Below are 112,436 nucleotides of genomic sequence, written 5' to 3' on the forward strand. Positions count from 1 at the left end.
GTATCGGTCGGGTGGTTCGCCGACGCAGGTGCGGGTGTCGCCGGATCTGGTGGCGCCGGGGTCGTTGCCGCCGGTGGGGCCGGGCACGGACATGACCGCGGTGCGCACCACCACCCCGACCACGGATCCGGCCGGACAGTATCGAGCGCCCCGGCCGCGACCGCAGCCGACGCAGGTGATGATCACGCTCCCCGGTCTGCCGCCGATCCCGTGCGGGATCTTCTGCCCGGCTCCAGCGCCGGTGAATCCCTGTGTCGGGCAATCGGTTCCCGCTCCGATGCCGTTCCCGGACCTACCCGGGACCGCCCGCGTACCGCTCGCACCGCAGCAACCTTACGGCGCCACACCGGCCGAGCCGCGCAACCCGGGTTCCACCGATGCCGCCGGGGCGGACAAACCCGCGGAGGCCGCTACAGCGGGACAACCCGGCACCGCAGGACAGCCCGCTCCCGCAGGACAACCCGGCACACAGGACCAGCTCGCCGCCGGATGCGGACAGCCGGACACCACGCTCGCCACCGCCGAACCTGCCCCCATCCCGGGTGACCTACCCGCCCGCGACAACGAGTCTCGCCGCGAATCCGAACCCGCCGCCACCACCACACCACCCGCACCGGAACCCGAATCGGCGACCGCCGCCGAACCCACACCCACGCCGCCGCCCGGAATCACCCTGCCGTTCGGCATCGTCATCCCCCTTCCCGCGCCACCCGCGCCCCAGCAGTGATTCAAACCTGGCATCAGATCACGAAGCAGTAACAAAAAGATCTCGGATGCGGTACCCTTCCCCTTGGTTCCGTAACAAAGGGCTCACAGCGAGCCATGGGAGGGTCACCACACCGTGGGGCGTCATCGAAAACAACCGCCTGCCACCGTTCGACGGAGTTCCGTCATCGCGTTGACCGGATTGGTTCCCGCAGGGCTCGTATCCGTCACGGCCGCCTCCGAGGTAGGCGAGGCAGCGCCGCTCGCGACCGCCGTCCATACGCCGGAGGGCCAGGACGTTCAGGGCGCCGCGCAATCGGTGGTCGAGCCCGTCGCCGGGACCGAATTCCTCGCTCACGCAATGGCCAAGGCCGCGCCCACGGCGACGCCCGTGGTGAAAACCGTTGCGCTGCCCAGTGGTCGGCAGGCCGCCGCCATGCAGGCCGGGCCGCTCGGCGTCCCCGGCATCGCCGTCGCCGCCTATCAGAACGCGGAACGGGTCCTGGCCGCCGAGAACCCCGTGTGCGGCATGCCGTGGTCGCTGCTGGCCGGTATCGGCCGGGTCGAGTCCACCCACGCGTACGGCGGCAAAGCCGACGCCGACGGCAACCCGCTCAGCCCCGTCTACGGCCCCGTGCTGGACGGTTCGCTCAACGGCAACCACGTCGTCCGGGATTCCGACGACGGCGCGCTGGACGGCTTGGACAGCTACGACCGCGCGATCGGCCCGATGCAGTTCCTGCCCGACACTTGGAAGCGCTACGGGGCCGACGGCAACGGCGACGGCATCGCCGATCCGCAGAACCTCTTCGACGCCGCGCTGACGGCGGGGAGGTACCTCTGCGACGGCGGCCTGAACATGCGCGACCTGGCGCAACAGTCCAAGGCGATCCTGCGCTACAACCACTCCATGGCCTATGTCGCGAACGTCATGGCATGGGAGACCTCCTACAGCACGGGGGTCGCACCCCGGGCCGGAGACCTGCCCAAAATTTGACACGCCTAAAATTCCGGCCATGCCAGTGGTTACGGAATCGGATGTGCGGGGTGCCCTTGCGAAGGTCGACGACCCGGAGATCCGCAAGCCGATCACCGAACTGGGCATGGTGAAAAGCGTCGTCATCGGCGCTGATAGCGATGTCCACGTGGAGATCTATCTGACGACGGCGGGCTGCCCCCTGCGCACCGAGATCACGCAGCGGGTGAGCAGGGCCATCGCCGACGTGCCTGGTGTGGGCGCCGTCAGCGTCGACCTCGACGTGATGGACGACGAGCAGCGCACCGCACTGCGCAAGCAGCTGCGCGGCGACTCCGCCGATCCGGTCATCCCCTTCGCCCAGCCCGGCTCGCTGACCCGCGTCTACGCCGTCGCCTCCGGAAAGGGCGGCGTCGGCAAGTCCAGCGTGACGGTGAACCTCGCCGCGGCCATGGCCGCGCGTGGCCTGTCGGTCGGCGTGCTGGACGCCGACATCTACGGTCATTCCATCCCGCGCATGCTCGGCACCGACGCCAGGCCGACGCAGGTGGAGCGGATGATCATGCCGCCGGTCGCGCACGACGTGAAGATGATCTCGATCGCGCAGTTCACCCAGGGAAACACCCCTGTGGTCTGGCGCGGCCCGATGCTGCACCGGGCGTTGCAGCAGTTCCTCGCCGACGTGTTCTGGGGCGACCTCGACATCCTTTTGCTGGATCTGCCGCCGGGCACCGGCGACGTCGCGATCTCCATCGCACAGCTGATCCCGAACGCCGAGATCCTGGTCGTCACCACCCCGCAGCCCGCCGCCGCGGAGGTGGCCGAGCGAGCGGGCGCGATCGCGTTGCAGACCCGGCAGCGCATCGCGGGCGTGGTGGAGAACATGTCCTGGCTGGACCTGCCGGACGGCACCCGGATGGACCTGTACGGCTCCGGCGGCGGGCAGGCCGTCGCCGACCGGCTCACCCGCGCCGTCGGTGCGACCGTGCCGCTGCTCGGCCAGATCCCCATCGAACAGGCGCTGCGCGAAGCGGGCGACGAAGGTACTCCGATCGTGCTGCGCGATCCGGAGAACTCGGCCGCCAAGGCCCTGTTGGAGGTCGCCGACAAGCTCGCCGTCCGCCGCCGCGGCCTCGCGGGCATGTCGCTCGGCATCGACACCACCCGGCATTTGTAGGGCCACGCGCGAGCCCGACTGTCGGTGCTCGCTAATAAGCTCGGTCCCATGCTCACCATGCTGTTGTACGTGCTGATCGTCGGCTTGGTCGCCGCGGTGCTGTTCCTACTGGCCAGTGCGGTGTTCGGGCGGGCGGAGGAACTCGGGCCGCTGCCGGAGGGTACGACGGCCACCGTGCTGCCGGTGGAAGGGATCACCGGGGCGGACGTGCGCGCGTTGCGATTCCAGCAGGTGGTGCGCGGCTACAAAGCCGGAGAGGTGGATTGGGCGCTGGCCCGGCTGGCCGCGCGGATCGATGAGCTCCAGCACCAACTGGCCGAGGCGCAGGCCGCGCGATGGCAGACGCCGATCGCGCCGGAGTCGAAATGAGCGCCCTCGCCGACGACGGACTGATCCGCTGCGCGTGGCCGTTGGATTCCCAGCTCTACCGGGACTATCACGACTACGAGTGGGGCAAGCCCCTGCACGGCGACGACGCGTTGTTCGAACGGCTCTGCTTGGAGGCGTTCCAATCCGGGTTGTCCTGGCTGACCATCCTGCGCAAACGCCCGGCCTTCCGCGCGGCGTTCGCAGATTTCTCGATCGCGCGAGTCGCGGAGTTCGGTGACGACGACGTCGCCCGGCTGATGGCCGACGCCGGCATCGTCCGCAACCGCCTCAAGATCGACGCGGCCATCGCCAACGCACGCGTCGCGCGTGACCTCGACGTCGGCTTGGACGAGTTGCTCTGGTCGTTCGCCCCGCTGCCGCGCCCGCGCCCGCGCTCCGGCGCCGAGGTGCCCGCCACCACACCCGAATCCACCGCCATGGCAAAAGAATTGAAACGGCGTGGATTCCGGTTCGTCGGACCGACCACGGCGTACGCCCTGATGCAGGCGACCGGAATGGTCGATGATCATGTGGCCGACTGCTGGGTGGGCAGCGCCCGGCCCGAGACGGGCCGACCGGTCACTTTTTGAACTCAGCTATCCGTCCCTATCGGCGATAGGGAAGAATGGGACGGGTGTAGCTCGCCAAACGCCGGCGAGCTCGCTGGTTGGTGACAACTGGAGTTCCAAAAAGTGCGCAAGGACCGCGCAGATCTGGAGGGAGCAGAGGATGGCGGCCATGAAGCCCCGTACCGGGGACGGTCCCCTCGAGGCAACCAAAGAAGGGCGTGGAATCGTCATGCGGGTTCCACTCGAGGGTGGCGGGCGTCTGGTCGTCGAGCTCACGCCGGACGAAGCAGCGGCGCTCGGTGACGAACTGAAGAGCGTCACGAGCTGAGTGGCCCCGGCTGAGCACTCGGCCCTCGCCGACGCGGCCGACGTCCTGGCCTGCCCGGAATGCCTGCGGGCGCACCGGGATGCCGCGTCGCTCGCGCTCGAACCGCGGGATCGAGCACTGCGCTGCGGTCGCGGCCACAGTTTCGACGTCGCCAGGCAGGGCTACGTCAGCCTGCTGACCGGTGCGTCGACCAAGATGACCGGGGACACCGCGGCCATGCTCGATGCCCGCGCCGCCTTCCAGAGCGAGGGCCACTTCAGGCCGATCGCGGACGCTGTGGCGCGCGCCGCCACGGCGCGCCGGACGGACGGTCCGGTGCTGGAGGTCGGCGCGGGCACCGGCTACTACCTCGCTCGGGCACTCGACGCCGCTCCCCCGGCTGTCGGCATCGGGCTGGACGTGGCCAAACCCGCCGTCCGGCGGTGCGCCCGCGCGCACCCGCGCGCCGCGGCGGTGCTGGCCGACGCATGGCGCGGGTTACCGATCCGCGACGGCGCGCTGGCCTGCGTACTCTCCGTCTTCGCCCCGCGCAATCCCGGCGAGATCGCCAGGGTGCTCACCGAGGACGGTCGCTTCGTTGTCGCCACACCCACCGAGCGCCACTTGGGCGAACTGATCGAGCCGCTGGACATGGTGCGGGTCGACCCCGACAAGAACAGCAGGCTCGACGCCGCGATGACGGGACATCTCGAACCCGTGGACCGGACATTGATCGAGTATCCGATGACGCTCGCCAGAACCGATGTCGAACATGTGGTCGGCATGGGTCCGTCCGCGCATCACGCGGCCGCCGGAGCGGAGCGTCTCGCGCGGCTGCCGGAGACCGTCGAGGTCACCGCGTCGGTCGTCGTCGGCACCTACCGCCGGGCGGCCTGATCGCCCGGCTCAGCCTTTTCTGACCTCGTCGTAGACCGCGACCGTGCGCGCCGCGATGCGTGACCAATCGAATTCGGAGATCGCGCGCTCGCGCCCCGCGGCGCCCAGGCGAGCGGACAGCTCCGGATCACCGGCCACTTCGTTCACGGCGGCGGCGAGTCCGTGCTCGTAGTCCTCGGCTGCGCCCGCGTCGTAGTGCACCAGTCGGCCGTTGCGGTCGTCGACCACCTCGGGGATGCCGCCCACGTCGGAGGCGACCACCGCGGTCGCGCAGGCCATCGCCTCCAGATTGACGATGCCCAGCGGCTCGTACACCGACGGGCACACGAACAGTGCCGACGCGGCGAGAATCTGCCGGATCCGCTCGGTCGGCAGCATCTCACGCACCCAGAACACCCCACCGCGCCGCTGTCGCAGCTCCTGGACGGCCGTGGCGACCTCGTGCTCCAGCTCCGGCGTGTCCGGCGCGCCCGCGCACAGCACGAGCTGGATGTCGGGGTCGAAGTCGCGGGCGGCCGCCAGCAGGTGGCCGACGCCCTTCTGGCGCGTGATGCGGCCGACGAAGGCGACGAGGGGAAGATCGGCCCGCACGCCGAGTTCGGTGAGCACCGACGGCTCGCCGCCCGCCGGGGGGCCGGGATGCCAGACCGCCCCGTCGATGCCGTTGTGCACCACATGCACGCGGTCCGGGTCCACCGCGGGGTAGGCGTCGAGCACGTCGTGGCGCATGCCCTCGCTCACCGCGATGACGGCGTCGGCGTGCTCGACGGCGTTGCGCTCCGACCAGGACGAGAGCCGGTAGCCGCCGCCGAGCTGCTCGGCCTTCCACGGCCTGCGCGGCTCCAGGGAATGGGCGGTCAGCACGTGCGGGACGCCGTAGAGAGCCGCGGCCAGATGGCCGGCCAAGCCGCTGTACCAGGTATGCGAGTGCACCACGTCCACATCGCCCACCGCGTCGGCCATCCGCAACTGGGCGGACATCATCTGCAGCGCGGCGTTGGCGGCGTAGAGCGACGGATCCGGTTGGTGGACCACGGCATCGGCGCGGTCGACACCCATGCAATGCACGGTCACCTCGCACAGTTGACGCAAATGCGCCGTCAACTGCGTGACGTGCACCCCGGCCCCGCCGTACACCTCGGGCGGATACTCGCGGGTCAGCATCGCGACGCGAAGCCGGTCCCGTTCGCCGGAATCCACCGGCGAACGTCCGCCATCCGTGCCGAAACTCACCGATCCAAACTAAACGTTCGCGTCCGCGGCGGCCACTCACGGGCGCTTCACCCGGTAGTTTGGCAGGTGTGAGGAGCCAGCCGCACGTACTCGGAATCGTGCTCGCCGGTGGTGAGGGCAAGCGACTCTTTCCACTCACGGCCGACCGCGCCAAGCCCGCCGTCCCGTTCGGCGGCGCCTACCGTCTCATCGATTTCGTACTCAGCAATCTGGTCAACGCGGGTTTCCTGCGGCTGTGCGTGCTCACCCAGTACAAGTCGCATTCGCTCGACCGGCACATCTCGCAGACCTGGCGGTTGTCCGGTTTCGCGGGCGAGTACATCACCCCCGTGCCCGCCCAGCAGCGGCTGGGACCGCGCTGGTACACCGGCAGCGCGGACGCGATCCTGCAATCACTGAACCTGATCTACGACGAGGACCCGGAATACATCGCGGTTTTCGGCGCCGATCACGTCTACCGGATGGACCCGGAGCAGATGGTGCGCCATCACATCGATTCCGGTGCCGGTGTAACCGTGGCCGGCATCCGGGTGCCGCGCAGCCAGGCGAGCGCGTTCGGCTGCATCGATAGCGACGAGTCCGGCCGCATCACGCAGTTCCTGGAGAAGCCCGCGCATCCGCCCGGCACCCCGGACGACCCGAACGTCACCTTCGCGTCCATGGGCAACTACGTCTTCACCACCAAGGTGCTGGTGGACTCGATCCGGGCGGACGCGGACAACTCCGACTCCGACCACGACATGGGCGGCGACATCATCCCGGCCCTCGTCGCGGCGGGGCAGGCCGGTGTCTACGACTTCGCCGACAACGACGTGCCGGGCGCCACCGACCGCGACCGCGGCTACTGGCGCGATGTCGGGACCATCGACGCGTTCTACGACGCGCACATGGACCTGGTCTCGGTGCATCCGGTGTTCAATCTCTACAACCGTCACTGGCCGATCCGCGGGGCGACCGAGAACCTTCCGCCCGCCAAGTTCGCCCAGGGCGGCCTGGCGCAGGAATGCATCGTGGGCGCGGGCAGCATCCTGTCGGCCGCCACCGTCCGCAATTCGGTGCTCAGCGGCAACGTCATGGTCGACGACGGCGCCACTGTCGAGGGGTGCGTGCTCATGCCCGGCGTGCGGATCGGGCGCGGCGCGGTGGTCCGGCACGCCATTCTGGACAAGAACGTCGTCGTCGGCGAGGGCGAGATCATCGGAGTGGACCTGGCGCGCGACCGCAGCCGCTTCGCCGTGAGCAACGGCGGTGTCGTCACGGTCGGCAAGGGCGTCTGGGTGTAGTACCGCCTGGATCGGGCTAGGGCGCGCCCGGCTCGGGCGCGGGCGAATTGATGCAGAACGGCGCGCAAGGGCCCGGGGTGCGTGGCACGGTGGATTTCGAGGCGCCACCGAAATCGGCGGTACTCACCAAATAGACCACCAGCACGGCGAACAACAGCACCGCGGCGAAAGCGATCATGGTCCGGCCCCAATGAATCGGCTTCGGACGACGCTCGTCTTCGTCCCAGAGAAACATCATCATCACCATGCCGCACCCGCCTCCGGATCCACTCGGAACATGACTTCCACCAGTATCGGGGATCTTCGGTCTTTCGCGGCATCATGCGCCGAACCGTGCTCGTTCGGCGGCTGTTTCGCGAACGCCGGCGGGTGGTGCGGCTGCGATGAAGAAACGGCACGGCGGCCAGGAATTCCGGAAAAACTTCGGCGGCAGGCCTATTCGGCCGGAGTACGCGCGCGGTCGACAGCGGGATTACGGGGCGGGCGGGGCGACGTTCTGGGTGCAGAACGGCTCACAGGGACCGGGGGTAGGCGTGGTTTTCGCCGGGCCGGTGTCGAAATCGGTGTTGCTCACCACCACCATCACCAGCACCGCTCCCAGAATCACGAGCAGCAGGGCCATCATCGTCGGCCGCAACCAACTCGTGCGCCGTTCGGTCACGACTTCCCCCATAGCCGCTACTTCGAGGGGTGTTAGTTCACGCATAACTGTTTTCCTCACTGAGTTCTTTCTCAGCGCATACCCCGGATTCCGGGGTGGAATCAGACTGCCCCGCGAATCGCTAACCGCGTGAGGCGCAAAGCAATCCGTCGCCGACCGGAATCAGCACGCAGGTGAGTTCCGGATTCTCCGCGATGGCGCGGGTGGCGGCGCGCACCGCCTGCGTGGCCGGATCACGTTGCGCCGGATCGGGTACGCGCCCGCCCAGCAGCGCGTTGTGCAGCAGGATGGCGCCGCCGTCGCGCAGCAGCCGCACGGCCTGAGCGACGTACTCCGGGTGTTCCAGCGGCGCGGCGTCGATGAAGACCAGGTCGTAGGCGCCGTCGGCCAGCCGGGGCAGCACGTCCAGCGCCCGCCCGTTGATCAGGCGGGTGCGCGCGGGCGGGATGTCGGCGGCGCGGAACGCCTCCTTGGCCGCGCGCTGGTGTTCCGGCTCCGAATCGATGGTGGTGAGCGTGCCGTCCTCGCGCATGCCGTCGAGCAGCCACAGGCCGCTGATGCCCGCGCCGGTGCCGACCTCGACCACCGCGCGCGCACCGAGCAACTGCGCGTACATGCTCAGCAGCGCACCCACCGAGGGCGGCACGGGTATCGCGCCGAGTTCGGTGGCCCGTTCCCGCGCGCTGACGAGGATTTCGTCTTCCACGACGGATTCCTCCACATAGGCGAGATTCCGCTCCAGATTCGATGCCACGGGTATGAGGCTAACGCCGGGCGGGTGATCTCGGCGTTCCGGACAACACGCGCCGCCCGCCATTTCCGCCGCCGGTTTTCTCAGGTGACCCTCAGCATCTCCATAACCCGGCCATATCAGGACCAGAAAGAGTATGGGCATCGCAAGACCACCGACCGTGCCTTAACACGGGACGCGGGAACAACGACATACCGGTTGTCGGTTGTATCCGTACGTGACGGACCGTAGATCCGGCCCCGAGCGAGTTCCCGACGTTTGCGGTCCCTAGTAGGAGGTAGCCCCATCCACATGGTCGATGCGGCGCGCGAATACGCCACCCTGCCCGAGCAGATCCTGCCGGTCGAGGCCGAGTCCGCCGAGGACGCGGTCGAGCTGACCGGGACTGCTGCCTTCGATGCCACCGGCGACCGGTCGGCGATGCCCACGTGGGACGAACTCGTCCGCGAGCACGCGGACCGGGTCTATCGCCTGGCCTACCGACTCTCCGGCGACGCACAGGACGCGGAGGACCTCACCCAGGAGACGTTCATCCGGGTGTTCCGTTCGCTGTCGAATTACCAACCGGGCACCTTCGAGGGATGGCTGCACCGCATCACCACCAACCTGTTCCTGGACATGGTGCGCCGCCGCAACCGGATCAGGATGGAAGCGCTGCCCGAGGACTACGACCGGGTGCCCGCCGAGGGCCCGGGGCCGGAACAGGCCTACCACGACGCCCGGCTGGATCCCGACCTGCAATCGGCCCTGGATTCGCTCGCGCCGGAGTTCCGCGCGGCCGTGGTCCTGTGCGATATCGAGGGGCTGTCCTACGAGGAGATCGGCGCTACGCTCGGCGTGAAACTGGGCACTGTGCGCAGTCGGATCCACCGTGGACGCCAAGCCCTGCGCGACTACCTTGCGCATAATGGAAGTGAGCAGCGGTTCGCCGCTGACGCGAACATAGGGTGATTCGTCGGAAGCCGGCATCGCCCGAACATCGGTCGATGTCGGTTGGAAGGGTGAGCACCGAATGAGTGGCGACTTCAGCACGTCCGGTCGTCGTCCGCCCCGTTTTCGCCCCACCGAGCATTTGGCGAGCGAGGCGATCGCGGCGTACGTGGACGGTGAGTTGCGGATGAACGCCTACCTGCGTGCCGCTCAGCACCTCTCGCTGTGTCCCGAATGCGCGGCCGAGGTAGATGCCCAGCAACAGGCGCGCATCGCACTGCGGCACGCAGGCCAGGTCGCGATTCCGACCGGGCTGCACGACAGCCTGACCAGGATTCCCCTCGCGGAGTTGCCCGGCGGCGCGTCCAGTGGCCGGACGCCCGCCCCGACCTCCGGTCAGTCCGGGCGTAACGACGCGGTTTTCGGGTTTCTGACCGATTCGTTCACCGCGACCCGGTGGACCACGTGGTGGCGCAAGTAGAGTTTCCCGAGTGACCACCGAATCGACGAATTCCGGATCGGCCGACACCTCGAATTCGGCGGCCAACCGCGGGAATCTCCGTCCTCCGGACGCACCCGTGCTCGGTCCGCGCCCGGTCTACCGGCCCCATGTCGACACGCACACGGCGCGGGCCTTCCGCAGACCGTCCGGCCTGTCCGGTTCGTTCGCCGAGCCGCTGCCGCTCCGTAAGGCTGGCGCGGCGCCGCAATCCGGTCCCGAACTGCAGAACCGTCCGCCCGACGCGGTGCTGGCCGAGGCTTTCGGCCGTCCAGAAGGCTCCAGCGAACTCCTGCAGCGCGATCCCGACGCGGCCGGTGGCCAGGCTCCCGCTGCCGGACCGGCCGACCCATGGCGCGACCCGGAGGCGGTCGCCCGCCTCGGAGCCCCTGCGGTGCCCACACCCAAACCGCAGGCGCTGCAGCAGGCCGAGAAACTCAGCGCCCGCGAAGTGCTGTTCGGCTCCCGAGTCGCGCCCAAGGCGCTGGCCCTGCTCGCGCTCGTCGCACTCGTCATCGGCCTGCTCGGCGGGCTGGTCGGCCGCCTGACCGCGGAAACCGCCTCGACGCTGACCTCCCGCAAGGTGGCCCTCGAACAGGGCGGCGACGGAAACCGCCCGCACGGCCTGATCGCAAAGGTCGCCAACGCCGTGTTGCCCTCGGTCGTCTCCATCCGCGTGACCGTCGGTGAGAACGGCGCCACCGGCTCCGGCGTGGTGATCGACGGCGGCGGCTACGTCGTCACCAACAACCACGTCGTCTCGATGGCCGCCCAGGACAAGACCAACCGATCCGCGATCCAGGTGCAGTTCTCCGACGGCACCAGGGTGCCCGCCCAGATCGTCGGCCGCGACCCGAAGACCGACCTGGCCGTCCTGAAGGTCGATGTGAAGAATCTCACCGTCGCTCAGCTCGGCAAATCCGGCAACGTACAGGTCGGCGACGACGTGCTGGCCATCGGATCGCCGCTCGGCCTGAGCAAGACCGTCACCTCCGGCATCGTCAGCGCCTTGCACCGCCCGGTGAAACTGGAGGGCGAGGGCAGCGACACGAAGGCCGTGATCGACGCCGTGCAGACCGACGCGTCGATCAACCCCGGTAACTCCGGTGGCGCTCTGGTGGACATGGACGGCCGGGTCATCGGCATCAACACCGCCATCCGCAGCGAGACCGGCGGCTCGGTCGGCCTCGGCTTCGCCATCCCGGTGGACAAGATGACCGAGGTCGCGCAGACCTTGATCCGTGACGGTGTGGTGCACCATCCGACCATGGGTCTGTCCCTCCGCACCAAGACGGTCGCCAATGACGTCATGAGCGGAGCCGCGGTGGCCGACGTGTCGCCGAACGGCCCGGCCGCGCGGGCGGGCATCGTCGAAGGCGATGTCATCGTGCGCGTCGGCGATCGGGAGGTCACCAGCTCCGACGAGTTCACGGTGGCCGAACAGTCCAGCAAGATCGGCCAGACCGTGGTCGTCCAGCTCATCCGCGACGGCCGCCGAGTCGACGTCCCGGTGACCCTGGAATCCGACTAGCAGTTCCCTGCGCCAACTAATAACGCAGAACCCCAATTATTTTCGCTAGACGCCGCAAAACCGCGGCGGATAGAGTCACGCTGTCGAAATCCAGCAGCACGGGGAGGGCTGTGATGCGTCATCTCGCCATTTTCATTCTCGGATCCACTATGGCGGCGGTCGCCACCGTGGGGCTGTCCGCGGCACCGGCCGGCGCTACCACGAACGACACTTACGTCGACTGGTTCGACTGCCGCCCGGGTGGAGGGCACACCGCGGTCGCGACGGACGGCGTGGAGTACTGCTACGGCGGCATACACAACGGCAAGATTGTGATCTACCCCACATAGATTCCTTTTCTTGTACGTGCGGTGGGTGCCGTACGGCCTGGAAAAGCCCGGACAACACCCACCGTTCATTTCCCGGTCGGCTATCAATGGACGACCCGCTGACCGGGCCAGGTAGCCTGGTTACGTGTTCAGCAACATCGGCTGGAGCGAGATGGTCATCCTGCTCGTCGCCGCCCTCGTGATTCTCGGCCCGGAGCGCTTGCCCGGTGCCGTGCGCTGGACCACGCGCAGCCTGCGGCAGGTGCGTGATTACGCGAGTGGCGCCACGTCTCAGCTGAAAGAGGAATTGGGGCCGGAGTTCGAGGATCTGCGTAAACCGCTGGCCGACCTGAACCAACTGCGCGGTATGACGCCGCGGGCGATGGTGACCAAACATCTTCTCAACGGCGATGATTCGCTGTTCCGGGATTTCGACAGCGCGCTGCCCGATCCCAAGGACCTGTACAGCACGAACAGCGGGATGCCGGACTATCCGATGCCCAAGTTGGATAAGCCGTTGGAGCGCAACGAACGTCCTCCGATCGACACCGACGCCACCTGAACGTCAAGAAGACTAGACACATTGAGCTGTTCAGCTGTCTAGACTTCGCACATGTCGGCCGATGACGTGGCGCGCGTGTTCGCGATCGAGGACAAGGTCGAGCGACTGAAGGCGGCCACCGACGGGGTGGCGGCGGCCCAGCAGACCATCAACGAACTGACCAGGATTCGGCGTGCCGTGATCCGGGAGCTCCATGCCGAAGGCTGGACGTTCGCCAGAATCGGTGCGGCGGCCGGGCTTTCCCGGGCCCGTATCCACCAGGTGAGTACGCAGGGACCCGCGCCGGAAGGACTGTTCTTCGGGCACGGCTCGCTCACCGTGCTCGTCCCGGAGGTGCGCGCAGGGCGGGTGATCGGCGCGCCGGATCCCGCGGCGCCGCAACGATTGGCCGAGCTGCTACGCGAACTCGGTTTCAGCGTGGCGGTCGAGCATTTCCTACCGGGCCGTCCGGTCGATTTGCGGCGGGACGGCTTGATCGTGTTGGGCGGGCCGGAACTGTCCCCGAGCTTGCGTCAGTTGGTCGCCGCGGACCCACGATTGCGCCGCGCCGTAGCCAGAATGGGTGACGCGCGCCGGGGCATCGAGGACCGGGCGGCCCGACGGGTCTACCGGCCGGGCGGACCCGAACCGCACGACATCGCCTACCTGGGCAGGCTTCCCAGGCCCGACGGGCGGGGCAGCGTATTGATGATCGACGGCATGCATCCGCCGGGCTCGCTCGGCGCGATCCGGCTGCTCGCCACCCGGCTGGCCACCCTGCACGAACGAGCGAGCAATCACCTGTTCTCCGTGCTGATCGCCTGTCGCTTCGACCGTGCCACCGGCGAACCGCTGGAGGCCGAGCTGCTCACGCCGGTCTACCGCCACGATCCCGAGAACAGATCGCCCGCAACGGGTCTGCGCCGCTGAGCCGCGACCCGGGTGAAGGCGCTGCGGATCCGCCCCGAGATGCCCGGCGCGTCGGACATACTGAGACAACGGATTTCAGCAAATATCTGGTCATCATGACCGAGCGCAGAACGCGCGCAATCAGCGCAGCAGAAAAATGACTCGAGCCGCCGAACGGGCACCACTAGCTCCGCTGATCACCTGTTCACAGCGACTCTCTCGACTTAAAAAGCAGCCGCACATTATGTGCCCCAGGTCACCACCCCTCCCCCGAGTGCGTTCATACGCGGATGATTGAATAGCTGGACGATAACCGCTCTCCGAGAAACGGCCGCGTGAGGCGTCCGGCAAGGAGGAAATCGTGAATCCGCTATTGCTGATCGGCGGGGCCGTCCTGGCGGTGGGCCTGGTCGGCCTGATCATCAGTGTGCTGCTGCGGCCGACCGGGTCGAAGGCTCATGTGACCGTCGCCGATCTCCAGGCCCGGCTCGCGCGGGAGCAGTCGGCTCCGCCGCCCGAGGCGGACGGCCCGGTGGACGGTGAACCGGAATCCGGCTCGCCGAATACCGACGCCGAGTCGGTCGATCCCGGGCGCGAGGAACGCGAGCAATCCGGCACCGAGGCCGACGAGCCCCGTGACGCTGCCGCGGATTCGGCGACCGAGGACGATGCGAACCAGGTACTGCTGCCGGATCATCGTCGCCGCAACCAATAGCCTTCGGTTAACCAGCGGCCGGCACAGCGGAAATTCACCGATTTCTCGGGCTCAACGCGCTGCGGCCGGACCCGATGCGCGAAGCGCCGGCGCCAAGCGCGCGGCACTCGGGTAATTGCTCACCCTGCTGTCACACGACTCGGCGCGCGGACGAGACGGCCATCTCCATCGTCGCCCAGATTCCGGCCGAGCGCGGCGGCACTCCACTTCCCCGATGCAGCGCATCGAGGGGACCCATTCACCGGCTGATCAGCTCGAAGTTCGTACGTGTGGCGGATTGGACCGCCGGTCGGCGGGAATACCGGCCACAGAGCCGCACATACCGGTCGGCGGCGCGTCCAATCCCACTTGCACGACGCGCTCACTCGGCCCACACTTGATTTGCTGAAAATTAACTGCACGTTGGTGACGGTGCGTTGCGCTTCGGCCCCGCCACGTTCTGCCCGGCCCGCCCCACCGAGAGGAGAAATGCGCCGTGACCGCCACCCAGATCGCCGTCCTCTGCTCGCTCGTCGGCGCGGCGAGCCTGCTCGCCACCATCGGTTTGCTGCACGGACCGGCGAACCGGCGGCGCCGGGTCGGCGTCACCGAGCACGTGATCGCGGAACAACTGCCCGCCCCCGCGCTCCCGGTCTGTCCGATCGGCAGGCCGCAGCGACTACCCGTCGAGCCCTTGACGGTGGCGGAGGCGCACGAACTCATGCAGCGCCACCGGATCTGTGAACCCTCCGAGTGCGTCTACAAGTACGCGGCCTTCCGGACTCTGATCGAGGCGGGATACATGCGCGACCCGCATGCGGAAGGGGCCTGACCGCATCCGCATGCGGCGCGAGAACGGATCAGGCCGCGGCGCAGGCCGGCCGGAGGGTGTTCATCGGCGGGCGGTCCAGCAGGGAGACCTCGGTGCGGTGCGCGGTGAACTCGTCGCCGATCAGCGGGAACTGGGTCAGCGCGGCGCCGGAGTCCTGGATACCGCTGCGACCGAGCACGGTGCCGAGGATCTGGCGGCTCATCACCCCCAGGTCGGCCAGCGGACGGTTGCGATGCGTGCGCACACCCAGGTTGACCTGGCCGATCGCGGACATGCCGAGCCGGTCGTAGGTGTCGAGCAACAGCCCGATCTCCACCCCGTAGCCCGGGGCGAACGGCACCGAGGTGAGCAGTTCGCGGGTGCCCGCGTACTCGCCGCCGAGCGGCTGCAACACCTGCGACAGCTCCGGTCGCAGCGCGGCCAGGAGGGGCCGGGCGACCAGTTCGGTGACGCGGCCGCCGCCATGCGCGTCCACCGCGCCGCCTTGCCGCAACGGCCTGCGGTAATACGCTTTGGCCAGGTGCATGTCGTCCACCGTGAGCAGCGGACCGAGCAGCTTCGGCACGAAGGCGGGATCCGGGTCGATGAGGTCGGAGTCGACGAAGGCGATCAGATCGCCGCTGGTCACCGCCAGCGAGCGCCACAGCACCTCGCCCTTGCCCGCAACCGGCTCCAGCTCCGGAACCGCCTGCTCGCGGCTGATCACCTCGGCGCCCGCGGCGCGGGCCCGCTCCGCGGTGGCGTCGGTCGAGCCGGAGTCCAGCACGATCAGCTCGTCCACCAGCGTGCCGAGCAGCGGCCGGATGCTGGCCACCACGTCGGCCACGGTCCGTTCTTCGTTCAGCGCGGGCAGCACCACCGACACGGTGCGCCCGGCTTTCGCGGAGACGAGTTCGTCCACGCGCCAGTTCGGGGTGTCCCAGGTATTGGTCGTCGCCCAGGCGGGCTCACGGTGTTGAAATGTCATGCCAGACCTCGCAAGGTTCGTGCGGGGGGCCGGATGCCCTGGATAGCGGCGATCATGTCCACGACCCGCCGGGTCGCTGCGACTTCGTGGACACGAAAGACTCTGGCGCCTGCCGCCGCCGACCACGCTGTCGCCGCCAAAGTGCCCTCCAGCCGTTCGGAAAGACCGACACCTAGAGTCTCCCCGATGAAATCCTTGTTGCTCAGCGCCATCAAGACTGGCCATCCGGTTTTTACAAGAACGTCGACTCGGCGCAACAGTTCGAGACCGTGATAAGTGTTTTTGCCGAAATCATGCGTAGGATCGATCAGGATCGAATCCCGGCGCACTCCCGCGGCGAGCGCTTCCTCGGCGGCCCGCACCACGGTTCCGGTGACCTCCTCCACCACGTCGGTGTAGCGGACGCGGTGCGGCCTGGTGCGCGGCACCGCGCCACCGGTATGGCTGCACACCACACCCGCACCGTGCGCGGCGGCCACCGGAACGAGATCGGGGTCGGCGCCGGCCCAGGTGTCGTTGATCAGATCCGCCCCCTCGCCCACCGCCGCCAACGCAACATCGGCGCGCCAGGTGTCGACGCTGATCAGTAGCTCCGGGTACTTCGCGCGAATGGCCGCGACGAACGGCACCACCCGGCGCGTCTCCTCGGCCGCGTCCACCGAATCACCCGGCCCGGCTTTCACCCCGCCGATGTCGACGAGATCGGCGCCCTCGTCCACCGCGCGCGCCACGGCATCCATGGCCGCCGCATCGGTGAACGTGGCGCCGCGGTCGTAGAACGAGTCCGGGGTGCGGTTCACGATCGCCATCACGAGCGCCCGATCCGTCGCCACCGGCCGCCCGCACAGCGTGGGAAGCGGGGCCGCGGTCGAGCTGAACATGTCGCTCTCCCGCCTCTCCGCGAATCAGGCCGTACAAATCAGGAGACAGGGATCGCGGACAGGTCGTGTCGCCGGGGCTTGGGCGTACCCCACGAGTGACCCGTGTGCTCACGAAACCAGTGGTCTCCTAATTCTCAGACCGTACCAGTCGAGTGCCACAAGATCAGCCAGCAGTCCTCTGGCGGAGGTGGGGGAACCACCGCCACCAGCTCTTTTCCGCAGACGGCCGTCAGTTCTTCGGGGCGCGGCCCGCGGCTACGTCGGCGGCGTAATCGGCGTAGGCGGGGATGTATCCCTCGGCGCGGCCCGCGAGCACGTACAGCGTGCTGTCGGGATCGTCGGCGTAGCCCTGCTTGCGCAGGTCCACCTTGCGGCTCTTGAACGTCGAAGTCTGTTCCAGCTCGTGCACGATGCGAATGAACAGCGGCACGGCGTAACCCGGCAATTGGTCGTAGGCCAGCTTCGCCACCGCCGCACCGTCGAATTCCGCGCCCGGATGCAGCGTCACCGCGGCCATGCCCGCCTTGCCGTCGGTTCCGGGGATGTCCACGCCGTAGACCACCGCCTGCTCGATCGACTCCGCCTTGCTCAGCGCGCCCTCCACTTCGGTGGTCGCCACGTTCTCCCCCTTCCAGCGGAACGTGTCGCCGAGCCGGTCCACGAACGCGATGTGGTGCCAGCCCTGGTCGCGCACCAGGTCGCCGGTGTCGAACCAGACGTCCCCGGATTCGAAGCCATCGCGCACCAGCTTGGCCTCGGAGGCGGCCTTGTCGGTGTAACCGTCGAACGGGGAGCGGTCGGTGACCTTGGCCAACAGCAGGCCGACGCCACCGGTGCCGACCCGGCGCAGGCGGCCGTTCTTGTCGCGCTTCGCCTTTCCGGTCTCCTCGTCGTACTCCACGACGGCATACGGCAGCGGACCGAAACCCGCCGTCCGGTCCACGCCGAATGCGTTGACGAAGGCGATGTTCGCCTCGCTCGCACCGTAGAACTCCACGATGCGCTCGATGCCGAACCGGGACTTGAACTCGTCCCACAATTCCGGACGCAATCCGTTGCCGACGGCGAGCCGGATCAGGTGCTGCCGGTCGGTCGGCTCGGCCGGCTGGTTGATCAGGTAGCGGCACAGTTCGCCGATGTAGATGAACGCCGTGGCCTGTTCGCGAATGACCTCGTTCCAGAACCGGGACGCGGAGAAACTCCGGCCGAGGGCGAACGTGCCGCCCGCGGCCAGGACCGCGGACAACGCGACCGTGAGCGCGTTGTTGTGGTACAGCGGCAGGCAGCAGTACAGGGTGTCGTTGCCGCGCAAGCGGATTCCCAGGCCACCGAGTCCGCCCATGCTCTTGGTCCAGCGCAGGTGGGTCATCACGCTGGCCTTCGGCAGTCCGGTGGTGCCGGAGGTGAAGATGAGGAACGCCCGCTCGCGCGCGGTGACCTCCGCACAGCTCGGCGGGTCGCCGTCGTCGGCGTCGCGGGCCGCGTCGCGGAGTTCGTCGGCCGCGAGCACGTTGGCGGGCGGTTCGGGCAGCGAGTCGATTGCCTCGGCGCACTCCGCGCCCACCACGTTCAGCACGCTGTCGAGCAGGCCGAGGCTGTGCGCCAGCACCTGGTCGCGCTGATGATGGTTGAGCAATCCGACGGTGGCCCCGAGCTTGACCGTCGCCAGCACGACGAACAGGGTTTCCGGCCGGTTGGTCATCAGCACGCCCACCACGTCGCCGCGCCGCACCCCGCGCGCGGCGAGCACGCTCGCGTACCGGTTCACCTCCGCGTTGGCCTCGCCGTAGGTGTAGCTCGCGCCCTCGAACCGCAGGAACAAGCGGTCCGGATGCCGGTGGGCGTTGCGCTGGAAATACAGCCCGACCGACGACTTGGAATCCGGCGTCACGAGCATGTTCAACGCGTTGCGGAGCATGCCGGGCGCGTCCAGGGCCATCGCGGGGAGATGCCGGGCGAGGTCGACCAAACTCACCGTCGAGCGGGCATCGGTGCTCACGTCTTCAGCTCTCCTCACGGGGTAGGCGCGCCTCCAACGCCGCGAAAGCGGACGGGAGATCGGTCACCACGGTAATCCGGGACAACGCTGTCTGGGGCACGAACTTCCGCTCGTACAACTCGTCCAGCCAGGAGAACAACCCGCGGAAGAATCCATTAGGATCCAGCACAACAACGGGTTTCTCGTGCTGTCCCAGATATCCGCCGGTCCAGGTTTCGAAGAACTCCTCGAGTGTGCCGATGCCGCCGGGCAGGGTGAGGAAGGCGTCGGCGCGGTCCTCCATCACCTGCTTGCGCTGGCGCATGGTGTCGGTGACGACCAGTTCGTCGGCGTCGACGTCGGCGACCTCCCGGTGCACCAGGTGCTTGGGGATCACACCGATGGTGTTCGCGCCGCCGGCGCGCGCCGCGGTGGCGATCGCGCCCATCATCGAGACGTGACCGCCGCCGGACACCAGTTGCCAACCGCGCCGGGCGATCTCGGTGCCCACCCGGGCGGCCAGCGAAAGATAGTCCTGGTCGGTCGTGCTCGCCGAACAGTAGACACAGACGGCGAAAGGCCGCTCGCTCACCACTGATCCTCCGTCCCGATCGCGTCCTCGGCGCCGCCCGCTATCGCGGCCGCCTGAATGATGTTCACGACCTCCTCGACGCTGTCGGTCACGTGCAGCAGTCCGAGGTCGCCCGGAGAGATCTTGCCGGACCCGCCCAGCGAATCGCGCAACCAATCGACCAGCCCGGACCAATACCTGGTGCCGAACAGGATGATCGGGAACCGGGTGATCTTGTGGGTCTGCACGAGCGTCAGCGCCTCGAACAACTCGTCGAGCGTGCCGAAGCCGCCGGGCAGGCAGATGAACGCCTGCGAGTACTTCACGAACATCGTCTTGCGGACGAAGAAGTACCGGAAATTGATGCCCAGGTCGACCCAGTCGTTGAGGCTCTGCTCGAACGGCAGCTCGATGCCGAGACCGATGGAGTAGCCGCCCGCCTCGCATGCTCCTCGGTTGGCCGCCTCCATCGCGCCGGGACCGCCGCCGGTGATCACCGCGAAACCCGCCCGCGCCAGCGCGGCGCCGATGGCGAGTCCGGCCTGGTACTCCGGGTGGTCGGCGGAGGTGCGCGCCGAACCGAAGACCGTCACCGCTCGGGGCACCTCGGCGAGAGCGCCGAAGCCCTCGACGAACTCGGCCTGGATGCGCAGCACGCGCCACGGATCGGTGTGCACCCAGTCCGTGTCGCCGCGCTTGTCCAGCAGATTCCGGTCGGCGGTGCTGACGCCGTCGGCACGGTCGCGGCGGAACATGATCGGCCCGCGGAACTTCGGTCTCGACTTCGGTTCGGGGGCGACCTCACGGTCCGCGGCGTCGGTGGACATGCATTCCACGCTACCGCCCGGCAAGAGGGACTCACGGGCCGGACGAGAGAAGTCGTCCGACGTTCAGCCGGACGCAGGCAGGGCGAGACACCATCGCAATCTCGGCGCTCGAGGCGCACGTCACCGTGCGAATCAGGCGGGCGGCGAGTCGGAGTCGGGCACCCGCGATCGCGGCCATCAGCGGGAATCGGGCCGCGTGGCCGGGTCGGCAGCAACCGAACCTCCAGCCGCGCCGCTGCGCGCCCGAAGCCATCCAGGTGCACTCGGACGGGCTCGCCGGACCTCTTCGACCTCTGATCGACGCCGTCGCGGAGATCGCCACGAACGAGATCACGCGGACGGACGGGCGCGGGAAGTTCGTGCTCGGTCGATCACGCGCGCGGCGGCAGTACGGCGGTCGCGACGATCCCGGGCCGGATGCGGCGGCACCCGCGGCTTCGCACCCGCCGTTCAGTCCGGAGTGCCGCTCAGGTAGCCGCGCAGCATGGCGGTGACCGCGGTGATCTGGTCGACGGGAACGTGTTCGTCGCGCTTGTGCGCGAGGTTTGGATCGCCCGGACCGAAGTTGACGGCGGGGATGCCGCGGGCCGCGAAACGCGAGACGTCGGTCCAGCCGTACTTCGCGCGCACACCGCCGCCGCCGTGGCGCTGTACCGACGCGATCAGGTCCTTGGCCGCCGGAGCGGTCAGCCCCGGCAGCGCGCCCGGCGCCGAGTCGGTCACTTCGAAGGACAACTCGAGCCCGGCGAAGACCTCGCGCACGTGCTCGACGGCTTGGTCGACGGTGCGGTCGGGCGCGAAACGGAAGTTGACGTCCAGTTCGGCGGCGTCCGGCACCACGTTGCCCGCCACGCCGCCGGTGACCCGGACCGCGGACAGTCCCTCGCGATAGACGCAGCCGTCGATGTCCACTTCCCGGGCGCGGTAGTCGGCGAGCCGCTGCAAGACCGGGGCCAAGCGGTGAATCGCGTTGTCCCCCAGCCATGCTCGCGCCGAGTGCGCGCGCACGCCCGAGGCGCTCAGCCGCACGCGCAGCGTGCCCTGGCAACCGGCCTCGATCCAGCCGCCGGACGGTTCGCCGAGCACCGCGAGGTCGCCGCTGAGCCAGTCGGGCAGGTCGCGTTCGATGTGCCCGAGGCCGTTGAACTCGGCGGCGATCTCCTCGCCGTCGTAGAAGATCAGGGTCAGGTCGTGCACCGGATCGGCGACGGTGGCGGCCAGATGCAGGAAGACCGCGTCGCCGGATTTCATGTCCACCGAGCCACAGCCGTAGAAGACCTGTTCGCCTGTCGGGCCCACCGCGAACCGGCCGGGCACGTTGTCGGCGATCGGCACGGTGTCCAAGTGCCCGGCCAGGATCACCCGGGTCGGCAACCCGCGGTGGGTGCGTGCCAGCACCACGTTCCCGTGCCGGAGGATCTCGAAGCCCGTCGTCTGCTCCACCAGTGCCCGCTCCACCGCGTCGGTGATGGCGGCCTCGTCGCGCGAGACGCTCGGGATGTCGACGAGGGCGGCGGTCAGTGTGATCGGGTCCGCATGCAGGTCGATGGTCACGCGCTTCACCCTACGACCGGTCACCCGCGAGGCCCGCCGGTACCGGCCGGTGTGCCGCCGCATCGTCCGGGACCGCCATCGTGCGCCGGCATCTCGCCGGAGTCGTCCAGGCGATGGTGCGGTCATTCTCGGCCCAGACACTGTTCAGCGTGCGACAGTGCGGCCACCGTCGCGCGTATCTCCGGTCGGCGCAGTGGTCTCGTTGATCGGGCGATCGAGCGTCGGCGCGACTGCTGACCAGGGCACTCGGCCGACCGGTCCTGGAGCTGGAGGCGTATCGAGCCTGGTGATCGCGCTCTCCGGAGCAGCCGCACCATCGCCGGTCGCGGGTCGGTAACCTCTAGGCCGTGAGTATCCAGGGAGCAGCAGCAATCGGTATCGCCAACGTGACCGCGGACGGGACCGTGCTGGACACGTGGTACCCGAACCCGCAGCTGGGCGAGTTCGCCGAGACCGGCAGCAAGCGGCTGGACGAGGCGCCCGCGGAGTACGCGGCTCTGCTCGGCTTCGACGACGCCCGCGGGGTCGACGTGATCGCGGTGCACACCACGATCGCCGACCTGTCCGCCGCCCCGGTGGACGCGCACGACGTCTACCTGCGCCTGCACCTGCTCTCGCACCGCCTGGTCAAGCCGCACGAGGTGAGCCTGGACGGCCAGTTCGGCCTGCTCACCAACGTGGTGTGGACCAACCACGGCCCCGCCGCGGTGGATGGCTTCGAGGCCACCCGCGCCAAGCTGCGCGCCCGCGGCCCCGTCACGGTGTACAGCGTGGACAAGTTCCCGCGCATGGTCGACTACGTGCTGCCCTCCGGCGTCCGCATCGGCGACGCCGACCGGGTCCGCCTCGGCGCGCACCTGGCCTCCGGCACCACCGTCATGCACGAGGGCTTCGTGAACTTCAACGCGGGCACCCTCGGCGCGTCCATGATCGAGGGCCGCGTCTCCGCGGGCGTCGTGGTCGGCGACGGCTCCGACATCGGCGGCGGCGCGTCCACCATGGGCACCCTCTCCGGCGGCGGCACCACGGTCATCTCCATCGGCGAACGGTCCCTGCTCGGCGCGAACTCCGGGCTCGGCATCCCCCTCGGCAACGACTGCGTCCTGGAGGCCGGCCTCTACCTCACCGCGGGCACGAAGGTCACCACACCCGACGGCACCCTGGTCAAGGCCGCCGAACTCGCAGGCCGCGACAACCTCCTCTTCCGCCGCAACTCCACCACCGGCGCCGTCGAAGTAGTCCCCCGCAAGGGCACCGGCATCGAACTCAACGCCGACCTCCACGCCAACGACTGAACGTTCCGCGAGTGGCACATGGTTGTGCCACTCGCGAAGTTCGGATCAGGCCGAAGGCGCTTCCGAGAGCCCGAAGGCGATGACTCGGTGGGGATGGATGCGGATCATTTCGCGGGAGACGCCGGGGATGTATGGGTCGACGTCGGTGAGTGCTTCGGCGGTGCCGCGGATCTCGAGGCAGCGGACGCGCCACGGTTGGACCGACGCGACGTCGTCGACGACGAAGGCGACGTGGTCGTTGGTGGCGAGGTTGCGGAATTTCCACGAGTCGCCCATGTTCCAGCCCGCGATGTCGATGGTGCCCAGGTCGGCGTTGTAGCGGAAGCCGACGGGGTTGTTCTGCGGGGTGCCGTCGGGCCGGACGGTGGCCAGCCGGCCCAGCCGCTGGGTGTGCAGGTAGTCGATGTGTTCGGTGGTCAGAGTCGCAGTCATGCGCCGACCGTAGAACCTCTACCTAACTCGAGGTCAACCCCGCGGTCAGCTCAGCTTCTTCTTCTGCACCTTGCCCATGGCGTTGCGCGGCAGCGCGTCGACCACGCGGATCTCGCGCGGGCGTTTGTGCACCGAAAGTTCTTCGGCCACATGGTCGATCAACTCACGCTCGGTCGCGGCGACGCGCAGCACGACGAAGGCGGTGATGCGCTGGCCGAGATCGTCGTCGGGCAGGCCGACCACCGCGGCTTCCGCGACCGCGGGGTGACCGAGCAGCACCGTCTCGACCTCGCCCGCGCCGACCCGGTAACCACCGGACTTGATCAGATCCACCGATTCCCGGCCGACGATGCGATGAAAGCCTTCCGGGTCGATGGCGGCGACGTCGCCGGTCCGGAACCACCCGTCCTCGGTCCAGGTCCGCGCGGTCGCCTCCGGGCGATTCAGGTAACCGTCGAAGAGCATCGGTCCGGACACTTCCAAGCCCCCGATGCTCTCGCCGTCATGCGGCACCGGAGCACCGGACTCGTCCCGGATCCGGGTGCGCACACCGCGCACCGGCAATCCGACCCAGCCCGGCCTGCGCTCACCATCGGCCCGGGTGGACAGCGTGATCATGGTTTCGCTCATGCCGTAGCGCTCGACCGGCGCGTGCCCGGTCAGCTCGCGCAATCGCTCGAACACCGGCACCGGCAGCGGCGCGCTACCGGAAACGAGCAGCCGCGCGTCGGTCAACTGCTTCGCCGCGTCGGGGTCGTCGACCACCCGCGACCACACGGTGGGCACGCCGAAGTACAGCGAACCCTTGGCCGCCGCGTATGCCTGTGGCGTCGGCTTACCGGTGTGGATCAACGGACTGCCCACCCGCAGCGGACCGAGCAGGCCGAGGATCAGCCCGTGCACATGGAACAACGGAAGCCCGTGCACCAGCGTGTCACTCGCGGTCCAAGCCCATGCCTCGGCCAGGGCGTCCAGACCCGCGGCGATCGCGCCGCGACTGAGTAGCACGCCTTTGGGCAGGCCGGTGGTTCCCGAGGTGTACAGCACGAAAGCCGTAGTGGCCGGGTCGGGTTCGGGGTAGGTGTGCCAGGATCTGGCGTGCCGCCGCACCGGCACCACGGGTAGGTCGGCGTCCTCCGGCGCTTTCCCCAGCCACGCCTGAGCGCTCGAATCGGCCAGGATGTGCGCCCGTTCCGCGGTCCCGGAGTCCGGGGGCACCGGAACCACCGTGACGCCCGCGATCAGGCAGCCAACCACCGCGAGCACGGTTTCCACGGTCGGCTCGGCGAACACCGCCACTCGTTCCGCGCGCGCGACGCGTTCGGCCACCGAAGTGGCGGCGCCCAGCAGATCGCTGCGGGAGAGGGTGGCGCCGTCGATGGTGACGGCGTCGGGGATGTCCGCTCCGCCTGCGACGGCGAGCGGGTTCAGGGAGCTGAGCAGCAGCGGCGGACCGAACGGCATTCGCTCACGCTACTTCGCCGGATCAGCGGCGGTGCCGCGGCATCCCGCGCCGACCGGCGTCGAATGTGACGGTTGACACTCCCGCTGACGTGGTGAGAACGTTGGTGCATAGCTTTCTCAGCACTGCGAGGTCGACGATGACGAGGCCACTTTCCGCGACGCATCGTCCCGAATCGCCGGACTCCTTCGACATCGGGCAATACCTCGACGGCGTGGCCGGCCTGTTCGGCGGCGTCGCGAACGTCATCATGCAGCTGAGCGCTCCGCCGGTCGGTTACGGCGTGCTGGAGAGCACCGTCGACAGCGGAAACGTCATGTTGCATCCGGTCAAACGGCTGCGCACCACGTTGACCTACCTTTCCGTAGCGATGCTCGGCACCGACGAGGAACGCGCCGCCTACCGAGAAGCGATCAACGTCTCGCATCGTCCGGTCCACTCCACCGACTCGAGCCCGGTGCACTACAACGCCTTCGATCCCACATTGCAACTCTGGGTCGCGGCCTGCCTGCATTGGGGAGCGCGGGATCTGTACGAGCGCATGCACGGCCCGATGGACGAAGCGACGGCCGACGCGTTCTACCGTCTCGGCGCCAGGCTCGGCACCACCCTCCAGATGCCCGCAGCGATGTGGCCTCCAGACCGCCGCGCCTTCACCGAGTACTGGAGCGCGAATCTCGCGGCGACCAGCATCGATCCGACGGTCCGTGCCTACTTCGACGACCTCATCGACCTACGCATGCTGCCGCGACCCGCGCAGCTGGCTTTCGGGCGCCTGCACCGCTTCTTCGTGACCGGATTGCTGCCCCGGCACCTGCGCGACGAGATGGGGATGACCTGGACCGACCGCGACGAACGCGTACTCGGCCACCTTCTGCGCGCCGTCGGGGCCGCCGAGTCCCGGCTACCGCGAACGATCCGCGCATTCCCGCTGAACGCTTATCTCCTGGATATGCGCATCCGGCGTCGACTCGGCCTTCGTCTCGTCTGAGCCAACCCTCGTTTCATTCCAGTTACTGGTGGGCAATCGCATCTCGTATTGCTGATCGTGCCTGCACAGCGCCGTCCGACGCGACGTGACGCCACCAGCCAGGAGGAGACGATGGGCTACCGAACGACGTTGACCGCGCTGATCGCCTGCGGGTTCCTGGCGCTGGCCGCGCCGGTCGCCCTTGCCGAGGAATCCGCCGAAACCGAAGTGGCCGCGGTGCCGCCGCGCACGGCGATCTCCGTACGCACCTCGGTCGGCATCGGCTGGGGAACACCGAACGAACACGAGTCACGCTCGAGTCTGTCGCTGTCGAAGCTCTTCCTTGCCGACTACGCCCTGCGCCACGGCGACGGCTCGGCCGAGGACCGCATGCTGGGAGAGCAAATGATCCGCTACTCAGATGATGGAGCCGCGACCGTGATGGAGGCCAAGTATCCACAGGCCATCGCGGCCATCGCCGCCGAATACGGCCTCGCCCAGACGGTGCCAGGACCCAGTTGGGGCGCGGGGGCGACCAGCACGGCGAACGTGTCCGACTTCCTCGCCACCAAATTGCGCACCGATCCCGGATCACCGATCTTCGGATGGATGGCCGCGGCGGGATCGACGGCCCGAGACGGCACCGAGCAGAACTGGGGCACGGCACGATGGCCCTTCGTCCAGGGCAGCAAATGGGGCTGGTCGGATTTCGGCGAGCCGGAGGTCGCCTCGACGTCCTACGGCCCCGGTTTCGCGGTGACCGCGCACACCCACGGCACCGCGGCCGAGCAGACGGCGGATGTCATGGCCGCGCTCGGGGCGATGCTCTTCGGCCTTCCGCAGCACCGCTGACGTCAGCGCACCCGGAAGGACACCACGACGTGATCGCGGGCGAACTGCCGGATCGATGCGTCGTCGCCGAGCGGGATCACGGTCTGCGGGGTCAGCGCCAGTGACAGCGCGGTGCGAGCGATCATCTCGGCCAGCGGCTCCGGATCGTATTCCGGCAACTTGCCTTCCCGCTGCAACCGCGTGATGAACTCGGCCAGGTAATCCCGGCCGAGTTCGATGACCGGCGCGCCCTGGGTGGTGAGGTACGGCAGCACGAGTTCGGGCTCGGTGGCCAGCAGCCGGTGGATCAGCTGGTTTCCTCGCAGGCCGTTGATGAACGCGGCGAACAGTTCGACGATCTGGTCCTCGGCGCTCGCGTCGCGATCGACCTGACGCTGGAGCGCGGCGTCGACCTCCTCGATGAAGTCGCGCGTCTGCCGCAGTCCGACGGCCCGGATCAGATCGGATTTGCTCGCGAAGCGGCGGTAGAGCGTGGCCAGCGACAATCCGCCGCGACGCGCCACTTCCACCATGCTGGTGCGCTTGATACCGAAGTCGAGGAACGCCAGCAGCGCCGCGTCCAGTACCCGCGCCTGGTTGCGATCCTCCGGGGCGGCGCTGCGCACCAGCGGCAGCAGCCTGGTCAGCCTGGCCATACCTCAACCCTATCCGCGACAGCGACACGATGACACTTTCAGCATTGCACACCATCATCGCCTACCCGCGGCGATTGACAGCTCACCGAGTCGATGAGAAAGTTAGGGCATTATCTTCTCATCGACCGATTCTCTGGGATCGGGCGGACACGAAAGACGAGGTCGACGATGACCGCGCCGCTGCGCACCGCCGAGCACGAACCGGATCCGAGCCAGACCCTCACCCCCGAGACGGTCGCGCAGTACGTCGACGGCGTCGCCGCATTCCTCGGCGGCGCGGCGAACGTCATCATGCAATTGAGCCTGCGCCCGGTCGGCCGCGGCGTGCTGGAGAGCACCGTCGACAGCGGCAAGGTCACACTGCACCCGATCAAGCGGCTGCGCACCACCCTCACCTATATCGCCGTGGCGCTGCTCGGGTCGGATGACGAACGCGACGCCTACCGGGAGGCCGTCAACGTGTCGCACCGGTCGGTGCGCTCCACCGCCGCGAGCCCGGTCAAGTACAACGCCTTCGACCCCAATCTCCAGCTGTGGGTCGCCGCGTGCCTGTACTGGGGCATCGATGACCTCTACACGCGGATGCACGGCCCGATGGACGACGCGACCGCCGACGCCTTCTACACCTACGCCGCCCGCCTGGGCACCACCCTGCAGATGCGGCCGGAGATGTGGCCGGCGAATCGCACGGAGTTCCAGCGGTACTGGGACGAGAACCTGAAGCAGCGCGGCATCGAGCCGGAGCTTCGGGACTACTTCAACGGTCTGATCGACCTGAAGATGATGCCGCGACCGGTGCAGGTGGTCTTCGCCGGATTGCAGCGCTTTATCGTCACCGGCTTGCTTCCGCAGCACCTGCGCGACGAGATGGGCATGACCTGGACCGACCGCGACCAGCGGCGGTTGGACCGGCTGCTGCGGATCCTCGGAGCCGTGCACGGTCGGCTGCCCGCGGCGGCACGCATGTTCCCGCTCAACGCCTATCTGTTCGACCTGCGCAGGCGCCTGCGGCAGGGAAAGCCGCTGGTCTGATCACCTCTCCATGTGCGGGTAGCGGAAGTCGACGGGCGGCACGAAGGTCTCCTTGATCGTCCGCGGCGCGACCCAGCGCAGCAGGTTCAACGGCGAGCCCGCCTTGTCGTCGGTGCCGGAGGCGCGTGCGCCGCCGAACGGCTGCTGCCCCACCACCGCACCCGTGGGCTTGTCGTTGACGTAGAAGTTGCCCGCCGCGAAACGCAGTGCGGCGTCGGCCTCTTCGATCGCGTACCGGTCCTGCGCGAACACCGCTCCGGTCAGCGCGTAAGGCGCAGCCGACTCGACTTCGGCGAGTATCGCACTGTAGGAGCCGGGTTCGGCGTCGTCGTAGACGTACACCGAAAGGATCGGGCCGAAATACTCGGTGGCGAACGATTCGTCGTGCGGATTGTCGGTCAGGAATACGGTCGGCCGGACGAACCAGCCTTCGCTGTCGTCGTAGGTTCCGCCGACCGGGATGGCGACGCCCGCGTCCGCGGCGCGCCGGATGGCCGCCGCATTCTTGTCGTACGCGCGCCGATCGATCAGCGCTCCACCGAAATTCGACAGATCCGCGACGTCGCCGTAGCTCAGCCGGTCGGCGTCGTGCAGGAACTCGTCGCCCATCGCGCGCCAGACCGACCGCGCGATGTAGGCGCGTGAGGCCGCCGAGCACTTCTGACCCTGATACTCGTAGGCGCCGCGAATCAGGGCGGTGCGCAGCGCGCCGGGGTCGGCCGAGGAGTGCGCGACGATGAAGTCCTTGCCGCCGGTCTCCCCCACCAGGCGCGGATAGCCCTGATACCGACCGATATTCGCGCCCACTTGCTGCCAGAGGTACTGGAACGTCTTGGTGGAACCGGTGAAATGGATACCGGCCAGCCGCGGATCGGCCAAGGCCACCTCCGACAGTTGCACCCCGTCGCCGGTGACCATGTTGATCACGCCGGGCGGCAAGCCCGCCGCCTCCAGCAGCCGCATCGTGTGGAACGCCGACAACGTCTGCGTCGGCGACGGCTTCCACACCACCGTGTTGCCCATCAGCGCGGGCGCGGTCGGCAGATTCCCGGCGATGGCGGTGAAGTTGAACGGTGTGATGGCGTAGACGAACCCTTCCAGCGGCCGATAGTCCATCCGGTTCCACACCCCGGCGCTGGAGCTGGGCTGTTGCTCCAAGATCTGCCGCGCGAACGCGACGTTGAACCGCCAGAAGTCGACCAGCTCGCACGGCGCATCGATCTCGGCTTGCTGGGCCGACTTCGACTGCCCGAGCATGGTGGCCGCGGCGATCGTCTCCCGCCACGGCCCGGCCAGCAGGTCCGCGGCGCGCAGCAGCACCGCGGCGCGCTCCTCGAACGGCAGCGCCCGCCACCCCGGGGCGGCGGCCGTCGCGGCGTCGATGGCTCCGTGCGCTTCCGAATGGGTGGTGTCGGTGTAGGTCCCCAGCACGTGCCGATGCCGATGCGGTGTGACGATGTCGTGCCGTTCGCCGAGGCCGGGTCGATGCTTGCCGCCGATGACCAGCGGCACGTCGACGGGTTCCGCGGACAGCTCGGCCAGCTTGCCGAGGAGTAACTCCCGTTCGGGGCTTCCGGGCGCGTAGGAGTGCACCGGCTCGTTGCCGGGCGTGGGGACAACCGTGACAGCGTCCATACCTCAGGCTAGCTCGCCGGGCAGGGCGGGCGCGGACGCCGACACGCCTCGCTGTGCCCGTTGTGCGACCGCGGCCTCGAACGATGGCCGCGCTCGCGCGCAGCGGCGACGAAGGTGTCAGCCCGCGGCGAGCCGTTCGGCCGCCGCCGCGATCCGCTCGTCGGTCGCGGTCAGCGCGATCCGCACGTGCTCGCTCGCGCCGGGGCCGTAGAAGTCGCCGGGCGCGGCGAGGATGCCGCGATCGGCCAGCCATTCCAACGTGGTCCGGCACGGCTCACCACGCGTCGACCACAGATACAGGCCCGCCTCGGAATGATCGATCCGGAAACCCGCGGCCTGCAAAGCCTTTCGCAACACGTCGCGTCGGGCGCGGTACCGCTCGCGCTGACGCGCCTCGTGCGCGTCGTCGCTGAGCGCGGCGGTCATCGCGGCCTGGATCGGGAACGGCACCATCATGCCCGCGTGCTTGCGCACTTCGAGCAGTTCCGCGACCAGCTCCGGGTCGCCCGTCACGAATCCGGCGCGATAGCTGGCCAGGTTGGAGGTCTTGGACAACGAATGCACGGCCAGCAGGTTGGTGTGGTCGCCGTCGCATACTTCGGGGTCGAGCAAGGAGACGCCGCGACCCTCCCAGGTCAGTCCCAGGTAGCACTCGTCGGAGGCGACGATCACGCCGCGCTCCCGCGCGAAGGCGACCACCTTGCGCAGATGTTCGACGCCGAGTATCCGGCCGGTCGGGTTGGACGGCGAGTTCACGTAGATCAGCGCGGGCGTCTGCGGACCGAGCCGGGTCAGTCCGTCCGCGCGCAGCACCTGCGCGCCCGCCAGCAGCGCGCCGACCTCGTAGGTGGGGTAGGCGACCTCGGGGATGACGACCAGGTCGCCCGAGCCGAGCCCGAGCAGCCGGGGCAGCCCCGCGATCAGCTCTTTGGTGCCGATCGCGGGCAGCACCGCCGCGGGCTCGAGTCCGGTGATCCCGTAGCGCCGCTTCAGCGCGTCGACCGCGGCCGCGCGGAGCTCGGGGGTGCCATGCGTGGTCGGGTAACCGGGGACCGCCGCGACGGAGTTCAGCGCCGTCCGGATCAGCGGGTCGACCGGGTCGACCGGAGTGCCGACGGACAGGTCGACGATCCCGCCGGGGTGGGCGGCCGCCTTCACCTTCACCGAAGCGATGGTGTCCCAGGGGAAATCGGGCAGCAGACTGCTGACCCGGCCACGCGGTGACACGTCAGGTCTCACTCACTCGCCATCGGGGGCAGTTCCTTGATGAACGGCGGGTCGTAGTCGACCTTGCCGACCTTGGTCGCGCCGCCGGGCGAGCCCAGCTCGTCGAAGAAATCGACGTTGGCGTTGACGTATCCGCTCCACTGGTCCGGGGTGTCGTCTTCGTAGAAGATCGCCTCCACCGGGCACACCGGCTCACATGCACCACAGTCCACGCATTCGTCGGGATGGATGTACAGCATGCGACCACCCTCGTAGATGCAGTCCACGGGGCATTCCTCGATGCATGCCTTGTCCTTCACGTCAACGCACGGTTCAGCGATGATGTACGGCACTGCCGCTCTCCTAGTCTGTCCTCGCCTGCGGGATAGTCCGCCCGGCGAAACCCTATCCCGGCAACCACACGTTACTACTGGTCAGCCTGCCCTAACTTCGGGGATCGCGCACGCCGACGCGAGGCCCGATTCGACTCCGCCACCCGAGGTACGCGCTGGGGGCCGCGTTGTGGGAGGTAGCGCCGGAGCGTGCCACGGCGGGTCCGGTATTGCGCCGGTCCCGGCTGCCCGCGGCCGACCGGAAGCCCGATCGCACCGCGGGCTGGAACCTATCGCCGTCGCCGCGCCGCCCGGCGCAGCTCCCTCGTCAGTCGACCAATACCGCCTGAAGCCCCGGAGCGGCCGACAACCGCTTGTGCTTCGGGACGCCGTAGGTCGTCGTCCGTTCCCGGGCCGGTCGTCCGATGCCGGAGGCGATCTCCACCAACTCGGCGACCGTCTTGGCCGAGCCGTGCTGCGAGCCCGCCATCCGGGAGATGGTCTCCTCCATCAACGTGCCGCCCAGATCGTTGGCGCCACTGTTGAGCATCACCCGCGTTCCGGTGGCGCCCAGCTTGACCCAGCTGGTCTGGATGTTGTGGATCCGGCCGTGCAGCATGATCCTGGCCAGCGCGTGCGCGGCGCGGTTGTCCCGGTTGGTCGGCCCGGGCCGCGCGGCGCCCGCCAAGTACAGCGGCGCGCTCTGGTGCACGAACGGCAGCAGCACGAACTCGGTGAAACCGCCGGTCTCGTCCTGGATTCCACGCAGCACCCGCAGATGCCCGACCCAGTGCTTCGGGTTGTCCACGTGGCCGTACATCATGGTCGAACTGGACCGGATGCCCACCTGGTGCGCCGTGGTGATCACCTCGATCCACGCCGAGGTGGGCAGTTTGCCCTTGGTGAGCACCCAGCGCACCTCGTCGTCCAGGATCTCCGCGGCGGTGCCTGGGATGGTGTCCAGGCCCGCCTCCTTCAGGGCGACCAGCCACTCCCGGACGCTCTGGCCGCCGCGCGAGGCGCCGTTCACGATCTCCATCGGGCTGAAGGCGTGCACATGCATCGACGGCACCCGCTGCTTGACCGCCCGCACCAGATCCGCGTACCCGGTGACCGGCAGGTCGGGGTCGATGCCGCCCTGCATGCACACCTCGGTGGCGCCGTCGACATGCGCCTCCCAGGCCCGGTCGGCCACCTCGTGCGTGCTCAGGGTGAACGCGTCCGCGTCGCCCTTACGCTGGGCGAACGCGCAGAACCGGCACCCGGTGTAGCAGATGTTGGTGAAGTTGATGTTCCGGTTCACCACGTAGGTGACGTCGTCGCCGACGGTGTCGCGGCGCAGTTGATCGGCCAGCGCGGCGACCGCGTCCAGCTCCGCGCCGTCCGCCGTGGCCAGCGCCAGATACTCGGCGTCGCCGAGCCCGGCCGGATCGCGTTCGGCGGCGCGCAGCGCGGCGAGCACGTCGGAGTCCAGCCGCTGCGGAACGGCGACGGCGAGATCGCGGGCCTGTTCACGAATGGTGTCCCAGTCGCCGAAGGCGCCCACGATGTCCTGCCCGAGGGCAGCGTCGCTGCGGGCCTCGGTGTTGCGGCCCTCGGTGTCGATGGCGGTGTTGAGGTCCACGCGTCCGGCCGACTCCCAGGACTCGTCCGGCTCCTGCCAGGGCAGGCCGACCGGGATCGCGTCCGGATTCGCCAGCCCCGTCACCGGGTCGGTGAGCGCGGCGACGTGCGCGCCGATCCGCGGATCGACCCACGGATTGCCCGCTCGCACGTACTTCGGGTGCGCGGAGGTCCGCTCGACCAGCTGATAGCCCGCCGCCTCGGTGATCTCCCGCAACGTGTCCAGGTTCGGCCACGGCCGCTCCGGGTTCACGTGGTCGGGCGTCACCGGCGAGACGCCGCCCCAGTCGTCGATGCCCGCGTCGATCAGCGCGCGGCACTCGGCGTGCGAGACCAGGTTCGGCGGCGCCTGCACCGGCACGTCCGGCCCGAGCAGCACGCGGGTGACCGCGATGGTGGCGAGGAATTCCTCCAGGCCCGCGTCCGGCACGTCCCGCATGGCGGTGTCGTCCTTGGCGCGGAAGTTCTGCACGATGACTTCCTGGATGTGCCCGAAAGCCTTGTGCTGCTTGCGAATCGCCATGATCGACTCGGCCCGCTCCGCCATCGTCTCACCGATGCCGACCAGGATCCCGGTGGTATAGGGCACCGAGAGCCGTCCCGCGTCGGTGATCGCCCGCAGCCGCACGGCCGGGTCCTTGTCGGGGCTGCCGTAATGGCAGTTGCCCTTCTCGGTGAACAACCGGGCCGAGGTGGTCTCCAGCATCATGCCCATGGACTGCGCCACCGGCTTGAGCCGCGCGATCTCCTCCCACGACATCACGCCCGGGTTCAGGTGCGGCAGCAGGCCGGTCTCCTCCAGCACCATGATCGACACGGCGCGCAGGTAGTCCAGCGTGGAGTCGTAGCCGCGCTCGTCGAGCCACTGCGCGGCCTCCGGCCAGCGATCCTCGGGCCGGTCACCCAGCGTGAACAGCGCCTCTTTGCAGCCGAGGGCAGCGCCCCTGCGTGCGATGTCGAGCACCTCGTCGGGTTCGAGGAACATGCCCTTGCCCTCGGCGCGCAACTTGCCGGGCACCGTGACGAAGGTGCAGTAGTGGCACTTGTCCCGGCACAGCCTGGTCAACGGGATGAAGACGTTGCGGGAATAGCTGATCGTCTTCGGACGCCCCGCGGACGCCAGCCCGGCGTCGCGCACCCGCGCGGCGCTGCGACAGAGGTCGGCCAGGTCGTCGCCGGTCGCGTGCAGCAGCACCGCGGCCTCGTCCACGTTCAACGTGACACCGTCGCGGGCCCTGCGCAGCGCCCGGCGCATGGCCGATGGACTGGGCGGCGCGGATGGGACGCTCGGGTTCGGTAGGTCGGTCACGCCCTCGATCATGCGCTACACATCCGGAACTGTCTCCCTCCAGTGCTGGTTGCGACGAAGCGGACGAGTCACGGCTCCGCTCGCCACGGAGCCCACACGGGGACGTGGAGCACCGTTGAGCGTTGACAACTGTGCGGTACCCGAGGCTATTCCGGGGCACCCGCGCCGCGCGGCCCGCGTTCGGTCGTCGAGCGTGGCCTCGGTGAGCGCCGCCGATTCGACCGTTCCGGCACACCAGACCCTCGCAGGTGAGGCCGGGGGCCAACTCCTCGGCGACCGCCCGATGCGCCCGAAACGGTTGTCACACAACGAGGCTCATTCCCGGTAGAAAGCCCTCTGCGACCCTCGCGCTCACCCGTCCGCCGGGTCCGCGCCGTCGCGGTAGGCCGCTCACCATCGACCGCGACGGCGACCGCGTGATCGTGCAACGATTGGCGGCATGTCGCAGCCGCGCACGATCATGGCCGATCCGGCCTGGCGCCCCAGTCCGAAGGCGAAGCTCCTGTGGACTGTGCAGGCCGTCCTGACGTGGGTGATCCCGTTCGCGGCCCTGCTGGTGTGGGCGGTGGTCGACTCCGCGCATCGCGGGTGGCAGCTGGGATTCTTCCTGGTCGCGCTCGTGCCCGCCGCGCTGAACATCGGTGTCGCGCCGTGGTGGCGGTACGCGGTGCACCGCTGGGAGGTCACCGACGATGCGGTCTACACCCGGGTCGGCTGGCTCACCCAGGAGAGCCGGGTCGCGCCGATCTCCCGCGTGCAGACCGTCGACACCGAACGCGGTCCGCTCGAACGCCTGCTCGGATTGGCGACCGTCACCGTGACCACCGCGTCCTCCGCGGGTGCGGTGCAGATCGGCGCGCTCGACCTTCCGGTCGCCGAGGAAACCGTGGCCCGGCTCACCCGGATCGCCGCCCAGCACCGCGGAGACGCGACATGAGCCCCGAGACGACCGGCGCCGAGCAGGACGGGCCGCCCTGGCAGCGGCTGGACAAGCGGATGCTGCTGGTCCATCCGATCACCGAAGTGGTGAAGTTCATCCCGGTGCTGATCGGTTCGGTGATCCTCGGGACCAGCAGCGGCAACCACGTGTGGAGCGTCATCCCGCTCGCGTTGATCGTCGGGTTCGCGCTGACCCGCTGGTTCACCACGACGTATCGGGTCGGGCCCACACACGTGGAATTGCGCACCGGGCTGCTGGAACGCAAGAAACTGTCGGTGCCGCGGTCGCGGATCCGCTCGGTGGACATCGAAGCGGACCTGCTGCATCGGGCTCTCGGCCTGGCGGTGCTGGCGATCGGGACCGGCCAGCATGCCGAATCGGGCGAGAAGTTCAAGCTCGACGCCCTGGATGCCCGCGTCGTCCCGCCGTTGCGCGCCGCGCTGCTCGCCCATACTGCGGCCAGGGTGGGTCCGGATGAAGAACGAAAAGAGCCGCAGCAGAACAGCTCCGGTGGTTTCACGGCCCCGCGTACCCGGGCGGGAGAGATCGGGCACTGGAGTCCGGCGTGGGTGCGCTACGCCCCGTTGTCGCTGACCGGGTTCGCGATCATCGCGCCGATCGTCGGCTTCGCGCTGCAATACGGGCTCGGTGAGATCGTTTTCCGGTCCGACGCGGTGCACGACGTGGAAGACGGCGGCGTGCTCGTCCTCGCGCTCGCCGCGGCCGCGCTGCTGGGCGTCATCGTCGTCGTGGTCAGCGCTGCCGCGTGCGCGCACTATCTGACCACGTATTTCGGGTTGCGCGTCCGCGACGACGGCAAGACCTTGCAGCTGCGCCACGGCCTGTTCACCACCCGCCAGATCACCCTCGATCGAGCCCGGCTGCGCGGAGCGACGGTCTCCGAACCGCTGCTGCTGCGCCTTGCGGGCGGCGCCGAACTCGAGGCGATCATGACCGGGCAGAACCCGCGGCAGCGAATCCTTCCGCAGGCCCCGCGTAGCGCCGTGGAGCACACCCTCGGCCATCTGCTCGCCCCAGAGGAAGTGCGAGACAACGAGTTTCCTGTCCAGCCGGAGGCGAGGCCCACCGGTTCGGGCGCGGCGGACGCGCACACCGTCCCGGCGCCGGGCAGCGCCCCGCTGATCGCGCACGGTCCGGCCGCACGGCGACGCAGGCATACCCGCGCGCTCGCGCCGGTCGTGCTCATCGCCGCCGCGCTGGTCGTCATCTCCCTTGCTGGACAGCACTATTCGCCGTGGTGGTGGCTACTGCCGGGCCTCACGCTCGCCCTCGCGCTCGCCCTCGCCGAGGACCGCTATCGCGGCCTCGGACACGCGGTACTGCCCCGCACAACCACCAGCCCAGCCTGGCTGATCACCCGGTCCGGATCACTCGACCGCGACCGCGACTGCATCGAGGCCCCCGGCATCATCGGCTGGACAGTGCGTCGAACCTTCTTCCAACGGCGTGCCGGGGTCGCTACGGTCGTCGCGGCCACCGCGGCGGGCAAGAAGCACTACTCCGTGGTCGACCTCCCCGCCGACCGAGCATGGGAACTCATCCAAGCCGTCACACCAGGGCTGCCCGGCACCCGCTGAACCCGCCCCCAGTGTCGCTGATCGGTTGCCGAGCGGCGGCGGAGTTCAATGGACGCTGTGGTGACCAAGACCGAGCCGCACCATACGGAGCCGCGGATCGCCGACCGCCGGGTTCGGCAGATGCAGCGAGCGGACAAGTTCCGTTTGACCGCGGTGGGCGGGCTCGCCGCGCTCTCCCTGGACGCGTTGTCCAGCGTCGCCTACGGACCAGAGGCGATCGTGCTGGCGCTGGTCGCGGCGGGCGCGGCGGCCGTCTCCTGGACGCTGCCGGTTGCCTGCGCGATCGCCGCGCTGTTGCTGGTACTGGTGCTCTCCTACCGGCAAGTGATCGCCGTGCATCCGGACGGCGGCGGCGCGTACGCGGTCGCCAAGAAGCAGCTCGGCAGGCCCGCCGCGCTGCTCGCGGCCGCCAGCCTGGTCGTGGACTACGTGCTGACCGTCGCGGTGAGCCTCGCCGCAGGCGCGGCCAGCCTGGCCAGCGCCTTTCCCGCCCTGGCCCACGAACTGCTACCGATGACGCTGATCGGCCTCGCGGCGCTGACCGTGATCAACCTGATCGGAGTGGCGGAATCCGCGCGGGTGCTGATGGGGCCGACGATCCTGTTCGTCGTCCTGATCGGCGGTGTGATCGTTGTCGGGATGCTGCGGCCGGAGCCGGTCGCGATGATCGGCGGCGACCCGGGTCCGATCGAGCCGGTCGAGGCGCTCGGAATCGTTCTGCTGCTCAAGGCCTTCGCGGCGGGATGCTCGTCGCTGACCGGTGTGGAAGCGATCGCCAACGCCGTGCCCGCTTTCCGCAGCTCCGCGGTGCGCCGCGCGCAGCACACCGAGGTGGCGCTTGGCATCCTGCTCGGCGCGATGCTGCTCGGCCTGGCCGTGCTGATCCGCGAGCACCACGTCACGCCGCGCCCGGATGTGACCATCTTGGCCCAGCTGGCGGCGGCCGCGTTCGGCACCGGCTGGCTGTTCTACCTCACCAATCTCGCGGTCACCGCGGTGCTGCTGCTCGCGGCGAACACCAGTTTCGGCGGGCTCCCGGTGCTGCTGGCGCTGCTGGCCAAGGACCACAGGGCGCCGTCGCTGTTCGCGCTGCGGTCGGAGCGTCCGGTCTTCCGGTACGGGGTCACGGCACTCGCCTTGCTGGCCGGGCTGGTGCTGCTGGCGGTCGACGCCGAAACCCACCGGCTGCTGCCGGTTTTCGCGATCGGCGTCTTCATCGGGTTCACCATCAGCCAGACCGGTCTGGTGCTGCACTGGTGGCGAGTGCGCGACCGCGGGTGGTTGCCGCGCGCACTGCTGAACGGATTCGGCGCGACGCTCACCGCCGTCGCGGGCGTCGTCTTGCTCGCGGAGAAGTTCACCGAGGGCGCGTGGCTGCTGCTGCTCATCATTCCCGCGCTGGTTGGCCTCTTCTTCCGGATCGAGAACTACTACGCCGGCGTCGCGCGTCAGCTGCGACTGCGTGAAATCCCGCCGCCCCCGCGACCCGCGCCGGAGGCCAAGGAGTTGGTGGTCGTCCCGGTGGTCACCATGAGCGAGGTGACCTATCGCGCCTTGGAAGCCGCGCTGCGCATGCGGGGCGAGATCGTCGCGGTGGCCGCGGACATCGATCCGGCCACGACCAAACGGCTCAGCGCCCAGTGGAAGGAGTGGGATCCCGGTGTGCCGCTCGCGGTGCTCCCCTGCCCGCATCGCAGCCTGGTGTCGACGCTCGTCGGCTACGTCCGCAAGCAGACCGCCGCCGGGCTGGGTGTCACCGTGCTGCTGGCGCATGTCGAAGCCCGGCACTGGTGGCAACGCCCGCTGCACAATCCGCGCGGACCGGTGCTCACAGCCGCGCTGCGCGTTCGCACCGAGGCCGTGATCGCGACCCTGGCGGTCCGGCTCGCGTGAGTCAGCGGCGGCCGAAGACGTGCGCGTTCGCCTGGATGTAGAGGTAGGCCAGCGGCGGCAGCAGCCCGGCGAACAGCAACAGCGCCGTCCGCCAATCACTGCCGAGCAGAATGTCACCGCCGGGCCCGGCGCTCGCGCAGACCAGGAAGCCGAACGCCCATGCGACCAGCGGAAGGCCCAGCAGCGCGGGACGCCGGGTCACTGTTCGCGCACCCGCGACGAGCAGCACGTTCACCACTCCCGCCACCGCGGCGGAGACCGGGAAAACGACCGAGCCCAGATAGGTCGGCAGGTAGAGCACCTCGAGCGCAAGGGTGAGCAGGGCGTCCACGATCAGGATCGCGAGGATCACCGAGCCGAGGAGGCCTACGGGGATACGGGTGGCGCCGGATGCCACGGGAGCGCGATCGCCTGCGTGGTCGTCGATCTTCGTCGTCACGGCACCGGCGGGTAGCCGAGGAGGGTCAACAAGTGGCTTTGCATGTCGGCGAACGCGTACAGCACCGTCATATACAGGTCGTGCTGCTCCTGCCAGTGCGGCCGCATGCTGTCGACGAACGCCGCGATCGCGTTCTGGACCTCCCAGTTGTACATACTGCCGAGTCTATTCCGGCGCGATCGGGCGCACGATCAGTTCTCCCGGTCGGCAGGCAGGGCAGCGACCACCGGAGGTTCGCCGGTCGGGTCGCCACGCTCCGCCGCTATGGCCAGCACTCGTCTACGCGCGGCGAACCAGCCGACGATCAGCGCGGGGACGATCAGGGCGATGGTCGCGACGGTCCAGGTCCCCACCGGATAGTCGAACCCCGTCAGCACGACGACGAAGAACAGGAACACCAGCGTGAGCAAACCGGTGTAGGGCGTGCCGAACATGCGGAAGGCGGGCCGCTGGATGCGTCCCCGGGTGGACCAGCGCCACAACTGCAGCTGGCACAACACGATGGTGGCCCAGGAGGCGACGATGCCGAGCGACGCCATGTTCAGCACGATCTCGAACGCCTGATCCGGGACGATGCCGTTGAGCGCGATGCCGACCAGCGCGATCAGGCTGGTGAGCAGGATGCCGCCGTAGGGAACGCCGTTGCTGCCCATCACCCCGGTGAATTTCGGCGCGCTGCCGTTGATCGACATCGACCGCAGGATGCGGCCGGTCGAGTAGAGGCCGGCGTTCAGGCTGGAGAACGCCGCGGTCAGCACCACGAGATTCATCACGCTGCCGATGCCAGGGACGCCGAGCATGGTGAAGAAGGTGACGAACGGACTCTCGTCGGCCGTGTACCGCGTGTACGGCAGCAGCAATCCGAGCAGGACCAGCGAACCGACGTAGAAGACGGCGATCCGGACGATCACCGAATTGATCGCCCGTGGCATGACCTGCTCCGGATGCTCCGTCTCCCCCGCTGCGGTGCCGACCAATTCAACAGCGGCATAAGCGAATACGACACCGGACACCACCACGACCAACGGCATGACGCCGGTCGGGAACAGGCCGCCGTGATCGGCGATCACGCTGGTCCCGGTCGCGGCGCCCTGCACCGTGAAGCGGCCGAGCAAGAAGATCGTGCCGACGATCAGGAACGCGCTGAGCGCGAATACCTTCACCAGCGCGGCCCAGAACTCCATCTCACCGAACCACTTCACCGAGATCAGGTTGACGCCCAGCACGAGGACCAGCGCGATCAGCGCGAGCAACCATTGCGGAACGGCGGAGAACCCGGACCAATAGTGGAAGTACTGCGCGATCGCGGTGGTGTCGGCGATGCCGGTCATCGACCAGTTCAGGAAGTACATCCAGCCCGCGACGAACGCCGCCTTCTCACCGAAGAACTCGCGCGCGTAGGAGACGAACGACCCGGACGACGGCCGGTGCAGGACCAATTCGCCGAGCGCGCGCAGGATGAGGAACGCGAAGAACCCGCACACGCCGTAGACCAGGAACAACCCGGGTCCGGCACTGGCCAGCCGCCCGCCGGCGCCGAGGAACAGGCCGGTGCCGATGGCGCCGCCGATCGCGATCATCTGTAGCTGGCGCGGCTTCAGACTCTTGTGGTATCCGTGGTCCTCGATGCTGAGGTGGGCGTTGTCGCCGCGCGCTGTCATGAACCGACGGATCCTCCGTTTCGATGTGCCGAGATCACGCCGAACCGTACCCGCCGCGCCGATACCGCCAACTGCCAGCCCTGGGGGTACAGGAGCTCGCCGCCCGGACAAGTTCCGAAAACGGCGGGCGAATTATGTGAAATGTCCGGAAATCGCGGGTAGCGGCCGCACCGCCGCCGGCGGGATCCGTCACTCCGGGGCGGCGAACAAATCGTGCTCCCGCCCGTCCGGACCGAGCGGACCGCGCCGACCCCGCACCAGGATGAAGTGCTCCTCGGGCAACACCGGCTGAGCGATACCGTTCGACAAGGCGAATTCCCGGCCGGACGGCGCGACCGTGACCTGTGTGGCGTGCGCCCGCAGCGCGGCGCGCTTGGCCGAAAGCACCTCGGAGACGTCGATCGTGGTGGTCACCGCGTCGCTGGGCACGCTCGCCAGTTCGCCCTCGGCGGGCAGTCGCCAACCGGGCGGCAGCGCGCCGGGCAGGCCCGCGGCCGTGCGCCGGGCCAGCGCCGCGGTGTGCAGACGCAGCATGTCGGCGTCGGTGACGGTCCAGTAGTACTTCGGGACATCCCAGCCTTCGCCGGCGGCGGCATGCACGGCGGCCGTGGTGATCTCGTGCGCCCGGATGTGGTCCGGATGGCCGTAGCCGCCGTTCGGGTCGTAACCGACGACCACGCGCGGCCGCAGACGAAGGACGACGTCCGTGAGAGCCCGCACCGCCTCGTCTCCGGAGCGCACGAAGACGCGCGGCTTGTTCGCGGCGGGTGTGCCCGCCATCCCGGAGTCACGCCAGCGTCCCGCGCCCCCGAGCAAGTGCGGCGGACCCGCGCCCAGCGCGTCCAGCGCGCGGGTCAGCTCCAGAATGCGATAGCCGCCGAGCTGGTCGGCGTGATCCGCCGCGAGCAGCGCCCAGTCGTCGCCGATCACCTCGCCCTCCTCACCGAGGGTGCAGGTGATCACGGTGACCGGCACGCCGCGACGGCGGTAGTGCGCGATCGTGCCGCCGGTGGTGATGGACTCGTCGTCCGGGTGGGCGTGTACCAGAAGCAGCCCACCGGTCTCCGCGGTCACGGGATCCTGCGCCACATGGACGCGTCGCCGAAGATCCCGACCTGGATCGCGCCGCTGAGCGAGGCGCCGTCCAGCCGAGGACCGGACGCGGCGACGGCGTTGTCCTGCACGATCGGCAGCACGGTCGCCATGGCCCACAGTTTGGGTTCGGCCTCGGCGAGCACCCGTCCCACGTCGCCGCCCCGCAGGGCGTCGTCGATCGCGGGTTGCAGGGTCGGATCGCACACGCCGGACAGGTTGCTCGGCGCCCGCTGCGCCGCCTCGGCGATGGCCTGCGCCGGGCCGGTGACCCCTGGCAGCGCGGGCGGCGGGCAGCCATACCTGGAAGCCAGCACGGTCGCCGGATCGGAACCGGCCACCTCCCAGCCGACGATCGCGTCGACCGTGCCCTCGAGCAGTTCCTTGCCGTACAACTCGTCGGCGGCGACACTGCGCACCGTGGCGTCGATGCCCGCGCTGCGCAGCTGGTCGGCGGCGGTATTGGCCACGGCCAAGGCGGTGGCGTCCCGGTCGACCGCGCCGATGCGCACGGCCAGCGGCTTGCCGTCCTTGCCGACGGTGCGCGGCTGCGGGGCGGGCGAGGTCGGGGAGGTCGCCGGCGGCGGCTCCGGCGCCCGGCCGTACCCCGCGGCGGCGAGCAGCGCGAACGCCTCCTCCGCCGATGGACGCGGCGGAGCGGTCGGGGCGTATCCGGGATCGGATGGTGCGAGCACCTGCGCGCGCGCCGGTTCCACCCAGTTGCCGGTCTGCGCGCCGACCGTGGCCAGCAGGGCAGGGTCCAGCAGGGCCAGCACGCCCGAGCGGACCCGGGGATCGCTCAAGTCGCCTTTGCGTCCGTTGAGCGCCATCTGCAGCACTCGCGACTGCGGCATGATCGTGGTGCGCACGGAGGGAATCGCCCCCAGTTGCGCCTGGGTGGCCACGCCCCCGTGGACCAGCGCCATCTGTACGTCGCCGGTGCGCAGCGAGCCCGCCAGCTGCGCGGTGGTGCCGCCGCGGCGGAGCAGGATCTGGCCCGGCATCGCCGGTGTGCCCCAGAAGCGGTCGTTGCGTTCCAGCAGCATCTCGTCACGGCCCGGGTCCGCCGAGCGGATCCCGAACGGCCCCCCGGACACCCGGACACCGCTGACCTGACCGTTCATCCCCCTGGCGAATCCGCCGGGCGCGTCCTTGAGCAGATGAGACGGCAGCAGATCGGTGAACAGCTCCCGCCAGCCGGGGTAGGGCTGCGTCATCACGACGGTGACCGTCTTGCCGCCCGCCGACGAATTGACGTCCGAGATCATCCGGTAGCCGGCCGGGTCGACGACGCCCGGCTCGGAGATCATCTCCTGCCACAGGTAGCGGAAGTCCTCGGCCGCGATCGGCGCGCCATCCGACCAGGACGCTTCGTTGCGCAATTTGTAGGTGATCGTGAACGGTTCCTGCGCGGTGACTTCGGCGGAGACCAGCAGCGACGAATCCGGCACCCAGGCCGTCGTCCCTGGCCGCGCCGGATCGAGCACCGGCCGGAACGGACTCGGCAGGACCAGGGAGGCGATCGCCGAGGTCGCGGCGGATTGGTCCGAGCGCAGATGCGGGTTGAACGCGGTGCCGATGGTGTCCAAAGCGACGACGACGGTCGTCTCCGCGGGCTTGACCGGTGTGGTCTTCGGACTGTCGGTGCTCTCGATGGGCGGCGGCGGATTCGCCGCACAGCTGCTGATCAAGGTCAGCACTGCCACGGCCGGCAACAACGTGCGCCACGCTGCGCGTTTTCCTGCGCCCACTTTCACGCTCGGGAACTCTACCGTACGGTCGAGTCCGTTCCCAGATTCCTGCTGACCAGCGCGGAAACAACGCGCTCGAACGGATATGCGTAGCGCGGAAACACAGCAGCGTCGCAGGGTCGTGACATCACCCATACAAACCGTGTCGAACCTCGGCAAATATTCGGCGTACCGTCGCGGCACAATAGCCCGCCGCACCCGACGCACCGCAATCCGTATGCGCATCGGTGTCGTTTAGGCAACCACACGCGCTACCGACTCGGACATGAAGTGAACATTTGCGCCGACACGCCGAACGGGAGACGAATTCTTTTCGTCGAAGCACCATCCGGCCAACACGGCGACAACCCACACAGGCGCTGGCCCGCCCGCGCGTCGAGGCCCCTCGATAGCATGAGAAAGCTCATTGCGTGCACAGCTCTGAATGACCACGGGTGCCGACATTATAAAACAGGCGCACGGCACAGCCAATTATTTTCACCCGCCACCACCACCCCACGACGGGTAGTGGTCGACAATTACCAAATTTTCCCACCAGCCGTCGCCTCGGAAACTTATTCCACGCGAACGAACCGATTTCGGACCCGCATACCAAGGGCTGAGACGATCACAAATCGAAATTACCGACAACGAAACCGATCAGCCCTCGAATATGTGGCACCGGACTTCACCACCGCACGCATCACGGGGCCGTCTCGAATTTCTCCCGATTGCCACCATGCCTGGTGATGCGAGGAATTGCGATCACACCCGAGGAGCCCGAGTCGAACGCGAGGCTGGCGGTACACCCGCACGATGCGAGCGCCCGCGACTGCCCGACCAGCGGTTCTGCCCGGTATTCGGTGCCACCCGCGGTGACACCGAATACCGTGGCACACAAGTTGTTACAGCGCCGCGCGGTCGCGCGCCTTGCGCCGGGACAGTTCCCGTGCGCGCTCGTTCTGCCCGAGGACCACCTTGCGCACCCGGACCACCTCCGGGGTGACCTCAACGCACTCGTCGGCGGCGCAGAACTCCATGGCGCCTTCGAGATCCAGCTGCAACGGCTTGGCCAAGGTCTCGATCACGTCGGCGGTGGAGCTGCGCATGTTGGTCAGCTTCTTCTCGCGCGTGACGTTGATGTCCAGATCCTCCGCGCGCGGATTGACGCCGACGACATGCCCCTCGTAGGTGTCCGCGCCCGGCTCCACGAAGAACTGCCCGCGGTCGGCCAGCTGGATCATCGCGAACGGCGTCACCGAGCCCGACCGGTCGGAGACCAGCGAGCCGGTGTGCCTGGCCCGGATCTCGCCCGCCCACGGCGCGTAGCCGTGCGACACAGCGTTGGCGATGCCGGTGCCGCGGGTCTCGGTGAGGAAGTCGGTGCGGAAACCGATCAGGCCACGGGAGGGAACGATGAACTCCATCCGCACCCAGCCCGCGGCGTGGTTGCTCATCTGCACCATCTTGCCCTTGCGGGCGGCCAGCAACTGGGTGATCGCGCCGAGGTACTCCTCGGGGCAGTCGATGGTCAGCTCCTCGTACGGCTCGTGCACCTTGCCGTCGACCTGCTTGGTGACCACCTGCGGCTTGCCGACGGTCAGCTCGAAGCCCTCCCGGCGCATGGTCTCGACCAGGATGGCCAGCGCCAGCTCACCGCGGCCCTGCACCTCCCAGGCGTCCGGGCGCCCGATGTCGAGCACGCGCAGCGACACGTTGCCGACCAGCTCCTGGTCCAGGCGCGCCTTCACCATGCGGGCGGTCAACTTGTGCCCTTGCACCCGGCCGACCAGCGGCGAGGTGTTGGTGCCGATGGTGACCGAGATGGCGGGCTCGTCGACGGTGATGCGCGGCAGCGCGACCGGATCATCGATGTCGGCAAGGGTGTCGCCGATCATGATGTCCGGAATGCCCGCGATGGCGACGATGTCGCCCGCCACCGCCAGCTCGCCCGGCTTGCGCTCCACGCCGACGGTCTGCAGCAGTTCGGTGATCTTCACCTGCTTGACGCCGTCGGCGTGCATCCACGCGACGTTCTGCCCCTTGCGCAGTTCGCCGTTGTGGATGCGGACCAGCGCGAGACGACCCAGGAACGCCGAGGCGTCCAGGTTGGTGACGTGCGCCTGCAGCGGCGCGGACGCATCACCCTTCGGCGCGGGGATGTATTCCAGCAGCACGTCGAACAGCGCGTCCAGATTCTCCGCGGCCGGGGCGTTGCCGTTCTCCGGACGCTCCTTGGACGCCTTGCCCTCACGACCGGAGGCGTACAGCACCGGAAGGTCGAGCGCGAGCTCGGCGGCCTCGGCGGCGGCGTCGTCGAGATCGGAGGCCAGGTCCAGCAGTAGGTCGTGGCTCTCCTCGACGACCTCTTCGATGCGGGCGTCGGGGCGGTCGGTCTTGTTCACGACCAGGATCACCGGCAGCGACGCGGCCAGCGCCTTGCGCAGCACGAACCGGGTCTGCGGCAGCGGCCCCTCGGACGCGTCCACCAGCAGCACCACGCCGTCCACCATGGACAGGCCGCGCTCGACCTCGCCACCGAAGTCGGCGTGGCCGGGGGTGTCGATGACGTTGATCACGGTGACCGAGCCGTCCGGGTGATGCCGGTGCACCGCCGTGTTCTTGGCGAGAATGGTGATGCCCTTCTCGCGTTCCAGGTCGCCGGAGTCCATCACCCGATCGACGGGCTCGGCCCGCTCGGCGAAGGCGCCCGACTGGCGCAGCATGGCGTCGACCAGGGTCGTCTTGCCGTGGTCGACGTGAGCCACGATGGCGACGTTGCGAAAATCGCGTGCAGACGACACGCCTGAATCCTCCTGCTGTTCGGTGTTGGAGCCGACGGTGCTCGGTGTCCGGCGTGCACGGACTCTCCGTGATTACGCAGGCTGCCGCCTCCGGGGCCTGACGCACACGCCGGTCTCCCTGCGAACAGGTGGAGAATCGAAACTCACCAGGCATCGCGGCGAGCTATACCCTACCGGCAGTCGGTTCGAGGCACCGTTTCAGCCTTTGTACTAAGGCTATGCTAACCGCCGTGGGCAAGGTCAAAGCCAAGAAGGTTTCGAGCCTGAAACCGAAGAAGAAGTGCTGTCGGAAGAAGACGCGCTGCGTGAAGTGCCCCGTGGTCATCATGCGGATGAAGAAGTGCGAAGCGGCCGGTGTCACCGGCAAGGATCTGAAGAAGGCACTCAAGCAGGCGCGCGCTGCCTGACCCCCGCCGCCACCCTTTCCGGGGCGGCCCGAGGCGAGTAGTAAGGAGTGTTATGGCGCAGCAAACACTGCTCTCCGAACCCGAAATCGTCGACGCTCTCACCGAATTGCCCGAGTGGTCCAGGTCAGGGGACAACCTGACGCGCACCGTCGAGGCGGCCACCTTCCCCGCGGGCATCGAACTGGTGCGCCGCGTCGCCGAAGTCGCGGAGGAGGCGAACCATCACCCCGACATCGATATCCGCTGGCGCAAGGTCACATTCAGCTTGTCGACACACTCGGCGGGCGGGCTCACCGCGCTGGATGTAGCACTGGCACATGAAATAGACCGGCTCTGTTGATTTTGCAGCGCCTTCGGCGCTGCGTGTTCGCGGCCCTCTTATGGCTCGCGTCCGAGCGACCGCCGCTGGCGACTGCGTCGCGGAGGCGGCGGCCGCTCGGACGCGAGCCGGGCCGCGAACGGGGCATGCTCGGTCTCGCTTCGCTCGAAACCGGGAGCCGGGCCGCCGTGTCGCGTTCCAGCCAGAAGTTCGAGTCTCCGCTGATCGCCGCTCGACGCTGATCGAAGTAGAGTCGGGCGAGTACCTTATGCGGTGCGCGCGGGGCCCTCGGTGGTTGCGCGCGCTTCTTCGTCCTCGGCCGATCGCGTGTACCTGGCTCCGAAGCGGATCACCCAGAGGTAGAACGCCAGAACGCCGAGCACGTCGACGGCGCCGAGCCAGGCCAGTACGCCCGGGCGCGAGATGGTCCAGATCGAATCCTGGAAGAACGACAGCACCCACGGCACGCCGACGAGCATGGTCACCAGCCAGTACCCGGCGATCACCCGCGCGCCGGGCGCCCGGCGCAGCGGCCCGTACACCACCCAGAGCACCGTCGGCAGTAGCCACACCCAGTGATGCGACCACGAGATCGGCGAGACCATCAGCCCGAACAGTTGCACCACGATCAGCGTGCCGAGCCGGTCGTCCGCGCCGAGCGCGCGCCAAGCCAGGAACGCCAGCACCGCCACGACGAGCACGGCCGCGATCCACCACGGGCCGGACTCGACGTCGTAGCCGAGGATGCGGCTCAGTGTGCCCCGCAGCGACTGGTTCCACACCGACCCCACCGGACCGATCCGGTCGGCGTCACCGAGCAGTGTGCCGAAATACCGACGCGCCTCGACCGGCGCGATCAGGAAACTCAGCCCTACCGTCGCGCCGAAGACCACGGCCGACCACGCCACCGTCGCCCAGCGCTTGCGCGCGACGAAGTACAACCCGGTGATCGCCGGCGTCAGTTTGATGCCCGCGACTATTCCGACCAGTCCACCGGACAGCCACCACCGCGAACTGCGAACCGCGAGCATCCCACCGAGCACCAGGAAGACATTGACCTGGCCGTAGTCCATCGTGGTTCGGACCGGCTCCAGCCACAGCCCGAGCGCGGTCCACCCGACGGTGGCGGCCCGCCACTGCGGCGTGCGCAGCCGCTGCGCCCCGAACAGCAGCTCGAGACTGATGTGCACCACCGCGTACAGCGCCGCGGCGATGGCCAGCAACCAAGCCACCGCGACCAGGGTGAACGGCAGATAGTGCAGCGGGAAGAATACCAACGCCGCGAAAGGCGGATAAGTGAACGGCAACGGGAAGTCCGGAGTCTTCTCCGCATAGGTGAAGTCGTAGAGCTGATCGGTCAACAACGCGGCCGACCCGCCGACGTAGACATGCAGGTCGACGAGGTTCATCCCATTCGGGGACAGCAGCATCCAGAGCAGCCGGGCCAGCACGGACAGGCCCAGCACCGACACGGCCCATCGGAGGTGACGATTCAAATCGCTGGCTTTCGGCTCGGGTGCGGTGCGTCGGTTGGCGCGCCCGGAGTTCGATGTCGAGGCGACAGCGCGGACGGCACCGATTAGATTAGCCGCAGCGCGAATCCGGTCGGTTCCACCCTCGAACCACCGATAACATTTGCATCAACTTTCACATCAGTAACATCTGGGCGCGGTATCTTCTGCTAACACTGATCGTCCACGGCGCTTTCCGGACGCCGCAGCTGTACACATAGCCGCAATGTCCCTAGAGTGACCCCCGAAACGATGGCTTTTAGCAATCGAACCCAGATGTACCCCGAGGTAAGGACGGCCAGACCAGTGCTTCGCACCCGAGGATCGCGGATCGCATTGTCCGCACTCGCCGTCGCGGCGAGTGCCACGCTCGCCGCGCCGACGACAGCAATCGCGGCTCCCGCGACCGCCCCCGTGGCGACTACGAACAGCGTTCCCATGGTGCCCGAAGGCGTTCCCGTGGATGCGCTGGCCGCGCTCGCCCCAGCCATCGTCGGCGCCGTCGCGGGCCCCGCGGATATCGCGAGCCCGGCCGGCGTCGCGGGTCCGCAGTCGGCCATCCTCGATCAGGCCCGCAGGCTGCTGGCCACTTTGAACCTTCCGCCGCAGATCAAGTCGACGCTGGAACGGATCATCACCTTCCTGGACGGCAGCGGCGGCGGAGGCCCCGAGGTACCGCAGGACGGACCGGTGATCGCCCAGTTCCTCTACCCGAGCATCGGCAAGGGCTGCATCGGCCCGTCCGCCGACTCGGTGGGTACCGCCCTCGCCGTGCCCGGGCCCGCCACGCTGCCGCCACCCGGCCCGCAGGCGGGCCAGACCGGGTTCGTCTTCACCGCGCTCGGCACCAAGGGGCCGACGCCGGTGCAGAACCCGCCGATGACGGTGCAGTGGCTGAACCTCGACACCCGCCAGTCGGGCGTCCTGCCGCTGACCGACGAGGCCAAGATCAACCCGGACGGCCCCGCCACGCTGTCCGCGATCGCCGACACGGGCAACGGCCGCGTCGTCGCGGTCGTCTCCGGCTCGCTGACCACCCAGTCCGGTGACGCGGAGGCGCGGACCTGCTCCTTCCTGCCGACGCTCGGATTCTTCACCGTAGGCTGAGCTTCCGGTCGAGGGCGGCGACTCCATCGGGGTCGTCGCCCTTTCGGCGTTGCGGTGACTCGGCGAATACCTCGTATCGATCTGCCGCGCAGCCACACGAGGTGGCCGGACTGTGGTAGACCGCTATCTATGGCGACCACCGTTTTCTCGAAATCCGCGGACTGTTCGAGACAGCCGGGTCATTCGATCCGGAGCAGGCGCTCGCACCGTTCCATCCTGTCGATCCGCTCGGAGGGTTCCATCCTCTCGATCGGCTCGGCCTACTCGGTCCTGTCCATCGGCAGCGTGGGCTCGGTGCTGTCGATCGGATCCGTGGGATCGTTCGGGTCGGCGATCTCGTCGTTCTCGTTCGCCAGCCTCGGCTCCGCGTTCTCCGGCCTGTCCCGGTGGTCGCTGCTGTCCTGGCTCGGCGATCACGAGGCTCCGGACAGCCGCCCCTCCCTGCGGGTCGTTCCGGACGACGAGCCCGATCTGCGCGTCACCCCGATAAGCCACTGCCAGACGTAATATTCGGCAGCTGCTCGGTCTCACTTCGCTCGAAAAGCGGGGTGGAGGCGAGCAGGCACGTACCGCGGCAGCTGCTCACCACTGCCCGTATTCGGGCGTGAGCACGTTGTTCACATCGATCCCCACACCGTCGATGGATTGCTTGTCGATCTCGACCTGGTGCAGGTTGGCGGCGGGGTGCACGAAGCCCTTGGGTGTGCCCCAGTTGTGCTGCCAGTACCAGGAACCCAGGCTCGCGGTGCGGGCCAGCTCGATGGTCGGGGTGTTCGCGTAGACGCCGGTGTTCTCCGTGCCGAGCACTGCCTGCCAGCCCAGTAGGTACGGCGCGATCATGGTGGCGAAGTCGACCGGGGAGGGGTTGTCGTCGATGGACGCGTAGATGGGCACGTTGTCCGGGCCACCGGCGGCGCGGTGCAACGCGAGCCCGCGCTCGGCGTGCCGCTTGCCCGCCTCCAGCCCGCCACGCCAGTCCGCGGTCGGTCCCTTGCCGAATTGGTAGCACGAGACGATCTGCAGACCAGCCGCTTTGAGATCGTCGACTTCGGAGGATCGCAGCGGTTTGCCCGCCATCCACTCGGCGCCGGGCCTGCGATCGGACACGTAGCGGATCACGCCGATATGTCCGGCGTCGCGGATCGCCGCAGCGGAGGGAACGCCTCCGGCGTAATCGATGAGGGTGCCCAGCGCTGGTCGCGCGGACGCGGGAGCTGCCGCGGCGGTCATGCCGACGACGGCCGCGGCGGCCGTGTAGGCGAACAGATCACGCCGGGATACCGAATTGGAACGCATCGTCGACTCCTTCGCGCAACCCGACATGGATGGCAGCGTGCCCGGCGCACCTTCCCCAATCCACCGCGCGCCGGGAGCCTCGAACGTGAACTCATTTCACCATATTCACACTGGAACCGCTAGACCCAGGAGAATCACGTTTCACATTCGCCACATACGCTCGACGACGCTACCGGTCACACAATGCCGTCGATGCGCGCGGCGACATCGATGGCGCGCATCGCTGGATCGGCCAGTTCTTTGCGGATCACCGCCGCCACCTGCGCCACGACCTGCTTCTTTATCCCGGCGAGCGCGCCGAGCGCGGCCGCGCGGGCACCCTGCGCGGTGAATTCCATCCGAATGTCGGCCGGGTCGGGCGGCGGCACGTCGATCACCACCCGCAAGGGGTCGGCAGCGCGGGCGGTGAGTACCAAAGGCACCTCGACGTCAGCGCGATAGCGATTGGCTTTCAACACGTCGACCGTGATGTCCAGGCTCACCGGCAGGGTCAGATCGAACGCGACCGGCTCCGTCGACCGGTCCGTCAGCCGCGGCATCCGTACCGTTCCCCGAACGGTCACGACGGCGCTCGCGCGCGGTCCGGTCCGCAGCGGACCGACCTCGATCAGCCTGCCCGCCAGCCGTTCCACCACGTCCCACACTCGCTCGCGCGTCACGATGCGGGAGAAGAACCGATGCCCGAACTCGTCGTAGCCGATCCAATCGAACGCGAGCTCGTCCCGATACGGCGAACGCTTGCCCGCGACCATGGCCTCGAGGTCGAACACCAGCCCCCTGCGGGTCTGCGGGTCGGCAAGCATGGCGTTCACCCGGGAGGCGACCTCTCGCTGCACCACGCCCGCGATCGGGTCGAGCAACCATTCCCACGCCGAATCCACCGCCTGGGCGCGCAAGACGAAACTGATGTCCCGCTGGGTGATCGGTGGGATATCGATGACGACGAGCACGGGTTCGGCGGTGCGGGCGTGCAGGGTCAGATCGATCTCCACCCTGGCCTCCAGCCGCAGTTTCCGGCCGCCGAGCAGCACCTTCAAGGTGAGCGACACCGGAACGGTGACGTCGAAGGTGACCTTCGGGCCGCTGCGCAGGACGCGCGGGGCGCCGACCTTCCCCTCGGCGACGAATCCGGCGAGCCCGGCCGGGCCGATCGAGACAGGGCCGATGGTCATGCCGCGGCCCGCCATGCCGGAGACCGCGGACTCGATACGAGCGGCGTTCACGGCGTGCGTGACGAAACGCTCGCCGAACTCGGCGTAGTCGATCCAGCCGGGCGCACTACTCGGTTCGTCGGTCGGATGCATCGCTAGTTCCGCAACCCTCACCTCTCGATGGACACCCGACACGGTACGCGACCGATCTCGTCCCACCCCGGAACGCACTGCGGCCCGAGATCCCCGTCCTGCCGATGAGGGGGAAGCAGGGCGGGGACCGGCGGCGGCGCTGCCGGGCACCGCCGCCTCCCATCGTAGGACTATCCGGCACCCCGTTTCACCCGCATATCGGTCGAATCCCGTTCGATGGAAGTGATCTTCACAATCGGCCGAAACCGACCACCCCGGTTATGTCGCCCAGCACGAACCGGTGGATGCGCACCGCGCCGTACTCGTTGCCGCCGATCGTGGTCACCTGGCCGCCCTCGACTCGCAGGACGATGTTCGTGTGTTGTCCGAACGGACTGGGCTCTCCGTACAGCAGCACGTCACCGGTCCGCGGTCGATAGTTCGAGCCGCTCGGGACGAACCGGCCGACGCTCTCGTAATACTCCCGCAAGGTATAGACGCCGGGAATCCGCCACGAACCCGAATTCGGGTTGGCCAGCGGCACACCGGCCTCGCGCAGCACCCAGCTGACGAAATCGGCGCACCACGCCTCCTCGGCTCCTTCCGCGTATTTCGTCCCCGCGCCGGGATCGGTGAACTCGCGCTCGGCGACCGCGACGATTCCGGCCTGGGCCGCGTCGAGCGCCGAACGGTCCAGCGCGGGGAACTCGGTGAGGCGCTCGCCCGCGATCGCCCGGTGGTCCGTACGGTCCTGCCACCAGAGACCACCGCCGATCCCGGCGGCGGCCACGGCGAGCACCACCAATGCGAGCGCGACCCACCGCCCCGATCGTGTTCCCCGTTGTTGTGTCATCGCTCCCCCGATTCGTTCGTGTGACTTTGTTGTCGAGCTTATGGAATTCGACGCACGAGCACGCCGAACGGTTCCCCGCGCCGTCCGCCTGGTTTCGGCGACCGAGCGGAGGGGCAACCCGGTGGAGCCGAAATCATGGACGGCACCGGTAAAACCGCGCTAGTCTCCGGAGAGACCAGCCGATGGGGAGGTACGGCCCTGGACACGCTGTGGACATTCATCGTGCACCGGCGGCACCAGTTGCTGGTCGACTCCTACCTGCACGTCTCGGCCGTGGTGCAATCGGTGCTGCTGGCGACGGTGGTCTCGGTTCTGATCGGAATCCTGGTCTACCGCAGCCCGTTCGGCTCGTCGATCGCCTCCGCGCTGGCGGGCGCGGTGCTCACCGTTCCGTCGTTCGCGCTGCTCGGCCTGCTGATCCCGGTGCTCGGTCTCGGTGTCGCACCGACGATCACAGCGCTCGTGGTGTACGCGCTGCTGCCGATCATGCGCAACACCATCATCGGACTCGCCTCGGTGGATCCGGCCGTGACCGACGCCGCCCGCGGCGTCGGGATGAACCGGCTGCGGGTGCTCGCCCGGATCGAACTGCCGCTGGCGTGGCCCGCGATTCTGGCCGGTATGCGGGTGAGCACCCAGCTGATCATGGGGATTCTCGCCCTCGCGGCATACGCCAAGGGCCCCGGACTCGGGAACCTGATCTTCTCCGGACTCGCGCGCCTGGGCAGCCCGAACGCGGTGCCACAGGCGCTGGTCGGCACGATCCTCGTCGTCGTCCTCGCACTCGTCCTCGACGGGATCTACGTCCTGGTCGGGCGGCTCACCACTTCCAGGGGAATTCGTGACTGAAACCGAAACCAGCGACGGCCGCGCGGCATCCGTCGTCTCCGGCGTCGAGATCGTGCTGCACGCGGTGACCAAACACTATCCGGGACAGCGTGATCCGGCTGTGGACAGCGTCTCGCTGACCATCCCGGCCGGCGAGATCGTGGTCCTGGTCGGGCCGTCCGGCTGTGGCAAGACCACCACCATGCGAATGATCAACCGGCTGATCGAGCCCACCTCCGGAACCATCACGATCGACGGCCGCGACGCGGCCACGATCCAGCCCGACCGGTTGCGCCGCGGCATCGGCTATTCGATCCAGCAGGCGGGATTGTTCCCGCACCTGACCGTCGCGAAGAACGTCGCGACCGTACCGGGCCTGATCGGCTGGGACCGGCGGCGCGTCGCGGCACGGGTCGACGAGATGCTCGAGCTGGTCGGTCTCGATCCAGGCACCTTCCGCGACCGCTATCCCCGCCAGCTGTCCGGCGGCCAGCAGCAGCGCGTCGGCGTGGCCAGGGCATTGGCGGCAGACCCGCCCGTGCTGCTGATGGACGAGCCGTTCGGCGCGGTCGATCCGATCACCCGGGGATTGCTGCAGGACGAGTTGCTGCGGCTGCAAGGCGAACTCGGCAAGACGATCGTGTTCGTCACCCACGATTTCACCGAGGCGGTCAAGCTCGGCGACCGCATCGCCGTGCTCGGCGACCGGTCCAGGATCCTGCAATACGACACACCCGCGGCGATCCTGGCCGACCCGGCCGACGAGACGGTCGCCGGTTTCGTCGGCGCGGACGCCTCGCTCAAACAGCTCACCCTGACCCGGGTCGGGGATGTCGAACTCGGCGACTGCCCCACCGCCACCGAACAGGACACCGTCGACGAGTTGCGCGCCGCGCTCGCGGACCGCGACTGGCCGTGGGCGCTGGTACTGGACGGTCATGGCAAGCCACGCCGCTGGGTCTCGGCCGAACAACTGGCCCACGCCGATTCGCTGCGCGATCTGGGAACGCCGGTGCCGGAGACGCTGGCGCTGAAATCGACGCTGCAGGACGCGCTCGAAGCCCTGCTCACCCATCAGAGCGCGACCGCGGTGGTGACCGGCGCGCGCGGCGAGTACGCCGGGCTGATCACCATCGACACCCTGGTCGGCCACCTGTCGGCCCTGCGCGCCGAGCACGGAGCCGGGCGTTCCGCGACGGACGGCGCACCATGACCACCGCCACCGCGTCACCCGCCACCCAGCGCAGGGCCGAGCGCATCCGGTTGGTCGTGCAGCCGGTGGTCGTGCTCGTGCTCACCGCGGGCGTGCTGGTGTGGGCGTTCGCCCGCGACCTGACCGTCACCCAGCAAGCGAGCCTGAACGCGGGCAACGTCGCGACCGTCACCTGGCAGCACGTGCGGATCACCGCGACCGTGGTGCTGATCGTCGTCGCGGTGGCTGTCCCGCTCGGAACCCTGCTCACGCGACCGGGATTCCGGCGGCTCACACCCGTTTTCGTCGGTATCGCGAATATCGGCGCGGCCGCACCGGCCATCGGCCTGATCGTGCTGTTCTACCTGGCCACCCGCACCACCGGCTTCTGGATCGGCGTGGCGCCGATCGCGTTCTATTCGCTGCTTCCGGTGCTGCGCAACACCATTCTGGGCTATGAGCAGGTGGACCGGACGCTCATCGATGCGGGGCGCGGCCAGGGCATGTCGGCCGTGACGGTGTTGCGGCGCATCGAATTCCCGCTCGCGGTGCCCTACATCCTGGCCGGGCTGCGCACTTCGCTGGTGCTCGCGGTCGGCACCGCGACGCTGTCGTTCCTGGTGAGCGCGGGCGGGCTCGGCATTCTGATCGACACCGGCTACAAGCTGCGCGACAACGTCACCCTGGTGGTCGGCGCGGTGCTCGCGGTGGCGCTGGCCCTGCTGGTGGACTGGCTCGGCGCGCTCGCCGAAGCGTTTCTCGGGCCGAAGGGGCTGAAATGATCCGGGCGTGGCGCGCGCTGACCCTCGGCCTGGGCTTGACGTTGCTGGCCGCCTGCGGGCTGCAATCCGGCGGCGCGGTGCCGCTTCGAGTCGGCCCCGGCAGCATCCGGCCCGTGCCCGAACTGGAGGGTGTGCAGGTCACGGTGGGTTCCAAAGACTTCACGGAGCAGAACATCCTCGGCTATCTGATCGAGTTCGCTCTCTCGGCGGCGGGCGCCGAGGTGCGCGACCTGACCAACATCCAGGGCTCCAACAGCGTGCGCGATGCCCAATTGCACGGGCAGATCGACCTCGCCTACGACTACACCGGAACGGGCTGGATCAACTATCTCGGCAACGAGACACCGGTGCCGGACGAGATCGGCCAGTTCCAGGCGGTGCGCGACGCCGACCTCGCCGCGCACGGCATGCTCTGGACGGCGCTCGCGCCGATGAACAACACCTACGCGCTGGTCATGAGCGCCCGCACCGCCCAGGAGACCGGTGTGCGCACGCTGTCGGACTACGCCAGACTGGCGGCCGCCGATCCGGCCGCCGCGGCGATCTGCGTCGGCACCGAGTTCAACGTCCGCCAGGACGGATTTCCCGGCCTGGCCCGCAAGTACGAGATCGACGCGAGCAAGGTCCGCAAGCAGATCGTGCAGGACGCCGTGGTCTACCAGGCGACCGCCGACGGCAGGCAGTGCCGCTTCGGCTCGGTCGCGGCCACCGACGGACGCATCCCAGCGCTGAATCTCATTCTGCTGCAAGATGATCGCGGCTTCTTCCCGAAGTACAACGCGGCGCTGGTGATGCGCCGGAGTTTCGCCGAGGCGCATCCGCAGGTGGACACGATCCTGACGCCGATCTCGCAGCGCCTCACCAACGAGGCCATCACCGAACTCAACCGTCAGGTCGACGTGGACGGACGCGAGCCCGCGGAGGTGGCCAGGGACTGGATGGTCACCCAGGGATTCGTCACCGCGCGCTGATTTCCGTCGCGTGGAGAGCGACGCCTCCGAACAGCTGATCGGAGGAAACCGCTGTCCCTGAGGCGTTTGGAGGCCGCATCGCTGGATCAGGCTCCGGTACGCCGTCCGCTGGGCTCACCAGGTGAGCCCAGCGTCCTGCCAGGCAGGTTCAGCGCGGATCGCGGCCCAAGTAGCGCAAGAGCTCTCCGAGAGCGCCGTCGGCCGGACCGTCGACGATCGCGGCGAAAGCACCCCACTGACGCAGCGGCTCGATGATCTCGGCCGTCTCGCCGCTGCCGGGCGCGGGGTGAGCGGCCCGCGCGGCGATGAGCAGGGCGGCGGCGAGTTCGTCGGTCAACGGCGACGGCTGGCCGGTCGCGATCGCGATGTCCCAGGCGTGCACCCCGGCATCCAGCGCGCACATGACCGCGGCCACCGGAGTGGCGAGCGCGCCGTGCGGCAGCGGCGTCGGCACGGTCTCGGTGGCGTCGTCGACCGTGGTCCAGGCGAAGGCGGTCTGCTCGACCGCCGCACGCACCGCGTCCCCGGGGGAGCCGTCGATCGTGCCGGAAGGCGCGAACGGGTTGTAGGCCGGACCCTCTCCGATGCCGAGGGCCTGGGCGTAGGCCAGCTGGTCACCGACGGCGTGCTGCAGCACCTGCGTCACATCCCATTCCGAGCACGGGGTGGGCAGGTGCCACTGATCCGCTCGCACACCGGCGACGACGCTCTCCAGCGCGCGGTAGGAATCGGCGAGCACGTCCCGCCAAACGGGGAGCAGAGTCGCGGCGGCGGTGGCGGTGGCGTTCATGTCGGAGCCTTTCGGTCGTTCTCGCTGATGACACAAGCCTATTCGGCAATTAGGCTACTTTTGTTCCTAATCAGCGAGGAGGGCGAAAGTGGCATCGACCACACCGCGTCTGCTGCGATTGCTGGCCCTGCTACAGGACCGTGCGTACACCGGCCGGGAGCTGGCCGAGCGCCTCGGCGTCACCGATCGCACACTGCGGCAGGACATTCAGCGGCTGCGCGAACTGGGCTACCCGGTGCATGCCGGACGCGGCGCGGTCGGCGGCTACCGGCTCGGCCGCGGCGCGACCATGCCTCCCCTACTGCTGGACGACGACGAAGCGGTGGCCGTGGCGGTCGCGGTCGGCCTCGCCGAGGACGGCTCCACCGGCATCGCGGACATCGCCGAGCACGTCACGAAGGCACTGGGCAAACTGGATCAGATCCTGCCCAAACGATTGCAGCGCAAGGTATCCGCACTGCGGGATGCGACGGCCATCGGCCCGGCCACGACGGGGTCGCGCGAGCCGGACGCACCGGTTCCCGCCGCCGTGCTCACCACCCTCGCAGGCGCCATTCGCGACGGAGCGACGGTCCGGATCGCCGAAGCCGGGGCCGCGTCGTCCGTCGAGATCGAGCCGTACCGGCTGATCAACTGGCAACGCCGCTGGTACCTGGTCGCCTACAGCCTGGAAGACCACTCCTGGCGAGCGATACCGGTCGCCCGCGTGCTGCGCGCGGAGACGAGTTCGCGTCGTTTCGCCGCGCGTTCGCTTCCCGACGACGACCTGGTCGCCTTCGTCATGCGCCACATCGCCACCACCGGGTGGCGGGTGCAGGCCCGGGTGACCGTGCTCGCGCCCGCCGAGACCGTCATCGCCAGGATCAATCCCGCCGTCGGCGTGGTCGAGCCGGTGGACGCGGACACCTGCGTGCTCTACACGGGCGCGGACGCGCTGGAGACGATCGCCATCTACCTGTCCATGCTGATGATGGACTTCCGCGTCGACGGCCCGCCGGAACTCGTCGCCCATATCCGCACCCTGGGCCGCCGGTACACCGACGCCGTCGCGAACGCTTGAATCCCAGGCGTCAGGAATGCCCGGTGGTGGTCGCCGCGTCGGCGGTCTTCCGCATCGGGATCACGGCGGTCAGACCGATCGCGACCAGCGCCGCGGCCATCGCGATGAGGAAGGTGGTGTGAAAACCGTCGCGCGAGGGCAGCAGGTGCGGGCCGAGCCGCATGGTCATGTGCGCCAGCACCACGCTCATCACCGCGGCCGAGGTCGAGGTGCCGATCGAGCGCATCAGCGAGTTGAGGCCGTTGGCCGCGCCGGTCTCGGTGATCGGCACCGCGCCCATGATCAGCGCGGGCATCGCCGCGTACGCCAGGCCGACGCCGCCCGCGACGATCACCGCGGCGAGCATGATCTCCCAGACGCTGTTCATCAGCACCACCGCGCACAGATAGCCGACCGCGATCACCGCGGAGCCGAGCGCGAGGGTGACCTTGGGCCCGCGGCTGGCCGACAGCCGCGCCGACACCGGTGACAGCAGCATCATCACGAAGCCGGTGGGGGCCAGCGCCAACCCGGCGGTGATCATGGACAGCCCGAAGCCGTATCCGGTCTGCTCCGGCGCCATCAGCAGCTGCGGGAAGGTCAGCGACATGCCGTAGAGCGCGAATCCGACGGCGATCGAGGCCGCGTTGGTGAACAGCACCCTCGGCCGCGCCGAGACCCGCAGGTCCACCAGCGGTGAACGCTGCCGCAGTTCGAAAGCGCCCCAGCCGAGGAACACCACCACCGACACCGCGAACAGGGTCAGGATCCGCGCGCTGGCCCAACCCCAGTCCGCGCCCTTCGTGATCGCGACGAGCAGCGCGAGCAGCGCTACCGACAAACCGACGGCGCCGCCGAAGTCGAAGCGGGCGGGCGTGCGCACCGGCGACTCCGCGACGAACACGAAAACCAGGACGGCGCACACGACGCCGAGCGCGGCGGAGGTCCAGAACAGCACGTGCCAGTCGGCGTTCTGCGCGATGGCCGCCGCGACCGGCAGGCCGATCGCACCGCCGACGCCGAGCGTGGCGCTCATGATCGCCATCGCCGAACCCACCCGCTCGGCGGGCAATTCGTCGCGCATGATGCTGATGCCGAGCGGGATGGCGCCGACCGCCGCGCCTTGCAGCGAGCGACCGACGATCTCGGGCACCAGGGTGGAGAAGGACGCGCAGACCACCGAACCGGCGATCAGCAGAAGAAGATTCGCGAACAAGACGCGCCGCTTGCCGAACATATCGCCCAGACGGCCGCTGATCGGGGTCGCCACCGCGCCGGCCAGCAGCGTGGCCGTCACGACCCAGGAGGCGTTGGACGCGGAGGTGTGCAACAGCGTGGGCAGCGACGGAATGATCGGGATGACCAGCGTCTGCATGAGGGAGACGACGACACCGACCATGCCGAGCGTCGCGATGAGCAGTGCCGACGAGGGACGGGGCCGGTCGCCGGATTCAGAGACGCTCGAGGACGCGTCGGCAGCTACAGTCACATGTGCACGGTACATATGGTGTGTATGCTGCACAATTTGGAAAGTACGTGATCCTCGCGACATAGTGTGGTATGTCCGAATCCGGCCCCGGCGACAACGCGGCGCTGTACCGCCTCGTCTTCGAGCTGTCACTGCTGTCAAGGCACTTCCCCGCCGCGGTGCTCCGGCGTCCCGGCTTCCAGCTCGACCGCTCGGCGTACCTGATCCTGACCAGACTGGAACTGGACCATCCGCTGAGCCTGCGTGAGCTGTCCGAAGCGTTTCAACTGGACGTTTCGACGATCAACCGGCAGGTCGGAGCCATGCGCAAGCAAGGGTTGGTCGACCGGGTGCCCGACCCCGACGGCGGCATCGCCCGCAAGATCCGCGCCAGCGCCAAGGGACTCGATCTTTTGGCCTCCGACCGAAAGCAGAGCCGTCAAGGCATCGGCGCGGTGGTTGCCGAGTGGACCGAGGCCGACATCGACCAGTTCAGCAGGTTCATCGCGCGTTTCAACCAGTCGGTCGAGGACAAGGAGGACAACCCCTGGCCGCGCCCAGCCGGGCTGGAGTGACGCACGATCGGCCGGGACCCGGGCTGCCCGCCGCACGGCTACGCACCTCCGATCGAACCGGAGGTCCGCCATTTGCCCTTGCCCCAGGGACCACGGCGTCAGGCTCCGCGGTCCCGACCTTGGGCGAGTGGAAGAAGCGTCATGCGGTGTAGGGATGGTCGGCGCGGGCCGACCGCAGCGCGCGGCCCCACCAGACCAGCTGGCCGAGCAGCTGATCGGCCGCGGCCACCGGCATTTCCGGATCCGTCGGCTGCCCCGCGGCATCGAACCGCCCGCCCGCGTCGTGGAAGCTCACCGTATCGCGCACGGTGACCGCGTGCAGCTCGGCGAACACCTGCCGGAGGTGCTCCACCGCGCGTAAGCCACCGGAGATGCCGCCGTAGGACACGAATCCCACCGGCTTGGCCCGCCATTCGGTGTAATGCCAGTCGATGGCGTTCTTGACCGACGCCGGATAACTGTGGTTGTACTCGGGTGTCACGACGACGAACCCGTCCGCCGCGGCCAGGCGGGGGCCGACCGCTGCCAGCGCCCGCGCCGCCTCGGGTTCGGGGTGATGGGAAAGCCGTTCCGGCAGAGGCGTTTCGGCCAGGTCGACAACGTCGACGTCGACGTCGTCGCGCCGCTCGGCGTGAGCGGCGAACCACTTGGCGACGGTCGGCCCGAAGCGGCCCGCTCGAGTGCTGCCGACGATCAGGGCGAGCTGGATCGGATGGTCGGACATGGTGGATTCCCTTCGACGTGTTCGGTGTCCAGAACAGCGTCGAACCTGAACAACAGTTCAGGTCAAATCGGCTCGATCGCCGATCAGACCTCCAGATCCTCTTCGATCCCCCGCAGGCGGTGCCGGGCCATCGCCAGATTCGCCCGTCCCCGGTCCAGGGCCAGGTAGAGGAACAGGCCCTTGGACTTGCGGCCGGTCATCGGCCGGATGATGTGGTATTGCCCGGACAGCGTGATGAGGATGTCCTCGATGTCCTCTTTGAGCCCCAGCTGGTCCATGGTGCGCATCTTGGCACGCACCACCTCGGTGTTGCCCGCACCCGCGACCTGGAGGTCCAGGGACTTGGAGCTGCCGAGCATGCCCAGCGCCATGCCGCTGTTGTAGTCGACGACGGCGGCGCCGATCGCGCCGTCGATCACCATCATGTCTTTGAGGGCCAGATCCATATTGGACATATGCTTTCCTTTCAGTGGGTTTTCGTTGCTTGTTCGCTTCCCGCGTCGGTGGTCACCGACGTCAGCAAGTCGGCGATCGCGCGGGCCGCCGGACGGGATTCCAGATGCAGCCTGCCGATGTTCACCTCGGGGGCGGCCAAAACGGTCAGCGACGTCCAGCCCGCCGCGTAGATGACCACGTGCCCTCCGGTGCCGTGTACCACGACCTCGCTGAACCCGCCGCCGTGCGCGGTGGTGGCGAGCCGGTGCGACAGCGACAGCTGCGAGGCGGCCATGGCGGCCATCCCGTTCGGCTCGATCTGCGCAGGCAGATCATGGGCGACCAACAGTCCGTCGTTGGACGCGACCAGCGCGCCGGTCAGTCGCGGAACTCGATTGCGCAGCGCTTTCAACTCCGTGAGCACCGCCGCGTTCGGTTCGGGTCCGGACATCGCCACCTTGGTCAACCTTCCCATCCAATCGCCGAGCAGTTTCTTCCGCGTGGTCACGCGAGCTCCTCCAAAGCCGCTTGCAGGCGGACGAGCAGGTCCCGGTCGGGCGGCTCCAACCGATCGGCGACCGGGACCGGTGGCGCCGAGTGCCTGCCACGGCGGCGGGGAAGCCGGCCCGGCTCGGCGAGCACAGGCGCGACCGCTACGGACTCGGGGCGCACCGGCTCGAGCCCGACCGGCCCGGCGGCCACCGGGACCGGCGTCGCGAGGGGCGGCTCGATCAAGCCCGCCGCGGTCAGATCCCGCACCGCCACCAGACATCCGTAGGTGGTACGGCCGAGTTCGCGACCGATCTCCGCGACGCTGCGCCTGCCATCCGCGGCGGCCAGCACCTCCGCCTGCCCTCCGGTGAGCACCAAACGCCGTCGCCGCACTCGGCGGACCGGCACGACCGGGACGCGATCGACCAGGTCGGCGGGCCACGGCCCGGACTCGGGATCGCCGCGCCGCGCGCACTCCTGCACGAGAGCACGGGGCGTGATGTGACAGACGGGGGCCAGCCAGTGCGGTGGGGCCGGGCGGAACTCCGGGACGGCGGGCGAGGCCAGCAAGAAATAGGCGGCGTCGAAGACCGAGAGCATCGCGAGGGTTTCCAGCCGTGGCCGTCCCAGCACACGGCCGGGATCGCCCGCATCGGCGCGCCGCCAGTCCTCGGCGGTCGCCACGCCCGCTTCGACGACCAGCCGGTCCAGCCCGGTGGTGCGACGACAGTCGGCGGAAACGATCGCGCCTTCGGCGAGATGGAAAGCACCGTCGGCCGCGTGCAGCACCCCCGTACGTCCTTCCTGCTCCAACCGCCGCAATTCGACCGCGAGTTCAGGACTCATGCGCGTCCTCGGCCAATTCGTCGAGAATTCCGTGCAGTTGGTATCGCGCCATCGCGAGATTTCCGGCGTCCTCGTCGAACAGCACGTGCACGAAAAGCCGTCCGTCGAAGTCGCCGTTCACCAGGTTCAACAGGTGATATCCGCGGGTGCCGTAGACGATGATCTCGGTGACGTCGTCGCCGTCGGTCGACAAAGCCGGACAGGCGAGCACCGCGCGCACCACATCCGTTGTGGCAGCGGCATCTTCGTGCTCGTCCACCAGGTCGTGCCTGCCGTCGGCGGCGATCGCCAGACCGCTCGCACCGTCCACCAGCGTCACGCTGCGCGCACCGGGAATATCCATGATGCGTTTCAGACAACCGTCGATTCCGATCACGCGCCACCACTTGTCATGTGAGGGGGTTTACGGGTTCCAGACGCTACACACGGGCACCGCGCGATGTACAGCAAATCGGTGAGAAATTTCCGGTAAAAAACGTCGTCCCTGGAAACGCACGATAAATACCTTTCGGTATCAAATACCTATTGGTATTCATACCCTTCGGTTTTCGTTTTCCGACACGCCGACCCGGCCACAATAAATCCTCGATACGGCCGCTCGACGGCCCCCGTGCCACTTCCCCGGCACGCCTGCGTCCGCGCACGCACGAACGTGTACCGCCGGAACGACACAGCCGCGCGAGTCTTCTCGCTGTGCGCGGCGCACGGCGGCAGGGACCTGCCCGGAGACGGCAAGGGCAAGTAGTGATCTCGCAGCAATCACCAGATCGGCCGCACTGCCCGCCCGCGAAGCCGCGACTTCAGCGCCTGCCACGCAGGTAGTCGCTGACCACGGCGGCGCCCAAGCCGTCCAGGCCGGGCGCCACCACCCGGCCGCCGCTGCGGCGGGCCACCAGGTCGACGAACGCGGCCAGGCGCGGGTCCTCGCCGAGCATGAACACCGTCACCGACGCACCCAGCTTGGCCAGGGCGTCGACCTGCGCCATCGTCACTGCCAGCGTGCGTTGCCCGGGTGGCCAGTTGAAGTAGGTCTCCCCGTCCGGCTCCAGGTGCGCGGTCGGCTCACCGTCGGTGACCACGAGCACGACCGGCACCGCGTCCGGGTGCCTGCGCAGGTGCGCCGCGGCCAGCAGCAGTGCGTGGTGCAGATTGGTGCCCTGTTCCCAAACGCCTTCCAGCGCGGTGAGTTCGCCGATGTCCACGGTCGTCGCGTGCCTGCCGAAGGTGATCACGCTCAACGCGTCGGAGCGGAACCGGGTGCCGATCAGATGGTGCAGCGCGAGAGCGGTGCGCTTCATCGGCACCCATCTGCCGTCCTGCACCATCGACCAGGACGTGTCGACGCACAGCGCGACGGCGGCCCTGGAGCGCTGCTCGGTCTCCATGATCTCGACGTCGGAAACGTCCAGCCGCACCTGGCGATTACCCGTCGACGCCGACCGCAGCACGGCATTGCGCACGGTCCGCGACACGTCCCACGGCTCGGTATCACCGAAGCGCCAGGCCCGGGAGCCGCCGGTCGGCTCGCCCGCGGCGCCGGCCGCGGCGGTGTCCCGTTCGCCGCGCCGAGACCGCAAGCGCCCGACGACATCACGCAGCGCCACCTCGCCGAGACGCCGCAAAGCCTTGGGCGTCAACCGGAGCGAGCCGTCCTGCGCCCGTTCGAAGATGCCTTGCCTGCGCAATTCGCGTTCCAGTTCGGCCAGCCGCGCGGCGTCCACGCCCGCGTCCGCGCCGAGGTGGCGCTCCAGCGCGTCCAGATCGATGTCCTCCAGCCGGGCGCCCGCGTAGGTCTGGCCGAGTTGCTCGGCGAGCGCGTCGAGTTCGGCGAGATCTTGCAGGGCCTGCGCGCCCGCGCCGAGGCCGAGCGGATCCTCGCCGCGAAACCGCCGCGCGGAGTTCCAGTCCTCACCGGGACGCAGCGCCCGCAGATGCGCGTCCAGCGCGGCGACCTGCTGGGCGATCGCCGGATCGCCGAACGCCTGGCCGATCAACTCGGACAGCTCCGCGCGCTGCTGCTCGGTCATCGAATTCATCATGCGCTGCGCGGCGGCGGCTCGGGCCGCGAGCGCGTCGATCAATTCCTCGGTGTCGCGCGGGTTCTCGGGGAAGAACTCGCCGTGCTCGGCCATGAACTCGGCGAACCGCTGCTCGGTGTTCTCGCCCCTGGCATGGGCGGCGAGCAGGTCGTTGAGGTCGGACATCATCCGTCCGACCCGCTCGACGTCCTCCGGGGTGGTGTTCCGCAAAGCCTGTTTCATGCCCTGGAAGCGCGATTCCAGCAGCTCGCGGCCGAGCAGGTCACGGATCTTCTGATAGTTCTCGCGGCCGGTCTCCGATCGCCAGGCGTAGTCGGCGAGTTCGGTGACGGCGGCGGCCGTGCTCGACGGCAGGGCGTCCAGCTGCGCTTCGGCGAACCTGGCGTCGTCGGAGGGGTCTGGGAACAGTGCGCCGCGCTCGGCTTCCAGCGCCTCCTCCAGCAGTTCCCGGACCTGCTGCAACGTGCCGTCCAGCCGGTGGCTGCGAGCGATCTCCGCGCGGCGCTGCCACAACCGGCGAGTCAGCTCCTCCAATCCCGGCGTGCCGCGGGTGCCGCGCCGCAGCAGCTCTTGCAGGGCGTTGCGTGGCGAGCTGCCCTCCATCACGTCGCGACCGATCCGGTCCAGTGCCTCGCGCAGGTCCAGCGGGGGCGCCAAGGGATCGGGCCCCTCGTGGTAGGGGCCGTAGGAGTAGCGATCGGGGTTGGTCACGATGCCTCGCCGGGAACAGCGGCGGTCATCGGCCGTACACCGCCAGACCGTCGTCGGAGTCCTTCGCGATCTGCCGGGCCAGGTAGAGCGCCTCCAGCGCGAACTCGACGGCCGAGGCGATCCGCGGCGGCGGATCGGCAGCGTCGACGCCGAGCCGTCCGGCCACCTCGTGCAGGACCGGCAGTTCGGGCAACGCCGAGAGGACCTCCGCGCCGGGCACGCGTTCGCCGGTGGTGACCAGATGCCCGTCCCCGACCGCCTCGGCCAGCGGCCGCAGATTCAATCCGCCGAGCAGGGCCCGCGCGGTCTCGGAGAACGAGCGGCGCAGCAGATGGGTGAGATGTTCCTGCTCACGCCCCTCCTCCCCGGACTCGAATTCCAGCTTGCCGCGCAAGACGGCGGGAACGGATTCCAGGTCGACCGGACGCGCCACGGCAGGGCTCTCCCCTGTCACCGCGGACCTGCGCAAAGCCGCCGCGGCCACCGTCTCGGCCGCGGCCACGGCGAAACGAGCGGATACGCCGGACCGCTGGTCGATCGCGGACGACTCGCGCAATTGCCGCACGAACCGGGCGAGCACCTCGATCAGCGGGTCGCCCACTTCGGCAACGAGCTCGGCCTCCTGGCGCACCAGCGCCACCTCGGCCTCCACGCTGAGCGGGTAGTGAGTGCGAATCTCCGCGCCGAAGCGGTCTTTCAGCGGCGTGATGATCCGGCCGCGGTTGGTGTAGTCCTCCGGGTTGGCGGTGGCGACCAGCAGCACGTCCAGCGGAAGGCGCAGGGTGTAGCCGCGGACCTGGATGTCGCGTTCCTCCATCACGTTCAGCAACGCGACCTGGATACGTTCGGCGAGATCTGGCAACTCGTTGATCGCAACGATGCCGCGATGCGCGCGCGGGACGAGTCCGAAATGGATGGTCTCGGGGTCACCGAGACTGCGGCCCTCGGCCACCTTCACCGGGTCGACGTCGCCGATCAGATCGCCGACGGAAGTGTCCGGCGTGGCGAGCTTCTCGGCGTACCGCTGCGAGCGATGCCGCCACGTGACGGGCAGCTCGTCGCCGAGTTCGGCGGCCAGCCTACGACCGGCGGGGCTGATCGGGTCGAGCGGATGTTCGCCCAGTTCGGCGCCCGCGATCACGGGCGTCCATTCGTCCAGCAGGCCGACCAGGGTACGCAGCAGCCGGGTCTTGCCCTGGCCGCGCTCACCGAGCAGCACGACGTCGTGTCCCGCCAGCAGGGCGCGTTCCAGCTGCGGCACGACCGTCCGGTCGAACCCGACGATGCCGGGCCACGGGTCGCCACCGGAACTCAGCAGGGTCAGGAGGTTCTCGCGGATCTCGGTCTTCACGCCACGCGGCAGGTAGCCGGCCGAACGTAGCTCGCCCGCGGTCGTGGGCAGGTGTTCGGGAACTTTCACGAATTCGACGCTACGTCCATTCCGCCATCGGGTCGACCGAAAGAAATCGATGGACGCTAGATTGCTAGCATGCTAGCTTGGGTGGCGCGCCGATCAAGACGACATCCCGGACAACCGAAAGCAACCCGAGGAGAGAGCGATATGACGACGAAGGGCATCGAGGGCGTCCACGTGGAGACGCACAACTGGGGCGCGACCGCGAGATTCTTCCTAGCCCTCGGCTATGAGCCGGAATTCACCACCGACCACAACTCCGGGCTGTTCCGCAACGGCGACGGACCCTATGTCTTCATCGCGGAGATCCCGAACAATCAGACGCCCCGCACCCAACTGGTGCTGACCGTCACCGACGCCGACGCGTTCCAGCCGAACAGCGATATCGACGTGGTCGCACCGTTCGAGGCAACCCATTACGGCACAAAGGAAATGACGGTGCGCGATCCCGACGGGCGCACCTGGAGTCTGCAGGCTCAGGGCTGAAAACGCCCCAGACACTGTGCGCCGTTGCGCCGCGCCGCAATTCGGTCCGCGCTCCGGCACGCCGTCCGTTTGCAGGTGAGCGGCAAGACGGTCCGTAAACGAACTCGCCAAGTCGGCCTTGCTGAACTGTGCTGTCTCCGAACGGATTACGGCCCGTTCAGGTCATCGCGTGGTGAGTTGCGGTTCGTTGGACGCGTGCGGCGCGGTCGCGGCGGGGTCCTCCGGTTCGTGCACGACCGGAGACGGGTGCACGGCACCGACCGGCGTGACCTGTTCCATCCGCGGCGCGTGGTCGTTGCCATCGGGTGCGTAGTGCTGGGCCATGCCCGGCTCCAGCGCACGACCATTCGACTCCGAACGCGTCGCGGCAGCCTCCGAGAGCGCGACGTGCCCGGTGGGCTCCACCGTGCCAACGGCGTTCGACTCGGGGGACACCTCAGGGGCCGCCGAGAGCGCGATATGTTCGGTGACCGCCTCGGCCGCACTGTGAGCCGTCGACTCGGGATGCGCCTCGGCGGTCTCGCCGCGCGCACCATGCTCGTTGGCCGCCTCCGCGAATCCGGGGGCACTCGGCTCGGGCACGGCCACGGAAGGCTCCACCGGCTGCTCGCCCGGCTCCGCCTGCCTGCCGGTGCGAATCCGGTCGAGCGTCTGTCGCACCGCCGCCGCCAGACGTGCGTCCAGGACAGCTTCGTCCGGACTGGCTGCGGCAGGCGCTTCCGGACCGCCCGCGCCGGCCGCGGACGGCCGTTCGATCGCGGGCAGCGGCGTCGTTGCCAGCCACAGCTCGGTGAGTTCGGCCGCCGCGGCGGCGGGCGTGGCGATCGGGGCTTCGACGGCGGGCTGCTGCCCCGCCGCAGCGGCCTGTCCGTCCTGCGGAGCCGCGGGGGCCGCGCCCTCCCGGCCGGGTGCGGGCGGCTCGCTCGCGGCGGATTCGCTCGCACGGCGAGCCGTCGGCTCCATGAGGATGCTCGGCAGGATCTGGTTCCCGGCGCCGCCGACCTGGGTGAGCGCCGCCAGTCGTTCCTGGAGATCTTCGTGGTCGGGGACGGCGGCGGTCGCCTGCTCGATCGCGCGCCCGTATCGCTCGGCGACGAGCCGGTGGGTGACGAGCGCGACGCCGATCATGATGGGCGCGATCGCGTGGATGCCGATCCCGGCCACCTCGCCCGTCCTGATGTAGGGAAACGTGTTCAACGCGATACTCGCCGTCAGCAGGACGCCCTCGACGGTGTAGACCTGCCACAGCCGATCGATCACGCCCCACTCGGCGGTGTCCCCGGTGGACAGCATCAGCGCGACGAGTACCGCGCTGATCAGCGCTTCCAGACCGTAGGACAGCCAGAACATCGGATTGGTCGCACCGCCGGACGGCGCGATGTTCTGCTGCACCGTCACCGCGGAGAACAGCATCGAGAACGCGACGACTCCGGCCAGCAATCCCAGCACCCGCGGCTTGCGCTGATGCAGGCGGGCGACTTTCGCGTGCGGGCTGCTGCTGTGCCGCTGCTCACCGATCGCCTGGGCGGCCCGCAGCAAGTCGGCGGCTTCCCGTTCGGCCAGCTCGGCGGCCGTGCGCCGCACCCGCTCCGCGGCGTCCGCGGCCGCCTGGATGCGCGCCCGTTTCTCGTGGCGTTCATAGTCACGCACGAGCTCGGCCAACTCGCGGGAGGCGGCGAGCTCACGCTCAGATAATGCTTCGAGCAGCGCCGGATCGTCCTGGTGCGCCAATCGCTCATGCGCGATCTGCACCCGATCCGGCAGCGCGCCTGCCACCAGATCATCCATCGGCGACGCCCCGGCGGGCGCGTTGGTCGTGAAACGACGGAACATCAGCAAAGAACCTTTCCGACGGTCGAGTGTTCCAGACGCAGCGCGCCATAGCTGCCTCGGCCGTCGAACCGGACGACCGACCCGGCCGAGAACGAAAAGATAACTCGTCATCGAAATCCGTTCGACCCGACGAGCAATCGGAGCCGCTCAGTGGCAGCGGAACGAATCCCGCAGGACAGATCGCAGATCCCATCCGGATCGCTCCCGTACCCGGGCTCAGTAGCCCTTCGGCGAACGATTCGGATCCGCTTGCTGAACCTTCGCTTGCAGGTCGTGGCCGTCGCGGGAGACACCGTACCGCTCCATGACGTAGTTCATGCTGGCGGCGACATTGGCCACCGGATCGTGAATATTGCTGGAGGTTCCAGCGGCATGGTAGCCAAGGAAGGTGCTGGGGATCGTCTGGGTAAGTCCCCTGGACGCATGTCCGGCGGCCGCGTTGCTGTCCCAATTGTTCACGGCGTTGGGATTTCCGCCGGATTCTCGTTCGATCAGAACCCGGTAGCCGCGCTTCCAGTACTCGCGGGCCACCGGATCGGTGATGCCGAGCGCGTCGAGCGCGCCGTCGATCGCGGCGTCGACCGAGACGTTGCCCTGGTAACGGGCGTAATCAGCGCTCGTCGCGGCAGGCACGAAGCCGGGGCCGGGTGAATAACTGCGCTGCATGTAGTTGCTCGGCACGTAGTTGCCTGCCGCCGAGGAGGGGGTGTAGGTGGGCGCGGAGCCGTCGATGTTCTTCGCGTGCGCTTGGACGCGGTCGGTGGCCTTCGCGATCTCGTCGTGTACGTCGTCGATCGTCTTCAGCACGGCGTTCGCCAGCCTGATCTCGATGTCCGTTGCGATGTACTGCTTGCCGGGGCTCGCTCCGGGAGCCGCGTCCAGTGTCGCCTGCAGATCTTTGACATGCTGCCTGATAGCGACGAAGGTGCCGCTGGAGATGTCGTAGGTGCCGTAGGCGGACAGATCGACGTTGTCGTCTTGCTTGCGGATGTCGTCCTTGATGTCGTCGAACTCCTGCGCCCGGTTGGCGTAACCCTCGGCCAAGACCGACTTCTTCTCGTCACCGGTGACGAGCTTCTCGTCGCGCAGCAACTTGACCACATCCGGCGCCTGCGAAGGCGAACCCGTCGCCAGCAGATCCGCCGACGTCTGGATCGTCTGGCGGCCCACTTCGACGACCGCCTTCAGGCCCGGGCTCGCGTCCGCGGGCGGGTCCAGCTTCACCACCCAGCGCTCGGTGCTCATCGAGACGCCCCAGCCCCGGTCGGCCGCGACCTTGCGAATACCAGCATCATCACCTCACGCCTGACAACGCTCACCAGGCCGTGCGTGGCCTACCAGTCCGACGCCGTCGAGTATCCCGCAACGCCCCATGCCCCTTTCCCGGCTGTGGGAGTAGCGGCTTCGAGCAGCCGATCGCCACGTGCGCGCGCCGGCGCGGCGCGCGAAGACGTCAGATCGTTGCGGGGCGGCGGGCGCCGCGGCGCCGTGGACGCAGTTGGTAGAGGCGATACCAGGCCAGCGCGAGGAAGATGGCTCCCAGACCGGCGACCACTCCCATATCGAGCAGCCAGGTGCCGATGGTGTGTTTCCACAGCGGGTCGGGGCCCCCGTCATGCGGGGAGAGGGTATCGAGGTCGAGAGTGGCGGCTCCCGCAGCGAACCCCCACCGAGCCGGCGCGATGTATGCCAGCTGCTCCAGGACGGGAGTGCCGGGCAGCCGCACCAGACCGCCGGTGAGCACCAGTTGCGCCATGGACAGCACGATCAGTAACGGCAGCGTCTTCTCCGAGGTGTTCACCGATACCGACACCAGCAAGCCGAGTGCCAGCGACGAGATGCCGAGCAACGCCATCATCAGCATCAATTCCAGCTCGACCGAGGTGAACAGCCCCGTGGGCGGCATACTGACCCCGATGGTGCCGATCAGGACGAGCACTACCGCCTGCAGCGTGGTGATCACGCCGAGGACCAGCAGTTTCGACATCAAATAGACGCCGGCCGACAATCCTGCCGCGCGTTCTCTGCGATAGATCGTCTGTTCCTTGACGATCTCCCGGATCGAGTTGCCGGTGCCGACGAAGCATGCCGCGAACGCCAGGATCATGAGCTTGGTCGCGGCATCGACGTTCGTTCCCGGCGCACCGGTGAATCCCTGACCGGCCGGCACGGCGGCGATCAACCCACCGAGCAGCAGTGGCATGACACCGAGCAGCGCCAGATAACTGCGGTCCGAGGCGATCACCGCGAGGTAACGCCTGCACAACGTGCTGAGCTGGCTGAACTTGGACTGCGACGGTGGCGGCGGCGTCGGTGTGTGCACTTCCGCGGGGACGACATCATCGGTCGGGCCGACCGACACGTAGCGGTCGTAGCGTGGCGACTCCCGGAACTCACCGGCCCAGTCCCGCTCTTCCTCGCGGTCGAAAGCCTGGAACACCTCGGCCCAGCTCCCCGCGGCGAACTGCAGCAACCCTTCCGCGGGCGGACCGTAGTAGGCCAGCCGGCCGCCGGGCACCAGGACCAGCAGGCGGTCGCAGGCATCGAGGTTCGCGACGCTGTGGGTGACGACGATGACCGTACGCCCGTCGTGCGCCAGTCCCGACAGCATTTCCATGACCGTCTTGTCCAAGCCGGGATCCAAACCGGATGTCGGTTCGTCGAGGAACAGCAAGGAGGGTTTGGTCAGCAGTTCCAGTGCGACGCTCACGCGTTTGCGCTGCCCACCCGAGAGCCGATCGATGCGGGTGTCGGCGTGCCGCGCCAAGCCGAGCTCGTCGAGGACCTCGTCGACCCGCTGCTCGCGCTCCTCGCGGCCCGTGTCACCGGGGAAACGCAGCTCGGCCGCGTAGAGCAGCGCCCGGCGCGTCGGAAGCTGGTTGTGCAGGATGTCTTCCTGCGGTACCAATCCGATGCGGTGGCGGAGTTCGTCGTAGTTGGTGTACAGATCGCGGCCGTCGTAGAGCACCGTCCCCTCGGTCGCGGGCCGCAACCCGGTGATCGCGCCGAGCAGTGTCGATTTGCCCGCCCCGCTCGGCCCGATCACCCCCACGAGCGACCGCCCCGGGATGGGGAACCTCACGCTGTCCATCAACACCTTGCCCTCGGGTGTCCGGACGGTGATGTTCTGCACGCAGACCGATACGTCACCGGTGTCGACGAACTCGCGCAGTTCGTCGCCGACCAACCGGAAGGTGGTATGGCCCATTCCGATCAAGTCGGATTCGGACAGATCGGCGGCGGCGACGCGGGCTCCGTTGACGTAGGTGCCGTTGTGGCTGTCGAGGTCGACGATCCGGTATCTGCCCGCACCGATCGTCCGCAACTCGGCGTGATGGCGGGAGACCATGAGATCGTGCGCGACGATGTCGTTGTCCGCGGCGCGCCCGATCCGGAGAGTGGGCGACGTTATCCGGACCACCGCGCTGGGGTGATCCGCCGGAGGCGCCGACCGCGACACCCGCCGGGGCAGGCCCGGATCGAACTTCGTGACCGTTGCTTCGTCGTCGAGAGCGTAGCCGGGGTTCGGCACGATCATCGTGTCGCCGCCGGCATCGCCATCGGGTTCCTGCTCGGGTGGGGTTTCCACCGAGCAAGCCAATTTCTCGCCGTCCACCGCGTGTCCGAGCTGGAACGTCTCGTCGTGATCGATCACCATCCGATCGACGCGGTGACCGTCGAAGAACGTGCCGTTGAGACTGTGCGCGTCCTCGATTTTCCAACCGTCCGCACCACGCTCCAGAACGGCGTGCAACGACGAAACGCGGGGATCGGAGACAACGATATCGGCCGCCGGATCGCGACCGACGTTATAGGCACCACCAGCGCGGAGCCGATAGACGCGTTCCCGTGTCTGGACCACGAGAACCGGCGCCTCGGGCAATTCGGTGGAGGATGATCCGTCCGCCATAAAGGGAGTATACGACCGCGCCACACGGTAGCCGCAATAGTCGCGACCGCCCGATCTCGCCACGAGTCTCATCGCCGCGATCTCGCTCCATCACACGAACCCCGGCTGAGCAGTACAAATAGGCATGTAAGACAGTGGGGCAGCCTCGTCCGCAGCCACCTGCTCACGCCGGATTCGAGAAACGGCAGTCGAATCCAAGGAATCGCAACCGATCGTGCCGTTACAGCTCGGATCGATAGGTGAGTCCCGCTTCGTCGCGATATTTCCGCATTCGGCACCGGGGTCAGCTAATACGGTCGCGGCAATACAAATCGTTCAATGTTGAAATCATCCTCGATCGCCCCAGGAGTTGTTCCGAAAACGTCCGACCGCCGCAGCCCGATTGCGTTTTCTTGCAACGAAACCGGCTTGCCACCCTGCCTTCCTTACCTATACAGCGTCGGCCGACCCCGTACCGGTTCCACTCCAGATGTGCACACGACTTCGCCTGTGCCGCAATGCCGAAAGGCTGGGCCGGCCGCCGCGACCGATGATTTTCGGTCGGGGGGCCCGTCCTGACACACATGACCGATCTGACAGGAGACAGCCGCATGCAGATCCGCGCACGCCTGTGCATGAGTGCCGACGGTTATGTGACCACTCCGAACGGCTGGCCGCCCCAGGTGCTGGATCCGCTCCACGGGCCTGGCAGCCATGGCATCGCGGAATTCCTCGAGCCTGTCGAGGCGGCGCTGATGGGCCGGACCACGTTCGAACCGGCGCTCACAAACGACCGGTGGCCGTGGCCGGGCTTGCGGGTGTTCGTGCTCGGCTCGCGTCGTCCGGAGGGCACGCCCGACGATGTCATCGTCGAAAGCGATCCGGTTCGACTGCTCGAGCGCTTGCGCGCCGCCAATCGCGGTGGCGATGTCCATCTCATCGGCGGTCCCCGCACGATCGACACCTTTCGTGCGCTCGGCGCGCTCGACAAGCTGGAGCTGGTGGTCCTGCCGTTCCTGGTCGGCGGAGGAATGCGCCTCACTGATGCCCTGAGCGTCGATACGGGCTTGGAATTCGAAGCCTCGCGCGCGCTGCCGGGCGGGTCGGTCGAGATCGCCTACCGGGTACGGACCGACGGAGCCGTCCCCGCGGCGCAGGAGCCGGACTGGGCGCCTGACTCGCAACGTCGACGCGGGAACTGACCCGAGCACGAGTCTGCCGATCACCGCCGCGCATCACCCGAGCACAGCCGGCGGTACACACTCCATGCCGCGCGCTTGGACAAACAGGCAAGCCTGGGTCTGAAGTGCCTGTGCCACAGCATATTCGCGACTTCACAAGGTGCACGAAGCGGTTCTCTCGAGCAGCGCGCAGTCATGCTCGCGTGCTGAGCAGTTCAGCTGATCTACGGCGGGGAACAAACGGGCGCTATTGCGTGTTGTCGCTGATGCCGCTACCGTGAGGCGGTCTCCATCTTGTGGATGTAGGTGTCGACCCCCTCCCACAAGAATCCACAGTCGCCACGGCGGTCTCGTATACCGTGCGCCGGCAGCACGTCCGGAGCAGACAGCGCCCAGCCACCTAACGGCGCATGCAACGAGCGTCATTCCCGTAGGCGGCATTCATCGGCAACCCGCCACATTCATTGCCCCCCGTAGGAGAAAACCATGCAAGACAACACTATCCACAGTGAAGACAGCCCCACCGGGGAGAACCGGACTACATCGGTCACCGGCATCCTCGACATCACGCACAACCACGCCTCGCTGCACGTCGACGGTTATCTGCCCGGACCGCGGGACGCTCATGTGCCCGCGCGTTTGATCCGCGAGCACGGCCTGCGCCGCGGCGATACCGTCACCGGCACGGTCGGACCGAAACGTGAAGGCGCCAAACTCGCACCGCTTGTCGGAGTGGACAGCATCAACGGCTTGCCACCCGGCAATACCAGAGCGCGACCGCACTTCGCCGATTTGATCCCCATCTATCCCCAGGACCGTCTACGGCTGGAGACCGAGCCGCATGAACTGACCACCCGCGTCACCGATCTGGTCATGCCGATCGGCAAGGGCCAGCGCGCGCTGGTCGTCGCACCGCCCAAGGCGGGCAAAACCTCTGTGCTGCAAGCCATCGCGCACGGCATCGCCAAGAATCATCCCGAATGCCAGCTGATGCTGGTATTGGTCGGGGAACGCCCGGAAGAGGTGACCGACCTGTCCCGAGCGGTACCGGCCGAGGTCGCCGCCGCGACCTTCGACCAACCGGCCCAGGACCACATCGCACTCGCCGAACTGGCCATCGAACACGCGAAACGCCTTGTCGAAATGGGTCACGACGTCGTCGTGCTGCTGGACTCGCTGACCCGGCTTGCCCGCGCCTACAACCTGGCGGCCGCCGGGTCCGGCCGCATCCTCTCCGGCGGCGTCGATGCCGGGGCACTCGCGCCACCGAAGAAATTCCTCGGCGCCGCACGAAATATCGAGCACGGCGGCTCGCTCACCATCATCGCCACTGCCCTGGTCGAGACCGGCTCGCTCGCCGACACCGTGATCTTCGAGGAATACAAGGGGACCGGAAACGCCGAACTGAAGCTCGATCGGCACCTCGCCGACCGCCGTCTGTTCCCCGCGATCGACATCGACCGCTCCAGCACCCGCAAAGAGGAACTGCTGCTGTCCGCCGACGAGCTCACGGCCACGGGGTCCCTGCGCAAGACCCTCTCGGGCCGCGACCCGCAGCAAGCGCTCGAACTGCTACTGACCGGCCTCCGTCAAACCGGAACCAACCCGGAATTCCTGACCCAGATTCGCAACGCGGGCTGACAAGGGTCTACTGCGCCTGGAGACCGGCATCTACCCCACTCGCCGCACCGAGCGAGTCGACACAGTCCTCGCGGCTCCGCGGATTGTGGATCATTCCTGGGGTGTGCGATCGAGCATCGTGAGGTAGGCATCGAGCTGGGCCGCGCCGGCGAGCAGGTTGCGGCTGCGCGCGGTCAGCCGGTCCTGCCAGGAGTCGAGGAAAGCCCGCAGCGCGTCCGCTCCGCCTGCCTCGCGCAGTGACTCGATGAACTGCGCGACCTGGGACAGCAGGTAGCCGCCTCGGCGCAATTGTCGTGCGATCTCGGCGTCGCGTATGCAGTCCGGTCCGTATTGGCGATAGCCCGTTGCCCGATCGCGTTCGGGGCGCAGGATGCCCTGGGTCTCCCAGGTGCGCAGGGTCGCCGGGTGCACGCGGATTCGGCGTGCGAGTTCGCCCACGGTCAACGGTCGACCGTGGACCGGAGTCGGCATCGCGGTGGACAGACTGCCCAAGGCCTTGGCGACCTCGGTGCGTGTGTCGCGTTCGGTGAGCAGCGCGACGTGGGAGGCGTCGATGAGCCGGTAGGCGGACTCGGTATCGCCGCGGTTGGCCGCGCGCATGATCTCCCTTGCCTGCTGGTGCCCGTGGCCACCCCGCAACGCCAGGAAAGCGCGTAGCGCCTGCGCGTGCAGGAGCGTGTAGCGCCGGTAACCGGTCTCGCTGCGCTCGGTCGGCGGGAGGATGCCCGCGTCGTCGTAGTTGCGGATCGCCTGTGCGGACAACCCGTGTTCCCGGGCGATGTCGATGGGCCGCAGGATGCACCTCCGATCGAGTCTTTGCTCCCTGGCTTCCAGGTAAAAGCGGTAGAAGTCCCTGCGCGCCGCGCTTCCCCCCATGGGCTCAGCGGCCCGCGGCGGTGAGCTGGTGATCCGCTTCGAGCAGCATCCACCCGCTCAGCTGTACCGAGAGATCGCTGCTCAGGTTCGCCGACGAAGCGGCGGACGAGTGGGTGAACTGGGGAAAGGTTTCCGGATGCGCCGGCACCGTGACCGGGCGGGTCCAGTCCACACCGAACAGTGGTAGCCCATCCACCTCGGCGCGGTGTTTCCAGGCCGCCTGCGCGGAGGCGTGCACGATATTCGCCGCGGTGGTGTCGCCCAAGGACAGTGCGGCTTCCGCGAGATATCTGGCGAGGATGCCCATGAACAGCCCGGAGTCGTCGCCGGAGGCCGCGACGATCACCCCGGCGTCGGTGAGCCTGTCCCCCGCCGCGGCGACGAGATCTGCCACGCGCCTGCGATGGTGCGATTCACCTGTGCGAAGCGCCAGCTCGGTCTCCAACCCGATGGCCACCCCCTGGCAGTAGGTGTGGACGGTCCGCTCTACTCGTCCGCCGGGCTCATGGACACCGTCGAGAACCAGGCCACTGGCGGTGTCGCGCAATCGAGTGTGCAGGAAATCGGCGAGTTGTCCGGCGCGCGACAGTTCGCCCAAACGCGCCATAGCGATGCCGGTCGGACCGATCGCGGGGGTGTTGTAGTACTCGTCGCCGGACCGCCAGGGCACCGCACCGACGTCCGGATTCCATCCCTCGATCAAACCGGCTCGCAGCTCGCCGACGGCGTCGCCGAAGCGGACGCCGAGCAGCCGGTCGGCGCGTTCGAGTGCCAATACCAACCAGGACATATCGTCGTAGTACCGGTTGGTCCAGCCGGTGAGGTTGCGGGTACGGATACCGCGTGCGATGGCGACGACCCGGTCTATGCGTTCGGGCCTGCCGGCACGATACGCGGCGTCCACCGCACAGTCGAGAAGGTGGGCTTGCCACCAGTAGCACCATCGCGCGAACGACTGGTCCAGCAAGGACCCTGGCCAGACGAGCGTGCCCAGCCGCATCTGCGGCTGACCCCAGAGCGTGCGCACGTGCCGCTGCACGATGGCCTGTTCCGCCAGGTCCGCCCGCCTCCCCGGCTCCTCCGGGCCCGGGGAGACTTTCCGCGTGATCGTCACCGCCTGCGCGGGCTGGGCCAATGCGGTGAGTGCGATCGCTGCTCCGGCCGCCAGCAGCACACCGCGCCGACTGATTTCCTTCTTCCGGCGATCCATCCGCTCGGACTCCCTTTACTGAACAACGATCATCGGAGCCGGAAACCGGGCAGCTGGATCCTATCGCGTAACGACCATTACGGCGCGGCGGCGACGGCTCCCCCGGTGCGGGCGGCAACGCTCAGCGCGGCTCCTGCCGGTCCGAGATCGGGAACGCTGCCCACACCGCCGCACGGTTCTGCAAAACGCCCGAACATCATCGGCCTGACCTTTCGAACGCACTGCAAATGCCGCATACCGCGCTGGCCGGTTCGGTCAGCGCGGTATTCCCGAGATCGACGGTGCTGAGGGAATCTCAGGGATTCATTCGGCGACCCGCGGCGGTTGGCCTCCGCCCTTTCACGCGGCGTGCAGAGCCGCAGCCACCTTGCGGGTCATTTCGTCGACGACGGGGCCGGGCTGACCGTTGCGGCTCGTTGCGGCAGCGGCTTCGAGGGCGACCAGCACGGTGCTGCGGAAGTTGTCGGCCTCGGCGGGATCCTGCTGGTCGAGCAGAGCCACCGCGGCAGCCAGGGCCGGCAGCACTTGGTCGGCGAGCTCGGCGACGGTCCTGCCGGTCAGGTGGATGTCCTTGGACTTCGCGTTCAGCACGTGCCCGACCCGACCGGTCGCCGACGTCAACGCGATAGAGCCGGCGGTGGCGGCCTTGTGGGGCTTATCGGAGGCGGCGGCGAGCAAGGAAACCGCGCCGTAGGCGGCAGAGCGGACGGTGGCCTTGTCCTGGTCGGTCAGGGTGAGGGTGGCGGACATTTTGTGCTCCTTCGAAAACCGTTGTGGCAGTGGCCCGAACCGGTGTCGATCCGGGCCCGTTTTGTTCGATGGGCATACTTTGTCCGGAGCGGCTGACAGCGCACTGATGCCGACCTGACACGGTGACTGACACAGCGTCCGACCCGTTACCCCACGATGATGGTCACCGCTGACGGGTGCTGATGGTTGGGTCGACGCGGTATGCGGGCACTACGGCTCGTTCGGCCTACCGAAACCACCTCCGACGTGCCGACTTGCGGGGCTCCATCTGGACGACGATCCCGCCGAAACGTGCCTCCTGCATGGTCGCGGGGTGTCCGTCGATAAAACATGCACCGGTTCGAGTGGTCTCGACGCATTCCTCCTTCTGGGAGCCGGAGCCGTCCGGGTGCTCGAGCGTATCCGCGTAGTAGCAGATCATCCCGCCACTCATACTGGTGTTGAAACCCCTGACCCGGCGCCCGGCGTGGTCGGTGGTGCGGCTCAGGCAGTGATCGCAGACCGCGCGGGGGTAGCGTTCCTCATAGATCGTCGGCCGGTCGCAGTGCGGGCAGGGTTGCGTGTATCGACGCCCAGCGGCCGGACTTTGCATCAGGAAATCATTGCGGGCGAAGATGCTGCGTGCCGAGTCTCCTCGGACGCCCCTGCGCCGCAGTCCGATTAGAAGGAACTCGGCGTAGTCGGCTACCTCGGGAGCGATCGCTCCGCTCCGGGGTATCTCGCCTATGCGTGTGAGGCCGCCGTCGTAGGCCTCGAGCGCCAGGCGGTGCGCCACCGACAGTTCGCTGTCGGGGATGTGTCTGTTGGCATGTTCGGCTTGGGACAAGTGTTCGGCGATTACCGATTCGATGGTGTCTCCGCTCGCGGACAGTAGCCCGCTGCCGTAACTGGTCGTGGTCACCAGGACGTAGCCGTCCATCTCGCCGCGGTCGGTTCCGATTGTCTGTAAGAACGCGAAACCTTGCCCGTAGCGAGCATTCTCCAGCCCCTGGTGGGGGTATGGGACAAGAGTGTCGGGATCCCGCACCAGATCGCGCGCGATTCGCAGCGCTTCATCGTAGGTCGGCGGAGAGCTCTGGTCTGGCCGCTTCATGACCGAAAGCCTATCGCGCTGAACTTCTCTGACCTGAAAGCGAATTCGGCAGTACAGGATGCTCAGAACCGCGGTCGAGGCGAGGGCCCGATCACTCCGCGACAGTCCCATAAGACGCACGACAGAATCTGGAGTGCCGAAGCTTATCCTTCGGTCGCCCTGGACGTTTGGGTCCCAGTGGAATCAGTGGCTGCGATCGCGAGAGCGGCCAGGTCGAGGTGGATGTCGTCCAGCGGGACGGTGGAGCATTCGGCACGAGCGATGATCATGGCACCCTCGACCGCTGACAGCATGAGTGCCGCGAGCCGTTCGGCGCGCGCCGCCGGAATGCCGTACCGCACCAGCGCCTGGGTCAACGCGGTGCGCCATTGCCGATAGGCGTCACGGCAAGCGAGGGTGAGTGCTGTGGAGCGCGGAGCGGAATCGAGGGTGACCGTGCTGACCGGGCACCCGCCCAGATAGCCCGATTCGACGAGTCCGCGGCTCAAGTGCAGGGCGAATTGCTCACAGAAGGAGCGCACATCCGGCGCGTGGGCGGCAGTTTCCCGAATCAACCGGGTGAACTCCTCCGCGGATTCCTCGATCGCCGCGACCGCCAGCTCTTGCTTCCCGCCCGGGAACAGGTAGTACAGCGAGCCCCGGGGGGCGCCGCTGGCAGCGACGATCTCACTGAGCCCGGTGGCCTGATAGCCCTGGCGTTGCAGTAACTCGCGGGCGGCCGCCACCAGGCGCGGCCGGGAATCGGACGGGGGACGAGGCATGTCTCCAGAATACTATGCCGATCGGTCAAGCTACGATCATACTATGATGACTGGTCAAGTTACTTTCGAGAAAGGACGATAGGGATGAAGGTGCTGCTTACGGGTGCGACCGGGTTTTTGGGGCAACGTGTGGTGCATCGGCTGGTGGCCGACGGACACGACGTATCGACGTTGGTCCGGGGCACGGGCAGGCGCATTCCGCAGGTAACCGTCGTGCCGGGCAGCCTCGAGGACGTGGCGGCCTGGGAAGATCGGCTGGCCGGTATCGACGTCGTCGTTCATGCGGCGGGGTTGGTGTCGACGTGGGCTCCTCAGCGTGCCCTCGATGAGGCGATCGTGGAGGGCACGCGCGATGTGCTGGCTGCGGCCGTGCGGCACGGTGTACGCCGATTCGTCTATATCAGCAGTGAATCAGTGCTGCAGGATGGCCGGCCGCTGCTCGACATCACCGAATCCCAGCCCACCCCGGCCGTGCCCAGCTCGCGCTACGGCCAAGCGAAACTCGCCGCCGAACACCTGATCCGCGCGCACGCGGATGTGATCGAGACGATCGTGCTGCGGCCCACCTTCATCTGGGGTCCGGGTTCGGGGCAGCTGGCCGACCTGGCCACCCGCGCCCGCGCCGGCAAGCTGCCGCTGATCGATCACGGCATGGCAAGTTTCGAACATGTCCACGTCGACAACGTCGCCGCCGCTGTCGCCGCCGCGCTGAGCGAGGGCACGCCCGGCGGCACGTACCTCATCACCAACGCCGAGCCGATGCCGGTCCGCGAGTTTCTGACCGGCGTGCTCGCTGCCCAGGGCGCGTCGATGCCGACTCGGTCGGTCCCGTCCGGGCCGCTATTCGCCCTCGCCCGTGCCGCCGAATGGCTCTGGTCCACCCTGCCGCTGCCCGGGCGTCCGCCACTGACCCGATTCGAGATCGAATTCCTGGCCCTGCCAATGCGATACGACATCACCCTGGCCCGCCGCGAGCTGAAGTACGAGCCCGCCGTCGGCTTCGCAGAGGGCATCGCCGGTCTCGACGAAACCCGCCAGCCCATCTAGCCGCAGCGCGGATCGGGCGGAGCCGCCCCATCACCGATCGAGGTTCCGCTTTCACGGGTCTGGCTCTAGTCGACTCGATGCGCGCTCATGCCGATGAGCGGATGTCAAGAAGCGAACTTGGCGACGGCTTGCGCGGTGACCGGCGTGAAGAGGTTGATCAGGTTGCCGTCGGGATCGCGGAACAGCAACGACCGGTTCCCCCACGGCATCGTCGTAGGTTCGTTGACGAAATCCTCGACCGCATCCCGCAACCGTCGGTAATCGGCATCGACATCGGGGACCAGGAATTCGATGATCGCGGTGTGGTTGTCGGCTGGGCGCGCGCTGCCTGCCGCGAACAGCGCCACGGTGCGGGTGCTTCCGATCGCGAGTGCGCCGGCCGGTGTGACGATTTCGGCGAAATCCGGTGTAGCCCACGTCGCTTCGACACCGGTCACGTGCTGATAGAAGCTGACCAACCGCTGGATGTCATCGGTGATCAGGCGGATCGAGACGAGCTTCATTGTGCGCTCCTGCTGTCGGATGAGGCGGAAGTTCCGCCGCCGCATGCCACCGTAGAGCCGATACCGGACAGTTTCCGCCCGGTATAGATGCGAGAATTTCCCGATGACGCGCCCCACCGCCCGCGTGCTGGCCCTGCTCGAGCTGTTGCAGGCCGGCGGTACCCATACCGTCGGTGAACTGGCCGGACGGCTGGGCGTCGATGAACGCACCGTCAGGCGATACGTCACCCATCTCACCGACCTGGATATCCCCGTCCGATCGGCTCGGGGCCGCTACGGGGGCTACCAGCTCGCCCCCGGGTACCGAATGCCGCCGCTGATGCTGACCGACGACGAGGCGGTGGCGGTGTTACTCGGACTCCTTACCAACCGCGGCGCCGACCGATCGACAGCTTCCGCCCGCGCAGCCGACAGCGCTACGGCCAAACTCCGCCGCGTCCTGCCCGCCCGCCTGACGGCCCGGCTGGACGCATTGATCAACACCGCCGAGTTCACCGCCGACGCTCGCCCGGAAGCCGCTGTCGAGACCGCCGTCCTGCTCCGCCTCGCCGAGGCCACCCGCGAGCACCGACCGGTCGCGATCGACTACACCGACCGAAACGGGCGGCCCAGCGAGCGGACCGTGCACCCCTACGGGCTCGTCGACCACTCCGGCCGGTGGTACCTCACAGGACAGGACAGCAACAGCGACGAACTACGCCAGTTCAGGCTGGACCGGATCACCGCGGTGACCACACTGCCCGGAACGTTCACTCCGCCCACCGGATTCGAGCCGGCAGCTCACCTACTGTCCGCATTTGCCACGGCGCCCTACCGGCACGAAGTATCGATCCGAGTGCAGGGCACGCTCAGCCAGGTCCGCCCGCTGCTCCCCGCGACGATCGCGACCATGCACGAGATCGACTCACCGCCGGCCGACACCCGCCCGTGGGTCCGGGTCCGAATCCGGGCCGAACAACTCGACTGGATTCCCCCAGTCCTCGCCGGCCTGAATCGCCCGTTCGTCATCGAACACCCCGACACCCTCAAAGACGCCGTACGCGCCCTGGCCTACCGACTCACCGCGGCCGCCGACGGCCATAGGTAGCCCCCACCGGGCACCGAGACTCGATCCTGGCCCGGATCAAGCCCTACCACCAGTCTCGAGTAGCCGCATAGCGCGCTCATCGAAACCGGCTAGCGGGCTGGATACGGGGTGCTCCGGCTCGCCTGCTGGAACGCACACATGAACGCGGACGCCGCGGCGATCGGCGCGTACCGGGTGATGACCGTGGCGGCCTGCCCAGGGACGCCCTCCGGCGGCTTACTCTCGGCGAACTCGCACACCATCGCGGCACGTGCCTCCCGGTCCTCCCGCCGGAGCCCGTACAGCGCGGTGACCAACCAGTTCACCAGGTGGGTAGCGGTGAAGCCGCGGCCCTAGCTTGGTTCTGGAAGAACGTGGCGCCCTCCGGCGAGAGGTCGAACCCACAGGAGAGCGCGAGGGCGCGATACACCCTGCGACGAGCGGCCCTCATCCACATCGGCGGATGAGGGCCGTCCAGTCAGTGCGGTGGCTGGTTCACGCCGCGGCTCACTGGGAAGGCGCCAGTACCGGGCTGTTGTGATAGGCGGCGATCAGCCACTGATGGTTGCGCTTCTCGAGGACCCACGTCGCGTTCACCTTGCGCTCGTCGGTGGGAACTTCGGTCTCGCCGGCGAACAGGATGGCGGATTCGCTGATGACGATCGCGGCATCCTCGCCGATGAAGCGGACGCTGAGCTGTTTGTTGTAGGTTGAGCTGCCCGCGAGCGGCCCTGCGAAGGCCAGCGCCATGCTCTGGCGGATCACCTCACGACTGTCGCGGAGCGAGCCCGCCATGATGGCAGTCGCGTCCACGGTGTAGTTGGCGACCATGGCGTCGGCGTCGCCCGCCTCCCACGCCTTGTAGGAATCAGCCAGCACGGCCTGGATCGCGGCCTCGTCTGCGGCGCGATGGTTCGACATCGGAGTCTCCCTTGGTGGTCGGATCGCCTGCAGTGTTCCGGCGACCTCGGGAATACATACCGGCGGCGGCATCAGAACTCATCGCGCCGCTGGAAGGAAACTCTCGGGTCTAGGCGTCGAGTCGGGCCGCCAGGCCGAAAGCCGCGAAAATCTCGGGATCCTGGAACACCGAATTCCGGCTGATGCCCTCGGGGGTGACTGTGAAGATCTGGAGCGTGTGCAGTTCGTACCGGCCACCGACGCGCTGATAGGCGGCGAATCCGGGTTGGCCCCCGTTGGCGGCGACCTGCTGGAGAACCCAGTCCTTCCCGGCCGCCTCGAAGACCCATTCCATGAACAGGCCGTAGTTGCCGCGGCCGGAGAACCAGTTGAGCATCGGCGGCATCTCCATAATCACGTCCTCGGTGAGCAGACGCTTGAGGCCCTCGATATCGGCGCGCGCGAACGCCGTCATGTAGCGCTCGACCCAGGCGCGCTGCTCGGTCGTGGACGGTTCGCGGACCCGTTCCAACCCGACCCCGACCTCTTTCAGGCGGGTCCGCGCCCGCTGCAGGGAGCTGTTCACCGATACGACGGTGGTGCCGAGAATTTCCGCCGTCTCGGCCGCGGAGAAGCTGAGCACCTCACGCAGGATCAGCGCACCGCGCTGACGCGCCGACAGGTGCTGCAGGGCGGAAGCGAATGCCAAGCGCAGGCTGCTGTGATCGATCACGGTTGCGGACGGATCGGCGTTGTCCAGCAACGAATCCGGTAAGGGCTGCAGCCAGCCGGCGTGCTCTCCCCGCACGAACGGCCCGAGCGGATCCGCCGCGGCCACCAGTCCCGATGGCAGCGGTCGGCCGCCGCGAGTCTGCAGCGCGGTCAGGCAGACGTTGGTCGCGATCCGGTAGAGCCAGGTGCGCAGTGAGCTGCGCGTTTCGTCGTACTGCTCCCGCGCCCGCCACGCCCGCAGATACGTGTCTTGGACCAGGTCCTCAGCGTCGTGCGCCGAGCCCAGCATCCGGTAGCAGTACGCCAGCAGCTCCGTCCGAAACGGTTCGATCCGACGATCGAAGCCTTCTTCCCTCGTCATCACGCCTCATCTCCACGACCGTCACAAGCACCGGATCGGCGACTGCGGTGGTCATCCGCTGCGGAAGGGTCCACCACCACGCGGGTCGTCAACAGCCCGGACATGGCCGACCTCTCGACCATCCGCTTCAGCCGCATACCGCGCTGACCGAACCGACCGGCGCGCAGCCCGGCCGTACGGCTGGGCCCCACCCGAGATACCGGACGGGGGCCCAGCAGAGTCTCTACTAGCAACGATGTGCGCGCTACCCTATTTCTTCGCAGCGCCTCAGACGTTGAAGCGGAACTCGACCACGTCGCCGTCGGTCATGACGTAGTCCTTGCCTTCCATGCGGACCTTGCCCGCGGCTTTGGCGGCGGCCATGGAGCCTGCATCGATGAGGTCGGCGTAGGCGACGACTTCGGCCTTGATGAAGCCGCGTTCGAAGTCGGTGTGGATGACGCCGGCGGCCTTCGGGGCGGTGTCGCCCTGGTGGATGGTCCAGGCGCGGGCTTCTTTCGGGCCCGCGGTGAGGTAGGTCTGCAGGCCGAGGGTGTGGAAGCCGGCGCGGGCCAAGGCGTGCAGGCCGGGTTCGGTCTGGCCGATGGATTCGAGGAGCTCGATGGCGGATTCCTCGTCGAGTTCGAGGAGCTCGGCCTCGACCTTGGCGTCGAGGAAGACCGAATCGGCCGGGGCGACGGAAGCTTTCAGCTCGGCGACCTTCGCCTCGTCGGTGAGCACCGACTCGTCGGCGTTGAAGACGTAGAGGAAGGGCTTCGTAGTGAGCAGCGAGAGCTCTTTCAGCAGCTCGGTGTCCACCTTGTCGGCCGCGGCGAACAGGGTGGTGCCGCTGTTGAGGATCTCCTGCGCGGCCTTCGCGGCGTCGGCGACCGGCTTGCGGTCCTTCTTGACCTTCGCTTCCTTCTCCAACCGCACGACCGCCTTCTCCAGGGTCTGCAGGTCGGCCAGGATGAGTTCGGTCTCGATCACCTCGATGTCGGCGCCCGGGTCGACGCGGCCGTCGACGTGCACCACGTCATCATCGGCGAACACCCGTACCACCTGGCAGATGGCGTCGGCCTCGCGGATGTTGGCGAGGAATTTGTTTCCCAGGCCCGCCCCCTCGGACGCGCCCTTCACGATGCCGGCGATGTCGACGAACGACACGGTGGCGGGCACGATCCGCTCGGAGGAGAAGATCTCGGCCAGCTTGTTCAGCCTCGGATCGGGCAGGGGCACCACGCCGACGTTCGGCTCGATGGTCGCGAACGGGTAGTTCGCGGCGAGCACGTCGTTCTTGGTCAACGCATTGAACAGCGTCGACTTGCCGACGTTGGGCAGACCGACAATTCCGAGGGTGAGACTCACGAGGAACAGAGTCTACGCGGCGCGCCGACCCGGCTCTCCCGCGAGTGGCACATGGCGGAGGGGCCTCTCGGACTTTGCCGCAGCCATGTGCCACTCGCGGCCCGTTTCAGGGGATGAGGACGACTTTGCCGAGGTTGGCGTGGGCTTCGATGGCGGCGTGGGCTGCGGCGGCTTGGTCGAGGGGGTATTCGGCGTGGACGGCGGGACGTAGTTGGCCGGAGGCGAAGTATTGCCAGAGTTCTTGGCGCCAGTGTTCGTAGACGTCGGGCTGGGTTTTCGCGATGCGGGCCATCTGGAAGCCGATGACGGATTTCGCGCCGACGAGCAGGTCGTAGGCCTGAATGGTGCCGCCGCCGGAACTGTAGGCGACCAACCGGCCACCGGGAGCCAGCGCCGCGATCGCGGGTGAGAGCAGATCGCCGCCGACGGCGTCCAGCACGTAGTCGGCGGGAGCGCCCCAGGACTCCTGGCCGTACTCGACCACGTCGTCGGCTCCGAGTTCCCGCACGAACTCCGACTTCGCGAGATCCGACACCGCGCCGACCACCCGCGCCGCGCCACGGACCCGCGCCAACTGGACCGCGAGGTGGCCGACGCCGCTCGCGGCGGCGGTGATCAGGGCGGACTCCCCTTCCCTTGGCGATGCGGCGCTGAGCGCACCGAGCGCCACCAGGCCGCTGCGCACCAGCGCGACCGCGTCCACCGCCGACGCACCGTCCGGAATCGGCGACGCCATGGCAGCCGAGAGCAGGGCGTAGTCGGCGTAGCCGTGTCCGAACACGAGACCGGTCACGCGGTAGCCGGGCCCGTATCGGTCGACGCCCTCGCCCACCGCGACCACCTCGCCCGCGATCTCGCCGCCCAACGCGATCGGTTCGCGCTGCTCACGCACCTTCCGCACCACCGGCAGGGTCACCCCGACCGCCTCGACACGGACCAGAAGCTCACCCGGCCCTGGTGTCGGGACTTCGACCGAGACGAGCTCGAGCACCTCGGGACCACCGCTGCGCTCGTACTGCACCCGCCGCATCACACCTCCAGAAATCGTCAGGAGGCGCAACGGTAACCGGATCGCGGGTGGTGATCACAGTCCACTACACGCTGTAGTGGTACATCTCACCGCTGGTCGAGACCGGCGGAGAGCAGCCGGAGCATTGGGTCCGCGGCGATGCCGTGCGGTCCATCATCGAGGCGATGGCTATGGCGGACCTCGCGCGGATGGTCATCGTCAGCAACAGCGCCCGAGTCGCCGCACCCGGCGACAATCGGTTCCCCGCTTCGTGGTGAAGCCGCTGATCCTGTGCCCGCTGTTGCGGCACAGCCTGGCCGGCACGTCCGCGGCGGAGCACGTCGTCCGTGATTCGGCGCTGGACTGGACGATCGTCCGCGCGCTTCAACTCTCGAGGCACTCCTGTCGGTCCCCCGGCGTAGCGTGACCGCATGGAGCCGACCTCCGAGGTGGTGACGGCGCGTCCGGCACCCACGCTCGCCTCGTTCATCGACCGGTACGTCGGTTATCGCATGTCCGGGTTCGCGGCGGGGATGCATCGTGGGTTGCCGTCGCGGCACATGACTTTCATCGTCGCGATCGGGCCCACGATCGACGTCGTCGAGCAGACGGATCCACGGCAGTCGCCCCAGAACTATCGGTGTGTGCTGAGCGGCCTGCAAGCGAGCACGGCGCTGATCGCGCACGACGGTCGTCAGGAAGGTGTGGCCGTGTCACTCACGCCGCTGGGTTGCCGCACCTTGTTCGGCATGCCCGCGGCGGCGCTGTGGGACACGTCGGTCGAATTCGCCGACGTCGTCGGACCTGTCGGATCGGAGCTGTGGGAGCGATTGCAATACGCGCCGAGCTGGCCGGAGCGTTTCGGTGTCTGTGATCGGGTGCTCTCGGCGCTGGCCGATCCGGTCCGTGTGGTCGGTCCCGAACTCGCCTGGGCATGGCGTGCGGTGGTCGGTTCCGGCGGCGGAATCGCGGTCGGCTCGCTCGCCGCGGAGGTCGGGTGGACCAGACAGCATCTGACGCGCCGGTTCAAGCGCGAGTTCGGCCTGAGCCCGAAACTCGCGGCCCGGATCACGCGCTTCGAACAGGCGCGCCGGATGCTGGCGCACACGCCCTCCTACGTCACCATCGCCCAGGTGGCCGCCACGTGTGGGTATTACGACCAGGCTCATCTGGATCGGGACTTCGCCGACCTCGCCGGAACCAGCCCGACCGCGTGGCTGGCCGAGGAGATTCCATCCGTCCAAGCCCCGGACGAGTCCGCCGGATGACGATGAAGGCATGACGAATCCGACAGAAGTCAGCACCCGCACCGCCGTCTGGCCCACGCTCGTTTTCCGCGATGCCCGCGCGATGGCCACCTTCCTGATCGAGGCGTTCGGCTTCCGGGAGGCCGCGCTCTACGCCCGCGAGGACGACCCATCGATCGTCGAGCACGCGGAACTGCGCTGGCCGCTGGGCGGCGGTGTCATGTTCGGCTCGGCAGGTAAGGACGACAGCCCGTTCAGCACCCGCCCGACCGGCACCAACTCGGTCTATCTCGTCTGCGAGGAGCCCGACGCGCTGTTCGCCCGCGCCACCGCCGCGGGCGCCGAAGTGGTCCGTGGCCTGCGCGACGAGGACTACGGCTCACGCGGCTTCACGGTCCGCGACCCGGAAGGCAATCTCTGGAGCTTCGGCACCTACTGGGGCGCTTGATCGGCCTGGGGACGAAGCCTCCTCGCAGAGCGCAGCCGCGGCCCGGCGACGACAGGCGAACCGAGCACACCCGCTCAGCGCCCGCCGAAGCCCGACATCGCGATGCCGCGGATGAACGCGCGCTGGGCTATCGCGTAGATGAGCAGCAGTGGGAGCAAGATGACGACCGCGGCGGCCATGAGGATGGGCCACTGGGTGTAGTACTGGCCTTGCAGCCGGACCAGTCCCAGTGTCGCGGTGGCGACGTCGTCGCGCTGGATCATGACCAGCGGCCAGAGGAAGTCGTTCCACACGGTGATCCAGGTGAGCACGGCGAGCACCATCAGGGCCGGACGGGTGTGCGGCAGCAGCACCCGCCAGTACACCTGCCAGGTGGAACAGCCGTCGAGGATGGCGGCCTCCTCGAGTTCCTCGGGCAGCGTGCGGAAGAACTGCCGCATCAGATACGTGCCGAACGCACTGCCGAACAGGCCGGGCACGATCATCGCCCACGGGGTGTCCACCCAGCCGAACGCCCGCATCAGCAGGAACTGCGGAATCACCGTCACGGTCAACGGCACCATCAGCGTCGCGAGGTAGGCCAGGAACAGCATGTCGCGCCCACGAAAACGCAGACGCGCGAAGGCATAACCGGCCAACGAGCAGAAGAAGACCTGCCCCGCCGTGACGCACAGCGCGTAGATGGTGGTGTTGAGCAGCATCCGCCCCATCGGCAGCAGATCGAAGACCTTCTCGTAGTTCGACCACTGCGGCCGCTGCGGAAGGAACGCCGCATCGGCGATCTCGCCGTCCCGTTTCAGCGAGCCCGACACCGCCCACAGGATCGGCAGCAGCGCGCACCACGCGATGCCGACCAGCACCGCGTATATCGCGGTTCCGCGCACCACTCGCCGCACGATAGCCCGGTCGACGCGGCCGATCGCGACGAACGCGCGGTCGCGTCGAACCGGCAGCGCGCGCCGCACCGCCTCGTAGGTGTTCACTGTTCCACCTCCGACCGCCGGGCCATCCGCAGTTGCACCAGTGTCAACAGGAACAGGATCGCGAAGATCACCCAGGCGAGCGCGGAGGCGTACCCGACCTCGTAGAAGCCGAACGCATTCTGGAACAGCATGATCCCCAGCAGGTACGTACCCGTCTCCGGCCCCCCGTTGCCGCCGGTCAGCGCGTATGCCTGGTCGAACGCCTGCACGGAATTGATGATCGTGATGATGAAGACGAACGACAGCGGCCCCCGGATCAGCGGCACGGTGATCGCGAAGAATCGCCGCAGCGCCCCGGCTCCGTCGATCTCGGCGGCCTCGTAGAGCGTCTCCGGTACGCCTTGCATGGCGGCGAGCAGGATGACCGTCGCGAACGGCACGCTCTTCCACACGGTGACGATGCTGAGCGAGACCAGCGCCCAGTCGGGGTCGGTCAGCCAGGGCACCGCGTCGATGCCGATCCAGCCGAGCGCGACGTTGAGCAGCCCGTCGTCGGTGAACAGGAACCGCCACACCACGGCCATGGCGACCGCCGAGGCGACCAACGGCAGAAAAGCGATGGTGCGAAATAGGCCTATGCCGGCCAATTTTCGATTCAGCGCGGCGGCGACGGCGAGTCCGATCAGCACCGTGGGCACCAAGGTCAGCAGCGTGAAAACGGCCGTGTTGCGTAATGCGATGAGAAACAACGGGTCCGAGGCGAACAGCCGCCGATAGTTGTCCACACCGACAAATCGCATGGGGCTGAACAGGTCCCACGAATGAAAACTCAGATAGAGCGAAAAACCCAACGGGAACAACAAGAAAACCGCGACGGCCGCCACGTTGGGCGCGACGAATGCCCAACCGGCCCGCTCGCGCCGCCGCGCCAATCGGGAGGCGACCCCCGCCTTGCCCGATGTTTGCGATCGCCGCGCTGCCATCATGGCGTCTCCAGCAGCGCGTCGACGTCGGAGGCGAAACGGCCGTCCAACGAGGCGGCGGTGGCGGCGCCGCGCAGCACTCGGTTGGAGCCGCGTTCGAGCAGGGCGGACACCTTCCCCCAAGCGGGGGTGATCGGCAGCGGGCGGGAATTGGCCGGACCGGCGGTGAACACCTCGAGATTGCGGATCGCCCGGTGCGCGGCGGCGAACCCCGGTGAGTTCATCGCCGACTGGAGCACGGGGACGAACAGCCCGGACGCGGCGATGATCTCCTGACCCACCGGTCCGGTAGCGAATTTGACGAATTCCCAGGCCTGTTCGACACGCGGGCTGCCCGCGGCGATGGCCAGGCCCGTGCTGCCGACGTCGGTGATCGCGCCGGGACCGCCGTGCGGGCCCACCGGCAGCACCGTGATGTCGATCGGGAGATCGTCGTGCCCGGCGAATTCGGAATACAGCCAATGCCCGCCCAGCGCCATCGCGGCCCGGCCCCGCCGGAACAGGTCTGGGGCCGAGACGGAAAGCGTGTCGGCGGCTTTCGGCGCCACGCGGTGGCGTACGGCGAGGTCGGCGTAGAACTGGAATCCTTCGGCGAACCGCGGATCGCCGAGGTTGGTCCTGGTCGGACGCACCGAGGGCGAGAACCATTCGGCGCCGTTGTTCATGCCGAAGCAGGCCGCCGAGAAGTACGGCACCCAGGCGTCGGCGAACCCCCACCGGGTGCGAGACGAGTCATGCCTGGTCAACGCCTCGGCAGCGGCCAGGAACTCGTCGAAAGACCAGGCGTCGCGCCAGCGCGCGGGCGGAGTGATCCCGGTTCCGTCGAACAGCTCCCGGTTGTAGTACAGGAAGACGCCGGACCACTGTTCGGGCAGGGCGTACTGCCCGCCCGCGTAGGTGAAGGTGTCGTACAGCGCCGGATAGCTGTCGGCGCGCAGCTGGGCGGCGTACCGCGGATCGCGGTCGAGCAGGGTGTTCAGATCCAGCAGTACCCCGCGCTCGGCCAGCCCCGCGTAGGTCAGCTCCCACGCCATCAGCACGTCCGGGCATTTCCCGCCCGCGCAGTAGGTGAGCATCTGCTGGAGCGGGTCCGGACCCGACATGATGGTGCGAATCCTGATGTCGGGATGCAGCTTCCGGAACTCGTCGATGATCGTCAGCCGGACCCTGGCCTCTTCCGGCCTGGCCTGGAAGAAGAAGGTCAACGCGTCGTCGTCGGAGCCGCAGCCGCCGCTCGCCAGTAGTGGCGCGGCCAGCGCCGACCCGAGCAGCGTCCGGCGACGGACCCTGGCGACGGGATTCGCACGCAACACAGCCCTCCTCCAGGGCGGATGTGGAGCTTCTCGAACGGCATGGCAGCATACGTTCGGCAATCACATGGTGACGGCCGACACATGAACAATATTTCACGGTGCGCGTCCGACGTCCGGAATCGGCACGACGGCGATCATCGATCGGTTACGTTGTCACGTGTTTGAGCAAGATCCTGCGCGTTTTACAGGAGAGTAGGCAGATGGCGACAATCGAATATCTGCGGACCGATCCCGATCTGCCGCCCGTCGGCGTGGTCGACAAGTCCCCGATCACACCGGCCAAGAAATTGATCTTCGCGGGGATCGCCGCACTCGGCGCCATAGCGTGGGCGGTGCTCGCCATCTCACGCGGCGAATCGGTGAACGCGGTGTGGATCGTGATCGCGGCGGTGTGCACTTACATCATCGCGTACCGGTTCTACGCCAGGTTCATCGAACGCAAGATCGTCAAACCACGCGACGACCTGGCCACACCCGCCGAAATCCTGGAGAACGGCAAGGACTACATGCCGATGGACCGGCGGGTGCTCTACGGGCACCACTTCGCCGCCATCGCGGGCGCGGGGCCGCTGGTCGGTCCGGTGCTGGCCGCGCAGATGGGCTACCTGCCGGGGACCATCTGGATCGTGGTCGGCGTGGTGCTGGCCGGCGCGGTGCAGGACTACCTGGTGCTGTGGGTCTCGATGAAGCGGCGCGGGCGCAGCCTGGGGCAGATGGCGCGCGACGAGCTGGGCGTGATCGGCGGCTGGTCGGCCATCGTGGGCGTGCTGGTGATCATGATGATCCTGCTGGCGGTGCTCGCGCTGGTGGTGGTCAACGCGCTCGCGCACAGCCCGTGGGGCGTGTTCTCGATCGGCATGACCATTCCGATCGCACTGTTCATGGGTGTGTACCTGCGGTTCCTCCGGCCGGGCAAGGTCGGCGAGGTCTCCGTGATCGGGTTCGCCATGTTGCTGCTGGCCATCGTCGGCGGCGGTTGGGTGTCGGAAACCGACTGGGGCGCGGACTGGTTCACGCTATCTCCGGTGACCATCTCCTGGCTGCTGATCGCCTACGGTTTCGTCGCCTCGGTGCTCCCGGTGTGGCTGCTGCTCGCCCCGCGCGACTACCTGTCGACGTTCATGAAGGTGGGCACCATCGTGTTGCTCGCGGTCGGCATCCTGGTCACGTTGCCGGTGCTGCACGCGCCCGCCGTCTCGTCGTTCGCGTCCAGCGGTACCGGACCGGCGTTCGCGGGTTCGCTGTTCCCGTTCCTGTTCATCACCATCGCCTGCGGCGCGCTGAGCGGCTTCCACGCGCTCGTTTCCTCCGGCACCACGCCGAAACTGCTGGAGAAGGAATCGCACGCGCGGATGATCGGCTACGGCGGCATGCTGATGGAGTCGTTCGTCGCGGTCATGGCGATCATCACCGCCTCGATCATCGATCAGCACTTGTACTTCGCGATGAACGCGCCGCTCGGTCTCACCGGTGGCACCGCGGAGAAGGCCGCGGCCTACACCAATAGCCTCGGGCTCAGCGGTCCGGCGATCACTCCGGCCGAGCTGAGCCAGGCCGCGAGCGATGTCGGCGAATCATCGATCATCTCCCGCACGGGCGGCGCGCCGACGCTGGCGGTCGGCATCTCCGAGGTGTTCCACCAATTCCTGGGCGGCGCGAGCATGAAGTCGTTCTGGTACCACTTCGCGATCATGTTCGAGGCGCTGTTCATCCTGACCACGATCGACGCGGGCACCCGGGTGGCCCGGTTCATGCTCTCCGACGCGCTGGGCAACTTCGGCGGTGCGGCGAAGAAGTTCCGTGATCCGTCCTGGCGGGTGGGCGCGTGGCTGTGCTCGGCCGTCGTGGTCGGCGCGTGGGGCTCGATCCTGCTGATGGGTGTGACCGATCCGCTCGGCGGCATCAACACGCTGTTCCCGCTGTTCGGCATCGCCAATCAGTTGCTGGCCGCCATCGCGTTGACCGTCGTGCTGGTGATCGTGGTGAAGAAGGGCCTCACGAAATGGGCCTGGATTCCGGCGATTCCACTGGTCTGGGACCTCTTGGTGACGATGACGGCGTCGTGGCAGAAGATCTTCTCCGCCGATCCGAAGCTCGGCTACTGGAAGCAGCACAGCATCTGCCAAGCGGCGCAGGATGCCGGGAAGCTGTGCCTGACGGCGAAGACCCAGGACGACATGAACGCGATCGTGCGCAACACCTTCATCCAGGGCACTTTGTCGATCATCTTCGCGGTGCTGGTACTGATCGTGGCGGTGGTGGGCGCGCTGGTGGCCTTCCGCGCCTGGCGCTCCGGGGAGTCGACGACCACCGAGACGCCGGAACAGCCGTCGAAGATCTTCGCGCCCAGCGGATTCCTCGCCACCGCGGCGGAGAAGGAAGTCCAGAAGGAGTGGGACGAATTGATCGCGACCGGGAAGGCGCGCGCCTCCGGCGCGGCACACGTACACGCGCAATGAGCGACTCCGCGAAGCAGGGCGCCGATCGGTCCGCGCGACCGGTCGGCGCCCGGCTGCGCGCCGCGGCCCGCGCCTGCGGCGACGGCATCCGAGCGGGCGTCTGGTGGTTCGACTCGATCCTGGGTGGGCAGGACTACCAGCGTTACGTGGAGCACCTGCGGCGCAGCCATCCCGGCTGCGCCATCCCGACCGAGCGGGAGTACTGGCGGCAGCGGCATGCCGAGGCCGATCGCAATCCGGCCAACCGGTGCTGCTGACCGAAAAGATTTTCGGCGCGCGTCACCACATGCCGATTCGGTAGTTGCCACAACTGTTGACCCGGCAACGGCTGTGCGATCTCATGGTCGTCGTGCGAGGTCGCGGCTACCCCCAGCGATGGTGGCCGATTCCCGCTAGCACGGGTTCGCCGCAGCTGCCATTGTGGTGTGCGTGACGATCACGGCATTGGATTTCGAACGTTGCTACCGGGCGGTGTCGACCCGAGACTCGCGATTCGACGGGCAATTCTTCACCGCGGTGCGAACCACCGGAATCTATTGCCGTCCTTCGTGTCCGGCGATCACGCCGAAGCGGGCCAACGTGTCGTTCCTGCCGACCGCCGCCGCGGCGCAGCAGGCGGGTTACCGCGCCTGCCGCCGCTGCCTGCCGGACGCGGCGCCCGGCTCGCCGCTGTGGAACACCAGGGCGGATCTGGCCGCGCGGGCGATGCGGCTGATCGGAGACGGCGTGGTCGAGCGGGCCGGGGTACCGGGGCTGGCCGCCACGCTCGGCTATTCCCAGCGGCAGCTCACCCGGGTACTGACCACCGAACTGGGCGCGGGGCCGCTGGCGCTGGCCAGGGCGCACCGGGCGCACACGGCGCGGCTGCTGATCCAGACCACCGCGATGCCCATGTCCGACATCGCGTTCGCGGCGGGTTTCGCCTCGATCCGCCAGTTCAACGACACGGTGCGCGAGGTGTTCGCGGTCAGCCCCACCACCATGCGGCTCGAAGCGCAGCGCGCGAGAACCGGAGCCCCCGCGCGTCCCGCGCCGTCCGGCAGCGGCTCGCTCACACTGCGGCTGCCCTACCGGGAACCGCTCGACCGGGCCTGGCTGGAATGGTTCCTGTCCGCGCACGTGGTGCCGGGCATGGAATTGTGGGAGGACCGCGCCTACACCAGGAACCTGCGCACGCCACACGGGCACGCCACCGCGCGGCTGAGCTTCCAGCGCGACCATGTGCGCGCGGATTTGTCCCTGCACGACATGCGCGATCTCGCGCCGACGGTGACCAGGCTGCGGCACCTGCTCGACCTGGACGCCGACCCGGTCGGCATCGATGAAGCACTCGGTGTCGGGCCCACGGCGCACGGCGGCTCCCCGAAACGGCCGCCTGAGCAGGCCGCCGAATATCTGCCGGACGCGGGGGCGGGGTCACCGCCGGAGAGCGAAGCGCTGACCGAGATCGACCCGGTCGACGTCGGTCGCCCGTCGTTCACCCCCGGTATCCGTGTGCCCGGGTGCGTCGACGGCGCAGAACTATTGCTGCGCACCATGATCGGGCAGCAGATCTCGGTGGCCGCCGCCGCCACGCACACCGCCCGACTGGTCGAGGCACTCGGGGAACGGGTGGACGGGCCGATCCCGCTGCTGTTCCCGACGCCGGAGGTGATCGCCGAACGCGGCGCCGATATTTTGACCGGACCGGCGCGGCGCATCCGATCCATCACCGCGGCCGCCGAGGCGCTCGCCTCCGGGGAGCTGGCGCTGCACCAAGGGCGCACCGCCGCCGACCTGCGCCGCGACCTGCTCGCGCTGGACGGTGTCGGGCCGTGGACGGCCGATTACGTGACCATGCGCCTGCTCGCCGATCCGGACGTCCTGCTCGGCACCGACTTGGTCGTCCGCCGCGGCGCGAGCCTGCTCGGCATCGATCTGACGGATACCGCACGCTGGGTGCCGTGGCGATCGTACTTGTCCATGCACCTGTGGAAAACGGCACTGACCAGCCGCGCCACACCTTCCGTCGTCCCCACGCTCGCCACTACGAAAGGCAGTGTCGAATCATGAACGCCAGCTTCGCCGTCCGCACCGACGTCGGTAGCACCCGCACCGTCACAGCGGATTTCGCCGTCACGGAGACACCGCTCGGCCCGTTCGCCACGCTCGTCGACCCCGACGGCGCGGTGCTGGCCTCCGGTTGGACCTCCGACGCGGAAAACCTGCGCGGCCTGATCCATCCCGCCTTGCGGCCCGGCCGACTGCGGCAGCGGGATTCGCTGGGCGAGGTGACCGGTGCCGTCACCGCCTATCACGAAGGCGATCTCACCGCGATCGACCCGATTCCCGTTCGCCAGCAGTCCGGGGAATTCCTCGTGCACGCCTGGGAAGTGCTCCGCGCCGTCCCGGCGGGGAGCCCACTCACCTACACCGAATTCGCCGCCCGCGCCGGCCGCCCCGACGCCACGCGCGCCGCGGCCAACGCCTGCGCCCGCAACGCCGCCGCCCTCTTCGTGCCCTGTCATCGGATCCTCCGCATCGGCGGCGCACTCGGCGGCTTCCGCTGGGGATTGCCGGTGAAACGGTGGCTGCTCGACCACGAGGGCTGAGGTCTCGCGACTCGCCGCGCAGGGCATCGGCCACGAACAGGAAAAGACCTACAGCGACGGCGTGCGTCACGTCGGCGTGCTGGCCCGAGACGGCAACAGCCTGTCGTTCGGCGAGGCCGTAACGTGCTGATCGCCGACCGTCAGTCCTCGACGCTCAGTCAAGGGTGCGCCCGGGCAGCTCAGCGTGCCCCCGCGCGGCCTGCACGGTGCCGCTCATCCGGGTAGGTCGCGCGGACGCCTACGGTCGCCGTGGCCCATTCGCGCGGCTGATTTCCAGCCGGAAGCGTGCACGTCGTTTGGGCGGTTGCGAGGCGAACACGCCCACGCTCCGCCGCCTACGGGCCGGCTCTCGCGGGTAAGGACGTGGTGCGCTGCGTCCGGACAGGCCGCTCGGCAGTGCAGCCGATATGTTCACGTCCGGTACGCAGCGGCCGGTAAACCGTCGGCAGCGTGTCGCCACGGCCGGGTGCACCCACCGCCTGCAGGGCTCAACCGCCGAGCAGCCGGAACCGCCGAGCAGCCGGAGTCCGCGCTCAGGCGATCGTCGCCTGGAGGTGGGAGCCGTCGCGGCCGCGTACGACGTGCAGGCGGCTGGGGATACGCTGGCGCATCTCGTCCACGTGGCTGACCACGCCGACCACGCGTCCGCCCGCGCGGAGTTCGTCCAGCACGCCCATCACGGCGTCCAGGGTGTCGGCGTCCAGGCCGCCGAATCCCTCATCGATGAACAGAGTGTCCAGCACGAGGCCACCGGATTCGGCGGCGACGGTGTCGGCCAGGCCGAGCGCCAGCGAGAGCGAGGCCATGAAGGTTTCGCCACCGGACAGCGTCTTGGCCGGGCGGATGGCTCCGGTGTAGTCGTCACGGATGTCCAGGCCGAGGCCGCCTCGGCGACCACGCGGTCCTGCCTTGTCCGAGTGGACGAATTCGTAACGGCCGCCGGACATTCTGCGTAGCCGCAGCGAGCCCGCCTGCGCGACTTCCTCCAAGCGTGCGGCCAGGACGTAGGAGTGCAGGGACATGCGGCGGTTGTTCGCACCGCGCCCGGCGACCAGGTCGGCGAGACCGTCGAGTTCCTCGAACGCTCGTTGTGCCGGGGCGATCCGATCCACAGCGGCCCAGAGTTGGCCGCCGAGCTCCTCGAGCTGACTCGCTCGCCTGCTCGCCTCGGCATGGGCGGCCACAGCGGCGTTGAGCGCGGTCTGCGCGGCCGTCACCAGCGCGTCGAGTTCGGCGGGATCGCCGGGCTCCTGCTCCGACGCCGCTCGGATCTCCGGTTCCGCCAGAACCGCTTCCGCCGCGGCACGGGCACGGTCGGCGGCCACGAGTTCCGCTTCGATCTCGGCCTGCCGCCGAGAGTCACGCGATGCGGCGTTGACGACTTTCGCGTAGGCGGTCAAGCGCGCGACATCGTCTCCCAACGTGTCGCGAGTTCGAGTGCCGACAAGCGCCGGTTCCTCGGCGCCGACGGAGTCCGAAGCGGCCATCTCGGCGGATTCCGGGAGCTGAGCCGGACCGCCGGACAGAGCCGAGCCTTCAGTAGTGACCGACGCGGAGCCCGGAGCCGACGACGAACCGCCATACTCGCCTTCCGGCACGAAACCCGCGACGCCGGCGAGATTTTCCACCCGATCGGCGATCCGGGACACCTGCTCACGCGCCGCCACCGCTTCGGCGCGGGTTTCGCGCAGGGCGGTCGCCTCGGCGACGAGAGCGGCGAGCCGGGCACGGCGGCGGTCGATGGTCAGGTCGGCGCCCGCCGCGCTCCGCAGCCGGTCGGTGAGCTCGCCGAGGCGCCTTTCGGCGGAGGCGACGGTGGCGGCGACCGCGCTGCGGCGCGCCTCGGATGCGCGCAGCTCGTCGTGCAGGCGCGCCTCGTCGCCGCGCAGGCGCGTGAGTTCGGCTTCCAGCCCGTCGGCGTTGGCGGCCAGTTCCGAAGTGTCCTCGTAGCGGTCGGTCGCGGCGCGCAGGGCCGCGGCGAGTTCGACGCGGTCGGTATCGCCGCCGCGAGCGACCAGCGCTTCGATCTCGCGTTCCAGGCCGGTGATGCGAGCCAGCGCGCGATCGCGGACGTCCTCCGCGGCACGCTCGGCCGCCACCGCGGCTTCCTCCTCGTCCTTGGACACCGCGGTGTCGGTCGGCTGGGCGGGTGCGGGATGCTGCGCGGAACCGCAGACCGCGCAGGGGCTTCCGTCGACCAGCTCGCCGGCCAGTTCGGCGGCCATTCCGCTCAGCCTGCGCTCACGCAGATCCAGCACGAGTTCTTTGGCGTCGAGGTGCGCGGCGCGGGCGGCGTCGAACTCGATGCGGGCGTGATCGAGCGCGGTGCGCCGGGCGGCCAGCTCGACCGCGGCCGTGGCGGCCGCCTGCAACCGTTCGGTCTCCGCGGTGATGCCAGGCAGGGCGGCGACCGCTTCGGCGGCCTCGCGCAGCCTGGCCTCGGCCGCGGTGAGCACGGCGGGCAGCTCCTCGCGCCGTGCGGCGAGTTCGGTGACGCGCCGGGCCAGCGTCGCGTCCTCGGTGCGCAGGGCGTCGAGTTCACCACCGAGCCGGGTGGCGGTGGCGGCGTCGGTGCGCACTTCGTCCAGCGCACCGATCTGCGCGCTCCAGCGCTGGACCGCCGCGTCGATGTCGGCGTCATCGCGTACCCGGTCGCCGTCGACCAGTTCGGCGCCGCCGAGTTCGGCGCTCTCCGGTTCCAGCAGGCGGGCTGCGAGCCGCTCTGCCGCCGTGCGCTTTTCGCCCTCGCGCCTGCGCTGGGTTTGCACCGCCGTACGCGCTTCGTCGATGGCGGCGACGACCGGCGCGGCCCGGCGAGCGAGGTCGAGTTCGGCTTGCAGTGCGGCGCGCCGATCCGCGCCCGCCACGTAGTCGTCCAGTTGCGCGCGTGCCGAGCTCATGCGGCGACGCAATTCGCGCAGCCGACGCTGCTGTTCGGCCTGCTCCCGGACGCGCGCCGATTCCGCCTGGCAGCGTTCGACTTCTGCCGCGGCCGTGGCCAGGTCGACGCGCGCGGTGGACAAAAGATCCTGCGACCACCCGACGCATTCGCCCGTACCGACCGAATCCGCTACCCCCGCGGCCATGCCCACCTGCGTGATCAGCCGCTGGATGCCGTCGGTACGAGCATCCAGATCCGCTTCGGCGGCGCGGCGCTTGTCGGCGAGCCACTGCTCGGCGGTGCCGAAACGCTTCGTGTCGAACAGTTTTTCGAGCAGCTTCTCGCGATCTTCGTTGTCCGCGCGTAGGAAGCGGGCGAAGTCGCCCTGGGGCAGCAGCACCACCTGGAAGAACTGGTCGGCGCTCATGCCGAGCAGGCGCAGCACCTCCTCGCCGATATCCGGTATCCGGGAGAGGTTCTCGCCTCGGCCGTCCAGCCAGGCCAGCGTCGCCTTCGGATTGATCGTGCGCATGCCCGTGCCGTCCCGCTTGGGACGCTGGAACTCGGGGCTTCTGGTCAGACGCAGTCGCCGCCCGCCCAACGTCGCCTCCAGCACCACCTCCGGTGGTGTCTGCTCCGGTGCGTGATCGGAATGCAGGCGCTTGCTCTCCCCGCGCGCACCGGGCACCCGGCCGTAGAGCGCGAACGCGATGGCGTCCAGCACCGTGGTCTTGCCCGCTCCGGTCTGGCCGTGCAGCAGGAACAGCCCGTCGGCGCCGAGCGCGTCGAAGTCGACGACCGTGGTGGCGGCGAACGGGCCGAAGGCGGTCATCTCCAGCTTGTGCAGCCTCATGCCGCCGCGCCTGCGCCCGGCCTGGGCAGGGCGCTCATGCGGTCAGTTCCTCGGCGGCGGCCACGGTGGCCACCTGCTCCGGTTCGGCGACGGCGGCGGACAGCGCCCGCTCCAGCCAGGTCATCTCGCTCGAGCTGGGTGCGCCGCGGACGTCGGTGAGGAAGCTGTGGGCTACTTCGATGTCGCGGCGGCCGTGCACTCGCTCACGGTAGCGCAGGTCCGGGCTGCCCTCGGGCCGCACCCATTCGACGTGCACCGCGTAGGGGAACCGTTCGCGCAGCTTGCGCATGGCGTCGACCGGGCGGGCGACGTCGGTGAGCATCGCGGACACGTAGTGCTGTTCGGCCGTGCCGTACTCCGCGCCGCTCAGCAGTTCGTCCAGGGTGCCGGTCAGCTTGCTCAGGCCCCGCACCGTCGGTAGGTCCCGGCGGCGCACCGCTCGCAGGCCGGACGCATCCAAGTCGACGATCCAAACCGCTTTGCGATGCGCGTTCTCGCCGAACGAATACGGCAGCGGCGAGCCGGAGTAGCGCACCGCCTCCGCGAGCGTCTGCGGTGAATGCAAATGGCCGAGGGCCACGTAGTCGATGCCGTCGAAAGCGGCCAGCGGAACCGTCTCCACGCCGCCGACCGAGATGGAGCGCTCCGATCCGGTGGCTTCCCCGCCGACCACGAAGGCGTGCGCCAGCACGACCGTCCGCACCCCGGGCCGCCGCGCGATGTCGGCACGTACGCGAGCCATGGCCGCGTCCAGGATCTCCGCGTGCGAGCGCGCCTGCGGCACTTCGAGTTCCGCGCGGGTGATCTCCGGTTCCAAGTACGGGATGCCGTAGAACGCCACCGGCCCGTGCTCGTCTTCCAGCAGCACGGGCCGATCGGCGTCGGCCACGGTGGTGCGCAGATGCAGCCCGCCCGCGGCGGCGAAGCTCGCGCCGGCGCCCAGCCGAGCGGGCGAATCGTGGTTCCCCGAAGTGGCTACGATCCGCGCCCCCGCACTGCGGATCGCCTCGAATCCCCGGTTGCACACCGCGATCGCGTCGGCGCTGGGAATCGACCGGTCGTACACGTCACCCGGCAGCACCACCACATCGACCGATTCCTCGGCTACCAGCTCCGCGATGGCGGTCAGTGAACGAGCCTGGTCGGCAAGCAGATCGACCCCGTGGAACGTGCGCCCGATGTGCCAGTCCGAGGTGTGCAGCATCCGCATGCCGCGAAACCGTAGGGCAAGGCACCGACAGACTTCAATCGCCCCGCCCGCCGTGTCGGGTTCGCCCAGCCGGAACCCGGCGTGTCCAGCGGACGTGTCCGAGTCGGCGGATCCCGTTCGGCGACGAGCCGAAACCTCACACACCTCTTGGCCTCCCGAATCCCACGACGTGGGCGATTCCGGATGCCAGAATCCGAACAGCTATGTGAAATATGCGGCAACGCACTGGCCGAGCCGGTTTCCGACGCGATGCCGGGCAGTTGCCAGATGCTCGTTCCTGTCGGTGACGTACGGCACTATCTCCGCTATGACCGCACCGATGCTCGTCGCCCTCGTGCTGGTGTTCGCCGCCGGTCTCGGCCTCGGCTGGCTGGGTCGCGCCGCGCGGGACGGGCATCGCGCGGCGGCGGCCCAGGCGCGGCTCACCGCGACGGCGGACAACGAACGGCTGCTGCGGCAGTCGCTCACCGCGGCCAACGAGGATGCCGCGCGAAGGCATTCGCACGCCGTCGGCGCGCTGGTGGAACCGCTGCGGGCGGCGGTCGGAGCGCTGAACGAGCACATCCAGCAGGTCGAGCGACAGCGGCTCACCGCGTATTCGAGCCTGCGCGAACAGGTCGCGAGCATGCAGCGCACGTCGCATCAGCTCACCGGGGAGACCGGCCGGCTGGTCGCGGCGCTGCGCGCGCCGCAAGTACGGGGACGATGGGGCGAGATCCAACTGGAGCGGGTGGTCGAGCTGGCCGGGATGACCAGGCATTGCAATTTCCGGACCCAGGTGAGCCGCACCGGTCACGGCGAGGACGACCGCACGGTGCGACCCGATCTGGTGGTGCGCCTGGCGGGCGGCAGGCACATCGTGGTGGACGCCAAGGTGCCGTTCGCCGCCTACCTGGACGCCTGCGGCTCCGACGACCCCGACGTGCGCGCCGAGCTGCTCACCAGGCACGCCAAACATCTGCGCGCGCATGTCGACCAGCTGTCGGACAAGGCGTACTGGGCCGCCTTCGACCCCGCACCCGAATTCGTGGTGCTGTTCGTGCCCGGCGATCCGTTCCTGGACGCCGCCCTGACCACCGACTCCGAGCTGTTGGAGTACGCGTTCGGCCGCAATGTGATCCTCGCTACACCGACCACCTTGATCGCGTTGCTGCGCACTATCGCCTTCGGCTGGCGGCAGGAGGCGCTCTCCAAGGACATGGCCACCGTGCAGCGGCTCGGCCGTGAGCTGTACCAGCGGCTCGGCATGACGGGGAAACATCTGGACCGGCTGGGGGCGCAACTCGGCAGAGCTGTCGAGGCTTTCAATTACACGGTGGCCTCGGTGGAGTCACGAGTGATGGTTACCGCGCGCAAACTGCACGAGCTCGAGATGGCCGAGCAGGAAGTGCCCGAGATCGGGCGTGTGGATTCCCGGCCTCGCGCGGTGAGCTTCGCCGACGCGGGCGAGTAACCGGGACTATGGCCGTGCCGCCACGCCGCCGAGAGCGGCGGCAACTAATGTGCATATCGTGGCTGCTTCCGAACGTGTGCGATCCCGGGTGCCCGCGCCGCAACGCTCGATCCTGCCGTCGGTGCCGGGGATCCCGGTCGGCGCGGCGATCCTGATCGCGGTTGCCTGCACGTTTCTGGGATTCCTGATCGATGCCAGCGGCGGCAGTGCCGAGCTGACCGGCACGTTCGCCGCGCTGTACATCGTGGGCTGTGTGGCGGCCGTCGCCGCCGTTCGCTACCGGGGCTTGTTCAGCACGATGGTGCTGCCGCCACTGCTGCTCTTCGTCGCCGTCCCGCTGGCCTATCAGCAGCTCACCGGTCGTGGCTCGACCTCGATGAAGGACATCCTGCTGAACCTGGCGATCCCGCTGGTGAACCGGTTCCCGACCATGATGCTGGCCACGGTGGTGGTCCTGCTGATCGGTGGCGCCCGGATCTACCTGCACCGCCGGGAAGAGGGGGGCGACAAAGCGCCACGCCGTGGCGGCAGCTGGGGCAAGTCACCAGCGAAGACCAAGCCCGGCCGGTCCTCCCGTGGCCTGCCGGACGCCGCGCGCCGCAGAACCCGCCGCCCGAAGGACGAGCCCGCCGAGCCGGAGTCGGCCGATGCCGAACAGCCTGCTCCCCGACCGGCCCGCCGACCCGCGGCGCAGGTCGCCGATACCCCGCCGCGCGTCGCCCCCTCCCGTCCGCGCGAAGGGCGGGCTCCCGCCCGGGGCCCTGCCCGCCCGACCGGGGCGATGCCGCGGGCCGAAGCCGAACCACCGCGCGGCGCGGGCCGCCGCCGAGAGATGCCGCCGCACCCGCAGCCCAATGTGCGCTATCGCGAACGCGATTCGAACCGCCCGGAACGGCGCAGGCCAGAGAATCTGTAGGCGAGGTCGCTCGGTGCGGTCGGAGCTGGATACCGCACGCTCGGTGCGGGCCCGGCGTCAGCGCCGGGCGTCGCGCAGTTCGCGGGGAAGGGCGAAGACGAGGGTTTCGTTGGCCGTGGTGACCGGCTGGACGTCGCCGTAGCCGTGCTCGGCCAGGCTGTCCAGCACACCGCGGACCAGGATCTCGGGCACCGACGCGCCGGAGGTGATGCCGATCGTGCGGACGCCGACGAGCCAGGCCGGGTCGATCTCGCGGGCGAAGTCCACCAGATACGCGGCCTTGGCGCCCGCACCGAGCGCCACCTCCACCAAGCGCACCGAGTTCGACGAGTTGCGCGAGCCGACCACGATCACCAGATCGCATTCCGGAGCCATCGCCTTCACCGCGACCTGGCGGTTCTGCGTGGCGTAGCAGATGTCGTCGCTCGGCGGGTCCTGCAGGGCGGGGAAGCGCTCGCGCAGCCGCTGCACCGTCTCCATCGTCTCGTCCACGCTCAACGTGGTCTGCGAGAGCCAGATCACCTTCGACTCGTCGCGCACGCTGACCTGGTCCACCGCGCCGGGCCCGTCGACCAGCTGGACGTGTTCGGGCGCCTCGCCCGCGGTGCCCTCGACCTCCTCGTGGCCCTCGTGACCGATCAGCAGGATGTCGTAGTCGTCGCGGGCGAACCGCTTCGCCTCCTGGTGCACCTTGGTCACCAGCGGGCAGGTGGCATCGATGGTGTGCAGATTGCGCTCGGCGGCCGACGTGTGCACCGCGGGGGACACGCCGTGCGCGGAGAACACGACGACCGCGCCCTCGGGGACCTGGTCGGTCTCGTCGACGAAGATCACACCGCGGTCGCGCAGCGTCTCCACGACGTGCCGGTTGTGCACGATCTCCTTGCGCACGTAGATGGGCGCGCCGTGCTTCTCCAGCGCCTTCTCGACGGTTTCGACCGCCCGGTCCACGCCGGCGCAGTACCCGCGCGGCTCCGCGAGCAGCACGCGTTTTCCGCCGTCGGCGACGGCGCTTCCGGCACCTGCCGAGCGAGCGATTCCGACGTTCAAGGGAATGGCCGAAGACATGCCCACAGGATACGTGCGGCCCGGGATCCCGCCACGTCCGGGAGTTGCCCGTCACATTCCCGCCGCAACCCGCGGATCGGAATCGTGAGCCGGGTCTACGACCGGGTGCGCCGATTGTTTCGGACGGCCCGCCGGGTTCCCGCGCGTATTTCCGCGATATGAGTGTGGTCCCGCCGATCGGCCCCGACCCGCGAATACCCGAACCGCGCGCCCCTCCTTTGCATAACACACCATTTCCGGCAGGCTAGGACCATGTTTCGACCACCCTTTCTGGCCCGGGTCGCCGCAGGCGCGGCCGTATACGCCCTCGAGGAATCCCGTCGGCTACCCACGGCGGCAATGAATTTCCCGATCACGGCCATCAGTCAGGTGCTGCAGACGACGATGCACGTCCAGCAGTTCGTCACCAGTCTGGCCCTGAAGGGCGACGCGGTTTTCGACCGTTTGTCCAACCGCCCGGTCGAGCAGCCGGAGTGGGCCACCTTCGACGAGGACCTCGCCGACGACCCGAGCCCCAGCACGCTGCGCGCCAGCCGATTCGACCTCTACACCGCCGATGATCCCGACGCGTCCCCCGCGCCCGAATCCTTCGCCACGGACGACAGCCGCGCAGGCGCGACCAACGGCCATGTCGCCTCCGTGACGCCGATCGGCGAGCCACCGGTCGAAGAGCCGGACCCGGATACCGATCCCGAACCCGTCGCGGAAGCGCCCGTCATCGCCGAACCGGAAGTCGCCACCCGCTACGACTACGCCAACATGACCCTGGCCCAGTTGCGCGCCCGCCTGCGCCTGCTGACGATCGATGACCTCACCGCGCTGCTGGAGTACGAGCAGCACACCCGCGCCAGGGCGCCGTTCGTGACCATGCTCACGAACCGGATCGCCACTGTGCAGGCCCAGTGACCGAACCCCGGACACCCTCGTCGCCGACGGCTGGCCGGGAGACCTCCGGCCAACCCGCCGCCGCTCCGGCCAACTCCGCCGAGCATCCGTGGCCGGTGCGTTCGGTCTCCATCAAGGTCGCCCAGTGGATCGACCGGCTCGGCAGCATCTGGGTGGAGGGCCAGATCACCCAGATCAATCTCCGGCCCGGCACCCGCACCGCGTTCCTGGTGCTGCGCGACCCGTCCGCCGACATGTCGCTGTCGGTGACCTGCGATCCCGACCTGATCCGCAAATCCCCCATTCCCCTGCAAGAGGGCAGCCGGGTGGTCGTCTACGGCAAGCTCTCCTTCTTCACCGGGCGCGGCACGATCTCGCTGCGCGTGCTGGAGATCCGCCCCGTCGGCATCGGCGAACTACTGGCCCGCATCGAACGGCTGAAGGCGCTGCTGGACGCCGAGGGCCTGTTCGATCCCCGGCTCAAGCGTCCGATCCCGTTCCTTCCCGGAACCGTCGGCCTCATCACCGGACGCGCCAGCGCCGCGGAGCGCGATGTGCTGAGCGTCGCTCGCAATCGCTGGCCCGCGGTGCGTTTCGAGATTCGCAACACCGCCGTGCAAGGGCCGACCGCGGTATCGCAGATGCTGACGGCGCTGGCGGAGCTCGATCGGCATCCGGACGTCGAGGTGATCGTGCTCGCGCGCGGCGGCGGCAGCGTCGAAGACCTGCTGCCGTTCTCCGACGAGGCGCTGTGCCGCGCCATCGTGGCCGCGACCACGCCGATCGTCAGCGCGATCGGCCACGAACCGGACAACCCGCTCAGTGACTTCGTCGCCGACCTGCGCGCGGCCACGCCGACCGACGCCGCCAAACGGATCGTCCCGGACGCCGCCGCCGAACTGGCCTGCATTCGTGAACTGCGCGAACGCACCGCCGCGGCGTTGCGGGGTTGGGTCGACCGGGAGACCGAGGCGCTCGCCCAGCTGCGTTCGCGACCCGTGCTGGCCGATCCGCTGCGCGAGATCGATCGCCGCCAAGAAGAGATCGAACGCCTGCGCACGGCCACGCACCGCTGCGCCGAGCACTTCGTCCGCACCGAAGCCACGGCCACCAGGCATCTGCGCGAGAAACTCACCGCCGTCGGCCCCGCCGCCACACTCGCCCGTGGCTACGCTGTCGTGCAGCGGGTCACCGGCCGGGAACGCGAGGTGGTGCGTTCGATCGAGGACGCGCCCGCAGGCAGCCAGCTGCGCATCCGGGTCGCCGACGGGGCCGTCACGGCCGCCGCGCTCGGCACCCAGGCCCTCGGCGCCAAGAACACCGACACAGGGAGGAACTGACTTGGCCCAGTCCGGCAAGTCCACCGAAGCCGACGGGACGGGCGCCGACCCGGCCGACGATGCCGCCGAGATCGCCGGTTTCGGCTACGAACGCGCGCGCGACGAACTCGTCAACGTCGTCAAGATCCTCGAACAGGGCGGCCTCGACCTCGATGAATCCCTCGCCCTGTGGGAGCGCGGAGAGGCGCTGGCCAACCGCTGTGAGGAACATCTGGCGGGCGCGCGCAAGCGCGTCGAGGACGCGCTGCACCGCACCGACCTGGAGCGGCAAGAGTGACCATCCGCCGCGCCACGCCCGACATCCGCACCACCGACCTGGCCGCGAGCCGCGACTTCTACCGGCTGCTCGGCTTCCACGAGGCGATGGACCTGGGCTGGGTCGTGACGATGGCCTCGCCGTCCAACCCGACCGCGCAGGTCCTGCTCGTCGGCCCGGACGCCGAACAGCTCCAGCCGGACATGAGCGTGGAGGTGGACGACGTCGATGCCGTACACGCGGCGGTGACCGCCGCGGGCGCCGAGGTCGTCTACTCCTTGCGCGACGAGCCGTGGGGCGTGCGCCGCTTCTTCGTCCGCGATCCGAGCGGGACCATCGTCAACGTGGTGAGTCACCGCTGACGACGGCCCCCGGCCTCATCAGCGCGATGCGGCCACGGCGCGGAACCGGGCGACGCCGTCCGCGCTGCTCACCCGCTCGAATCCGGCCTTCTCCAGTACCCGCGCCGACGGCGGATTCGACAGCTCCACCTCGGCGTGCACCGCACGAACGCCGGGTGCGGTGAGCGCGTGCGCCGTGAGGGCGACGGTGGCCTCGGTGGCGTACCCGCGACCGCGCCGCGAGGCGACGATGCCGTACCCGAGCTCCAGGGCACCGCCGGCGGGCGGCCAGAACAGCCCGATCGATCCGACGACGAGCCCGGTCGAGCGCTCGACGACGAGCCTGTGCCCGAACGGCCCGAGCCAGTCCGGGTGCGCCGCGAGCAGGCCCGCGATGACGCGATCGCCGTCGGCAGGGAAATCCGCCGCCCACTCGGCGTGACGGCGGCCATCGAGCACGGCGGCCGCCGCAGCGGCGGTCCACGACCGCAGGATCAGCCGTTCGGTGCGCAGGTCGGGGGAAAGGGAAACAGACACGTGACACTCCTGGTCGTCGAAGAGAGACCGGTCCGCGTCCGCGGAAAATCAGTGGCGCGCGAACCGGCGAAAGGCATGCGAAAGACGGCTGAGGACAGCCATATTCATCGACCTCCGAAAACCGGTTCGGCACGTGTCTCGTGCCGCGGCAAAATTAACGAACGCGCGCCGCCGAAGACAAGCGGATTTCAGGGCTTCAGCGGTTGCGCCGCGGTAATCGCCTGGGCGAGCGTGCTGAACGCCGCCTGGTTGCCCGCGCCGGTGATCAGCACGCGGGACTGGCCGAGGTCGGCGATCCACGCGGTCTCCGAGCCCTGCTCGGCGTAGACGATCCATTTCTGCGCGCCGACCTGCTCGGTGCCACTGGCGTAGCGCGACCCGAGCACGAACCTGGCCAGCGCCTCCTCGGTCGCGTTGCTCTGACTGAACCGCATGTAGGTGCCCTGCGGCGTGATGTAGCCGACCGTGCTGACCGGCCCGCCCCCGTTGCCGCCGATGGACTCGCGACTGCCGGAGTTCGGCGTCCAGTCCGCGGGCAGGGCCGGGTTGCGGATGGGGAACGGCAGGGAACGAGCGTCGGCGGTGAGCGCGGCGCGCGCGTCGAAATGCGGGATCTGACCCTGCGTCGGACCGTTCGCGGCGAAACTGCATTGGCTGGCCAGCCCGGCGAACACCAGCGCGATCAGGACCAACGGGATCAACGACCAGAACAGATCCCGGTAGTCGTTCAAGATGCGCGGCTTTTGGTACGACACGCTCCCAGTATCCACTCGCGCGGCGACGCCGCCCCCCGCACCCCGGCACCACGAGCAGGGGTGTACGGCCGTGCCACATCGAATGAGACAATTGACCGGTACGTACCGACGCACAGGAGGCCCCGCAATGACGGCAACTTCCCCCACACCTAGCCGCCGCGAGGCGCCCGACCGCAACCTCGCACTCGAGCTGGTCCGCGTGACCGAGGCAGGGGCGATGGCCGCGGGCCGGTGGGTCGGACGCGGCGACAAGGAGGGGGGCGACGGCGCGGCCGTCGACGCCATGCGGCAGCTGGTCAGCTCGGTGTCCATGCGCGGCATCGTCGTCATCGGCGAGGGCGAGAAGGACGAGGCGCCCATGCTGTACAACGGCGAGGCCGTCGGCGACGGCACCGGCCCGGAAGTGGACTTCGCGGTCGACCCGATCGACGGCACCACGCTGATGTCCAAGGGCGTGCCCGGCGCGATCTCGGTGCTCGCGGTCGCCGAACGCGGCGCCATGTTCGACCCGTCCGCGGTGTTCTACATGCACAAGATCGCCGTAGGCCCCGACGCTGCCCACGTGATCGATATCTCGGCCCCGATCGCGGAGAACATCAGCCGGGTCGCCAAGGCCAAGAATTCCGCGAAGTCCGACCTGACCGTCTGCATCCTGGATCGCCCCCGGCACGCCGAGCTCATCCAGCAGGTGCGTGACGCGGGCGCCCGCATCCGCCTGATCTCCGACGGCGACGTCGCGGGCGCGATCGCCGCCGCCCGCCCCGACTCCGGCACCGACATCCTGGTCGGCATCGGCGGCACCCCGGAGGGCATCATCGCCGCCGCCGCGATGCGCTGTATGGGCGGCGAGCTGCAAGGCATGCTCGCGCCCAAGGACGACGAGGAACGGCAGAAGGCCATCGACGCGGGCCACGACCTCGACCGCGTACTGACCACCGAGGACCTCGTCTCCGGTGACAACGTGTTCTTCTGCGCCACCGGCGTGACCGACGGCGACCTGCTGCGCGGCGTGCGCTACTACGGCGGCGGCGCGTCCACCCAGTCGATCGTGATGCGCTCGAAGTCCGGCACGGTACGCATGATCGACGCCTACCACCGCCTGACCAAGCTGCGCGAATACTCCTCTGTCGATTTCATCGGCGACGAACACGCGGTCCCGCCGCTGCCGTAATTTTGCAGCGCCTCCGGCGCTGGTGTTCGCGGCCCTCTTGTGGCTCGCGTTTGCGCACCCTGGTGGCCTCGTGCCGGGTCGCGCCCGGCGCGGTGACCTCGACGCCGAAGTCGCGCCAGTCCGGCAGGTACAGATCGCGCAGCAGCGTA

At 68.6% G+C, this 112,436-nt stretch carries 109 protein-coding genes and 1 pseudogene; 51 read left to right on the forward strand and 59 right to left on the reverse strand.

Translation table 11 applies throughout. The features are described 5' to 3' along the window. The 7 genes and pseudogenes from AB0L97_RS27950 to AB0L97_RS27980 all read left to right on the forward strand — a co-directional run. Nucleotides 1–727 (forward strand): annotated as a pseudogene (locus AB0L97_RS27950) (lytic transglycosylase); the annotation flags it as partial. A gap of 114 nt (nucleotides 728–841) precedes the next feature. Next, on the forward strand, nucleotides 842–1,702 hold the full coding sequence (locus AB0L97_RS27955) for a lytic murein transglycosylase (RefSeq protein WP_356966607.1): 861 nt from the start codon (nucleotides 842–844) through the stop codon (nucleotides 1,700–1,702). A gap of 19 nt (nucleotides 1,703–1,721) precedes the next feature. Beyond that, a complete protein-coding gene (locus AB0L97_RS27960) occupies nucleotides 1,722–2,858 on the forward strand; it encodes a P-loop NTPase (protein WP_364435115.1) in 1,137 nt (378 codons plus the stop codon). Nucleotides 2,859–2,906: 48 nt separating this feature from the next. Beyond that, a complete protein-coding gene (locus AB0L97_RS27965; protein WP_039800550.1) occupies nucleotides 2,907–3,227 on the forward strand; it encodes a DivIVA domain-containing protein in 321 nt (106 codons plus the stop codon). Further along, complete coding sequence (locus AB0L97_RS27970; protein WP_364435119.1) at nucleotides 3,224–3,817, forward strand: DNA-3-methyladenine glycosylase I; 594 nt, start codon at nucleotides 3,224–3,226, stop codon at nucleotides 3,815–3,817. The genes AB0L97_RS27965 and AB0L97_RS27970 overlap by 4 nt, the downstream gene beginning before the upstream one ends. Before the next feature lie 139 nt (nucleotides 3,818–3,956). After that, entirely contained in the window at nucleotides 3,957–4,124 is a 168-nt protein-coding gene (locus AB0L97_RS27975; protein WP_011211259.1) for a DUF3117 domain-containing protein, read from the forward strand. A 63-nt stretch (nucleotides 4,125–4,187) separates the two neighbouring features. Beyond that, nucleotides 4,188–5,000, forward strand: coding sequence for a putative RNA methyltransferase (locus AB0L97_RS27980; protein WP_355080432.1), 813 nt, complete (start codon nucleotides 4,188–4,190; stop codon nucleotides 4,998–5,000). A gap of 9 nt (nucleotides 5,001–5,009) precedes the next feature. Here AB0L97_RS27980 and glgA read toward each other — a convergent pair whose 3' ends face one another. After that, nucleotides 5,010–6,164 (reverse strand): glycogen synthase, encoded by a 1,155-nt coding sequence (gene glgA / locus AB0L97_RS27985; RefSeq protein WP_355080430.1) that lies wholly within the window; start codon nucleotides 6,162–6,164, stop codon nucleotides 5,010–5,012. 137 nt (nucleotides 6,165–6,301) lie between these two features. Here glgA and glgC point away from each other — a divergent pair, with 137 nt between their 5' ends. Beyond that, a complete protein-coding gene (gene glgC / locus AB0L97_RS27990) occupies nucleotides 6,302–7,516 on the forward strand; it encodes a glucose-1-phosphate adenylyltransferase (RefSeq protein ID WP_355080419.1) in 1,215 nt (404 codons plus the stop codon). Nucleotides 7,517–7,532: 16 nt separating this feature from the next. Here the strand turns inward: glgC and AB0L97_RS27995 are convergent, their stop codons facing one another. From AB0L97_RS27995 to AB0L97_RS28005, 3 genes are all read right to left on the reverse strand, one after another. After that, the gene (locus tag AB0L97_RS27995) at nucleotides 7,533–7,763 is read right to left on the reverse strand and encodes a hypothetical protein (RefSeq protein ID WP_356966614.1); all 231 of its coding nucleotides are present in this window, start codon (nucleotides 7,761–7,763) and stop codon (nucleotides 7,533–7,535) included. A 225-nt stretch (nucleotides 7,764–7,988) separates the two neighbouring features. Next, complete coding sequence (locus AB0L97_RS28000; RefSeq protein ID WP_356966616.1) at nucleotides 7,989–8,222, reverse strand: hypothetical protein; 234 nt, start codon at nucleotides 8,220–8,222, stop codon at nucleotides 7,989–7,991. A 76-nt stretch (nucleotides 8,223–8,298) separates the two neighbouring features. Then, the gene (locus AB0L97_RS28005; protein WP_355080428.1) at nucleotides 8,299–8,937 is read right to left on the reverse strand and encodes an O-methyltransferase; all 639 of its coding nucleotides are present in this window, start codon (nucleotides 8,935–8,937) and stop codon (nucleotides 8,299–8,301) included. Nucleotides 8,938–9,219: 282 nt separating this feature from the next. On the opposite strand from AB0L97_RS28005, the gene sigE reads away from it, so the two are divergent. The 8 genes from sigE (at nucleotide 9,220) to AB0L97_RS28045 (ending at nucleotide 15,172) form a co-directional block, all read left to right on the forward strand. Then, nucleotides 9,220–9,879: an RNA polymerase sigma factor SigE gene (gene sigE, locus AB0L97_RS28010; protein ID WP_355080414.1), complete on the forward strand. Its 660-nt coding sequence runs from the start codon at nucleotides 9,220–9,222 to the stop codon at nucleotides 9,877–9,879. A gap of 61 nt (nucleotides 9,880–9,940) precedes the next feature. Further along, nucleotides 9,941–10,339, forward strand: coding sequence for a hypothetical protein (locus AB0L97_RS28015; RefSeq protein ID WP_364435126.1), 399 nt, complete (start codon nucleotides 9,941–9,943; stop codon nucleotides 10,337–10,339). A gap of 10 nt (nucleotides 10,340–10,349) precedes the next feature. Further along, nucleotides 10,350–11,888, forward strand: coding sequence for a trypsin-like peptidase domain-containing protein (locus AB0L97_RS28020; RefSeq protein WP_364435129.1), 1,539 nt, complete (start codon nucleotides 10,350–10,352; stop codon nucleotides 11,886–11,888). A 113-nt stretch (nucleotides 11,889–12,001) separates the two neighbouring features. Then, the gene (locus AB0L97_RS28025; RefSeq protein WP_355080409.1) at nucleotides 12,002–12,217 is read left to right on the forward strand and encodes a hypothetical protein; all 216 of its coding nucleotides are present in this window, start codon (nucleotides 12,002–12,004) and stop codon (nucleotides 12,215–12,217) included. A 124-nt stretch (nucleotides 12,218–12,341) separates the two neighbouring features. Then, nucleotides 12,342–12,758, forward strand: coding sequence for a Sec-independent protein translocase protein TatB (gene tatB / locus AB0L97_RS28030; RefSeq protein ID WP_067804157.1), 417 nt, complete (start codon nucleotides 12,342–12,344; stop codon nucleotides 12,756–12,758). Nucleotides 12,759–12,809: 51 nt separating this feature from the next. Further along, the gene (locus AB0L97_RS28035) at nucleotides 12,810–13,667 is read left to right on the forward strand and encodes a hypothetical protein (protein ID WP_355080407.1); all 858 of its coding nucleotides are present in this window, start codon (nucleotides 12,810–12,812) and stop codon (nucleotides 13,665–13,667) included. 340 nt (nucleotides 13,668–14,007) lie between these two features. Then, the gene (locus AB0L97_RS28040) at nucleotides 14,008–14,361 is read left to right on the forward strand and encodes a hypothetical protein (RefSeq protein ID WP_364435135.1); all 354 of its coding nucleotides are present in this window, start codon (nucleotides 14,008–14,010) and stop codon (nucleotides 14,359–14,361) included. Nucleotides 14,362–14,836: 475 nt separating this feature from the next. Beyond that, nucleotides 14,837–15,172, forward strand: coding sequence for a hypothetical protein (locus AB0L97_RS28045; protein WP_355080404.1), 336 nt, complete (start codon nucleotides 14,837–14,839; stop codon nucleotides 15,170–15,172). A 28-nt stretch (nucleotides 15,173–15,200) separates the two neighbouring features. Here AB0L97_RS28045 and AB0L97_RS28050 read toward each other — a convergent pair whose 3' ends face one another. From AB0L97_RS28050 to dapE, 6 genes are all read right to left on the reverse strand, one after another. Then, the gene (locus AB0L97_RS28050) at nucleotides 15,201–16,139 is read right to left on the reverse strand and encodes a glucosyl-3-phosphoglycerate synthase (protein WP_355080402.1); all 939 of its coding nucleotides are present in this window, start codon (nucleotides 16,137–16,139) and stop codon (nucleotides 15,201–15,203) included. Beyond that, nucleotides 16,136–17,020, reverse strand: a complete 885-nt coding sequence (gene folP, locus AB0L97_RS28055) for a dihydropteroate synthase (RefSeq protein ID WP_356966629.1) — start codon at nucleotides 17,018–17,020, stop codon at nucleotides 16,136–16,138. The genes AB0L97_RS28050 and folP overlap by 4 nt, the downstream gene beginning before the upstream one ends. 229 nt (nucleotides 17,021–17,249) lie before the next feature. Beyond that, complete coding sequence (locus tag AB0L97_RS28060; protein WP_364435140.1) at nucleotides 17,250–19,019, reverse strand: long-chain-acyl-CoA synthetase; 1,770 nt, start codon at nucleotides 19,017–19,019, stop codon at nucleotides 17,250–17,252. Between the two features lie 4 nt (nucleotides 19,020–19,023). Next, nucleotides 19,024–19,590, reverse strand: a complete 567-nt coding sequence (locus AB0L97_RS28065; protein WP_355080396.1) for a TIGR00730 family Rossman fold protein — start codon at nucleotides 19,588–19,590, stop codon at nucleotides 19,024–19,026. Beyond that, nucleotides 19,587–20,396: a TIGR00730 family Rossman fold protein gene (locus tag AB0L97_RS28070; RefSeq protein ID WP_355080394.1), complete on the reverse strand. Its 810-nt coding sequence runs from the start codon at nucleotides 20,394–20,396 to the stop codon at nucleotides 19,587–19,589. Before AB0L97_RS28070 ends, AB0L97_RS28065 begins: the two co-directional genes overlap by 4 nt. A 450-nt stretch (nucleotides 20,397–20,846) precedes the next feature. Beyond that, nucleotides 20,847–21,950 (reverse strand): succinyl-diaminopimelate desuccinylase, encoded by a 1,104-nt coding sequence (dapE, locus tag AB0L97_RS28075; RefSeq protein WP_364435145.1) that lies wholly within the window; start codon nucleotides 21,948–21,950, stop codon nucleotides 20,847–20,849. A 347-nt stretch (nucleotides 21,951–22,297) separates the two neighbouring features. Between dapE and dapD the strand changes: the two genes are divergently transcribed. Continuing rightward, nucleotides 22,298–23,245 (forward strand): 2,3,4,5-tetrahydropyridine-2,6-dicarboxylate N-succinyltransferase, encoded by a 948-nt coding sequence (dapD, locus tag AB0L97_RS28080; RefSeq protein WP_355080390.1) that lies wholly within the window; start codon nucleotides 22,298–22,300, stop codon nucleotides 23,243–23,245. 45 nt (nucleotides 23,246–23,290) lie between these two features. On the opposite strand, the gene AB0L97_RS28085 is transcribed toward dapD, so the two are convergent. Both AB0L97_RS28085 and AB0L97_RS28090 read right to left on the reverse strand, forming a co-directional pair. Further along, entirely contained in the window at nucleotides 23,291–23,677 is a 387-nt protein-coding gene (locus tag AB0L97_RS28085; protein WP_355080388.1) for a PPOX class F420-dependent oxidoreductase, read from the reverse strand. A 45-nt stretch (nucleotides 23,678–23,722) separates the two neighbouring features. Further along, on the reverse strand, nucleotides 23,723–25,141 hold the full coding sequence (locus AB0L97_RS28090) for an acyl-CoA synthetase (protein ID WP_364435150.1): 1,419 nt from the start codon (nucleotides 25,139–25,141) through the stop codon (nucleotides 23,723–23,725). Nucleotides 25,142–25,278: 137 nt separating this feature from the next. On the opposite strand from AB0L97_RS28090, the gene AB0L97_RS28095 reads away from it, so the two are divergent. Together AB0L97_RS28095 and AB0L97_RS28100 are read left to right on the forward strand one after the other, a co-directional pair. Further along, entirely contained in the window at nucleotides 25,279–26,130 is an 852-nt protein-coding gene (locus AB0L97_RS28095) for an oxygenase MpaB family protein (RefSeq protein ID WP_364435153.1), read from the forward strand. Between the two features lie 111 nt (nucleotides 26,131–26,241). Further along, nucleotides 26,242–26,961, forward strand: coding sequence for a hypothetical protein (locus AB0L97_RS28100; RefSeq protein ID WP_355080383.1), 720 nt, complete (start codon nucleotides 26,242–26,244; stop codon nucleotides 26,959–26,961). Between the two features lie 2 nt (nucleotides 26,962–26,963). Here the strand turns inward: AB0L97_RS28100 and AB0L97_RS28105 are convergent, their stop codons facing one another. Continuing rightward, nucleotides 26,964–27,596 carry a TetR/AcrR family transcriptional regulator gene (locus AB0L97_RS28105; protein WP_355080381.1) on the reverse strand — a complete coding sequence of 211 codons (633 nt, stop codon included), beginning with the start codon at nucleotides 27,594–27,596 and terminating at the stop codon, nucleotides 26,964–26,966. A gap of 168 nt (nucleotides 27,597–27,764) precedes the next feature. On the opposite strand from AB0L97_RS28105, the gene AB0L97_RS28110 reads away from it, so the two are divergent. Continuing rightward, nucleotides 27,765–28,628 carry an oxygenase MpaB family protein gene (locus tag AB0L97_RS28110; RefSeq protein ID WP_355080379.1) on the forward strand — a complete coding sequence of 288 codons (864 nt, stop codon included), beginning with the start codon at nucleotides 27,765–27,767 and terminating at the stop codon, nucleotides 28,626–28,628. On the opposite strand, the gene pruA is transcribed toward AB0L97_RS28110, so the two are convergent. The 4 genes from pruA to AB0L97_RS28130 form a co-directional block, all read right to left on the reverse strand. Then, nucleotides 28,629–30,263, reverse strand: a complete 1,635-nt coding sequence (pruA, locus tag AB0L97_RS28115) for an L-glutamate gamma-semialdehyde dehydrogenase (RefSeq protein WP_364435160.1) — start codon at nucleotides 30,261–30,263, stop codon at nucleotides 28,629–28,631. A 117-nt stretch (nucleotides 30,264–30,380) separates the two neighbouring features. Next, nucleotides 30,381–31,502, reverse strand: coding sequence for a succinyldiaminopimelate transaminase (gene dapC / locus AB0L97_RS28120; protein WP_364435163.1), 1,122 nt, complete (start codon nucleotides 31,500–31,502; stop codon nucleotides 30,381–30,383). Next, nucleotides 31,499–31,822, reverse strand: a complete 324-nt coding sequence (fdxA, locus tag AB0L97_RS28125) for a ferredoxin (protein WP_014987978.1) — start codon at nucleotides 31,820–31,822, stop codon at nucleotides 31,499–31,501. Before fdxA ends, dapC begins: the two co-directional genes overlap by 4 nt. Before the next feature lie 307 nt (nucleotides 31,823–32,129). Next, complete coding sequence (locus AB0L97_RS28130) at nucleotides 32,130–34,745, reverse strand: bifunctional FO biosynthesis protein CofGH (RefSeq protein ID WP_364435166.1); 2,616 nt, start codon at nucleotides 34,743–34,745, stop codon at nucleotides 32,130–32,132. Between the two features lie 427 nt (nucleotides 34,746–35,172). Between AB0L97_RS28130 and AB0L97_RS28135 the strand changes: the two genes are divergently transcribed. The 3 genes from AB0L97_RS28135 to AB0L97_RS28145 all read left to right on the forward strand — a co-directional run bounded on the left by AB0L97_RS28135 (nucleotide 35,173) and on the right by AB0L97_RS28145 (nucleotide 39,164). Continuing rightward, the gene (locus tag AB0L97_RS28135) at nucleotides 35,173–35,670 is read left to right on the forward strand and encodes a PH domain-containing protein (protein ID WP_355080371.1); all 498 of its coding nucleotides are present in this window, start codon (nucleotides 35,173–35,175) and stop codon (nucleotides 35,668–35,670) included. Next, a complete protein-coding gene (locus tag AB0L97_RS28140) occupies nucleotides 35,667–37,271 on the forward strand; it encodes a PH domain-containing protein (RefSeq protein ID WP_364435171.1) in 1,605 nt (534 codons plus the stop codon). Before AB0L97_RS28135 ends, AB0L97_RS28140 begins: the two co-directional genes overlap by 4 nt. A gap of 120 nt (nucleotides 37,272–37,391) precedes the next feature. Then, nucleotides 37,392–39,164: an amino acid permease gene (locus AB0L97_RS28145; RefSeq protein ID WP_364435319.1), complete on the forward strand. Its 1,773-nt coding sequence runs from the start codon at nucleotides 37,392–37,394 to the stop codon at nucleotides 39,162–39,164. 1 nt (nucleotide 39,165) lies between these two features. Here AB0L97_RS28145 and AB0L97_RS28150 read toward each other — a convergent pair whose 3' ends face one another. From AB0L97_RS28150 to typA, 6 genes are all read right to left on the reverse strand, one after another. Beyond that, complete coding sequence (locus tag AB0L97_RS28150) at nucleotides 39,166–39,603, reverse strand: hypothetical protein (protein ID WP_355080365.1); 438 nt, start codon at nucleotides 39,601–39,603, stop codon at nucleotides 39,166–39,168. Beyond that, complete coding sequence (locus AB0L97_RS28155; RefSeq protein WP_169332723.1) at nucleotides 39,600–39,758, reverse strand: hypothetical protein; 159 nt, start codon at nucleotides 39,756–39,758, stop codon at nucleotides 39,600–39,602. Before AB0L97_RS28155 ends, AB0L97_RS28150 begins: the two co-directional genes overlap by 4 nt. A 36-nt stretch (nucleotides 39,759–39,794) precedes the next feature. Next, a complete protein-coding gene (locus AB0L97_RS28160; RefSeq protein ID WP_364435176.1) occupies nucleotides 39,795–41,264 on the reverse strand; it encodes an amino acid permease in 1,470 nt (489 codons plus the stop codon). 189 nt (nucleotides 41,265–41,453) lie between these two features. Continuing rightward, entirely contained in the window at nucleotides 41,454–42,338 is an 885-nt protein-coding gene (mshB, locus tag AB0L97_RS28165) for an N-acetyl-1-D-myo-inositol-2-amino-2-deoxy-alpha-D-glucopyranoside deacetylase (RefSeq protein WP_355080361.1), read from the reverse strand. Beyond that, complete coding sequence (locus AB0L97_RS28170) at nucleotides 42,335–44,107, reverse strand: ABC transporter family substrate-binding protein (protein ID WP_364435322.1); 1,773 nt, start codon at nucleotides 44,105–44,107, stop codon at nucleotides 42,335–42,337. The genes mshB and AB0L97_RS28170 overlap by 4 nt, the downstream gene beginning before the upstream one ends. Before the next feature lie 884 nt (nucleotides 44,108–44,991). Beyond that, nucleotides 44,992–46,890 (reverse strand): translational GTPase TypA, encoded by a 1,899-nt coding sequence (gene typA / locus AB0L97_RS28175; RefSeq protein ID WP_355080358.1) that lies wholly within the window; start codon nucleotides 46,888–46,890, stop codon nucleotides 44,992–44,994. A gap of 230 nt (nucleotides 46,891–47,120) precedes the next feature. On the opposite strand from typA, the gene AB0L97_RS28180 reads away from it, so the two are divergent. Beyond that, complete coding sequence (locus tag AB0L97_RS28180; protein ID WP_356966658.1) at nucleotides 47,121–47,297, forward strand: hypothetical protein; 177 nt, start codon at nucleotides 47,121–47,123, stop codon at nucleotides 47,295–47,297. A 52-nt stretch (nucleotides 47,298–47,349) separates the two neighbouring features. After that, nucleotides 47,350–47,637 (forward strand): 4a-hydroxytetrahydrobiopterin dehydratase, encoded by a 288-nt coding sequence (locus tag AB0L97_RS28185; protein WP_364435182.1) that lies wholly within the window; start codon nucleotides 47,350–47,352, stop codon nucleotides 47,635–47,637. 245 nt (nucleotides 47,638–47,882) lie between these two features. On the opposite strand, the gene AB0L97_RS28190 is transcribed toward AB0L97_RS28185, so the two are convergent. Further along, nucleotides 47,883–49,217 carry a mannosyltransferase gene (locus AB0L97_RS28190; protein WP_364435325.1) on the reverse strand — a complete coding sequence of 445 codons (1,335 nt, stop codon included), beginning with the start codon at nucleotides 49,215–49,217 and terminating at the stop codon, nucleotides 47,883–47,885. 216 nt (nucleotides 49,218–49,433) lie between these two features. Here AB0L97_RS28190 and AB0L97_RS28195 point away from each other — a divergent pair, with 216 nt between their 5' ends. Together AB0L97_RS28195 and AB0L97_RS28200 are read left to right on the forward strand one after the other, a co-directional pair. Further along, nucleotides 49,434–50,234, forward strand: a complete 801-nt coding sequence (locus AB0L97_RS28195; protein WP_355078659.1) for a hypothetical protein — start codon at nucleotides 49,434–49,436, stop codon at nucleotides 50,232–50,234. A gap of 129 nt (nucleotides 50,235–50,363) precedes the next feature. Beyond that, nucleotides 50,364–50,741: a hypothetical protein gene (locus AB0L97_RS28200; RefSeq protein ID WP_355078658.1), complete on the forward strand. Its 378-nt coding sequence runs from the start codon at nucleotides 50,364–50,366 to the stop codon at nucleotides 50,739–50,741. A gap of 75 nt (nucleotides 50,742–50,816) precedes the next feature. Here the strand turns inward: AB0L97_RS28200 and AB0L97_RS28205 are convergent, their stop codons facing one another. The 3 genes from AB0L97_RS28205 to AB0L97_RS28215 form a co-directional block, all read right to left on the reverse strand. Beyond that, a complete protein-coding gene (locus tag AB0L97_RS28205; protein WP_364435187.1) occupies nucleotides 50,817–51,530 on the reverse strand; it encodes a DUF1906 domain-containing protein in 714 nt (237 codons plus the stop codon). Between the two features lie 176 nt (nucleotides 51,531–51,706). Continuing rightward, nucleotides 51,707–52,834 (reverse strand): hypothetical protein, encoded by a 1,128-nt coding sequence (locus AB0L97_RS28210; protein ID WP_364435190.1) that lies wholly within the window; start codon nucleotides 52,832–52,834, stop codon nucleotides 51,707–51,709. Nucleotides 52,835–53,063: 229 nt separating this feature from the next. After that, entirely contained in the window at nucleotides 53,064–53,666 is a 603-nt protein-coding gene (locus AB0L97_RS28215) for a CHAP domain-containing protein (protein WP_364435193.1), read from the reverse strand. 198 nt (nucleotides 53,667–53,864) lie between these two features. On the opposite strand from AB0L97_RS28215, the gene AB0L97_RS28220 reads away from it, so the two are divergent. Genes AB0L97_RS28220 through AB0L97_RS28235 form a run of 4 tightly spaced genes read left to right on the forward strand, consistent with a single transcriptional unit; the run spans nucleotide 53,865 to nucleotide 57,439 of the window. Next, nucleotides 53,865–54,515, forward strand: coding sequence for an ABC transporter permease (locus tag AB0L97_RS28220; RefSeq protein WP_355078669.1), 651 nt, complete (start codon nucleotides 53,865–53,867; stop codon nucleotides 54,513–54,515). Beyond that, the gene (locus AB0L97_RS28225; RefSeq protein WP_364435196.1) at nucleotides 54,508–55,707 is read left to right on the forward strand and encodes an ATP-binding cassette domain-containing protein; all 1,200 of its coding nucleotides are present in this window, start codon (nucleotides 54,508–54,510) and stop codon (nucleotides 55,705–55,707) included. Before AB0L97_RS28220 ends, AB0L97_RS28225 begins: the two co-directional genes overlap by 8 nt. Further along, the gene (locus tag AB0L97_RS28230) at nucleotides 55,704–56,468 is read left to right on the forward strand and encodes an ABC transporter permease subunit (RefSeq protein ID WP_364435199.1); all 765 of its coding nucleotides are present in this window, start codon (nucleotides 55,704–55,706) and stop codon (nucleotides 56,466–56,468) included. The genes AB0L97_RS28225 and AB0L97_RS28230 overlap by 4 nt, the downstream gene beginning before the upstream one ends. Further along, nucleotides 56,465–57,439, forward strand: coding sequence for a glycine betaine ABC transporter substrate-binding protein (locus AB0L97_RS28235; RefSeq protein ID WP_355078652.1), 975 nt, complete (start codon nucleotides 56,465–56,467; stop codon nucleotides 57,437–57,439). Before AB0L97_RS28230 ends, AB0L97_RS28235 begins: the two co-directional genes overlap by 4 nt. 148 nt (nucleotides 57,440–57,587) lie before the next feature. Here the strand turns inward: AB0L97_RS28235 and AB0L97_RS28240 are convergent, their stop codons facing one another. Then, on the reverse strand, nucleotides 57,588–58,229 hold the full coding sequence (locus tag AB0L97_RS28240; protein WP_364435203.1) for a TIGR03086 family metal-binding protein: 642 nt from the start codon (nucleotides 58,227–58,229) through the stop codon (nucleotides 57,588–57,590). Nucleotides 58,230–58,317: 88 nt separating this feature from the next. Here AB0L97_RS28240 and AB0L97_RS28245 point away from each other — a divergent pair, with 88 nt between their 5' ends. Continuing rightward, nucleotides 58,318–59,289 carry a WYL domain-containing protein gene (locus tag AB0L97_RS28245; protein ID WP_364435206.1) on the forward strand — a complete coding sequence of 324 codons (972 nt, stop codon included), beginning with the start codon at nucleotides 58,318–58,320 and terminating at the stop codon, nucleotides 59,287–59,289. A gap of 10 nt (nucleotides 59,290–59,299) precedes the next feature. Here the strand turns inward: AB0L97_RS28245 and AB0L97_RS28250 are convergent, their stop codons facing one another. Continuing rightward, nucleotides 59,300–60,757, reverse strand: a complete 1,458-nt coding sequence (locus tag AB0L97_RS28250) for an MFS transporter (protein WP_364435209.1) — start codon at nucleotides 60,755–60,757, stop codon at nucleotides 59,300–59,302. Between the two features lie 71 nt (nucleotides 60,758–60,828). On the opposite strand from AB0L97_RS28250, the gene AB0L97_RS28255 reads away from it, so the two are divergent. Next, nucleotides 60,829–61,311, forward strand: a complete 483-nt coding sequence (locus AB0L97_RS28255; protein ID WP_355078648.1) for a MarR family winged helix-turn-helix transcriptional regulator — start codon at nucleotides 60,829–60,831, stop codon at nucleotides 61,309–61,311. A 139-nt stretch (nucleotides 61,312–61,450) separates the two neighbouring features. Here the strand turns inward: AB0L97_RS28255 and AB0L97_RS28260 are convergent, their stop codons facing one another. The 7 genes from AB0L97_RS28260 to AB0L97_RS28290 form a co-directional block, all read right to left on the reverse strand. Next, nucleotides 61,451–62,035 carry an NAD(P)H-dependent oxidoreductase gene (locus tag AB0L97_RS28260; RefSeq protein ID WP_355078647.1) on the reverse strand — a complete coding sequence of 195 codons (585 nt, stop codon included), beginning with the start codon at nucleotides 62,033–62,035 and terminating at the stop codon, nucleotides 61,451–61,453. A gap of 83 nt (nucleotides 62,036–62,118) precedes the next feature. Continuing rightward, nucleotides 62,119–62,490 (reverse strand): hypothetical protein, encoded by a 372-nt coding sequence (locus tag AB0L97_RS28265; protein WP_281877699.1) that lies wholly within the window; start codon nucleotides 62,488–62,490, stop codon nucleotides 62,119–62,121. 11 nt (nucleotides 62,491–62,501) lie between these two features. Then, nucleotides 62,502–62,978, reverse strand: coding sequence for a roadblock/LC7 domain-containing protein (locus AB0L97_RS28270; protein ID WP_355078646.1), 477 nt, complete (start codon nucleotides 62,976–62,978; stop codon nucleotides 62,502–62,504). After that, on the reverse strand, nucleotides 62,975–63,808 hold the full coding sequence (locus AB0L97_RS28275; protein WP_364435216.1) for a hypothetical protein: 834 nt from the start codon (nucleotides 63,806–63,808) through the stop codon (nucleotides 62,975–62,977). The genes AB0L97_RS28270 and AB0L97_RS28275 overlap by 4 nt, the downstream gene beginning before the upstream one ends. After that, nucleotides 63,798–64,151 (reverse strand): hypothetical protein, encoded by a 354-nt coding sequence (locus AB0L97_RS28280; protein ID WP_355078644.1) that lies wholly within the window; start codon nucleotides 64,149–64,151, stop codon nucleotides 63,798–63,800. The genes AB0L97_RS28275 and AB0L97_RS28280 overlap by 11 nt, the downstream gene beginning before the upstream one ends. A gap of 457 nt (nucleotides 64,152–64,608) precedes the next feature. Then, nucleotides 64,609–66,558: a VWA domain-containing protein gene (locus AB0L97_RS28285; protein ID WP_364435219.1), complete on the reverse strand. Its 1,950-nt coding sequence runs from the start codon at nucleotides 66,556–66,558 to the stop codon at nucleotides 64,609–64,611. Nucleotides 66,559–66,583: 25 nt separating this feature from the next. Further along, entirely contained in the window at nucleotides 66,584–67,978 is a 1,395-nt protein-coding gene (locus tag AB0L97_RS28290; protein ID WP_355078642.1) for an ATP-binding protein, read from the reverse strand. A 141-nt stretch (nucleotides 67,979–68,119) separates the two neighbouring features. On the opposite strand from AB0L97_RS28290, the gene AB0L97_RS28295 reads away from it, so the two are divergent. Further along, nucleotides 68,120–68,458 carry a VOC family protein gene (locus AB0L97_RS28295; RefSeq protein ID WP_364435224.1) on the forward strand — a complete coding sequence of 113 codons (339 nt, stop codon included), beginning with the start codon at nucleotides 68,120–68,122 and terminating at the stop codon, nucleotides 68,456–68,458. Nucleotides 68,459–68,620: 162 nt separating this feature from the next. Here the strand turns inward: AB0L97_RS28295 and AB0L97_RS28300 are convergent, their stop codons facing one another. The 3 genes from AB0L97_RS28300 to AB0L97_RS28310 form a co-directional block, all read right to left on the reverse strand. Further along, the gene (locus AB0L97_RS28300) at nucleotides 68,621–70,291 is read right to left on the reverse strand and encodes a hypothetical protein (RefSeq protein ID WP_364435226.1); all 1,671 of its coding nucleotides are present in this window, start codon (nucleotides 70,289–70,291) and stop codon (nucleotides 68,621–68,623) included. A gap of 216 nt (nucleotides 70,292–70,507) precedes the next feature. Then, nucleotides 70,508–71,536 carry a transglycosylase SLT domain-containing protein gene (locus tag AB0L97_RS28305; RefSeq protein WP_364435228.1) on the reverse strand — a complete coding sequence of 343 codons (1,029 nt, stop codon included), beginning with the start codon at nucleotides 71,534–71,536 and terminating at the stop codon, nucleotides 70,508–70,510. 208 nt (nucleotides 71,537–71,744) lie between these two features. After that, nucleotides 71,745–74,201: an FHA domain-containing protein gene (locus AB0L97_RS28310; RefSeq protein WP_364435231.1), complete on the reverse strand. Its 2,457-nt coding sequence runs from the start codon at nucleotides 74,199–74,201 to the stop codon at nucleotides 71,745–71,747. Nucleotides 74,202–74,764: 563 nt separating this feature from the next. On the opposite strand from AB0L97_RS28310, the gene AB0L97_RS28315 reads away from it, so the two are divergent. Both AB0L97_RS28315 and AB0L97_RS28320 read left to right on the forward strand, forming a co-directional pair. Further along, on the forward strand, nucleotides 74,765–75,382 hold the full coding sequence (locus AB0L97_RS28315) for a dihydrofolate reductase family protein (protein ID WP_355078637.1): 618 nt from the start codon (nucleotides 74,765–74,767) through the stop codon (nucleotides 75,380–75,382). 465 nt (nucleotides 75,383–75,847) lie between these two features. Continuing rightward, nucleotides 75,848–77,002, forward strand: coding sequence for a transcription termination factor Rho, short form (locus tag AB0L97_RS28320; RefSeq protein ID WP_364435236.1), 1,155 nt, complete (start codon nucleotides 75,848–75,850; stop codon nucleotides 77,000–77,002). A 90-nt stretch (nucleotides 77,003–77,092) separates the two neighbouring features. Here the strand turns inward: AB0L97_RS28320 and AB0L97_RS28325 are convergent, their stop codons facing one another. The 5 genes from AB0L97_RS28325 to AB0L97_RS28345 all read right to left on the reverse strand — a co-directional run bounded on the left by AB0L97_RS28325 (nucleotide 77,093) and on the right by AB0L97_RS28345 (nucleotide 81,692). Next, nucleotides 77,093–77,797, reverse strand: coding sequence for a MerR family transcriptional regulator (locus AB0L97_RS28325; RefSeq protein WP_364435329.1), 705 nt, complete (start codon nucleotides 77,795–77,797; stop codon nucleotides 77,093–77,095). 85 nt (nucleotides 77,798–77,882) lie between these two features. Continuing rightward, the gene (locus tag AB0L97_RS28330) at nucleotides 77,883–79,088 is read right to left on the reverse strand and encodes a glycoside hydrolase family 76 protein (protein WP_364435239.1); all 1,206 of its coding nucleotides are present in this window, start codon (nucleotides 79,086–79,088) and stop codon (nucleotides 77,883–77,885) included. Between the two features lie 339 nt (nucleotides 79,089–79,427). Then, nucleotides 79,428–79,838, reverse strand: coding sequence for a hypothetical protein (locus AB0L97_RS28335; RefSeq protein WP_364435242.1), 411 nt, complete (start codon nucleotides 79,836–79,838; stop codon nucleotides 79,428–79,430). A gap of 226 nt (nucleotides 79,839–80,064) precedes the next feature. Beyond that, nucleotides 80,065–81,042, reverse strand: a complete 978-nt coding sequence (locus tag AB0L97_RS28340; protein WP_364435245.1) for a hypothetical protein — start codon at nucleotides 81,040–81,042, stop codon at nucleotides 80,065–80,067. 32 nt (nucleotides 81,043–81,074) lie between these two features. Next, nucleotides 81,075–81,692 (reverse strand): TetR/AcrR family transcriptional regulator, encoded by a 618-nt coding sequence (locus AB0L97_RS28345; protein ID WP_355078632.1) that lies wholly within the window; start codon nucleotides 81,690–81,692, stop codon nucleotides 81,075–81,077. A gap of 84 nt (nucleotides 81,693–81,776) precedes the next feature. Between AB0L97_RS28345 and AB0L97_RS28350 the strand changes: the two genes are divergently transcribed. After that, nucleotides 81,777–82,739 (forward strand): NAD-dependent epimerase/dehydratase family protein, encoded by a 963-nt coding sequence (locus AB0L97_RS28350; protein WP_364435250.1) that lies wholly within the window; start codon nucleotides 81,777–81,779, stop codon nucleotides 82,737–82,739. A 104-nt stretch (nucleotides 82,740–82,843) separates the two neighbouring features. Here the strand turns inward: AB0L97_RS28350 and AB0L97_RS28355 are convergent, their stop codons facing one another. Continuing rightward, nucleotides 82,844–83,242 (reverse strand): VOC family protein, encoded by a 399-nt coding sequence (locus AB0L97_RS28355; RefSeq protein WP_364435253.1) that lies wholly within the window; start codon nucleotides 83,240–83,242, stop codon nucleotides 82,844–82,846. 103 nt (nucleotides 83,243–83,345) lie between these two features. On the opposite strand from AB0L97_RS28355, the gene AB0L97_RS28360 reads away from it, so the two are divergent. Then, nucleotides 83,346–84,329, forward strand: a complete 984-nt coding sequence (locus AB0L97_RS28360; RefSeq protein WP_364435256.1) for a YafY family protein — start codon at nucleotides 83,346–83,348, stop codon at nucleotides 84,327–84,329. 89 nt (nucleotides 84,330–84,418) lie between these two features. Here the strand turns inward: AB0L97_RS28360 and AB0L97_RS28365 are convergent, their stop codons facing one another. The 5 genes from AB0L97_RS28365 to AB0L97_RS28385 all read right to left on the reverse strand — a co-directional run bounded on the left by AB0L97_RS28365 (nucleotide 84,419) and on the right by AB0L97_RS28385 (nucleotide 88,678). Continuing rightward, entirely contained in the window at nucleotides 84,419–84,625 is a 207-nt protein-coding gene (locus AB0L97_RS28365; protein WP_364435259.1) for a hypothetical protein, read from the reverse strand. Nucleotides 84,626–84,815: 190 nt separating this feature from the next. Further along, entirely contained in the window at nucleotides 84,816–85,229 is a 414-nt protein-coding gene (locus AB0L97_RS28370; protein ID WP_364435262.1) for an SgcJ/EcaC family oxidoreductase, read from the reverse strand. A 109-nt stretch (nucleotides 85,230–85,338) separates the two neighbouring features. After that, a complete protein-coding gene (locus tag AB0L97_RS28375) occupies nucleotides 85,339–86,301 on the reverse strand; it encodes an RNA polymerase subunit sigma-70 (protein ID WP_364435265.1) in 963 nt (320 codons plus the stop codon). 267 nt (nucleotides 86,302–86,568) lie between these two features. Next, nucleotides 86,569–87,648, reverse strand: a complete 1,080-nt coding sequence (gene ychF, locus AB0L97_RS28380; protein ID WP_364435268.1) for a redox-regulated ATPase YchF — start codon at nucleotides 87,646–87,648, stop codon at nucleotides 86,569–86,571. A 106-nt stretch (nucleotides 87,649–87,754) separates the two neighbouring features. Next, nucleotides 87,755–88,678, reverse strand: a complete 924-nt coding sequence (locus AB0L97_RS28385; RefSeq protein WP_355078625.1) for a zinc-binding dehydrogenase — start codon at nucleotides 88,676–88,678, stop codon at nucleotides 87,755–87,757. 410 nt (nucleotides 88,679–89,088) lie between these two features. Here AB0L97_RS28385 and AB0L97_RS28390 point away from each other — a divergent pair, with 410 nt between their 5' ends. Both AB0L97_RS28390 and AB0L97_RS28395 read left to right on the forward strand, forming a co-directional pair. Beyond that, entirely contained in the window at nucleotides 89,089–89,925 is an 837-nt protein-coding gene (locus tag AB0L97_RS28390; RefSeq protein ID WP_364435272.1) for a helix-turn-helix domain-containing protein, read from the forward strand. 10 nt (nucleotides 89,926–89,935) lie between these two features. Then, entirely contained in the window at nucleotides 89,936–90,352 is a 417-nt protein-coding gene (locus tag AB0L97_RS28395) for a VOC family protein (protein WP_364435275.1), read from the forward strand. A 74-nt stretch (nucleotides 90,353–90,426) separates the two neighbouring features. On the opposite strand, the gene AB0L97_RS28400 is transcribed toward AB0L97_RS28395, so the two are convergent. Genes AB0L97_RS28400 through AB0L97_RS28410 form a run of 3 tightly spaced genes read right to left on the reverse strand, consistent with a single transcriptional unit; the run spans nucleotide 90,427 to nucleotide 93,568 of the window. Beyond that, complete coding sequence (locus AB0L97_RS28400; protein ID WP_364435332.1) at nucleotides 90,427–91,272, reverse strand: carbohydrate ABC transporter permease; 846 nt, start codon at nucleotides 91,270–91,272, stop codon at nucleotides 90,427–90,429. Between the two features lie 59 nt (nucleotides 91,273–91,331). Continuing rightward, nucleotides 91,332–92,207, reverse strand: coding sequence for a sugar ABC transporter permease (locus AB0L97_RS28405; protein ID WP_364435335.1), 876 nt, complete (start codon nucleotides 92,205–92,207; stop codon nucleotides 91,332–91,334). Between the two features lie 50 nt (nucleotides 92,208–92,257). Continuing rightward, nucleotides 92,258–93,568: a sugar ABC transporter substrate-binding protein gene (locus tag AB0L97_RS28410; RefSeq protein ID WP_364435278.1), complete on the reverse strand. Its 1,311-nt coding sequence runs from the start codon at nucleotides 93,566–93,568 to the stop codon at nucleotides 92,258–92,260. A gap of 203 nt (nucleotides 93,569–93,771) precedes the next feature. Here AB0L97_RS28410 and AB0L97_RS28415 point away from each other — a divergent pair, with 203 nt between their 5' ends. The 4 genes from AB0L97_RS28415 to AB0L97_RS28430 all read left to right on the forward strand — a co-directional run bounded on the left by AB0L97_RS28415 (nucleotide 93,772) and on the right by AB0L97_RS28430 (nucleotide 98,621). Beyond that, nucleotides 93,772–96,030 (forward strand): carbon starvation CstA family protein, encoded by a 2,259-nt coding sequence (locus AB0L97_RS28415; protein WP_364435281.1) that lies wholly within the window; start codon nucleotides 93,772–93,774, stop codon nucleotides 96,028–96,030. Between the two features lie 86 nt (nucleotides 96,031–96,116). Continuing rightward, a complete protein-coding gene (locus AB0L97_RS28420) occupies nucleotides 96,117–96,287 on the forward strand; it encodes a YbdD/YjiX family protein (protein WP_355078664.1) in 171 nt (56 codons plus the stop codon). A gap of 163 nt (nucleotides 96,288–96,450) precedes the next feature. Further along, a complete protein-coding gene (locus AB0L97_RS28425; protein ID WP_364435284.1) occupies nucleotides 96,451–98,082 on the forward strand; it encodes an Ada metal-binding domain-containing protein in 1,632 nt (543 codons plus the stop codon). Beyond that, nucleotides 98,079–98,621, forward strand: a complete 543-nt coding sequence (locus AB0L97_RS28430) for a methylated-DNA--[protein]-cysteine S-methyltransferase (protein WP_364435287.1) — start codon at nucleotides 98,079–98,081, stop codon at nucleotides 98,619–98,621. Before AB0L97_RS28425 ends, AB0L97_RS28430 begins: the two co-directional genes overlap by 4 nt. A gap of 533 nt (nucleotides 98,622–99,154) precedes the next feature. Here the strand turns inward: AB0L97_RS28430 and AB0L97_RS28435 are convergent. Together AB0L97_RS28435 and AB0L97_RS28440 are read right to left on the reverse strand one after the other, a co-directional pair. Beyond that, nucleotides 99,155–102,355, reverse strand: coding sequence for an SMC family ATPase (locus tag AB0L97_RS28435; RefSeq protein ID WP_364435290.1), 3,201 nt, complete (start codon nucleotides 102,353–102,355; stop codon nucleotides 99,155–99,157). A 34-nt stretch (nucleotides 102,356–102,389) separates the two neighbouring features. Continuing rightward, nucleotides 102,390–103,565 carry an exonuclease SbcCD subunit D gene (locus AB0L97_RS28440; protein ID WP_355078618.1) on the reverse strand — a complete coding sequence of 392 codons (1,176 nt, stop codon included), beginning with the start codon at nucleotides 103,563–103,565 and terminating at the stop codon, nucleotides 102,390–102,392. 307 nt (nucleotides 103,566–103,872) lie between these two features. On the opposite strand from AB0L97_RS28440, the gene AB0L97_RS28445 reads away from it, so the two are divergent. Then, nucleotides 103,873–105,018 (forward strand): DNA recombination protein RmuC, encoded by a 1,146-nt coding sequence (locus AB0L97_RS28445; RefSeq protein WP_364435295.1) that lies wholly within the window; start codon nucleotides 103,873–103,875, stop codon nucleotides 105,016–105,018. Between the two features lie 58 nt (nucleotides 105,019–105,076). After that, the gene (locus AB0L97_RS28450) at nucleotides 105,077–105,934 is read left to right on the forward strand and encodes a DUF6542 domain-containing protein (protein ID WP_364435298.1); all 858 of its coding nucleotides are present in this window, start codon (nucleotides 105,077–105,079) and stop codon (nucleotides 105,932–105,934) included. A gap of 57 nt (nucleotides 105,935–105,991) precedes the next feature. Here AB0L97_RS28450 and AB0L97_RS28455 read toward each other — a convergent pair whose 3' ends face one another. Further along, the gene (locus tag AB0L97_RS28455) at nucleotides 105,992–107,002 is read right to left on the reverse strand and encodes a 4-hydroxy-3-methylbut-2-enyl diphosphate reductase (protein WP_364435301.1); all 1,011 of its coding nucleotides are present in this window, start codon (nucleotides 107,000–107,002) and stop codon (nucleotides 105,992–105,994) included. A 252-nt stretch (nucleotides 107,003–107,254) separates the two neighbouring features. Between AB0L97_RS28455 and AB0L97_RS28460 the strand changes: the two genes are divergently transcribed. The 4 genes from AB0L97_RS28460 (at nucleotide 107,255) to AB0L97_RS28475 (ending at nucleotide 109,845) form a co-directional block, all read left to right on the forward strand. After that, a complete protein-coding gene (locus tag AB0L97_RS28460; protein ID WP_364435304.1) occupies nucleotides 107,255–107,908 on the forward strand; it encodes a lipid droplet-associated protein in 654 nt (217 codons plus the stop codon). 95 nt (nucleotides 107,909–108,003) lie between these two features. Then, complete coding sequence (gene xseA / locus AB0L97_RS28465; protein WP_356966858.1) at nucleotides 108,004–109,227, forward strand: exodeoxyribonuclease VII large subunit; 1,224 nt, start codon at nucleotides 108,004–108,006, stop codon at nucleotides 109,225–109,227. 70 nt (nucleotides 109,228–109,297) lie between these two features. Continuing rightward, a complete protein-coding gene (locus AB0L97_RS28470; protein ID WP_355078662.1) occupies nucleotides 109,298–109,504 on the forward strand; it encodes an exodeoxyribonuclease VII small subunit in 207 nt (68 codons plus the stop codon). Continuing rightward, nucleotides 109,501–109,845: a VOC family protein gene (locus AB0L97_RS28475; RefSeq protein ID WP_355078613.1), complete on the forward strand. Its 345-nt coding sequence runs from the start codon at nucleotides 109,501–109,503 to the stop codon at nucleotides 109,843–109,845. Before AB0L97_RS28470 ends, AB0L97_RS28475 begins: the two co-directional genes overlap by 4 nt. 18 nt (nucleotides 109,846–109,863) lie before the next feature. On the opposite strand, the gene AB0L97_RS28480 is transcribed toward AB0L97_RS28475, so the two are convergent. Further along, nucleotides 109,864–110,361, reverse strand: a complete 498-nt coding sequence (locus tag AB0L97_RS28480; RefSeq protein ID WP_364435308.1) for a GNAT family N-acetyltransferase — start codon at nucleotides 110,359–110,361, stop codon at nucleotides 109,864–109,866. A gap of 188 nt (nucleotides 110,362–110,549) precedes the next feature. After that, complete coding sequence (locus tag AB0L97_RS28485; protein ID WP_355078611.1) at nucleotides 110,550–111,116, reverse strand: DUF4245 domain-containing protein; 567 nt, start codon at nucleotides 111,114–111,116, stop codon at nucleotides 110,550–110,552. Between the two features lie 127 nt (nucleotides 111,117–111,243). Between AB0L97_RS28485 and glpX the strand changes: the two genes are divergently transcribed. Beyond that, nucleotides 111,244–112,287 (forward strand): class II fructose-bisphosphatase, encoded by a 1,044-nt coding sequence (gene glpX, locus AB0L97_RS28490; RefSeq protein ID WP_355078610.1) that lies wholly within the window; start codon nucleotides 111,244–111,246, stop codon nucleotides 112,285–112,287. Here the strand turns inward: glpX and AB0L97_RS28495 are convergent. Beyond that, the coding region (locus tag AB0L97_RS28495) for a hypothetical protein (protein WP_364435313.1) at nucleotides 112,250–112,436 on the reverse strand (187 nt) is incomplete at its 5' end. The two genes, glpX and AB0L97_RS28495, sit on opposite strands and share 38 nt — an antisense overlap.

The sequence above is a fragment of the Nocardia sp. NPDC051911 genome, from assembly GCF_040681035.1.
GTDB classification, from domain to species: Bacteria; Actinomycetota; Actinomycetes; order Mycobacteriales; family Mycobacteriaceae; genus Nocardia; species Nocardia sichangensis.

Bases quoted from the DNA above. Each gene is read 5' to 3' on its own strand.
- AB0L97_RS28050 (WP_355080402.1), bottom strand. From the start codon at position 16,139: ATGACATTTCAACACCGTGAGCCCGCCTGGGCGACGACCAATACCTGG.
- AB0L97_RS28095 (WP_364435153.1), top strand. From the start codon at position 25,279: ATGACGAGGCCACTTTCCGCGACGCATCGTCCCGAATCGCCGGACTCC.
- AB0L97_RS28240 (WP_364435203.1), bottom strand. From the start codon at position 58,229: ATGAACGCCACCGCCACCGCCGCCGCGACTCTGCTCCCCGTTTGGCGG.
- AB0L97_RS28360 (WP_364435256.1), top strand. From the start codon at position 83,346: ATGACGCGCCCCACCGCCCGCGTGCTGGCCCTGCTCGAGCTGTTGCAG.
- AB0L97_RS28265 (WP_281877699.1), bottom strand. From the start codon at position 62,490: ATGTCCAATATGGATCTGGCCCTCAAAGACATGATGGTGATCGACGGC.
- AB0L97_RS27975 (WP_011211259.1), top strand. From the start codon at position 3,957: ATGGCGGCCATGAAGCCCCGTACCGGGGACGGTCCCCTCGAGGCAACC.
- AB0L97_RS28215 (WP_364435193.1), bottom strand. From the start codon at position 53,666: ATGACACAACAACGGGGAACACGATCGGGGCGGTGGGTCGCGCTCGCA.
- AB0L97_RS28330 (WP_364435239.1), bottom strand. From the start codon at position 79,088: ATGGATCGCCGGAAGAAGGAAATCAGTCGGCGCGGTGTGCTGCTGGCG.
- AB0L97_RS27970 (WP_364435119.1), top strand. From the start codon at position 3,224: ATGAGCGCCCTCGCCGACGACGGACTGATCCGCTGCGCGTGGCCGTTG.
- AB0L97_RS28100 (WP_355080383.1), top strand. From the start codon at position 26,242: ATGGGCTACCGAACGACGTTGACCGCGCTGATCGCCTGCGGGTTCCTG.
- AB0L97_RS28310 (WP_364435231.1), bottom strand. From the start codon at position 74,201: ATGGCGGACGGATCATCCTCCACCGAATTGCCCGAGGCGCCGGTTCTC.
- AB0L97_RS28340 (WP_364435245.1), bottom strand. From the start codon at position 81,042: ATGGGACTGTCGCGGAGTGATCGGGCCCTCGCCTCGACCGCGGTTCTG.
- AB0L97_RS28140 (WP_364435171.1), top strand. From the start codon at position 35,667: ATGAGCCCCGAGACGACCGGCGCCGAGCAGGACGGGCCGCCCTGGCAG.
- sigE (WP_355080414.1), top strand. From the start codon at position 9,220: ATGGTCGATGCGGCGCGCGAATACGCCACCCTGCCCGAGCAGATCCTG.
- AB0L97_RS28260 (WP_355078647.1), bottom strand. From the start codon at position 62,035: ATGTCCGACCATCCGATCCAGCTCGCCCTGATCGTCGGCAGCACTCGA.
- AB0L97_RS28455 (WP_364435301.1), bottom strand. From the start codon at position 107,002: ATGTCTTCGGCCATTCCCTTGAACGTCGGAATCGCTCGCTCGGCAGGT.
- AB0L97_RS28415 (WP_364435281.1), top strand. From the start codon at position 93,772: ATGGCGACAATCGAATATCTGCGGACCGATCCCGATCTGCCGCCCGTC.
- glpX (WP_355078610.1), top strand. From the start codon at position 111,244: ATGACGGCAACTTCCCCCACACCTAGCCGCCGCGAGGCGCCCGACCGC.
- AB0L97_RS28395 (WP_364435275.1), top strand. From the start codon at position 89,936: ATGACGAATCCGACAGAAGTCAGCACCCGCACCGCCGTCTGGCCCACG.
- AB0L97_RS28145 (WP_364435319.1), top strand. From the start codon at position 37,392: ATGCAGCGAGCGGACAAGTTCCGTTTGACCGCGGTGGGCGGGCTCGCC.
- AB0L97_RS28355 (WP_364435253.1), bottom strand. From the start codon at position 83,242: ATGAAGCTCGTCTCGATCCGCCTGATCACCGATGACATCCAGCGGTTG.
- AB0L97_RS28160 (WP_364435176.1), bottom strand. From the start codon at position 41,264: ATGACAGCGCGCGGCGACAACGCCCACCTCAGCATCGAGGACCACGGA.
- AB0L97_RS28385 (WP_355078625.1), bottom strand. From the start codon at position 88,678: ATGCGGCGGGTGCAGTACGAGCGCAGCGGTGGTCCCGAGGTGCTCGAG.
- AB0L97_RS28200 (WP_355078658.1), top strand. From the start codon at position 50,364: ATGGCGACCACCGTTTTCTCGAAATCCGCGGACTGTTCGAGACAGCCG.
- AB0L97_RS28130 (WP_364435166.1), bottom strand. From the start codon at position 34,745: ATGATCGAGGGCGTGACCGACCTACCGAACCCGAGCGTCCCATCCGCG.
- AB0L97_RS27960 (WP_364435115.1), top strand. From the start codon at position 1,722: ATGCCAGTGGTTACGGAATCGGATGTGCGGGGTGCCCTTGCGAAGGTC.
- AB0L97_RS28105 (WP_355080381.1), bottom strand. From the start codon at position 27,596: ATGGCCAGGCTGACCAGGCTGCTGCCGCTGGTGCGCAGCGCCGCCCCG.
- AB0L97_RS28015 (WP_364435126.1), top strand. From the start codon at position 9,941: ATGAGTGGCGACTTCAGCACGTCCGGTCGTCGTCCGCCCCGTTTTCGC.
- AB0L97_RS28390 (WP_364435272.1), top strand. From the start codon at position 89,089: ATGGAGCCGACCTCCGAGGTGGTGACGGCGCGTCCGGCACCCACGCTC.
- AB0L97_RS28345 (WP_355078632.1), bottom strand. From the start codon at position 81,692: ATGCCTCGTCCCCCGTCCGATTCCCGGCCGCGCCTGGTGGCGGCCGCC.
- AB0L97_RS28375 (WP_364435265.1), bottom strand. From the start codon at position 86,301: ATGACGAGGGAAGAAGGCTTCGATCGTCGGATCGAACCGTTTCGGACG.
- AB0L97_RS28205 (WP_364435187.1), bottom strand. From the start codon at position 51,530: ATGCGTTCCAATTCGGTATCCCGGCGTGATCTGTTCGCCTACACGGCC.
- AB0L97_RS27965 (WP_039800550.1), top strand. From the start codon at position 2,907: ATGCTCACCATGCTGTTGTACGTGCTGATCGTCGGCTTGGTCGCCGCG.
- AB0L97_RS28320 (WP_364435236.1), top strand. From the start codon at position 75,848: ATGCAAGACAACACTATCCACAGTGAAGACAGCCCCACCGGGGAGAAC.
- AB0L97_RS28305 (WP_364435228.1), bottom strand. From the start codon at position 71,536: ATGAGCACCGAGCGCTGGGTGGTGAAGCTGGACCCGCCCGCGGACGCG.
- AB0L97_RS27995 (WP_356966614.1), bottom strand. From the start codon at position 7,763: ATGGTGATGATGATGTTTCTCTGGGACGAAGACGAGCGTCGTCCGAAG.
- AB0L97_RS28070 (WP_355080394.1), bottom strand. From the start codon at position 20,396: ATGTCCACCGACGCCGCGGACCGTGAGGTCGCCCCCGAACCGAAGTCG.
- AB0L97_RS28275 (WP_364435216.1), bottom strand. From the start codon at position 63,808: ATGAGTCCTGAACTCGCGGTCGAATTGCGGCGGTTGGAGCAGGAAGGA.
- AB0L97_RS28280 (WP_355078644.1), bottom strand. From the start codon at position 64,151: ATGGATATTCCCGGTGCGCGCAGCGTGACGCTGGTGGACGGTGCGAGC.
- AB0L97_RS28315 (WP_355078637.1), top strand. From the start codon at position 74,765: ATGACCGATCTGACAGGAGACAGCCGCATGCAGATCCGCGCACGCCTG.
- AB0L97_RS28335 (WP_364435242.1), bottom strand. From the start codon at position 79,838: ATGTCCGCCACCCTCACCCTGACCGACCAGGACAAGGCCACCGTCCGC.
- AB0L97_RS28025 (WP_355080409.1), top strand. From the start codon at position 12,002: ATGCGTCATCTCGCCATTTTCATTCTCGGATCCACTATGGCGGCGGTC.
- AB0L97_RS28155 (WP_169332723.1), bottom strand. From the start codon at position 39,758: ATGTACAACTGGGAGGTCCAGAACGCGATCGCGGCGTTCGTCGACAGC.
- AB0L97_RS28210 (WP_364435190.1), bottom strand. From the start codon at position 52,834: ATGCATCCGACCGACGAACCGAGTAGTGCGCCCGGCTGGATCGACTAC.
- AB0L97_RS28110 (WP_355080379.1), top strand. From the start codon at position 27,765: ATGACCGCGCCGCTGCGCACCGCCGAGCACGAACCGGATCCGAGCCAG.
- AB0L97_RS28085 (WP_355080388.1), bottom strand. From the start codon at position 23,677: ATGACTGCGACTCTGACCACCGAACACATCGACTACCTGCACACCCAG.
- AB0L97_RS28295 (WP_364435224.1), top strand. From the start codon at position 68,120: ATGACGACGAAGGGCATCGAGGGCGTCCACGTGGAGACGCACAACTGG.
- AB0L97_RS28255 (WP_355078648.1), top strand. From the start codon at position 60,829: ATGTCCGAATCCGGCCCCGGCGACAACGCGGCGCTGTACCGCCTCGTC.
- AB0L97_RS28230 (WP_364435199.1), top strand. From the start codon at position 55,704: ATGACCACCGCCACCGCGTCACCCGCCACCCAGCGCAGGGCCGAGCGC.
- AB0L97_RS28445 (WP_364435295.1), top strand. From the start codon at position 103,873: ATGACCGCACCGATGCTCGTCGCCCTCGTGCTGGTGTTCGCCGCCGGT.
- AB0L97_RS28435 (WP_364435290.1), bottom strand. From the start codon at position 102,355: ATGAGGCTGCACAAGCTGGAGATGACCGCCTTCGGCCCGTTCGCCGCC.
- pruA (WP_364435160.1), bottom strand. From the start codon at position 30,263: ATGGACGCTGTCACGGTTGTCCCCACGCCCGGCAACGAGCCGGTGCAC.
- AB0L97_RS28135 (WP_355080371.1), top strand. From the start codon at position 35,173: ATGTCGCAGCCGCGCACGATCATGGCCGATCCGGCCTGGCGCCCCAGT.
- AB0L97_RS28090 (WP_364435150.1), bottom strand. From the start codon at position 25,141: ATGCCGTTCGGTCCGCCGCTGCTGCTCAGCTCCCTGAACCCGCTCGCC.
- AB0L97_RS28350 (WP_364435250.1), top strand. From the start codon at position 81,777: ATGAAGGTGCTGCTTACGGGTGCGACCGGGTTTTTGGGGCAACGTGTG.
- AB0L97_RS28185 (WP_364435182.1), top strand. From the start codon at position 47,350: ATGGCGCAGCAAACACTGCTCTCCGAACCCGAAATCGTCGACGCTCTC.
- AB0L97_RS28035 (WP_355080407.1), top strand. From the start codon at position 12,810: ATGTCGGCCGATGACGTGGCGCGCGTGTTCGCGATCGAGGACAAGGTC.
- glgA (WP_355080430.1), bottom strand. From the start codon at position 6,164: ATGCTGACCCGCGAGTATCCGCCCGAGGTGTACGGCGGGGCCGGGGTG.
- folP (WP_356966629.1), bottom strand. From the start codon at position 17,020: ATGTTCAGCTCGACCGCGGCCCCGCTTCCCACGCTGTGCGGGCGGCCG.
- AB0L97_RS28235 (WP_355078652.1), top strand. From the start codon at position 56,465: ATGATCCGGGCGTGGCGCGCGCTGACCCTCGGCCTGGGCTTGACGTTG.
- AB0L97_RS28430 (WP_364435287.1), top strand. From the start codon at position 98,079: ATGAACGCCAGCTTCGCCGTCCGCACCGACGTCGGTAGCACCCGCACC.
- AB0L97_RS28000 (WP_356966616.1), bottom strand. From the start codon at position 8,222: ATGCGTGAACTAACACCCCTCGAAGTAGCGGCTATGGGGGAAGTCGTG.
- AB0L97_RS28370 (WP_364435262.1), bottom strand. From the start codon at position 85,229: ATGTCGAACCATCGCGCCGCAGACGAGGCCGCGATCCAGGCCGTGCTG.
- AB0L97_RS28440 (WP_355078618.1), bottom strand. From the start codon at position 103,565: ATGCGGATGCTGCACACCTCGGACTGGCACATCGGGCGCACGTTCCAC.
- AB0L97_RS28300 (WP_364435226.1), bottom strand. From the start codon at position 70,291: ATGTTCCGTCGTTTCACGACCAACGCGCCCGCCGGGGCGTCGCCGATG.
- AB0L97_RS28460 (WP_364435304.1), top strand. From the start codon at position 107,255: ATGTTTCGACCACCCTTTCTGGCCCGGGTCGCCGCAGGCGCGGCCGTA.